100 protein-coding genes and 1 CRISPR repeat array (1 of these 101 running past the window's edge) are annotated in these 114,119 nt (G+C 71.2%); of the genes, 43 read left to right on the top strand and 57 right to left on the bottom strand.

The genetic code is table 11. The features are described 5' to 3' along the window. Positions 1-340: 340 nt before the first annotated feature. On the bottom strand, positions 341-1,777 hold the full coding sequence (locus ABIA38_RS32425; protein WP_424642467.1) for an FAD-dependent monooxygenase: 1,437 nt from the start codon (positions 1,775-1,777) through the stop codon (positions 341-343). Between the two features lie 115 nt (positions 1,778-1,892). Between ABIA38_RS32425 and ABIA38_RS32430 the strand changes: the two genes are divergently transcribed. Together ABIA38_RS32430 and ABIA38_RS32435 are read left to right on the top strand one after the other, a co-directional pair. Beyond that, positions 1,893-2,870, top strand: a complete 978-nt coding sequence (locus ABIA38_RS32430) for an Lrp/AsnC family transcriptional regulator (RefSeq protein ID WP_424642468.1) — start codon at positions 1,893-1,895, stop codon at positions 2,868-2,870. Positions 2,871-3,187: 317 nt separating this feature from the next. Continuing rightward, positions 3,188-3,490 (top strand): hypothetical protein, encoded by a 303-nt coding sequence (locus ABIA38_RS32435; RefSeq protein ID WP_424642469.1) that lies wholly within the window; start codon positions 3,188-3,190, stop codon positions 3,488-3,490. Between the two features lie 218 nt (positions 3,491-3,708). Here ABIA38_RS32435 and ABIA38_RS32440 read toward each other — a convergent pair whose 3' ends face one another. Then, positions 3,709-4,299 carry a sigma-70 family RNA polymerase sigma factor gene (locus tag ABIA38_RS32440; protein ID WP_424642470.1) on the bottom strand — a complete coding sequence of 197 codons (591 nt, stop codon included), beginning with the start codon at positions 4,297-4,299 and terminating at the stop codon, positions 3,709-3,711. Positions 4,300-5,082: 783 nt separating this feature from the next. Further along, positions 5,083-5,871, bottom strand: coding sequence for a hypothetical protein (locus ABIA38_RS32445; RefSeq protein WP_424642471.1), 789 nt, complete (start codon positions 5,869-5,871; stop codon positions 5,083-5,085). Between the two features lie 598 nt (positions 5,872-6,469). Here ABIA38_RS32445 and ABIA38_RS32450 point away from each other — a divergent pair. Genes ABIA38_RS32450 through ABIA38_RS32460 form a run of 3 tightly spaced genes read left to right on the top strand, consistent with a single transcriptional unit; the run spans position 6,470 to position 9,608 of the window. Further along, on the top strand, positions 6,470-6,835 hold the full coding sequence (locus tag ABIA38_RS32450) for a hypothetical protein (protein WP_424642472.1): 366 nt from the start codon (positions 6,470-6,472) through the stop codon (positions 6,833-6,835). Then, positions 6,832-9,120, top strand: coding sequence for a heavy metal translocating P-type ATPase (locus ABIA38_RS32455; RefSeq protein WP_424642473.1), 2,289 nt, complete (start codon positions 6,832-6,834; stop codon positions 9,118-9,120). Before ABIA38_RS32450 ends, ABIA38_RS32455 begins: the two co-directional genes overlap by 4 nt. Continuing rightward, entirely contained in the window at positions 9,117-9,608 is a 492-nt protein-coding gene (locus ABIA38_RS32460) for a copper chaperone PCu(A)C (protein WP_424642474.1), read from the top strand. Before ABIA38_RS32455 ends, ABIA38_RS32460 begins: the two co-directional genes overlap by 4 nt. Positions 9,609-9,653: 45 nt before the next feature. On the opposite strand, the gene ABIA38_RS32465 is transcribed toward ABIA38_RS32460, so the two are convergent. After that, positions 9,654-9,935 (bottom strand): 4a-hydroxytetrahydrobiopterin dehydratase, encoded by a 282-nt coding sequence (locus tag ABIA38_RS32465; RefSeq protein ID WP_424642475.1) that lies wholly within the window; start codon positions 9,933-9,935, stop codon positions 9,654-9,656. Here ABIA38_RS32465 and ABIA38_RS32470 point away from each other — a divergent pair. From ABIA38_RS32470 to ABIA38_RS32485, 4 genes are all read left to right on the top strand, one after another. After that, positions 9,835-10,716, top strand: coding sequence for a helix-turn-helix domain-containing protein (locus ABIA38_RS32470; protein ID WP_424642476.1), 882 nt, complete (start codon positions 9,835-9,837; stop codon positions 10,714-10,716). The two genes, ABIA38_RS32465 and ABIA38_RS32470, sit on opposite strands and share 101 nt — an antisense overlap. A 462-nt stretch (positions 10,717-11,178) precedes the next feature. Continuing rightward, complete coding sequence (locus ABIA38_RS32475) at positions 11,179-11,466, top strand: hypothetical protein (protein ID WP_424642477.1); 288 nt, start codon at positions 11,179-11,181, stop codon at positions 11,464-11,466. Beyond that, positions 11,463-11,888, top strand: coding sequence for a hypothetical protein (locus tag ABIA38_RS32480; protein WP_424642478.1), 426 nt, complete (start codon positions 11,463-11,465; stop codon positions 11,886-11,888). The genes ABIA38_RS32475 and ABIA38_RS32480 overlap by 4 nt, the downstream gene beginning before the upstream one ends. Positions 11,889-12,375: 487 nt before the next feature. Beyond that, the gene (locus tag ABIA38_RS32485) at positions 12,376-12,846 is read left to right on the top strand and encodes an NUDIX domain-containing protein (RefSeq protein WP_424642479.1); all 471 of its coding nucleotides are present in this window, start codon (positions 12,376-12,378) and stop codon (positions 12,844-12,846) included. 100 nt (positions 12,847-12,946) lie between these two features. On the opposite strand, the gene ABIA38_RS32490 is transcribed toward ABIA38_RS32485, so the two are convergent. From ABIA38_RS32490 to ABIA38_RS32500, 3 genes are all read right to left on the bottom strand, one after another. After that, positions 12,947-13,669: a GNAT family N-acetyltransferase gene (locus ABIA38_RS32490; RefSeq protein WP_424642480.1), complete on the bottom strand. Its 723-nt coding sequence runs from the start codon at positions 13,667-13,669 to the stop codon at positions 12,947-12,949. Between the two features lie 234 nt (positions 13,670-13,903). Continuing rightward, on the bottom strand, positions 13,904-15,001 hold the full coding sequence (locus ABIA38_RS32495; protein WP_424642481.1) for a GNAT family N-acetyltransferase: 1,098 nt from the start codon (positions 14,999-15,001) through the stop codon (positions 13,904-13,906). Between the two features lie 396 nt (positions 15,002-15,397). Further along, positions 15,398-16,312, bottom strand: coding sequence for a DMT family transporter (locus tag ABIA38_RS32500; protein ID WP_424642482.1), 915 nt, complete (start codon positions 16,310-16,312; stop codon positions 15,398-15,400). A gap of 145 nt (positions 16,313-16,457) precedes the next feature. Here ABIA38_RS32500 and ABIA38_RS32505 point away from each other — a divergent pair, with 145 nt between their 5' ends. The 3 genes from ABIA38_RS32505 (at position 16,458) to ABIA38_RS32515 (ending at position 21,110) form a co-directional block, all read left to right on the top strand. Further along, complete coding sequence (locus ABIA38_RS32505; RefSeq protein WP_424642483.1) at positions 16,458-17,351, top strand: LysR family transcriptional regulator; 894 nt, start codon at positions 16,458-16,460, stop codon at positions 17,349-17,351. A 423-nt stretch (positions 17,352-17,774) separates the two neighbouring features. Continuing rightward, complete coding sequence (locus ABIA38_RS32510) at positions 17,775-20,036, top strand: UvrD-helicase domain-containing protein (RefSeq protein ID WP_424642484.1); 2,262 nt, start codon at positions 17,775-17,777, stop codon at positions 20,034-20,036. 180 nt (positions 20,037-20,216) lie between these two features. Continuing rightward, positions 20,217-21,110 (top strand): pentapeptide repeat-containing protein, encoded by an 894-nt coding sequence (locus tag ABIA38_RS32515; protein ID WP_424642485.1) that lies wholly within the window; start codon positions 20,217-20,219, stop codon positions 21,108-21,110. Between the two features lie 57 nt (positions 21,111-21,167). On the opposite strand, the gene ABIA38_RS32520 is transcribed toward ABIA38_RS32515, so the two are convergent. The 7 genes from ABIA38_RS32520 to ABIA38_RS32550 form a co-directional block, all read right to left on the bottom strand. Then, entirely contained in the window at positions 21,168-22,046 is an 879-nt protein-coding gene (locus tag ABIA38_RS32520) for a hypothetical protein (protein WP_424642486.1), read from the bottom strand. Positions 22,047-22,502: 456 nt separating this feature from the next. After that, positions 22,503-23,918 carry an oxygenase MpaB family protein gene (locus ABIA38_RS32525; RefSeq protein ID WP_424642487.1) on the bottom strand — a complete coding sequence of 472 codons (1,416 nt, stop codon included), beginning with the start codon at positions 23,916-23,918 and terminating at the stop codon, positions 22,503-22,505. Positions 23,919-24,056: 138 nt separating this feature from the next. Then, entirely contained in the window at positions 24,057-24,521 is a 465-nt protein-coding gene (locus ABIA38_RS32530; RefSeq protein ID WP_424642488.1) for a hypothetical protein, read from the bottom strand. 465 nt (positions 24,522-24,986) lie between these two features. Further along, positions 24,987-25,619, bottom strand: a complete 633-nt coding sequence (locus tag ABIA38_RS32535; RefSeq protein ID WP_424642489.1) for a hypothetical protein — start codon at positions 25,617-25,619, stop codon at positions 24,987-24,989. 75 nt (positions 25,620-25,694) lie between these two features. Then, positions 25,695-27,155 (bottom strand): helix-turn-helix domain-containing protein, encoded by a 1,461-nt coding sequence (locus ABIA38_RS32540; protein ID WP_424642490.1) that lies wholly within the window; start codon positions 27,153-27,155, stop codon positions 25,695-25,697. Between the two features lie 172 nt (positions 27,156-27,327). Beyond that, entirely contained in the window at positions 27,328-27,549 is a 222-nt protein-coding gene (locus ABIA38_RS32545) for a hypothetical protein (RefSeq protein ID WP_424642491.1), read from the bottom strand. A gap of 130 nt (positions 27,550-27,679) precedes the next feature. Beyond that, positions 27,680-29,158 carry a PLP-dependent aminotransferase family protein gene (locus tag ABIA38_RS32550; RefSeq protein WP_424642492.1) on the bottom strand — a complete coding sequence of 493 codons (1,479 nt, stop codon included), beginning with the start codon at positions 29,156-29,158 and terminating at the stop codon, positions 27,680-27,682. A gap of 120 nt (positions 29,159-29,278) precedes the next feature. On the opposite strand from ABIA38_RS32550, the gene ABIA38_RS32555 reads away from it, so the two are divergent. The 3 genes from ABIA38_RS32555 to ABIA38_RS32565 all read left to right on the top strand — a co-directional run bounded on the left by ABIA38_RS32555 (position 29,279) and on the right by ABIA38_RS32565 (position 31,709). Next, positions 29,279-30,031 (top strand): metallophosphoesterase, encoded by a 753-nt coding sequence (locus ABIA38_RS32555; protein ID WP_424642493.1) that lies wholly within the window; start codon positions 29,279-29,281, stop codon positions 30,029-30,031. Positions 30,032-30,082: 51 nt separating this feature from the next. After that, on the top strand, positions 30,083-30,898 hold the full coding sequence (locus tag ABIA38_RS32560; RefSeq protein WP_424642494.1) for a PP2C family protein-serine/threonine phosphatase: 816 nt from the start codon (positions 30,083-30,085) through the stop codon (positions 30,896-30,898). A 190-nt stretch (positions 30,899-31,088) separates the two neighbouring features. Next, positions 31,089-31,709 (top strand): cyclodeaminase/cyclohydrolase family protein, encoded by a 621-nt coding sequence (locus tag ABIA38_RS32565; RefSeq protein ID WP_424642495.1) that lies wholly within the window; start codon positions 31,089-31,091, stop codon positions 31,707-31,709. Between the two features lie 118 nt (positions 31,710-31,827). Here the strand turns inward: ABIA38_RS32565 and ABIA38_RS32570 are convergent, their stop codons facing one another. Then, positions 31,828-32,202 (bottom strand): hypothetical protein, encoded by a 375-nt coding sequence (locus ABIA38_RS32570; RefSeq protein WP_424642496.1) that lies wholly within the window; start codon positions 32,200-32,202, stop codon positions 31,828-31,830. A gap of 209 nt (positions 32,203-32,411) precedes the next feature. On the opposite strand from ABIA38_RS32570, the gene ABIA38_RS32575 reads away from it, so the two are divergent. From ABIA38_RS32575 to ABIA38_RS32585, 3 genes are all read left to right on the top strand, one after another. After that, on the top strand, positions 32,412-32,672 hold the full coding sequence (locus tag ABIA38_RS32575; RefSeq protein WP_424642497.1) for a DUF3099 domain-containing protein: 261 nt from the start codon (positions 32,412-32,414) through the stop codon (positions 32,670-32,672). A gap of 116 nt (positions 32,673-32,788) precedes the next feature. Then, positions 32,789-33,685 (top strand): NAD(P)H-binding protein, encoded by an 897-nt coding sequence (locus tag ABIA38_RS32580; protein ID WP_424642498.1) that lies wholly within the window; start codon positions 32,789-32,791, stop codon positions 33,683-33,685. Between the two features lie 152 nt (positions 33,686-33,837). Further along, positions 33,838-34,035, top strand: a complete 198-nt coding sequence (locus ABIA38_RS32585; protein ID WP_424642499.1) for a hypothetical protein — start codon at positions 33,838-33,840, stop codon at positions 34,033-34,035. 115 nt (positions 34,036-34,150) lie between these two features. Here the strand turns inward: ABIA38_RS32585 and ABIA38_RS32590 are convergent, their stop codons facing one another. Beyond that, entirely contained in the window at positions 34,151-34,354 is a 204-nt protein-coding gene (locus ABIA38_RS32590; RefSeq protein WP_424642500.1) for a hypothetical protein, read from the bottom strand. Between the two features lie 116 nt (positions 34,355-34,470). Between ABIA38_RS32590 and ABIA38_RS32595 the strand changes: the two genes are divergently transcribed. Then, positions 34,471-35,391 (top strand): hypothetical protein, encoded by a 921-nt coding sequence (locus ABIA38_RS32595; RefSeq protein WP_424642501.1) that lies wholly within the window; start codon positions 34,471-34,473, stop codon positions 35,389-35,391. Positions 35,392-35,400: 9 nt separating this feature from the next. After that, positions 35,401-36,111 carry an alpha/beta fold hydrolase gene (locus tag ABIA38_RS32600; protein ID WP_424642502.1) on the top strand — a complete coding sequence of 237 codons (711 nt, stop codon included), beginning with the start codon at positions 35,401-35,403 and terminating at the stop codon, positions 36,109-36,111. Between the two features lie 184 nt (positions 36,112-36,295). On the opposite strand, the gene ABIA38_RS32605 is transcribed toward ABIA38_RS32600, so the two are convergent. The 3 genes from ABIA38_RS32605 to ABIA38_RS32615 all read right to left on the bottom strand — a co-directional run bounded on the left by ABIA38_RS32605 (position 36,296) and on the right by ABIA38_RS32615 (position 40,250). Further along, positions 36,296-38,149 carry a SpoIIE family protein phosphatase gene (locus ABIA38_RS32605; RefSeq protein WP_424642503.1) on the bottom strand — a complete coding sequence of 618 codons (1,854 nt, stop codon included), beginning with the start codon at positions 38,147-38,149 and terminating at the stop codon, positions 36,296-36,298. A gap of 112 nt (positions 38,150-38,261) precedes the next feature. After that, positions 38,262-39,611, bottom strand: coding sequence for a pyridoxal phosphate-dependent decarboxylase family protein (locus ABIA38_RS32610; RefSeq protein WP_424642504.1), 1,350 nt, complete (start codon positions 39,609-39,611; stop codon positions 38,262-38,264). Positions 39,612-39,782: 171 nt separating this feature from the next. Next, positions 39,783-40,250 carry an Lrp/AsnC family transcriptional regulator gene (locus ABIA38_RS32615; RefSeq protein ID WP_424642505.1) on the bottom strand — a complete coding sequence of 156 codons (468 nt, stop codon included), beginning with the start codon at positions 40,248-40,250 and terminating at the stop codon, positions 39,783-39,785. 281 nt (positions 40,251-40,531) lie between these two features. Between ABIA38_RS32615 and ABIA38_RS32620 the strand changes: the two genes are divergently transcribed. Next, positions 40,532-42,010, top strand: a complete 1,479-nt coding sequence (locus tag ABIA38_RS32620) for a protein kinase domain-containing protein (protein ID WP_424642506.1) — start codon at positions 40,532-40,534, stop codon at positions 42,008-42,010. 368 nt (positions 42,011-42,378) lie between these two features. On the opposite strand, the gene ABIA38_RS32625 is transcribed toward ABIA38_RS32620, so the two are convergent. From ABIA38_RS32625 to ABIA38_RS32640, 4 genes are all read right to left on the bottom strand, one after another. Then, positions 42,379-45,294 (bottom strand): hypothetical protein, encoded by a 2,916-nt coding sequence (locus ABIA38_RS32625; protein ID WP_424642507.1) that lies wholly within the window; start codon positions 45,292-45,294, stop codon positions 42,379-42,381. Positions 45,295-45,608: 314 nt separating this feature from the next. After that, positions 45,609-45,905, bottom strand: a complete 297-nt coding sequence (locus ABIA38_RS32630; protein WP_424642508.1) for a WXG100 family type VII secretion target — start codon at positions 45,903-45,905, stop codon at positions 45,609-45,611. A 120-nt stretch (positions 45,906-46,025) separates the two neighbouring features. Further along, positions 46,026-46,595 carry a hypothetical protein gene (locus ABIA38_RS32635; RefSeq protein WP_424642509.1) on the bottom strand — a complete coding sequence of 190 codons (570 nt, stop codon included), beginning with the start codon at positions 46,593-46,595 and terminating at the stop codon, positions 46,026-46,028. Positions 46,596-46,803: 208 nt separating this feature from the next. After that, a complete protein-coding gene (locus ABIA38_RS32640; RefSeq protein WP_424642510.1) occupies positions 46,804-47,226 on the bottom strand; it encodes a hypothetical protein in 423 nt (140 codons plus the stop codon). Positions 47,227-47,327: 101 nt separating this feature from the next. Here ABIA38_RS32640 and ABIA38_RS32645 point away from each other — a divergent pair, with 101 nt between their 5' ends. Together ABIA38_RS32645 and ABIA38_RS32650 are read left to right on the top strand one after the other, a co-directional pair. Further along, positions 47,328-52,292: an FtsK/SpoIIIE domain-containing protein gene (locus ABIA38_RS32645; protein WP_424642511.1), complete on the top strand. Its 4,965-nt coding sequence runs from the start codon at positions 47,328-47,330 to the stop codon at positions 52,290-52,292. Positions 52,293-52,545: 253 nt separating this feature from the next. Continuing rightward, entirely contained in the window at positions 52,546-53,121 is a 576-nt protein-coding gene (locus ABIA38_RS32650; RefSeq protein WP_424642512.1) for a hypothetical protein, read from the top strand. Between the two features lie 17 nt (positions 53,122-53,138). Here the strand turns inward: ABIA38_RS32650 and ABIA38_RS32655 are convergent, their stop codons facing one another. Beyond that, positions 53,139-56,795 carry a hypothetical protein gene (locus tag ABIA38_RS32655; protein WP_424642513.1) on the bottom strand — a complete coding sequence of 1,219 codons (3,657 nt, stop codon included), beginning with the start codon at positions 56,793-56,795 and terminating at the stop codon, positions 53,139-53,141. A 251-nt stretch (positions 56,796-57,046) separates the two neighbouring features. On the opposite strand from ABIA38_RS32655, the gene ABIA38_RS32660 reads away from it, so the two are divergent. Further along, the gene (locus tag ABIA38_RS32660; RefSeq protein WP_424642514.1) at positions 57,047-57,175 is read left to right on the top strand and encodes a hypothetical protein; all 129 of its coding nucleotides are present in this window, start codon (positions 57,047-57,049) and stop codon (positions 57,173-57,175) included. An 81-nt stretch (positions 57,176-57,256) separates the two neighbouring features. Here the strand turns inward: ABIA38_RS32660 and cas6e (ABIA38_RS32665) are convergent, their stop codons facing one another. From cas6e (ABIA38_RS32665) to ABIA38_RS32685, 5 genes are all read right to left on the bottom strand, one after another. Beyond that, entirely contained in the window at positions 57,257-57,985 is a 729-nt protein-coding gene (gene cas6e, locus ABIA38_RS32665; RefSeq protein ID WP_424642515.1) for a type I-E CRISPR-associated protein Cas6/Cse3/CasE, read from the bottom strand. Then, positions 57,982-58,833 carry a type I-E CRISPR-associated protein Cas5/CasD gene (gene cas5e, locus ABIA38_RS32670; RefSeq protein ID WP_424642602.1) on the bottom strand — a complete coding sequence of 284 codons (852 nt, stop codon included), beginning with the start codon at positions 58,831-58,833 and terminating at the stop codon, positions 57,982-57,984. Before cas5e (ABIA38_RS32670) ends, cas6e (ABIA38_RS32665) begins: the two co-directional genes overlap by 4 nt. A gap of 98 nt (positions 58,834-58,931) precedes the next feature. Beyond that, the gene (locus tag ABIA38_RS32675; RefSeq protein WP_424642516.1) at positions 58,932-60,386 is read right to left on the bottom strand and encodes a type I-E CRISPR-associated protein Cas7/Cse4/CasC; all 1,455 of its coding nucleotides are present in this window, start codon (positions 60,384-60,386) and stop codon (positions 58,932-58,934) included. Then, positions 60,383-61,105 carry a type I-E CRISPR-associated protein Cse2/CasB gene (gene casB / locus ABIA38_RS32680; protein WP_424642517.1) on the bottom strand — a complete coding sequence of 241 codons (723 nt, stop codon included), beginning with the start codon at positions 61,103-61,105 and terminating at the stop codon, positions 60,383-60,385. Before casB (ABIA38_RS32680) ends, ABIA38_RS32675 begins: the two co-directional genes overlap by 4 nt. Next, positions 61,102-62,604 (bottom strand): type I-E CRISPR-associated protein Cse1/CasA, encoded by a 1,503-nt coding sequence (locus ABIA38_RS32685; protein ID WP_424642518.1) that lies wholly within the window; start codon positions 62,602-62,604, stop codon positions 61,102-61,104. Before ABIA38_RS32685 ends, casB (ABIA38_RS32680) begins: the two co-directional genes overlap by 4 nt. 155 nt (positions 62,605-62,759) lie before the next feature. Here ABIA38_RS32685 and cas3 point away from each other — a divergent pair, with 155 nt between their 5' ends. From cas3 to ABIA38_RS32710, 5 genes are all read left to right on the top strand, one after another. After that, positions 62,760-65,870 (top strand): CRISPR-associated helicase Cas3', encoded by a 3,111-nt coding sequence (gene cas3, locus ABIA38_RS32690; protein ID WP_424642519.1) that lies wholly within the window; start codon positions 62,760-62,762, stop codon positions 65,868-65,870. A gap of 63 nt (positions 65,871-65,933) precedes the next feature. Further along, positions 65,934-66,635: direct repeats of the CRISPR family, unit length 29 nt; unit sequence CGGTTCACCCCCACGTACGTGGGGACTTC. Between the two features lie 1,379 nt (positions 66,636-68,014). After that, on the top strand, positions 68,015-68,173 hold the full coding sequence (locus tag ABIA38_RS32695; protein ID WP_424642520.1) for a hypothetical protein: 159 nt from the start codon (positions 68,015-68,017) through the stop codon (positions 68,171-68,173). 195 nt (positions 68,174-68,368) lie between these two features. Then, positions 68,369-68,812 (top strand): hypothetical protein, encoded by a 444-nt coding sequence (locus ABIA38_RS32700; protein ID WP_424642521.1) that lies wholly within the window; start codon positions 68,369-68,371, stop codon positions 68,810-68,812. Next, complete coding sequence (locus ABIA38_RS32705; RefSeq protein WP_424642522.1) at positions 68,775-69,257, top strand: hypothetical protein; 483 nt, start codon at positions 68,775-68,777, stop codon at positions 69,255-69,257. Before ABIA38_RS32700 ends, ABIA38_RS32705 begins: the two co-directional genes overlap by 38 nt. A 135-nt stretch (positions 69,258-69,392) precedes the next feature. Continuing rightward, positions 69,393-69,587 carry a 4a-hydroxytetrahydrobiopterin dehydratase gene (locus ABIA38_RS32710; protein WP_424642523.1) on the top strand — a complete coding sequence of 65 codons (195 nt, stop codon included), beginning with the start codon at positions 69,393-69,395 and terminating at the stop codon, positions 69,585-69,587. A gap of 512 nt (positions 69,588-70,099) precedes the next feature. Here the strand turns inward: ABIA38_RS32710 and ABIA38_RS32715 are convergent. The 6 genes from ABIA38_RS32715 to ABIA38_RS32740 all read right to left on the bottom strand — a co-directional run bounded on the left by ABIA38_RS32715 (position 70,100) and on the right by ABIA38_RS32740 (position 74,303). Beyond that, positions 70,100-70,573: an N-acetyltransferase family protein gene (locus tag ABIA38_RS32715; protein WP_424642524.1), complete on the bottom strand. Its 474-nt coding sequence runs from the start codon at positions 70,571-70,573 to the stop codon at positions 70,100-70,102. 1,416 nt (positions 70,574-71,989) lie between these two features. After that, positions 71,990-72,775 (bottom strand): terpene synthase family protein, encoded by a 786-nt coding sequence (locus tag ABIA38_RS32720; protein WP_424642525.1) that lies wholly within the window; start codon positions 72,773-72,775, stop codon positions 71,990-71,992. Between the two features lie 285 nt (positions 72,776-73,060). Continuing rightward, positions 73,061-73,315 carry a cytochrome P450 gene (locus ABIA38_RS32725; RefSeq protein WP_424642526.1) on the bottom strand — a complete coding sequence of 85 codons (255 nt, stop codon included), beginning with the start codon at positions 73,313-73,315 and terminating at the stop codon, positions 73,061-73,063. Further along, positions 73,315-73,671: a cytochrome P450 gene (locus tag ABIA38_RS32730; protein ID WP_424642603.1), complete on the bottom strand. Its 357-nt coding sequence runs from the start codon at positions 73,669-73,671 to the stop codon at positions 73,315-73,317. Before ABIA38_RS32730 ends, ABIA38_RS32725 begins: the two co-directional genes overlap by 1 nt. A 54-nt stretch (positions 73,672-73,725) precedes the next feature. After that, entirely contained in the window at positions 73,726-73,941 is a 216-nt protein-coding gene (locus tag ABIA38_RS32735; RefSeq protein ID WP_424642527.1) for a hypothetical protein, read from the bottom strand. Next, positions 73,914-74,303, bottom strand: coding sequence for a hypothetical protein (locus ABIA38_RS32740; protein WP_424642528.1), 390 nt, complete (start codon positions 74,301-74,303; stop codon positions 73,914-73,916). The genes ABIA38_RS32735 and ABIA38_RS32740 overlap by 28 nt, the downstream gene beginning before the upstream one ends. A 598-nt stretch (positions 74,304-74,901) precedes the next feature. Between ABIA38_RS32740 and ABIA38_RS32745 the strand changes: the two genes are divergently transcribed. Together ABIA38_RS32745 and ABIA38_RS32750 are read left to right on the top strand one after the other, a co-directional pair. After that, on the top strand, positions 74,902-75,825 hold the full coding sequence (locus tag ABIA38_RS32745) for a cytochrome P450 (RefSeq protein ID WP_424642529.1): 924 nt from the start codon (positions 74,902-74,904) through the stop codon (positions 75,823-75,825). Positions 75,826-75,831: 6 nt separating this feature from the next. Beyond that, complete coding sequence (locus tag ABIA38_RS32750) at positions 75,832-76,203, top strand: OsmC family protein (RefSeq protein WP_424642530.1); 372 nt, start codon at positions 75,832-75,834, stop codon at positions 76,201-76,203. Positions 76,204-76,366: 163 nt separating this feature from the next. On the opposite strand, the gene ABIA38_RS32755 is transcribed toward ABIA38_RS32750, so the two are convergent. Together ABIA38_RS32755 and ABIA38_RS32760 are read right to left on the bottom strand one after the other, a co-directional pair. Then, positions 76,367-77,236 carry an alpha/beta fold hydrolase gene (locus tag ABIA38_RS32755; RefSeq protein WP_424642531.1) on the bottom strand — a complete coding sequence of 290 codons (870 nt, stop codon included), beginning with the start codon at positions 77,234-77,236 and terminating at the stop codon, positions 76,367-76,369. Then, on the bottom strand, positions 77,233-78,519 hold the full coding sequence (locus ABIA38_RS32760; protein ID WP_424642532.1) for an MFS transporter: 1,287 nt from the start codon (positions 78,517-78,519) through the stop codon (positions 77,233-77,235). The genes ABIA38_RS32755 and ABIA38_RS32760 overlap by 4 nt, the downstream gene beginning before the upstream one ends. Positions 78,520-78,603: 84 nt before the next feature. On the opposite strand from ABIA38_RS32760, the gene ABIA38_RS32765 reads away from it, so the two are divergent. Both ABIA38_RS32765 and ABIA38_RS32770 read left to right on the top strand, forming a co-directional pair. Continuing rightward, positions 78,604-78,957 (top strand): MerR family transcriptional regulator, encoded by a 354-nt coding sequence (locus ABIA38_RS32765; protein ID WP_424642604.1) that lies wholly within the window; start codon positions 78,604-78,606, stop codon positions 78,955-78,957. 782 nt (positions 78,958-79,739) lie between these two features. After that, positions 79,740-80,993, top strand: a complete 1,254-nt coding sequence (locus tag ABIA38_RS32770) for a serine hydrolase domain-containing protein (protein ID WP_424642533.1) — start codon at positions 79,740-79,742, stop codon at positions 80,991-80,993. 732 nt (positions 80,994-81,725) lie between these two features. Here the strand turns inward: ABIA38_RS32770 and ABIA38_RS32775 are convergent. The 6 genes from ABIA38_RS32775 to casA all read right to left on the bottom strand — a co-directional run bounded on the left by ABIA38_RS32775 (position 81,726) and on the right by casA (position 88,810). After that, the gene (locus ABIA38_RS32775) at positions 81,726-83,096 is read right to left on the bottom strand and encodes a serine/threonine-protein kinase (RefSeq protein WP_424642534.1); all 1,371 of its coding nucleotides are present in this window, start codon (positions 83,094-83,096) and stop codon (positions 81,726-81,728) included. A gap of 75 nt (positions 83,097-83,171) precedes the next feature. Further along, the gene (gene cas6e / locus ABIA38_RS32780; protein WP_424642605.1) at positions 83,172-83,945 is read right to left on the bottom strand and encodes a type I-E CRISPR-associated protein Cas6/Cse3/CasE; all 774 of its coding nucleotides are present in this window, start codon (positions 83,943-83,945) and stop codon (positions 83,172-83,174) included. A gap of 5 nt (positions 83,946-83,950) precedes the next feature. Next, entirely contained in the window at positions 83,951-84,736 is a 786-nt protein-coding gene (gene cas5e, locus ABIA38_RS32785; protein ID WP_424642535.1) for a type I-E CRISPR-associated protein Cas5/CasD, read from the bottom strand. Continuing rightward, positions 84,733-85,869: a type I-E CRISPR-associated protein Cas7/Cse4/CasC gene (cas7e, locus tag ABIA38_RS32790; RefSeq protein WP_424642536.1), complete on the bottom strand. Its 1,137-nt coding sequence runs from the start codon at positions 85,867-85,869 to the stop codon at positions 84,733-84,735. The genes cas5e (ABIA38_RS32785) and cas7e overlap by 4 nt, the downstream gene beginning before the upstream one ends. 41 nt (positions 85,870-85,910) lie before the next feature. Beyond that, positions 85,911-87,110, bottom strand: coding sequence for a type I-E CRISPR-associated protein Cse2/CasB (casB, locus tag ABIA38_RS32795; RefSeq protein ID WP_424642537.1), 1,200 nt, complete (start codon positions 87,108-87,110; stop codon positions 85,911-85,913). Then, entirely contained in the window at positions 87,107-88,810 is a 1,704-nt protein-coding gene (gene casA, locus ABIA38_RS32800; protein ID WP_424642538.1) for a type I-E CRISPR-associated protein Cse1/CasA, read from the bottom strand. The genes casB (ABIA38_RS32795) and casA overlap by 4 nt, the downstream gene beginning before the upstream one ends. 922 nt (positions 88,811-89,732) lie before the next feature. Here casA and ABIA38_RS32805 point away from each other — a divergent pair. After that, the gene (locus tag ABIA38_RS32805; protein WP_424642539.1) at positions 89,733-90,236 is read left to right on the top strand and encodes a hypothetical protein; all 504 of its coding nucleotides are present in this window, start codon (positions 89,733-89,735) and stop codon (positions 90,234-90,236) included. A gap of 151 nt (positions 90,237-90,387) precedes the next feature. On the opposite strand, the gene ABIA38_RS32810 is transcribed toward ABIA38_RS32805, so the two are convergent. Beyond that, positions 90,388-90,690 (bottom strand): helix-turn-helix domain-containing protein, encoded by a 303-nt coding sequence (locus ABIA38_RS32810; protein WP_424642540.1) that lies wholly within the window; start codon positions 90,688-90,690, stop codon positions 90,388-90,390. A gap of 66 nt (positions 90,691-90,756) precedes the next feature. Between ABIA38_RS32810 and map the strand changes: the two genes are divergently transcribed. Next, positions 90,757-91,539 (top strand): type I methionyl aminopeptidase, encoded by a 783-nt coding sequence (map, locus tag ABIA38_RS32815; protein WP_424642541.1) that lies wholly within the window; start codon positions 90,757-90,759, stop codon positions 91,537-91,539. Here map and ABIA38_RS32820 read toward each other — a convergent pair. The 5 genes from ABIA38_RS32820 to ABIA38_RS32840 all read right to left on the bottom strand — a co-directional run bounded on the left by ABIA38_RS32820 (position 91,528) and on the right by ABIA38_RS32840 (position 99,429). Next, positions 91,528-91,911, bottom strand: a complete 384-nt coding sequence (locus ABIA38_RS32820; RefSeq protein WP_424642542.1) for a hypothetical protein — start codon at positions 91,909-91,911, stop codon at positions 91,528-91,530. The two genes, map and ABIA38_RS32820, sit on opposite strands and share 12 nt — an antisense overlap. A 194-nt stretch (positions 91,912-92,105) precedes the next feature. Then, entirely contained in the window at positions 92,106-94,244 is a 2,139-nt protein-coding gene (locus tag ABIA38_RS32825) for a transglutaminaseTgpA domain-containing protein (RefSeq protein ID WP_424642543.1), read from the bottom strand. A gap of 259 nt (positions 94,245-94,503) precedes the next feature. Next, positions 94,504-95,805, bottom strand: coding sequence for a DUF58 domain-containing protein (locus tag ABIA38_RS32830; RefSeq protein ID WP_424642544.1), 1,302 nt, complete (start codon positions 95,803-95,805; stop codon positions 94,504-94,506). A 203-nt stretch (positions 95,806-96,008) separates the two neighbouring features. Next, the gene (locus ABIA38_RS32835; protein ID WP_424642545.1) at positions 96,009-97,031 is read right to left on the bottom strand and encodes an AAA family ATPase; all 1,023 of its coding nucleotides are present in this window, start codon (positions 97,029-97,031) and stop codon (positions 96,009-96,011) included. A gap of 130 nt (positions 97,032-97,161) precedes the next feature. Continuing rightward, entirely contained in the window at positions 97,162-99,429 is a 2,268-nt protein-coding gene (locus ABIA38_RS32840; RefSeq protein WP_424642546.1) for a fibronectin type III domain-containing protein, read from the bottom strand. Positions 99,430-99,916: 487 nt separating this feature from the next. Between ABIA38_RS32840 and ABIA38_RS32845 the strand changes: the two genes are divergently transcribed. Continuing rightward, on the top strand, positions 99,917-100,387 hold the full coding sequence (locus ABIA38_RS32845) for a hypothetical protein (protein WP_424642547.1): 471 nt from the start codon (positions 99,917-99,919) through the stop codon (positions 100,385-100,387). Here ABIA38_RS32845 and ABIA38_RS32850 read toward each other — a convergent pair. Beyond that, on the bottom strand, positions 100,291-100,677 hold the full coding sequence (locus ABIA38_RS32850) for a class I SAM-dependent methyltransferase (protein WP_424642606.1): 387 nt from the start codon (positions 100,675-100,677) through the stop codon (positions 100,291-100,293). The genes ABIA38_RS32845 and ABIA38_RS32850 overlap by 97 nt on opposite strands. Here ABIA38_RS32850 and ABIA38_RS32855 point away from each other — a divergent pair. From ABIA38_RS32855 to ABIA38_RS32875, 5 genes are all read left to right on the top strand, one after another. Then, positions 100,651-100,815, top strand: a complete 165-nt coding sequence (locus ABIA38_RS32855; protein ID WP_424642609.1) for a hypothetical protein — start codon at positions 100,651-100,653, stop codon at positions 100,813-100,815. The genes ABIA38_RS32850 and ABIA38_RS32855 overlap by 27 nt on opposite strands. 1,193 nt (positions 100,816-102,008) lie before the next feature. Then, positions 102,009-102,797: a phosphotransferase family protein gene (locus tag ABIA38_RS32860; protein WP_424642548.1), complete on the top strand. Its 789-nt coding sequence runs from the start codon at positions 102,009-102,011 to the stop codon at positions 102,795-102,797. Positions 102,798-103,203: 406 nt separating this feature from the next. Beyond that, positions 103,204-104,421: a polyprenyl synthetase family protein gene (locus ABIA38_RS32865; RefSeq protein WP_424642549.1), complete on the top strand. Its 1,218-nt coding sequence runs from the start codon at positions 103,204-103,206 to the stop codon at positions 104,419-104,421. 103 nt (positions 104,422-104,524) lie between these two features. Further along, positions 104,525-104,764: a helix-turn-helix domain-containing protein gene (locus ABIA38_RS32870; RefSeq protein WP_424642550.1), complete on the top strand. Its 240-nt coding sequence runs from the start codon at positions 104,525-104,527 to the stop codon at positions 104,762-104,764. A 251-nt stretch (positions 104,765-105,015) separates the two neighbouring features. Further along, a complete protein-coding gene (locus ABIA38_RS32875; protein WP_424642551.1) occupies positions 105,016-106,401 on the top strand; it encodes an esterase/lipase family protein in 1,386 nt (461 codons plus the stop codon). A 6-nt stretch (positions 106,402-106,407) separates the two neighbouring features. Here the strand turns inward: ABIA38_RS32875 and ABIA38_RS32880 are convergent, their stop codons facing one another. Then, positions 106,408-107,718 (bottom strand): MFS transporter, encoded by a 1,311-nt coding sequence (locus ABIA38_RS32880; RefSeq protein WP_424642552.1) that lies wholly within the window; start codon positions 107,716-107,718, stop codon positions 106,408-106,410. 55 nt (positions 107,719-107,773) lie between these two features. On the opposite strand from ABIA38_RS32880, the gene ABIA38_RS32885 reads away from it, so the two are divergent. Continuing rightward, positions 107,774-108,748, top strand: coding sequence for an ArsR family transcriptional regulator (locus tag ABIA38_RS32885; RefSeq protein ID WP_424642553.1), 975 nt, complete (start codon positions 107,774-107,776; stop codon positions 108,746-108,748). A 162-nt stretch (positions 108,749-108,910) separates the two neighbouring features. Continuing rightward, on the top strand, positions 108,911-109,345 hold the full coding sequence (locus tag ABIA38_RS32890) for a DUF3291 domain-containing protein (RefSeq protein ID WP_424642554.1): 435 nt from the start codon (positions 108,911-108,913) through the stop codon (positions 109,343-109,345). Between the two features lie 34 nt (positions 109,346-109,379). Here ABIA38_RS32890 and ABIA38_RS32895 read toward each other — a convergent pair whose 3' ends face one another. The 6 genes from ABIA38_RS32895 to ABIA38_RS32920 all read right to left on the bottom strand — a co-directional run. After that, entirely contained in the window at positions 109,380-110,003 is a 624-nt protein-coding gene (locus ABIA38_RS32895) for a TetR/AcrR family transcriptional regulator (RefSeq protein ID WP_424642555.1), read from the bottom strand. Between the two features lie 115 nt (positions 110,004-110,118). Beyond that, positions 110,119-110,613: a metallophosphoesterase family protein gene (locus ABIA38_RS32900; protein WP_424642556.1), complete on the bottom strand. Its 495-nt coding sequence runs from the start codon at positions 110,611-110,613 to the stop codon at positions 110,119-110,121. Positions 110,614-110,726: 113 nt separating this feature from the next. After that, the gene (locus ABIA38_RS32905) at positions 110,727-110,984 is read right to left on the bottom strand and encodes a hypothetical protein (protein WP_424642557.1); all 258 of its coding nucleotides are present in this window, start codon (positions 110,982-110,984) and stop codon (positions 110,727-110,729) included. Positions 110,985-111,182: 198 nt separating this feature from the next. Then, positions 111,183-112,226: an SIS domain-containing protein gene (locus tag ABIA38_RS32910; protein WP_424642558.1), complete on the bottom strand. Its 1,044-nt coding sequence runs from the start codon at positions 112,224-112,226 to the stop codon at positions 111,183-111,185. 66 nt (positions 112,227-112,292) lie between these two features. Next, on the bottom strand, positions 112,293-113,285 hold the full coding sequence (locus tag ABIA38_RS32915) for an ROK family protein (protein ID WP_424642559.1): 993 nt from the start codon (positions 113,283-113,285) through the stop codon (positions 112,293-112,295). 55 nt (positions 113,286-113,340) lie between these two features. Beyond that, positions 113,341-114,119: the 3' portion of an alanine racemase gene (locus tag ABIA38_RS32920; protein WP_424642560.1), read on the bottom strand. Its footprint extends 433 nt past the window's final position; the window shows 779 of its 1,212 coding nt (coding positions 434-1,212); its start codon lies beyond the right edge, outside the window — the gene reads right to left on this strand; it ends in the stop codon at positions 113,341-113,343.

Here is a 114,119-nt window from a genome sequence, read left to right on the forward strand (position 1 = left end):
GCGAGCGGGACGGCGCAAGGTGGCGGGGTGCGCGGGAGCGGAGCGAGCGGGACGGCGCAAGGTGGCGGGGTGCGCGGGAGCGGAGCGAGCGGGACGGCGCAAGGTGGCGGGGTGCGCGGGAGCGGAGCGAGCGGGACAGCGCAAGGTGGCGGGGTGCGCGGGAGCGGAGCGAGCGGGACGGCGCAAGGTGGCGGGCCGCGGCGGCCGACCCGCCAATGGCGCGCGAGGGCGGGAACGGGATTGGCGGCGCGGGGTGGTGGGCCGTTGCGGTCGACGTGGCGGCGGCGCCGGCGGTGGGGCAGGCATTCTCTGCACGACGGCCGGGCTCCTGAATGTCGGCTCAGTGGGGCGCGCCGAACCAGCGGGCCAGCGCCGGTTCCAGGTCGTCCGCGCCGGCCCAGCACACGTAGCCGTCCGGCCGGATGAGCATCGCCTCGGTGTCGGCGCCCCGGCCCACCCGGCCCACCCGGTCCGACCAGGGGTCGGCGATCCCGGCGAACGTGTCGGCCGGGTCCAGCAGGATGCCGTGCCCGGACCGCAGCAGTTCGTGCACCCGGGCCGGGCCGAGGTCCAGGTCCGGTACGGGCCGGCCGACGAGCGGATGGGTTTCGGTGCCCGGCATCGGGTAGCGGCCGGCCATCCCGGACATCAGGTCGGCGAGATGGTGCTGAACATCCGGGAGTTGGGCCATGGCCGTGAAGATCTCCCGGGCGGCCAGCACGTCCGGATCGCGGGTGCCGGCCCAGTCCATCAGCAGGCTCTGTGCCCGAACGTTGCGCAAAACGGCGGCCCCGGCCGGATGCCGTTCCGCGTGATACGTGTCGAGCAGGTTCTTCGGTGCCCAGCCGTGTACGGCGGCGCCGAGCTTCCAACCGAGGTTGAACGCGTCCTGCATCCCGGTGTTCATGCCCTGCGCGCCGAGCGGAAGGTGGACATGGGCGGCATCGCCCGCCAGGAACACCCGCCCGTGCCGGTACTGCTCGACCTGCCGTGACGCGTTGGTGATCCGGCGGGCGTAACGCAGTTCGAGCAGGCGCACCCGCGTGCCGAACACGACACTCAGACCTTGCCGGATTTCGTCCTCGGTGACCGGAATCTCCCTCGGCAGTGACCGGCCCGGCCCGCCCAGGACCAATCGGCGCAGTTGCCTGCCCTGCGGATCGGTGCCGAGCGGGAACTGTGCCGCCCAGTGCCCGTCCTCGTTCCAGGTATGCGACGTGGACGGATCGACGCCACTCAGCCGCACGTCGGCGGCGGTGATCGTCAACGTACCGGCCTGACCCGGGAAGGCGGCCCGCAGGAGCGCCCGTACGGTGCTGTGGGCTCCGTCGGCGGCGACGAGGTAACGAGAGCGGAGGGTGGCACCGCCGGTGAAGGTCGCGGTGACCCCGTTGTGGTCCTGGGCGAGGTCGACCAGTTCGTGGTCCCTCCGGGCGTGCAGGCCGTGCGCGGCGAGGTGTTGCTCGAAGAATCCCTCGATCACCACCTGCGGTACGGACCGCCATGGCAGCCGGTGCCGGTCGGCCTGGAGCGGGAGTGGGATACCCGCGAAGTGGCCGGTGGCGACGGGGTGATCCCCGGTGGCCAGCAAGGGCTCCAGCAGCCCTCGCTGGTCGAGCGCCGCCAACGTGCGGGACTGCACACCGCCCGCCTTGGACAGGTCGCTGCGCTGCGACAGTTTGTCGACCAACACGGTCGACACCCCCGCCATCAGCAGTTCGTTGGCCAGCGTCATTCCGGTCGGGCCGGCGCCGACGACGAGCACATCGGTGTCCATGGACTCTCCTCTGACGGTGTCGATCAGGACACAGGCAACGCTCCGCCTGCCGAGCCGCCCAAGCCAGAATCCGGCTCGATTGCGCCGATATCCGACACTGTCTAGGCTCGATTCGGTGGAATCCGACTACGACAACGACTACGACGAGCTGGATCGTCGGCTCGTGCACGCCCTGCAGATCGACGGCCGGGCCCCGTTCAGCACCATCGCCGAGGTTCTCGGCGTGTCGGATCGCACCATCGCCCGCCGGTACGCCCGGTTGCGGTCGGCCGGAGCGGTACGCGTGCTGGGCGGGGTCGACCCGACCGCGCTCGGCGCCATCCTGTGGCTCCTGCGGGTGCGATGTGCGCCCGCCGCGTCGCTCCCGGTCGCCGAGGCGCTGGCCAGACGCCCCGACACGTCCTGGGTGAGCCTCAGTTCCGGCGGCACCGAGATCACCTGCGCGGTCCGTACCGAGAACGAGGCGGACAGCGAGGAACTGCTGCTGGCCAAACTCCCCCGCACCCCGCGGGTGGAGGGCGTGACCGCGCACTCCGTGCTGCACGCCTTCTACGGTGGCCCGGACAACCTGGTCGGCAAACTCGGATCGCTGGACGCGGAAGCGATCGAACGACTGCGCCCGCCCGCGGTGCCGCCTCGACCCGGGCCGGTGCGGCTCGACGACGGTGACCGCAAGCTCCTCGCCCTGCTCGCCACCGAAGGCCGGGCCGGGTTCGAGCAGTTGGCCACGACGACCGGCTGGTCCCCGACGACGGTCCGGCGCCGGATGACGGAGCTGCGCGAACACGGCCTGCTCTATCTCGACATCGACGTCGACTGGCGCATGTTCGGCGTGCACGCCCGAACCCTGCTCTGGCTCTCGGTCGCCCCCGCGCACCTGGAGGAGGCCGGTCGGGCGCTGGCCGGACATCCGGAGATCGCCTTCGCCGCCGCCACGACCGGCCCGACCAACCTGCACGCGAGCGTGGTGTGCACGGACCAGCGGGAGCTGTACCGGTACCTGACCACTCGGATCGCCGCACTCCCAGCCATTACGCACCTCGAAACGGCACCGGTGATCAAGACCGTCAAGCAGGCGGCGAACCGGGCATAGCAACGGAACCGCCCCCGCCGCAGGACGCGGTGGCGGGCGCGGTGGCAGGCGCAGTGGCGGGCGCAGTGGCGGGCGCGGCTGCGAGGTACCCCGGCCTGGTGGCACGGTCCGGTGGCCGGCGCGGCGGTATGGCGCGACGGCACGGCGGCACGGCGGCACGGCGATGAAGTGCCCGGCGTGGTTGCCGCGGAGTTGTGGGTGCCGTGGCCGGCTTGGGGTCGCGGGTGGGGTGCGAGTTCGGGGGCGTTAGGTTCGGGTGGGTAGGGCACCGGTCGGGTTTTCGGATCCGGTCACGTCGATGTTTCAAGGAGTACGCCATGGCTCGTATCCCCACCGCCGCCGTCGCCGCCACCGGCCTGGTCGGCGGCTACGCCGTCGCCCGCTACACGAAGCAGCGCCCGTTGGGCGGTGCGGTCCTGGCCGTGGCCGGTGCCTTCGCCGCGAAGGGCTGGCGGGAGCAGGCGGGCACCCCCACGGCCGCCGCGCTGACCGGCCTGTACACCGTGGCCTTCGGCGCATCACACCCGTTGGCCAAGAAGATCGGCGCGTGGCCGGCGGTATTCGCCGTCGCGGGCACGGTGGCGGCGGCGTCGTACGCGGTGGCGGACCGCAAGGCGTAGTACGGGCGGCGAGGCCGGAACGACGTGGCACGGCCGGTCGTTCCACCGCCGCCGCGTCGGCGGGTGTCGCTGGGATCGCTCAGGCCGCGGACGGGCGAGGGCCCGCCGTCGGGTGGACGGCGAACCCCCTCGCCCTCGCCGGGCCGGGCCGGACCGGACCGGACCGGATCGGACCGGACCGGATCGGACCGGACCGGATCGGACCGGACCGGATCGACTCAGCTTGCCCGGCGCAGCGGTACCCGTTGCTCCGCCGCCTCGAATGTGGCCTCCTCCGCCTCGCGGAGCAGTGCGATCAGGTCGCTTCGGGCCCTGGCCACGCGGGAGCGGACCGTGCCGATCGGGCAGCCGGCGATCGTGGCCGCCTCGGCGTAGCCGAAGTCCAGTACCTGGGTGAGCACGAATGCCTCCCGGCGCGCCGGGTGCAACGCGCCGAACAGGTCGTCGAGGGCCAGGCCCTCGTCGAAGCCGGGCCGGGTGATGTCCTGGCGGCGTTCGGCGACTTCCACCCAGTCGTCGACGGCGGCGGTACGCGGTCGGGCCGCCGCCGCGCGGTAGCGGTCGACGACCGTACGGCGGGCGATGGACATCAACCAGGTCCGCACCGAGGACGCGCCGGTGAAGCGAGGCAGTGCGGTCCAGGCTCGGAGGTACGTCTCCTGGGTGAGGTCGTCCGCGCTCTGTACGTCGGTCAGATACGCGACGAAGCGCCAGACATCGCGCTGCGTACCCCGGACGAAGTCGTCGACGGCTTCGGGATCCCCGGCGGCACCCGCCAGGGCCCGCGCGGTCAGGTCGAGGTCATGCACCGGACACCCCCACGCGTCGGGTCGCGGTGAACGGGTGGGCGGTCGGGGTTCCGTCGCTGCCGGCGGCGTGAGTTCTCCGGGCCGGCACGGTGGTCGGGAGATGGTGTCGGTCGGCGGCCGGGCCGCCGGGAGAGTGCAGGGAAGACACGTTCCACGTCCTCGTCATACGGGCGGCGATCGATCGGGTCGAGCCGGATCGATCGTCGAGCGGGTGGGCGGGACGCCCGCCGGAGCCGGCCGCCCGGTGGGGCGCGGCACGGTCTCGACGGCGGGGCGTGGAGCGCCCGAGGGCGCGCCGCCGGGCGGCCGTCGCGGTCGACGCGGTGTCGGATTCGGACACGGCGACGAGCACGCCGGCGCGAAGGCGGGCGCTACTCGGGTGATGGGTACGCCTGGGTCCACCGTCGACGGCACGGACGCGCCGCGGGTCGACGCGGGCCGGGCCGGGCACGATCGGTCGTCGTGCGCGCGACGTTCACGAGTGGGTGACGTCGCGTCACGTCGCGTCACGTCGCGTCACGTCGCGTCGATCGGCGATCGGCAACCGGTCCGAGCGCGGGCGCGGTGTGCCGCGCACGTACGGGCACGGCGTGCCTGCACAGGTGCGACGCAGTACGATCCGGGCCGCGCGGCCCGGAGGTTCGGGACGACGAGGCTCGACGTGAGGCCCTCGGCCTCGACGCGCAACGCCCGCCACCCGATCCGGGACCGACAGGGCCCACCGATGGCACAACGCCAACCACGATCACCGCACCGAAGCCCGGCACGCGTCGGATGGACGACTCAGGCGAACAGCGCCGGCGGCCCTCGACCCGGCAGCGGGCGGCAGACCCACTTCGGCACGGCTCGCTCACCGCGACGCCCCGAACGCGGCAGCGCCGGCAGCCGGGTGGCGATCGGCGACGTCCAGGCCCGGACCAGCGCGAGCACCACCGCGCCCGCCATCGTTGCGAGCACACGCAGCAGTCGGAAGACCGCCTTCTCACCGTGTCGCAACCACACACCGCAGCCGAGCGCGGCGAGTACGTGCGCGGCCACCATCCCGGTGCCGCCGTGTCCAAGCACCATGCCGAGCGCGCCGTCGTGGTTCATCCCGCCGGACGCGCCCATGTGATGCCCGCCGGACGGCGGTCCGCCGAAGCCGGCCGCTGCCGGGGATTGCCGGGCCAGTTCCGGGTCCAGCCGCATCCGGGACAGGAGTTCGGCCACCGAGTGGGTGGCCGCCTCGCCGGGCCGGTCGTCGTTGCACAGCAGTATCTGCAACCACTGCGACTGGAACCGGGCCGCACCGGTCGGCTCGGCGACCGGCTGTTGGGCGAGGGTGAAGAGGGTGTGCAGACCGGCCTGGGCGGCGAGTACGGCCGCGGTGATCGCGCCGAGGCCACGTTCCCGATCGGCCACGGCCCAGGCGAGTACCGCGATGCCCGCGCCGGCGCCGACGGGTGCGGCCCAGTGGACCGGGGCGTCCGACATCAGCGTGTGCCCGAACAGCGCGAGCAACACGCAGATCACCGCGAACGTCGCGGCGCGAACAACTCGAAGCACGGACCGGGCAGGCATGGTGAAGCTCATGTTCCCACCTGCGGCCTCGGCAGGGACCCGGGGGTGTCCGCTCACTTCCGGAACTTCTCCGGAACCTTTCCCGAACCACACTCGAACTCGCGCCCGAATCCGGTCGAAAGCCGATCGGAACGCGACCGAAACATGGTCGGATCACGGTCGAACCACGGTCACGACGCGATCAAAAGCACGACCGAAGCACAACCGGGGTGCGACCGAAGCACAACCGAGGTGCGATCGGGGTGCGATCGAGGCGGGATCCAAGCACGGTCGCAGCGCGGCCGAACGACGGCCGAAGCACGGTCCGAAGCACGGTCGAAGCGCCATCGAAACGTGGTCGGCGCCACACTCGCCGGCAGCCGAGGCCCCCGGGGCACCCGACCCGAATCGGCCCCGCCGACCGGCACGGGCGACACGATTCCCGACCGGAATCACAACAGCCGGGGAACCAGCGGTGATCGGCGGCCGACTACCCGGATGCCCCGTGCCTTTGTTCACGCCCGCCCCTGGGCCCGCCGCCCGAACCGTTCCGAGACGTTTCGAACCATTCCGAGACGTTTTGAACAGTTCCACGCCGTTCCGAGCCTTTCCGATCCCTGGAGCCCGATTCATGCCCGTGTTCGCCGGCGGACCCGACCCCCGGAACCGCCCCCGGCGTCCGCGTCCGCGTCTGCGTCTACGTCTGCCGTTCCGTCCGCGCCCGGCGGCGGCCACGGCCGGCCCGACCCGATCCGCGTCGCTCGCCGCCTCCCGTACCGTGTTCGCCTTCCTCGGCCTGCTCGCCCTGCTGTTCGTCGTCGCGTTCGCGGTCGGCCGCCAGGCCGGACCCGTGGCCCCGGATCTGCGCAAGCCCGGTCCGCCCGGCGCGCCGGTGAAGATGGGCGACGAAGGCGGCGGCGGACACGGTTCGATGGGCCTCGGCGAACCCGCCGGCGCGCCGCGCGCCGCATCGCGCACCGTCGGGGGTGTCCTGTGACCACCTCGGCAGCTCTCGTCACCACCAACGTCACGGTGTCCGGGATGACCTGCGGCGCGTGTGTGAATCGGGTGGAGAAGCGGCTGGCCCGGCTCGACGGCGTCACCGCGACGGTGAACCTGGCCACCGGTCGGGCCCGGGTGGTACACCCCGCCTCCGTCGCCGTACTGGACCTGCTCGCGGCGGTCACCGAGGCGGGCTACTCGGCCACCGTGTCCGGCGCGACACCGGCCGCCGCCGACCGGACGACCACCGATCAGGACGCGGACCACGGTCGGCGGGACCTGCTCGTGATGGCCGCCCTTGCGATCCCGGTCCTGGTCCTGTCCATGGTGCCCGCGTGGCAGTTCACCAACTGGCAGTGGTTGTGCCTGATGCTGGCCGCGCCGGTGGCCACGTGGGGCGCGTGGCCCTTCCACCGGCGGGCCTGGCACGGCCTGCGCTACGCCGGCGCGACCATGGACACGCTGGTCAGCCTGGGCGTACTCGCCGCGTTCGGCTGGTCGTTGTGGGCGCTGTTCCGGGGCGGCGCGGGCGAGCCCGGGATGCGGATGGCCTTCACCCTGCTGCCGCCGGCGACCGGCACCGAGGCCCACATGTACCTCGAAGTCGCGGTAGCCGTACCGTTGTTCGTCCGCTTCGGGCGCCGCCTGGAGGAGCGGGCGCGCAGTCGAACCGGCTCGGCCGTACGGGAGTTGGCCACTCTCGTGCCCGACGAGGTGGCCGTACTGCATCCGGGTCCGCGCGGGCGCGACGTCGAGGTGACCGTGTCCACCGCGTCCTTGACGGTGGGTCAGGTATTCCTGGTGCGGCCCGGCGACCGGGTGCCGGCCGACGGCGTCGTGGTCGAGGGCCGGTCCGCGCTCGACGTGTCGCACCTGACCGGGGAGAGCCGGCCGATGGAGGTCGGCCCGGAGGACCCGGTGCCGGGCGGCAGCGTCAATGAGGGCGGCCGAATCACCGTACGGGCCACGGCAGTCGGCGCGGACACCCGGCTGGCCCGGATCGCCGCCGCGGTCGAGGAGGCGCAGGCGGGCAAGACCAACGCCCAGCGCCTGGCCGACCGGATCGCGGGCGTGTTCGTACCCTCCGTCCTGGCCACGGCGGTTACCGTGCTGGGCTTCTGGCTCGGCGCGGGCGGCGATCCACAGGCCGCGGCGGGCGCGACGATGGCCGTATTGGTGGTCGCCTGCCCGTGCGCGCTCGGGCTGGCCACGCCCACCGCGATCCTGGCCGCCACCGGTCGCGGCGCCCGACTCGGCGTATTGATCCGCGAACCCGCCGGCCTGGAACGGCTGCGCCGGGTGGGCACCGTCGTGGTGGACAAGACCGGCACGCTCACCACGGGCGGGATGAGCCTGCTGCGACACACCGCGGCCCCGGGCGTGGATCCGGGCGAACTCCTCTCCCAGGTCGGCGCGGTCGAGGCCGGGTCCGCGCACCCGATCGGCCGGGCGCTCGCGCGGGCCGCGGTGGAACAACACGGCCCGCTACCACCCGTCGCCGATTTCGGCTCCGAACCCGGCACTGGCGTACGCGGGTTGGTGGACGGGGCACGCGTCGCGGTACTGCGTCCGGGAGCCGAGGACCCGGCCGCGCTGCCCGCCAACCTGCGGGCCACGCTGGCCGAGGCGGACGCGGCCGGGGACACCGCGGTGCTGGCCACGGTGAACGGCGTGCCGGCCGGGGTCTTCGTCCTGGGCGACTCGGTACGGCCGGAGGCGGCCGGGGCGATCCGCGCGCTGACTCGGCTCGGCGTCACGGTGGTCCTGGCCACCGGCGACCGGCCGGGCCCGGCGCGGGCGATCGCCGACGCGGTGGGCATCGACGAGGTGCTGAGCGAATTGGACCCGCACGACAAGGCCGAACTGGTCCGCGGACTGCGCCAGGACCAGCCGGGGCGGGCGATCGCGGTGGTCGGGGACGGTATCAACGACACGATCGCGCTGGGCGAGGCGGATCTGGGCATCGGGATGGGCGGCGGTACGGCCGCGGCGATCGGCGTCGCCGACGTCACGCTGGTCCGCGACGACCTGACCGCGCTCGCCGACGCGATCCGACTCTCCCGGCGCACCACGGGGACGATCCGGGCCAATCTGGGCTGGGCGTTCGGCTACAACGTGGTGCTGATCCCGATCGCGGTGACCGGCCTGCTCAATCCGATGCTCGCCGCCGCCGCGATGTCGGTCAGCTCACTGGCCGTGGTCACCAACAGCCTGCGCCTGACCCGCTTCCGAGCCGCCACCCACCCCACCGACGACAACACGAAGCCGGTCCGCCCATGAAACCCGTAGCCCTGCTCAAGTCGATCGCGGGCCCCCTCGTGGCCGCCGCCCTGGCACTGACCCTGCTCACCGCGTGGACGGCGTCCGGCCAGGCCGGCAGTGCCCCCAAACTCTCCATCTCCGACGGCCGAGTCCACCTGGCCACCAACGCCGACGCCACGTCGGCCTACTTCACCATCCGCAACTCCGGCGCCGCCAACGACGAACTCACCGCCGTCACCACCCCGATCACCACCGACGTCGGCTTCAGCTTCCACACCTACACGGGCTACGCCGGCCGCATGTGGATGACCAAGTCCCTCCCGATCCCGGCCAACGGCCTGCTGGGCATGACCGCCAGCGGCGCCAACATCATGCTCGGCAACCCCCCGAAGCTCACCCCCGGCGAAACCATCCCCTTCACCCTCCACTTCCGCCACAGCCCCCCGATCCACACCACGGCCGTAGTAATCCGCCCAGGCACCTGGACCCCGGCCAAGTCCTCCTGACCCAAAAACGGCCCCGCGCGCCGACCAACCCAACACCCGGGGCCGTCACGGATGCTCACCCGGCACCGCACCATGCGCGGACGCAACAGCCTCGATCCGACGCGCAAGTTCGATGTCATGCCCGGCGACATGCCCACCCAGGTCACTGGAACTGATGCTCACGCGAACGGACTTGTACCCGAGCGTCGCGTCGGAATGGTGCCCCCAGTCGTCCTGGATCACCGCGATGTGCACAACGAACGCCGCCCCGGCGACATGCGAAATCCAGTACGTACGCTCGATCCGACGCCCATCCGTAGTCCACGCGCGGCTGCGCGAACTGCGCACCCAGGCGGGTCTGACCGGTCGCGAGGCCGCCCGCCGTCTGGGCTGGCCCCCCTCGAAGGTCTCGAAGCTGGAGACAGGGCGGCAGACGCCGACCGGCGCCGACCTCGACGCGTGGGCGCAGACCGTCGGCCGACCTCACGTCGCCCCCGAACTCAAGGCCCGACTCAGCAGGTTCGAAACGACGTACCGCACCTGGAAACGGCAGCTCGCCGCCGGCCACCGGCCCCGCCAGGAAGCCGGTGTCGTCGAGATCAAACGCACCAGGGTGCTGCGCGGCTTCGAGGCCGGGGTGATCCCCGGCATCTTCCAGACGGCCGACTACGCGCGAAACGTCCTGGGCCGCTACGCCGAACTGCGTCGCACACCGCGCGATGTCGAGGCGGCGGTAACCGCGCGCCTTCGTCGACAGGATTTCCTCTACGAGCCTGGACGACAGGTTCACGCCCTCCTGTGGGAAGGTGCGCTCCGCGTGCGCGTCTGCCCTCGGGATGTCTTGGCAGGGCAACTCGACCGACTGAGCGGCGTACTCGGTCTCGGCTCCGTGTCCCTCGGCATCGTCCCGTTCGACGCGGACCTCAGCGTCGCGCCGGGTGACGGATTCTGGATCTATGACGACCGCCTCGTGATCACCGAGACGTGGACGGCGGAGATGTGGCTCGAAGACTCCGACAACCTGTCGCTGTTCACGACCATCTGGGACTCTCTGAACGAAGCAGCGGTCTACGGTCGACCGGCCCAACTCCTCATCGCACGCGCACAAGCCGCGCTTTCCTGCGGCTGAGAATCGCCCGGACACGTTTGTAGCTCTCGGAGAAATCCGGAGAAACACGGCCGATAAGAAGAAACGCCCCGCCCTACGGTGAGCGTGTGACCTCGCCTCACGTTCACCACCATCGCCGGCCCCAACTCGCCGCCTGCGAGCAAGTGTCCCCATGAACGGGCGGGCCCGGCTGGGTTCTTCGGCCACCCTCCGTCCCCGTGCCGCATCGAGCGGCACCGGGCCCGTCCTCACCCCACTGCTCTGAACCCCACCGACCACCCCCGGCCATGGCGCCTGGCCGTCACCACCTCGTCCTCCGACCCGGATGCGCTGCCGCGGGTCGCGTTCCACCTCACCGACGCCGACCTGGCCTTCTTCGCCGAGACACTGCTCCGCCCACTGCGCCCGCAGGACCGGCCGTCCGGCCGAGCCCTGCTGATCCGGGACGGATTCGGGCTGCGGCTGCGGGTGTTCGTCGACTCCGTGGGCGGGGACCGCCCCGAACCACGCGGGATCGTCCACGTCCGGGAACACCACCGCGAGGTCCTCCTCGGCGACCTCGCCCGCCACCGCCCCGACCTCATCCCCACCACCACCCCACCCGAACCCCGCCTGTGCCCGGGCCCGATGCCCGTCACCGGACTCACCATCGACCAGGTCACCGAACTCCACAGCCGCCTGGGCCGATGGCTCGACAGCGAAGGCATCCGCGCCGCCATCACCGACCGCACCATCGCCCGCCGCCTCCACACATCGGAGCCGAACCGATGACCGACCGCCCCACCGCCCTCGCCCACCTGGCCGCAACCGCCGCCGCACCCAACCGACTCCAGGGCCGACAACCCAACCCCGCAACAACATCGGACCGGGAGCAACACGCACACCAACAGCAATGCCGCACCGCCGGCGCCGCGCTCCGCACCGCAGTTGCCAACGCCCACCACGCCGGCATACCTATCGACACCATCGCCGCCACCGCCGGCTTCTCACCCGGCTACGTACAGATGATCCTGCAACGCGAACACACCCACGAACCGAACCCCCACCAACCCCGACTCGCCTCCGCCAAGCCCACAACACCCGACGCCGTAGCGGCACCTGCACTCTGCCGGGCCGACACGCCGACTGCCGCCGCACCGAGCCACGTCGGCCCGATCCGATGGGCCGTGCGATCCGCCGACGACCCGGCCTGACCGTGTCGATCGCGCCGCCCCACGGGTACATGCTCGCCACGCGCACCAATCTCTCTCCCTCGAACCATGGCAAGGCCAAACCCCGACCCAGGGAGTCCTGATCGGCTTCGCGGCCCCACCAACCCACGCCTGGTCACAGGCGGTGGAGGCGTTGGTGAAGGTCATACGGAAGCGGTGAAGCCGGTGTGGGCCACGGGGGACCCGATGACGTCCGACCCTCGCGATGAGGCGTTGTGGGGGCCGGCGACGAACGGGTGCAACACATATGGGTCGAGCCAACGGGCGGACGGTTCGGCCCGGCCGGATCCATAGAGCAATGGCATTGCCTTTAGACCGCGAAGCTGTTCACCTTGGTCGGCGTCACGCGGACGATCACCCGCGCGATCTCGTCCGGCTCCGGCGGCGGAGCCTCGCCGAGATACCTGAGCGAGAGCGGCAGCGTTGTCGCCTGGCCGTGTGGGAGCGAAGCGCGCCGTAGCGTGAGGTCATGGCACGCACCGACTACTACGACGATCCGGGCGCCCCCTTGCCCAACTCGCTCGTCGTCGCGGCGTCCGTGGTCGTGGTCGATGCGCAAGGGCGTGTGCTCGTGCAGCGGCGCGCGGACTCGGGCAACTGGGCGCTGCCCGGCGGAACGATGAACCTCGGCGAGTCGCTCCCCGAGTGCGCCGTCCGGGAAACCCGCGAAGAGACCGGCCTCGCCGTCGAGATCGTCGGCCTCGTCGGCATCTACACCGACCCACGCCATGTGATCGCCTACTCGGACGGAGAAGTACGCCAGCAGTTCAACGTGTGCTTCGTCGCGCGGATCATCGGAGGAGAACTGACGCCGTCCGACGAGTCCACCGCTCTCGGCTTCAAGACACCCGCCGAATTGCCCGAGTTGCCAATGCACCACACTCAGCGCCTGCGTCTTCGGCACTACCTGGCAGGCGGAGACCAACCACACCTCGGCTGAGCCGCCGCATCTGCCGGTCACCATCGTCAACCCGGATCCACTTCGACAGCACGCCTGGATCCTGAGTGTCGGTTCGATTTCGGGGCAAGCCGGCGGGGGCCTATACCGGCGAGTCCTCCGCGATGAGGTCCCACGTGCCGAATCGGGTCAGGCCGGCCGATTCGGCTGCGGCCACCGAGGCGTGGTTGTCGAGTTGGCAGCGGTACTGCGGCTCGTGTCCCCGGGCGAGCGCCGCTCGGGAGATCGCGCGGACGAGGCGGGGGGCGTGGCCCCTGCCTCGGTACGGAGGGAGCGTCAGCACGCCGAGGTCGGCGAGCGGCGCGCCGTCCCACGGGTACATGCTCGCCACGCACACCAACCTCTCTCCCTCGAACGCGCCGTAGACCAGCCAGTGGTCCAGTTCGACGTACGCGTCGTCGCGATCCTGCTCCGACGCCGCCTCCTCGAACTGTTCGAACGCCCGTCCGTCGGCCTCGGTGAGCACCCGGATCGAGGCGGCGTCCGGCTCGCCGAGCAACGTCTCTCGGGCCTCGTCGGTGAAGTAGAACACGTTGTCGGCCCCGTTCAGCGTGATGCCGGATCGTGCCAGCCGCTGTCGGAAGTCCGCCTCGTCGATGGGCTGTCCGTCCTGCAGGCCGATCGTCCCGGCGACCGCCGGGGTGAGCAGCACGCGCGTCGTCCCGTCGGCCGTGGTGCGGATGGAGAGCCGTTCGTCCTCGTCGAGGGTGGCGTCGGTGAAGACCCGGAAGGTGTCGTCACCGTAGTGGAGCCGACTCGTCGGGGAGGGGCTGAGCCAGAAGTCGGTGATGGTGGAGGGGTACACGTCGGGTGCTTCCGTCCGTTGCGGTCGGGCGGCGGGTCGGGCGGCGGGTCGGGCGGCGGGTCGGGCGGCGGGGTCAAGTGGGGATGCCGTGGGTGGGGGTGCCGCAGGTCGGATCGACGGACGTCCGAGGAGCCGCCGCCGGCCCCGTCCCCATCCCTGGCGGCGCGGATGGCGTCCGGGGCGACGGCGGCCGACCGAGGGGGAGCCGGATGGGCCGCCGGCCCCGGGCGCCGGTCAGAAGCGCTTCACGAGGCTGACCGAGCGGTCGGTGATGGTGAAGCCGAGACTCTGGTACAGGCCGAGGGCACCGGTGGGGCTGTCGGCGTCGACGTCGAGTACGGCGTGGCCCAGTCCCTCGGCCCGCAGCGTCCGCAGCACGTTGGCCAACAGCGCGCGGGCCAGCCCCTGCCCCCGCGCTTCCCGCCGCACGCCGACGGTTGTGAGATAGCCGAACGGGCCGCCACGCAACGGCCATTCGTCCCGCGCCACGTCGACGAAGACGAAGCCGACGACACGTTCGCCGTCGGATGCGTCGGGTGCGTCGGAGGCGACGGGTGCGACGGATGTAACGGACGCAACGGCGAGTACGGACAGGTCCGGGCGGAATGCCTCGAGGCGGTCTCCGGCGGCCCATTCGGCGGTGGTGACCGGCTGACTGCCCCAGTGGTCGCGGAAGGCGTCGTTCATCGCCGACCTGGCTCGCTCCTGCCACTCCTCCCCGTACGGCACCAGCCGCACTCCGGCAACCGCCGGCGGCTCCGCTATCGGCGCGGCCAGATCACGCTCCAACTCCAGCCACCGCCGCGTGCGTTCGTAGCCGTGCGTTTCCAGAAGCCGGATGGCGGAGACCGCGTGGTCGGGCGCGCCCGAGGCGAGCCACCCGGGTAGGGCGTCGGCACAGGCCGCGAGATGTTGGCGCCCGCGCGCCTCCTGCCAGGCCAACAGCGCGCTGCCGATGCCCTCTCGACGACGATCCGGAGCCACCGTTCCGTCGAGGTCGACGCAGACGATCGTCTCTCGGCTCGTCGGAGCCACGGCCGAGCCGTACGCGACGGCCCGCCCGGCGGAGTCGACGGCGATCACGGCGTCGCGCTCGGGATCGAAGGAGGCCATCCCGAACTCCTCCACCAACTCGTCCCGCGTCACCAGCGAGCGTGGATGATCGATTCTTCCGGCGGCCCGCTTCAGGTCGAGGATCAGGTCGATGTCGGCGGCGGTGACCGGTCGCCAGGTGAGCCCGTCGCCGACCGTGGGCAACTCGACGGACGACGGAGCGGCCACCCGATCGCGCAGCGCACGGAGTTCGGGAATGTTGTGTGTCGTCCCGCTCACGAAGTGTCCTTTCTCGGCGCTGCCCACAACACCCACCCGCTGCGCGCGTGCCGTGGCGGCGAGCCGAATCCGGGAGTGGGCGCAGCGAAAGGCTCGTGTCCTGCGGGGAACCGCCCGATGCGGTCACCGCGTCGGCCACGCCCGGCCCGTCGGGCTGCGCTCATTGCTGCTCCACCATAAGCACCGACGGCGGCGGGCTGCCAACGGTTTTGCCGGCCCGCGTCGATCATGGTCAACACCGCGCTCGGCACCGGGGCGAGTTCGTCGACGCAGCCCATCACCGCGATCCGGCCCCGGCGAATCCCCTTCGGGGACACCGACGTTCGGGTCACGACACCCGGTCGTTCGGACTCACCTCACCCAACCTCACCCAACCCCACCCAACCTCACCCCACCTCACCCCACCTCCTTCTTCTCCGCCGCCGCTGCTGCCGGGGCGCGGCTGTCGGGCGCAACCACCGTGGGTCGGGTCCGGGTCCGGGTCAGGCCCACCCCCACGAGCACCACCACCATGCCCGCGATCACCCGGAGGGTCAGCGGCTCGTCCAGGACGATCGCGCCCGCCGTCACCGACACCACCGGCAGCAGATAGCCGACCGTCGCCGCCGCCGTCGGCCCCTCATCGGCGATCAGGCGGGAGTTCAGGTGGAATGTGACCCCGGTGCCGAAGATGCCCAAGACGATCACGGCGAGTACGGCGGTCGGCGTCGGGCCGCCCGGATTCGTCGGGCCGGCCGGCAGCGCGAGTGCGGTCAGCCCGGTGGCGCACAGGAGTTGGGCCGCGGACAGCGCGAGGGGCTCGGCGCCCCGGCCGATCAGCCGACGGGCCATGTACGCGAACGCGACCGCGTACGAGACGGCCGCGCCGAGCAGGGCCAATGCGCCCCAACCGCCCGGGCCGCCTCCCTGCCAGGGCGCGAAGATCACCAACGTGCCGGCGAAGCCGAGGACCAGGCCGACCAGGCGCAGCGGATGCGCGCCGCGATCCGTGCCGAGGCCGATCCCGAGGGCCAGGGACCACAGCGGCGTGGTGGCGTTGAGTACACCCGCCACCCCCGAGTCCACCGTCTGCTCGCCGACCGCGAACAGGAAGAACGGCAGCGCGTTGCACAGCAGCGCCGCGAGGACCAGTCGACCCCAGGTACCACGATCACGGGGCAGCCGTTGGCCGGCGGACCGGGCCAGCGCCAACAGCGCGGCGCTGCCGAGGGCGCAGCGCACCACGGTGATGTGCAGCGGGGCCAGGCCGCCGTTCAGGGCGAGCTTGATCCACAGGAAGCCGGAGCCCCACAGCAGCGCCAGGACCGCCATTCGCACGAGCGTTGCGCGTGAGCCGCCGAGCACGGTTCGCCTCCGGAGGGGTGGTTCATACGATGGGGTGGTTTGTTTGTACGGTGTCGGACCCTGTCTCTTAAGGCAAGCGACAATGTCTACATGAACCATTAAGCTCATCTGCATGATCGATGTGCGGCGGATGCAGATGTTGCGGGCGGTGGTGACCAGCGGCTCGATCACCGCCGCCGCGCGGAATCTCGGCTACACGCCCTCCGCCGTGAGTCAGCAGCTCGCGACCCTGGAGAAGGAGGCCGGGATCGCACTCCTCGAACGCATCGGGCGAGGCGTACGACCCACCGAGGCCGGGCGGCTGCTCACCGAGTGTGCGGCGGTGATCGGCACCCACGTGGCCGCCGCCGAGACCGCGCTGGCCGATCTTCGGGCCGGGCGGAGCGGGCGGATCACGATCCACTACTTCGCCAGCGTCGGAGTCGTGCTCGTGGCCCCTGCGTTGGCCGCGCTGCGCCGGGAACACCCGGGCGTACAGGTGCGGTTGCAGCTGTCCGAACCCCGCGATCCGCTCGCCGAGGTACGCGACGGCCGGGCCGATGTGGCGCTCGTCGTCCGGCCGGACGACCGGCCACCGGTCGAGGACCTGCGCCTGGAACACGTGCTCGACGTCCGGTATCGCGCCGTACTCCCGCACGACCACCCGCTCGCCGCGAAACCGGCACTCGACCTGATCGAGCTGGCCGACGAACCGTGGGTGGCGAGCGAATCGGCCGGCCCGTGTCTGGACGTGCTGCTCAACGCGTGCGGTGCGGCCGGGTTCAGTCCGGACTTCGTGGTGGACAGTCAGGACTACGCCACCGCCCAGGGGTTCGTGGCGGCCGGTCTCGGTGTCGCGCTGATCCCCGAATCGGGCCTGGAGACGGGCGATTCCGCGACCGTGGTCCGGGAGTTGCGCAACCCCGAGCCGATTCGCCGGGTCTACGCGGCGGTTCGCCGATCCGCGCCGCCCCAGCCGGCACTGCGGACCTTCCTCGCCGCGCTGCACGAGGCCGCGTCCGGCTGATCCACGCCCCGCTTCGCGGTCCTGCCGCCTCGGCGTCCGTCCTCCACCGTCCGCCGCCCATCTCCCCACTGCTTCGCAGCCCACCCCGTCGCCCCGCGGCCCAGCCGTCTTGTCCCCCGCCGTCCTGCCTCCCCATCTCCCGTTGTCCCGGCGCCCTGCCGCCCTACCACCCAGCCATCCCGCCTCCCGCCTCCGCCTCCCGGCCGCACTGCGACCCTGTCATCCGTGTCCAATCCGCTTGCCGGGCAGGCGAGTTCCCGCGTTGTGCCGGATCAGCACGGATGTGCGAGCTCGTCCGGAAATGGGAATGGGAACGGGAACGGGAAGGGAACGAGGGCGGGGAGGGTGGGGGCGGTGGCGGCCGTTGGGGATGGTGGGTCCTTGGCGCGGCTCGCGCGTGACGCGCGGGAGCAGGAACGGGAATTGCATCGGAAGTGGGCGGCAGCCCAGCGCACCGCACGCCGCTTCGAGGCCGCCTCGGCGGCGGAACAGCGGGTCGTGGCACGCCTGTTGCTGCTCACCGAGGATGGCTGGCGACTGGCCGCCGATCGCCGGTGGCCGGGTACGCGCGCGGCGAACGTGGATCTGCTGCTGGTCGGTCCCGGCGGGGTGTACGTCGTGGACGTCAAGAACTGGTACGACGCCCCGCATGTGGTCGCGGGCCGGCTGTTCGCGGGCGAGCGACCGCGTGACGCCGAGGCCTGGAAGCTGCTCGCGATCACCCGGATCGCCGAGGCGGCGGTGAGCGCGCTCGGCGTCTGGCCGCTGGTGGTCGTCCCGCTGCTGGTGTTCGCCGGACATCCGGTGGACACCACGCTGGGCCGGATCCGCCTGCTGGGCGAGGCGCAGGTCGGCCCGGACCTGGTGGCCCGACCACCCCGCCTGGACCCGGCGTCGGTGGTCGCGATCGGAGAGCGGCTGGAGCGGGTGTTCCCGGCCTACGAGGACCTCGCCGAGTCGGCGGCAGCGGCCCCGACCGCGTCCCTGTCCCCGTCCCTGACCCGGATCCCGACCCCGCGCCCACTGCCGCCGCCGCCGGCCGCGCCCGGTGGTCGACTCGACGTGGCGTTCGACACCCGCGGGTTCGCCGCCGCCACGTTGCGGGCCGCGCGGGGTGGGCCGATCGAGCGCTGGATGACGTATCTCGATCCCGCCCAGTGCGACCTGGTCCGCGCCGACTGGGCCGGGCCCGCCCGGATCACCGGCGCCGCCGGCACCGGGAAGACCGTGGTCGGCCTGCATCGGGCCGCCTACCTGGCCCAACACGGCGCGGGCCGGGTGTTGTACGTGACCTCCACCGCCAATCTGCCCCGCGTCCAGCGCACATTCCTGGCCACGATGGCGCCGGTCGCGCTGGACCGGGTGGACTTCCGCGGCCTGCACGCCTGGGCGCTCGCGTTCCTCGACGAACGCGGCGCCCCGCCGACCGACCTCGACCCGGGTCGGGCCGCCGCCGCCTTCGACCGGGCCTGGGCCGAGACCGGGCGCGACGGCGGATTGGCCGGGATCGCCGCCTCGCCCGGCTACTGGCGGGACGAGATCGGGCAACTGATCAAGGGGCGCGGGATCGACACGTTCGCGAAGTACGCACGATCGCCACGACCCGGGCGACGGGTCCGGTTGACGCGCGCGGGGGATCGCGCGGCGGTGTGGCGGTTGTACGAGCGGTATCGGCAGTTGCTTCGCACGGAGCAGGTGTGCGACTTCGACGACGTGTTGGCCGCCGCGCTCCGGGAGGCGCTGCGTACTCCCGGGCGATCGGTCTACTCCTCGGTGCTCGTCGACGAGGTCCAAGACCTCACGCCGGTGGGAGTACGCCTACTCCACGCGCTGGTCGGCGACGCCGACAACGGCCTGCTGCTGCTCGGGGACGACCAACAGGGGGTGTACCCGGGCGGGTTCCGGCTCGCGGAGGCCGGGCTCAGCATCCCCGAGGAGCGAACACACGTATTACGGCGCAACTATCGCAACGAGCCCGCGATCTTGCGCGCCGCGCTGGCGGTGGTCGGTGCGGAAGCCCGGACGGATGGCTTCGCGAGCGGCTTCGAGAGCGGCGCTGTGCACGGCTTCGCGGATGGCTTCGCGAACGCGGAGCCCGTCGGCGCCGGCGATGAGGATGGCGTCGGTGGCACCGTCGGTTCCGGTTCCGGTTCCGGTTCCGGTTCCGGCGTCGGTGCCGGCGCGGCCGGCGACGCGGTGATCCGCGCCCACCACCCCACCGTCGCCGAGCACGATGCCGCCCTCCTCGCCGCGCTGCGCGCCGACCCGGGCGCGTGGCCGGATACCGCCGTACTGTGCCGCTCCCGGGGCGACGTCGCCCACTACGCGGATGTGATCGCACGGGCCGGGATCCCGATCCGCCTCCTGACGGAGTACGAGGGCCTGCCCACGGCGGGGGTCAAGGTCGGCGGCTACATCCCGGCCAAGGGGTTGGAGTTCAAGCACGTACTCCTGCCGAGGTACGACCTGGCCAACCCCGCCGGCGGCGGATCCGGCGACGTGGTCCGCGAACGCGCCGAACTGGCCCGCCGCAGGTTGTACGTGGCCATGGTCCGAGCGCGCGACACCCTATGGCTGGGCCATGTCGACCCGCCGGCGCCCATCCGCCCGGGCACGGGCCAGGGTCAGGGCCCGCGAACGCGACCATCGCCGCCGCTGTCGCCGCCGCTACCGCGCAGGCACTGAGCGTGCCGAGCCGATTCCAGATCGACATCGACGAAACCGCTGCGCGGCCCGACCCGGTCCGGTCCCGGCCCCGGTCCCACCCGACCGCCGAACCGCGCACCACGCACCGCGCACCCCCACCCATCGGGAACAATGGGGGAGCACTCCGAGCCACCCCATCCGTACAGGAGCCCCCGCACCGTGCCCGACCAGCGCGACCCCGCCGTACCCGGCACTGGCCCAGGCCCCGGCCCCGCCCCCGGCCCCGACCCGGGCCTCGTCGACGTACGCGCGCACGCCCTGCGCGCCGACTGCGCCAACTGCTTCGCGCTGTGCTGTGTCGCCCCCGCCTTCGCGGCCTCGGCGGACTTCGCCATCGACAAGCCCGCCGGCCGGGCCTGCCCCAACCTGCGCAAGGACGACTTCGGCTGCGGTGTACATACCCGCCTGCGCACGATCGGCTTCGCCGGCTGCACGGTCTACGACTGCTTCGGCGCGGGCCAGCAGGTCGCCCAGGTCACCTACGCCGGGCAGGACTGGCGTCGGGCGCCGCGTACCGCGAAGCAGATGTTCGAGGTGTTCCCGATCATGCGGGACCTGCACGAACTCCTGTGGTACCTGAACGAGGCCCGGTCCCTGCCCGCCGCGCGCCCGATCCACGCCGACCTGGACGCGGCCTACGCCGACACCGAGCGGCTGACCGCCGGCGAGCCCGCCGCCCTCCTTCGCATCGACATCGGGGCGCTGCGCCACCGCCTGAACCCGCTCCTCCTGCGCGCGAGCGAACTCACCCGCGCGGCCGTCCCGGGCAAGAAGAAGGACCACCGAGGCGCCGACCTGATCGGCGCCCGCCTCCAGGGCGCCAACCTGCGCGGCGCGAGTCTGCGCGGCGCGTACCTGATCGGCGCCGACCTCAGAGACGCCGACCTCCGCACCGCCGATCTGATCGGCGCCGACCTGCGCGACGCGGATCTGCGCGGCGCGGACCTCACCGACGCGATCTACCTCACCCAAGCCCAACTGCACGCCGCCAAGGGCGACTCCCGGACCAGGCTCGCGGCCCCCCTGACCCGCCCGACGCACTGGACCGCCTGACGGGATCAGCCGTCGGGATGGCCGTCCGGATGCCCGTCGGGACCGCCGTCGGCCCGTTCAGCCGTAGACCCGGCGGACCTGGTACACACCCACCGCGACGCGATTGGAGCGGGAGCGGAGCAGCAGGGCGATTCGGGGCGGCCAGAGGGTTGTTCCGGACCAGATCACGCCGGCGAGCAGGGTCGGGTCGGTCAGGTCGAGGCGGGACAGGTCGGCTCCCGAGGCGTCGATCCCCTCGGTCCGGACCTCCTCCTCCAGGCACCTGGCAAGGCGGACGGCGGACGCGACGGCGGCGAACGCGGCTGTGCACGGGATCGCCGGGGGCAGCACCGGTTTTGGTCGATCCGGGTCGCACGCCGCCCGCAACCGGCCCTGTGCCGCCTCCGATTCCCGCCCGCTCTCGGCCAGCGCCGTGCCCAACGCGGCGACCAGCGCGGCCGGTCGGGGATACGTCGGCGGTGGCAGCAGGGTGAGCCGGTTGCCCAGACATCGAGCCTGGGCGGCGACCAGGGACAGGGCGATCAGCGCCTCCGTCCGACCTGGCCGAGCACTCGCCGTGCGGCACGAGTCGAGCACCCGGAAGGCCCGCCGTACCGCCGTCGCATGCCCGCACACCCGTTCTCGGATGTCCCGGGTCCGCACGCGCAGCACGATCGCCCTCTCCACCGGGCTTCCGTAGAGGTCGAGCGGTACGAGCGGGTCCGCGTCCGTCGGGCCGGCGCCGCCACACTCGAGCCGGTTGCACAGCACCCGGCTCAGCGAGTCGCCGAGCCGCAACCAGGCCTGCCGCTCGGCCGGCGACCCGACACCGACCTCCGTGGCGACACCCACACCGACATTCGCCTCCGCCTCCGCCTCTGCCTCTGCCTCGATGGTCAGCAGCACCCGCCGATCGCCCTCGGTGAATGTGCGTCGTTCCTCGTCGAAAATGCCCATCGAGCCGCCTCCTGCTGTCGCATCTCGAACCGCAAGTCGAACCGCGCGTGGACCAGAGGGCCGAACAGAAGGGGCCGAACCGAAGGGGCCGAACACAGATCGAGCACGAACAGCGGCCCGCAGCCGTCGGCACCGGGCGAGACAGAAACTTTATGAACAAACCCGCACGCCTATCCTCATAGCTCACGCTATCAGCCGACATCCCCTTTCCTCCATGGATGCGACACCCACAGTTACTTCACGGATCTTCCGCGTCACCTGAATCCGCCCGGCGCACGCTCGGCGCACCCGGAGCGCGCACCGCGCACCGCGCGCACGACGGCGGCCCGCGCACGAGGAGTGAACTCCTGCACGCGGGCCGCCGGTTCGGCCGTCCGGCCGGAACCCGGGTCGGTGCACCGCGGCGGCCGGCCCGAACTCGAGCCTGGGACCCGGCGCCTGCCGGACGTCAGCCGCTCAGGTCCGGCCCAGCACATACTCCAGGGTGTCCGAGCGGGCCCGGCCGAGCACCTGTTCGCGCAGCGCCTCGGCGAACTCCTCGACGGTGACCACCCCGTCGCCGTCCGCGTCCATCGCGTGCAGCCAGGCGATGCGCTGCGTCGGCACGCTGTCCGGGCCGAGCAGGCGCGCGTAGTCGGCCTGATCGATCCGCCCGTCGCCGTCCCGGTCCACGGCGGCCGCGACCCGGACCATCAGTGCGGCCATCGCCGCTCCCGGCGCGGCCTCGGCGAGCACCCGATACTCGTCGGCGTCGATCACCCCGTCGTGGTTCGTATCGGCCGTCGCGCGCAACTCGTCCCACCAGTCGTGGAAGGCGGCGTACATGGCCTCCTCGTCCACCGCGGCCAGCTCGAGCCGATCGCTGAACACCCGGGCCAGCGCGGCCAGATCCGGCCAGGACAACACGCCGTCGCCGGTCTGGTCGAGGATCCGCACGAAGGTGTCGGCCAGTTGTGTGGCCGGATCGGCCGAAACCCGCCCGCGCGGGCCCAACCGCCGCAGCCCACGCGCTGCTTCGCGCTTGGCGGTGATGTAGGTCGCGGCCAGCGGCATGTACACCCACTTCGTCGGCAACAACTCGGCGGCCACCGAGGCGGTACGGCAGGCGAGCGACACCGCCGTCTCGACCCCGATCGGCAACCTGGCGCGTTCGCCCAACCGTTCGCGGTAGACGGCCGGCAACGTCGCGGTGATGACCGCCCGGACGCCCATGCCGAGCATCGCGGAGACCGCCTCCCACACCGCGTCCGGCAGGAAGGACAACCGGGTGGGCGCGGGCAACCGGCCGAAGGCGTCGAGGAGTTGCTCGACACCGGCACTGGCCACGAGCCGCTCGCGCACGGTCGCGTCGAAGTACTCCCGATACGCGTCGAGCGTGGCCGGCATCGCCTCGGCCGGCACCCCGAACTGCCGCCCCACCAGCAGCCATTCCGCGTACAGCTCGGCCTGCCGGGCGTCGTCGAGCGGATCACCGCCCAGTTCGCACATCAGCACCATCGCGTCGAATATGGTCAGATGCACCCACGCCTGCGCCTCGGGGTCGAGCGCCGTGTACGAACTACCCGACGCATCCACCCCGTTGATGTGCCCGTGCAAGCGGCGCAGCCTGGTCGCCTCGTGCTCGCGGTCGGTCGAATCCTGATAGAGCAGTCGTTGGAGGCTGAGCAGGGTCTGCTCGATCCGCCGCCAGGGGTGACGCCTGTAGGTGGAGAACTCCACCACTCCGGCGCTGACCACCGGATGCGCGGTTTCGAGCACGATGGCCCGACCGATGGTGGTGAGCAGTCGCCACTGGCCCAGATAGCGCCAGGTGAGCGAGCCGGCACCGGGGAAACGCTCGGCGCGGTCCGAAGGCTCGGGTACGTCCGACATGTCTGACCTCTCGCCGATCGACTGGTAGTCGCGACGATACAATCCGTGACCTTCCCGTCGCGGCCGATCGGCGAATCCGCACCGCCCGGGCGGCCGATCGCAGGCCTCCGGATCAGCCTTGCCGGAGCAGAGGAGAACTCACCGACTCGCTCCATCGGCTGGTGCGTATCCGCAGGCATCTGGGCCGCAGTCCGACTCGTGGTCTCGGCCCCAGAGCCACGTGTCCCGCTCGGTGGTGCGCGCGATCAGCGCCAAATGGCGTTGCCTGAGGCGGGACACCGTCGAGGGCAGGGCGGTGAACGTCTCGGGCAGCACGGCGAGGCCGCTGCGTACCTGCTCGCCGTCGACCATGTGCAGGAGCACACTGCACTGCCACCAAGGGCGTCCCGCGTCGGGATCAGGCCAGTAGTAAGTGGCGGGATCGGGGAACAGGAAGTGCGCGGCGTCGGGGTCGAGGTGTGCGTGGAGCCATGGGCTGTCCGATCCCAGGCCGAGACGTCGACGCCCCGCTTCCTGGTAGAGAGCGAAGATCGCTGCACGGTCCAGGGCCTTGAGGACGCGTGCCTGAGGGGGCAGTTGCCGACGGCCGGGGGGTGTCCTCACCGGCCAGCCTCTCAGCAGGCCGACCTGCCGCCACATGCTGACGGCCGGCGCACCCTTGCGGGGCGTTGGAAGTGGAGGCGGGGGCGTCCAGCGGAAGCCGGCACTATCGATGTGACGGACGATCCAGGCGCGTCTCTCGGGGCTGCTGACGTTCCATGGATAGCTCATCGGCCGATCCGACATCGCCTGTTCTCGTCTGCTGGGAGAGCCGTGAGAGGAGCGCCAACGCTGCTGCTTGGAGATCCTCAGCATCGCGTGACAGAAGTCGGCCCAGTTGTTGATCTCGGCAGCCTCGGCTGATGAATCCTCTTCGGTCCGCTGCCTTCCGTGCGCGGTCAGGACGCGAATCTCCCAGAGTGCTCTGTCCGCGAGCAGCGCGGCCAACTCCCTGTCACCTATCTCCTGCACACGAGCCCGGCCGCGAGGTATCCACATCCGTGGAGTCTGCCACGAACGTGGGTTCGGTCATCGGTTCGGCTCCGATGTGTGGAGGCGGCGGGCGATGGTGCGGTCGGTGATGGCGGCGCGGATGCCTTCGCTGTCGAGCCATCGGCCCAGGCGGCTGTGGAGTTCGGTGACCTGGTCGATGGTGAGTCCGGTGACGGGCATCGGGCCCGGGCACAGGCGGGGTTCGGGTGGGGTGGTGGTGGGGATGAGGTCGGGTCGGTGGCGGGCGAGGTCGTCGAGGAGGACCTCGCGGTGGTGTTCCTGGAGATGGATGATCCCGCGTGGTTCGGGGCGGTCCCCGCCCACGGAGTCGAGGAACACCCGCAGCCGCAGCCCGAATCCGTCCCGGATCAGCAGGGCCCGACCGGGCGGCCGGTCCTGCGGGCGCGGTGGGCGGAGCAGTGTCTCGGCGAAGAAGGCCAGGTCGGCGTCGGTTAGGTGGAACGCGACCCGCGGCAGTGCATCTGGGTGGGAGCACGAGGACGAGACGGCCAGCCGCCAGGGCCGGGGGTGATCGGTCGGGTTCAGATGGATGTCGTCGAGACGCCAGGCACGGCAGGCTTCGGTGATGTGGGCGCGCGCGAGGGCGGCGGACGCGGGGGCGCGGGGCAGCCATGTCGTACGGCATTCGATTCCGGGCAATACGTCCATGGTTCGACGTTGGGGCCGGAAATACGGTGACCGGGGACGGATAGTCCCTGGTCGCTATGTGTATCCACGTGGTTGCTATGCGGCGAGTAGGCCCACGTTGGCGGCGAGTTTCAGGGCGTCCTCCCGGACCGTGGCGCCGCCGTTGTCGACCAGGCTGGTGATCAGGGAGCGGCCGGTCGGGGAGTAGTTCAGGGTTTCCGAGCTGGTGCGCCAAGAGCGGGCGAGCAGGCTTGTGGTGGCGATGTGGTCGCCTCGATGGTGTGCGCCGCGGGCCAACTCGATCCAGTGTCGGGCCCGTCGTTCGACGCTGGGGATCAAGCGCGGGTCGAGCCGGTCGGCCTTGCGTTGCGCCTCGCCGGATTGGCCGAGTTCAACGTCGATCATGATGTCGTACAGGTGGACGACCGCCGGCCCGAAACCGTGCCACGGGTGCGCGTAGCCGTCCGGCAGGCGGGGCACGACGGCTGCGGCCCGGTCGAAGTAGCGTCGGGCGTCGCCGGGTTTGTGTTCGCGGGCGGCGGTCAGCGCGGCGCACAACCAGAGATGTCCGTACATCGGCAAGATGCGCTGGGGTACCGCATCGAGTTGTGGGCGCAGCAGTTCGGCTCCGCGCGTCACCAGGCCCTGCGCCTCCTCCGCGCGGTCGCAGGCCCTGATGAGGTGGGCGAGGTAGAAGGCGGCGCCCGCGAGGGCGAGCGGCTCGTCCGACGCGCGAGCCGCGGCCATCGCCCGATCGGAGACCATCCATACCAGTCGGGGTTCCGCCTGCCACGCCAGGTACGCCTGGGCGAGGTGGTAGGTCTCGGCGAGCAGGGCCTGTGCGGTGCGGTGGTCGTCGCCGACGTGGGTCTCGGTGGCCCGCTCGGCCTCGCGCATCAGGCCCGGCAAGGCGCGGCCGATCTCGCTGCGCTGTCGGGTCGAGGTGTGCCAGGTATGCCAGGCGCCGTCGAGTCGGGCGCGTACGCGGTCGAGCGTCGGAGGCTCGTCGGTCGGGGTGTCAAGGGGGTAGGCCATGAGCGCGCGACGTACCCCGTCGAGGGTGTCGTGTCCCGGACGGGTGTAGTCCATGGTGCGGACCCGGCGACCGACGAGCTCGGTGAGGTCCGCGACGTGCAGCACCTCGGCAAGCCGGAGCAACATCGGAAGTGGCGTGCTCCGCTTGCCGATTTCGATCGACTTGAGCCAGTCGGCAGACTTCCCGCAGGCCGCCGCGACGGCGACGCGGGTCATGCCCTGTTGCGTACGCCGGTCGCGGATGCCCGGCCGATCTCTTGGGTGTGGTCGTCGGCCACTGTGTCCCCTACCGTGCGGTGCGGGCCCGGCCCCGAGGGCGATCCATCGTTCAGCGGGGGAGGTGCCCTGCCTGTGATGTAAGTGATCGCCAGATTGCGCCTGTTGTGGGGTGGATGGTCGGTCCACGCGAGCAAGGGCATGGTCCCGAGGGTCATGGGTGCGGCGGTAGTTGTGTCCGAAACGTTTCGTACGGAACGGCGAAGTGCCGGGCAGCGTCGCGCGCTTGGCGGCCGGCCGGCACATCGGCCGGATTGTCGGTCAGTTCCATACCGAGGGAACGGTCACCTGGTCTCCAACCGCCACGCGGTGTGCTCGAAACCGTGTGTGAAGAACTCGGTGATCGCCCGTCCGGTGATCGGATCGGACATGTCACTCACTCCTCGGGCGCAACTCCGTCGCGGGCTGTGGATCGTGGTCACGTCAGGATGCCGAGTGCGAGGAGCAGGAGTGCGGTGAGCGCCAGGAGGAGCAGGCTGCCGCACCCGTTGCCCGAGCCGGATGTCTTCTTGGAGTGCCTCGATCCCCCGGGTCGTTTGCCGCCGGAGTGTTTGGCGCAGTAGCGCTCGCCCGGCCGGGCCTTGTTGCCGCAGGTTTTCCCGCCCTTGCTGCCTTTTGTCGTTCTCTGGCAACTGCCCATGAGCGCCCCCTCGATCGATGCTCACTCCATGTTGTCGAAACCTCGCACCGCGTGCGGGACTTCGCCCAAATTGGACAGCCGGAGGCCGGCATGGTGGGCGCGTGGAACCGGACCCCTCCCCGGACCGGCCTCAGCGCTCCCCCAGGACCGCTGTCAGGGCCTCCACTGCTGCCGGCCAGGTGTGAAGTGGTGGGGCTGCGAAGCCGATCAGGACGCCCTGGGTTGGGGCCTGGGCGTTGTGCCATAGGTTGCGCACGCCGCGTAGGGCGATTCCGTGTGCGGCGGCGCGGCTCAGGAGTTCGGGCTCGGTGGGGGCGTTCGGGGGCAGGGTGAGCAGTACGTGCAGGCCGGCCGGGACGCCGGTGAACTCGGCGCCGGCCCAGGGGTGTTCGGTGGTGAGGCGGCGGATCAGGTGGGTTCGGCGGCGGCGGTAGTTCAGGCGCATCGCGCGGACGTGGCGGTCGTAGTCGTGCCGGGCGAGCAGGTCGGCCAGGACGAGTTGGCCCAGGCCCTGGGTGTGCCAGTCGGCGTGGAGTTTGGCCCGCACGACCGGTTCGACCAGGTGGCGGGGCAGCGCCAGCCAGGCCAGGCGCAGGCCCGGGCCGAGTGTCTTGGACACCGAGCCGCAATACGCGACGTGCTCCGGCGCCATCCCTTGCAGCGCGCCGATCGGCCGGCGGTCGTAGCGGAACTCGCCGTCGTAGTCGTCCTCGACGATCAGCCCGCCGCTCGCCCGCGCCCACGCGCACACCTCGTGGCGCCGGGCGGGCCGCAGCGGTACGCCCGTCGGATACTGGTGCGCCGGGGTGAGTACTACCGCGCCCACCGCCGGATCGGCCAACCGTTCGAGGCGGGCGCCGGCGGCGTCCACGGGCAGCGGCACGATCGTGTGTCCGGTGCGGCGGACCACGTCGCGGTAGGTGTCGTGGCCCGGGTTCTCCATCGCCACCGCCCGCACCCCGGCGGTCTCGGCCAGCACCGACCCGAGCAGCCCGAGCGACTGGTAGAAGCCGGACGTGATCACGATCCGGTCGGGCGTGGTCAGCACGCCACGCGTGCGTCCGAGGTGTTCGGCCAGCGTGGTGCGCAGTTCGAGCCGGCCCTGCGGATCGCCCGCGCCGTGTACGTCGACCGGCGCGGCCGTGGTCAGCACCCGGCGGGTCGAGCGCAGCCACGCCGCGGTCGGGAACGCCGACACGTCCGGCAACCCCGGGCTCAGGTCGAACCTCGGCCGCGCCAACGCCGGCGCGCTGCCCGAACCATCCCGGGCGACCGACCCCGGCAGCTCCGCGACCCGGGTGGCCGCACCCTGCCGGGCGATCAGAAAGCCCTCGGCGACCAGTTGGTCGTATGCCGAGGTCACCGTCCCGCGCGCGAAGCCCAACTCGGCGGCCAGCCCACGCGTGGACGGCAACGGGGTGCCCGGCGCCAGCCGCCCGGACCGGATCGCCGCCCGCAGCGCGCGCTCCAGGCCGATCCGGCGCCCGTCGGCGGTGTCCACCTCGACATGCAGATCGATCGCCGCGACCGCGTTGATCGAATCAACCGCCTCGACTGCCTCGACCGCCTCAACTACCTCGACCGCGAAACTGGACCAGTCTTCGAACATTTCACTGGATCTTAACGATGGTCCGGTGGCTCGCGTAGCGTCGCCTTCATCACGCCCCGGTAGACCGGAATCGCCGGAATCGCCGGAAACCCGCATTCCCCACCCCCGAGGACCGCCCGCATGATCGTGTTCGCACACCTCAGTGACACCCACATCGACGGCAGCCCGCGCGCGGCCGAACGCACCCGGGCCACCATGGCGCACCTGAACGCGCTCCCCCACGACCTGGACGCGGTACTGGTGACCGGGGACATCGTGGACCACGGGACACCCGCCGAGTACGCCGAGGCGCGCGAGTTGCTCGCCTCGCGGCATCCGGTGCTGATCCTGCCCGGCAACCACGACGTACGCGGGCCGTTCCGCGCCGAGCTGCTGGCCGAGCCCGCCGCCGACGGGCCGATCAACCGCGTACACCGCAGCGCGGGCGCGGTCTACGCGCTGTGCGACTCGTCGATCCCGGGCCGCGACGACGGCCTGATCGCCGACGAGACGCTCGCCTGGCTGACCGGCGTACTGGACGAAACCCCCGCCTCCGTACCGGTGTTCGTGGCCTTCCACCACCCGCCGGTGGAGCTGGGCAGCCCGGGGATCGACGCCATCCGCCAGTTCGGCGCGGACCGCCTGGCCGCCGTGGTCGCCGACCGGCCCAACGTGGCCGGTCTGCTGTGCGGTCACGCACACACCCCGGCGGTGAGCACGTTCGCCGGCAAGCCGCTCGTGGTCGCCCCGGGCGTGGTGTCCTGCATCAATCTGCCGTGGGAACGCGCGGACGACGCGGCCCCGTTCGTCAACCCGAACATCCCGCCCGCACTCGCGTTCCATGTGCTGGCCGACGACGGGCGGCTGACCACGCACTTCCGCACGGTGACCTGATCCCCCGATAGCGTGCTGCGGGTACGTCAATCGCAGCCAAGGGGGCCGCTGATGTTCGGACGACGCCGGCAGGAGACCGGGACGACGACGGGCGACTTCACGGCGGGCCCGGTGCGGGTGCGCGCGGCGGCCGGGACGGTGGTCGGCACCAAGTATCGGGCCAACTTCGATGTGCCGGTCCTGGCAGCGGAGTTGCGGCTGGCCGCGGTCGCGGACGGGATGGGCGACGGGCCCGGCAGTACGGCGGCCGGGCGGATCACCACGACCGAGTTCACCTCGGCGATCCGCCGGGCGCGGGGCGAACCCGGCGGCTGTGGGCCGGAGTCGCTGCGCGCGAGTGTGGCCGCGATCCAGGAACTCGTACTGGCCGAGGCAACCGGGCTGACCGGCTTCACCGGCTGTACGCTCACCGCCCTGGTCGCCGAACCCGGCGCCGCCGCCGCCTGGTTGGTACAGATCGGCGATTCCCGGGCGTACCGACTGCGGGCCGGGCAGCTCGACCTACTGACGGTGGATCACACCGAGGCGTGGCTGGGCGCGCTGTACGGCTGGTATCCGGCCGATTCGCCGCAGGCCGCCGCGGCGCGCTATCGGCTCAGCCGCTATGTCGGGCACCCCGGTCGGCCCGAGCCGGACGTCCTCAACGTCACGCTGCGGCCGGGCGACGTGTATCTGCTGTGCACCGACGGTGTCGCCGAACAGGTGGACTACCCGGCCCTGGGCACCCTGCTCGCCGCGCCCGATCCACCCGCCGAGGTCGTCCCGCGCCTGTTGGCCGCGACGCTGGCGGCGGGCGGCCACGACAACGCGACCGCGATCGTACTGCGCGTCGAGGAGCCTTCCCCGGGTGCCCGGGCCGCGAACTGATCCGAGTCGGCGATCGCGTTCGCGAGCACATCCGCATGCCCCCATCCGCATGCCCATCCGCGTGCGCATCCGCGTTCGCCCTCGTGCTCGCCTTCGTATCCGTGTTCGCCTTCGTGTTCGTGATCGTGTTCCCCTTCGTGCGAGGATTCCCGCACGTCCGGTAGCCGCAACCGACCGAGGGACGACGCCGATGCGCGACGACAAGATCAGCGAATACCTGGAACGCCTCGCCGACCGGGTACCGGCGCCGGGGGGCGGCGCGGCGGCGGCGCTGCATGTCGCCCAGGCGGCGGCGCTGCTGGGCATGGTCGCCCGCTACACGTCCGGCGACCGGTACGCCGAGCACGCCTCGTCGATCGCCCAGTTGATCGCGCTCACCGACGAACTCCGGGTACTGGCACTGCGGTTGGCCGAGGACGACGCGGCGGCGTGCGCCGTGGTGACGGAGGCGCGCCGGCTGCCCGGCGACACCGAGGCGGCCCGGGCCACCCGCTCCGTGGCCATCGCCGGCGCCCTGATCGGCGCCGCCAAGCCGCCGGCCGAGGTGATCGTGGTGGCCGCGGCGTGTATCCAACTGGCCGAGAAACTGCTCCCGATCGGCAATCCCGACGTGGTCACGGACATCGCCGCAGCCGCCGAGGCGGCCCGGGCGGCGGCCGCTACGGCCCGGGTGAACATCGAGACCAACCTGGCCGGCATCAAGGACCCGCAGGCGCACGCCGACCTGACCGCACGAGCCGCCCGCGTCGACGACATCACCACCCGCGCCGACGGCGTCACCGCGGCGGTCCGCGAACGATTCAAACGGTAGGGCGTGGCTCGAACGATGGCGCCTGGACTCGAACGGTAGGACGTGGACTCGAACGCTGGGGCGCGACTCGAACGGCAGGGCGTGTCGCGTGTCGCGTGCCGTCAAGCCCTCGGCGCCGTCACCACCGGGCGACGCGGCGGCCGTCGCGTTCGTGCCAGCGGCCGGGGAGGTCGATGATCTCGGCGCCGGCGGTGGTGAAGCGCTCGGCGATCGCGCTCGCCCGGTCGGGGTCGAGGGAGAAGACCCACAGACCCGGGATCAACACGATGCGCACCGCGCCGGCCAGCACCTGGGCCAGCAGGTTCTCCAGCGCCGGGCGCTCCTCGCGGGAGGAGACGCCGTTGTCCAGGCAGACCAGCGGGCGGCTCAGGCCGAGGCCCTGGGCGTACCTGGTCAGCGCGTTGCGGTGCGCGGCCATCTCCCACGGGTCGCGTGGATAGCACCGCAGGTAGGCGACCGGCGCGCCGACGTACGGAGGGGAGACGGTCGTCATGGCGACTGGTTCCTTCCGGTGCGTGGCGCGGACGCGCGGTCCCACCGACCCGTGGTTCCGCTTCGGCGCCAGTCAACACCGTCCCGCCCGAAAGGTCTATACCAATATTGCCACTTCTATGTGACAGTCCGAAGTGACAGTCCGATGTGACGGTTCGAGACGGCCCTGGGCCGGCCCCGCTCGACGGCCCCGAGACGTACCGTTTAGACATGAGCACCAACGATCCGGGCGGCCCCGGTCGCGGTGGTGCCACCCCGTCCGGGCCGGTCCCGTCGCAGCGGCGACGGCGCAAGCGCTACTTCGTGATGATGGGCGTGTGTCTGACGTTGTTCCTGCTCGCCGGCACCGTGGTCTACCGGTGGTCGATTGGCGCCGCCGCGGTCATGGCGATCGTCGCGATGGCGATCCCCCCGTTCGCCGCGATCGTGGCCAACCGCCGCGAGCCGGGCGACCGCTGGTGGGACGAGTAGCCCGGAGGGCGCGCCGGGGGTGCGAGGTTCGGGGCACTCGTGGAACCGCGAAGTAGGGTCGGTGGCCGAGCGGTCGGGTGCGGTCGGGCCGCGTCCAGTCAGGAGAGGACGTCGTCATGGGAGTCACGGGAGTCACGGGAGTCACGGGACCAGTCATCGCGGTCACCGGAGCCAGTGGGCAGATCGGCGGCCGGGTCGCGCGGCGGCTCGCCGAGGCCGGTGCGACGTTGCGATTGGTGGGTCGTGACCCGGCCCGACTGCCGGAGTTGGCCGGGGCGGTCAAGGCACCGCCGGCGACGTACGACGACGGTACGGCGATGCGCGCGGCCTGCGCCGGAGCGGACACGTTGTTCCTGGTGTCCGCCCGGGAGAGCGCCGATCGGGTCCGCGAGCACATCTCGGCCGTGGACGCCGCAGTGGCCGCCGGGGTCGAGCGGATCGTCTACGTGTCCTTCCTGAACGCGGCCCCGGACGCGACCTTCACCTTCGCCCGCGACCACTGGCACACCGAGCAACACATCCGCGGCACCGGAGTGCGGCACACCTTCCTGCGGGACAGCCTCTACCTGGCCGCGCTGCCCTCGATGGTCGGCGCGGACGGGATCATCCGCGGCCCGGCGGGCCACGGGCGGGTCTCCGCGGTGGCCCACCAGGACATCGCGGACGGCGCGGCGGCGGTGCTGCTCGGCGGCGCGGAGCACGACGACGACGTCTACGACTTCACCGGCCCCGAGGCGATCACCCTGGCCGAGGCGGCGGACGTGCTCACCCGCTTCGCCGGCCGCCCGATCGGCTACGTCGCGGAGACCCTGGACGAGGCGTACGCCTCCCGCGCCCGCTACAACGCGCCGGCCTGGGAAATGGCGGGCTGGGTCAGCTCGTACGAGGCGATCGCGACCGACGAGATGAGTACCGTCTCCACCGCGATCCCGACCCTGACCGGACGCCCGGCACAGAACCTGGCCGCCTACCTGACCACCCACCCGCAGTCCTGGGACCACCTGAAGCCATAGGCAGTGGTACGCAGTGCGCCGCTCCCCCGAGCACGCCGTGCCCCGCCCGTCCGAGTACGCAGTGCACCGCTCCCCCGAGCACGCGGTTCCCCGCTCCCCCGACCGGCCGTGCCCGGGTGCGGTCGGCTCGGGGGGCGGGTCTGCTGGGGGCTATGCACCCCACGCACCCGATCATCGAGCTGACCGAGCTGCTGATGCGCGAGACCGATCTGCCACAGGATCGCGCGAGCGCCCTGGTACATCGCATCTGGGACGCGGGCGTGGCCGAGGGCACCCGCCGGATGACCGCCGACCTCGCCGCGGCCAACCGCGAGGCCGAGGAACTGCGCCGCGCCCTCGACGACCAGTGACACCAAGGAAGCGCAACCAGGCGCCGCAGACATGGTGTCCCCGTTCGAGAGACGTGGTGTCCCCGTTCGGGGCCGGACCGGGACACCACGCCCGTCGGTGGCGCGGGCGACGCACCTACAGCCGGGGCAGCGCGCCCGCGATCTGGTTGACGCCGCTCAGGCTGTTCAGGCCGTTGGGGTAGACGGCGGTCGGGACGCCGGTGACACCGCCGGTGTTCGGGGCCGGCTCCTGCGCGGGAGCGGCTGTGGCGGCGGACGCGGCGAAGGTCACGGCGATGGCGGTGCCTGCCAGAGCGGCGGCTGCGATGCGCTTGATCATGTCCCACCCAACGAGAGCGCGGCCACTTGGTCACCGCGCCGCGCGCCGGCGGCGCCCGGTATCACCTGTTCGGCGTTCGTAGCCCGGCGCGCATCGGGAACACGAGCACCGTGCGGATGGCAGCGGAATACCCGAGGCACCTGGAACTGGCCGGCTGGTGGCAGGACACGATGATCCGCGACGGCCGACTGCCGATGTCCCTGGCCTTCGCGTCGCTGCTGCTCACGTTCCTGATCACTCGGACGATCACCCGGCTGATCCGGGCCGGCCGCGGTCCGTTCCGCAACCTGGACAGCGGCGGCGTACACATCCACCACGTGGTCCCCGGCATCGTGCTCGCGCTGATCGGCGGCTTCATCGGGGTCGGTTCCGGGGAGTACCTGGTCGGCCGATCGGTGGCCGGCGTGCTGCTGGGGATCGGCGCGGGGTTGGTCCTGGACGAGTTCGGGATGGTCGTACACCTGGCCGACGTCTACTGGACCGAACAGGGCCGCATCTCGATCGAGGCCACCGTGTTGACGATCGCCGCGGTCGGCCTGGCGGCGAGCGGGTTCGTCCCGTTCGACGCGACCTCGAACGGCCACACTCTCGACGACCGGGTGAGCTGGCTGATCGCGCTGCTGATCGACATCGCGATGGCCACGATCACCTTCGCCAAGGGCAAGGTCGGCACCGGCGTGATCGGCGTCTTCATCCCGATCGTCAACCTGGTCGCGGCGATTCGGCTGGCCCGCCCGGACTCCCCCTGGGCCCGCCGTCGCTACGCCGACAACCCGCGCAAACTCGCCCGCGCCGGCAACCGCGCGGCCCGCCACGACGCCCGCTGGCGCCCCATCCGCCGCCGCCTCGAGGACACCATCGCCGGCCCCCTGCTCCCCGTGAAGCCCACCCCCGAGACACCCCCGACCGCACGCCCGAGGCCCAGGGTGACCGGCACCCACCACACCCTGACCCGGGTGGCCGCACCGCCCGCCGCCACCTCTCCGAGGGATCGGCGCGCCGTGTCCGGGCCCGGGGATCGCGGTACGGACGCGTAGGGTTTTGGTATGAGTAAATCCGCTTATGTGCTTGTCCCCGGGGCCGGTGGTGCGGCCTGGTATTGGCATCTCGTGGCGGGCGAACTGCGGGCGCGGGGGCGGGACGTGGTGGCGGTGGAGCTGCCGGGGGAGGACGAGAGCGCGGGGCTCGCGGAGTACGTGGACCTGATCGTGCGGGCCGCCGCGGGGCACGAGCGGGTGGTGGTGGTCGGGCAGTCGCTCGGCGGGTTCAGCGCGTCGTTGGCCGCCGACCGGTTGCCGGCGTCGTTGCTCGTGTTGGTGAACGCGATGATTCCCCGGCCCGGCGAGACCGCCGGGCAGTGGTGGGCCGACACCGGTCAGGACGTGGCGATGCGGGAGAACGACGAGCGGGAGGGGCGGGCCGTGGACGCCGGGTTCGACCCGCTCGTCTACTTCCTGCACGACGTGCCGCAGGCGGTGATCGACGAGAGCCTCGCACACCAACACGGCCAGTCCGGCGCGGTGTTCGACACCCCGTGGTGGTTGCCCACGTGGCCGGACGTACCCACCCGGGTGCTGGTCGGCCGGGACGACCGGTTCTTCCCGGTCGGCTTCCAGCGCCGGGTGGCGCAGGCACGACTCGGTTTCCTCCCGGACGAGATGCCCGGCGGCCACCTGCTCGCCCTCGGCCACCCGGTCGAACTGGCCGACCGCCTGGAGGCCTACCGCACCGAGGTGGACGCCGCCGAGCGCGCCTGAACCGAGGGCCCCTGTACCGAGGGCCCCTGTACCGAGCGCCCGAGGGCCGGGCACTCCCGAACCCGAGGCCGAGCCCGAACCCGCCGACCCGGCGTCACCCCTTCCCGGCGTCACCCCCGTCCCGCCGATCGGGCGCCGCCCAGACCCCAGAGCCCAGAGCCCAGAGCCCAGAGCCCATCAACCATCAAGCCCAGCCCCCGCCGAACCCAACCCCCGTCGCCCCGCCGACCGCACCGCCCCGCGGCTCGCCCGCCCCCGTCTCCCCCGCCCCGTCCGGCTGTCGTTGCCGCGCCGCCAATACCGCGATGTCGTCCTCCGGCTTGTCGGTGATCATCCGCGCGATCAGCGTGTCCACCAACCGCACCAGCGGCGTGTTCGCGGTCAGCCCCGCCCGGCGCAGCCGCTGCAACGATTCGCCGATGTCCTCGCCGCGACGCTCGACCAGGCCGTCCGTGTACATCACCAACACCCGATCGGGGTGGCTGCTCCGGCGCACCGAGGCGTAGCCGCCGAAGCCGGTGCCCAGCGGCGGCCCGACCGGCATCTCGACCAGCTCGATCGCCTCGCCCGGGCCGACCAACAGCGGCGGCAGGTGGCCCGCGCTGGCGAAGGTGACGGTGCGTGCCGCCGGGTCGACCAGTACCAGCAGGCATGTGGCCACCCGTTCGATGCCGGCCTTGGTACTGGTGCGGTCCACCGCGGCCAAGATCTCGTGCGGTTCCAGGTCGGAGCGGGCCTGTACCCGCAGCAGCGCGCGGAACTGGCTCATCTCCACCGCCGCCGCGACGCCGTGCCCCATCACGTCGCCGACCGCGAGCAGTGTGCGTCCGCCGCTGAGCGCGACCGCGTCGTACCAGTCCCCGCCCACCTCGACGCTGCTGCCCGCGGGCCGGTAGCGCGAGGCCAGTTCGATGTCCGGGTGCGGCGCGTCCGGCGCGGCGAGCAGCGCGTGTTGCAGGGCCAGGGCGATGTCGTGCTCGTGTGCGTAGCGGCGCGCGTTGTCCACGCTGAGCGCGCCGCGTCGGGCCAGGTCCCGGGCCAGCACCACGTCCTCCGGGGAGAACGCCTCGGCCGCGCCGTGCCGGGCCAACATGACCATGCCGATCGCGCTGCCCCGGGCGATCAGCGGCAGGGCCACCACCGAGTGCAGGCCGACGCCGCGGAAGACCGCGACCCGATCGGCGCTGGAGACCTGCCGGGCCAGTTCCTCGTCGTCGGCCCGGTTGACCACCACGGGACTGCGTTCGCTCAGCGCGCGCGGCACCATCGAGCCCTGCTGGTAGTCCACGTTCTCGCCGGGTTGGCGCAGGATCGCGGCCTGCGCGGCCATCCCCGGCTTGTGGGACAGTGCGGCGCGCCACATCCGGACCAGGTCGAGCGGCTGGTGCGGGGTGCCGTTGGCGCCCTCGACGGCGAATACGTCCACCGCCGCGACGTCGCCGAGTTCGGCGACGAACAGTTCGGCGAGTTCCTCGCAGGTCTCCACCAGGTCCAACGTGGTGCCCACTCGGGTCGCGGCGGTGTCCAGGAAGGCCAGTCGGCGGCGGGCGGTGTCCAGTTCGAGCTGGGTGCGCCGGGATTCGGAGACCTCCAGGAGTACGCCGACCAGGCCGACCACTTCACCCTCGTGCTCCAGGCGGTGGTAGGCGCCGTGCCACCAGCGGCGGCCGGGCGGGCCCGCGTGCGTACTCCCGGAGGAGGTGGCCTCGCGCGCGGTGCCGTCCCGCATTACCGCCCACAGCACCTCCTCCCGGGCCTCCACCCCGGGCAGCACCTCGGCGATCGTGCGGCCCAGGTGTTCTTCGGCGGGGAGTCCGTTCATCCGGGCCAGCGCCGGGTTGACGTAGAGGTAGCGCATATTCGGGCTCATCACCGCCACCGCCGCGGGGGTGCCGTCGAGCAGACCGCGAAGTACCGCGTACGCGCCGGCGTGCCTCGGGTCGGCGCTGTCGGCCCCCACCAGGCGTGCCACCGCGCCGGTCACGGCGTCCACTTCCGGCACCGTCATCGGCGGGTCCGGGTATTCGTCCAGCGCCACGCCTGTCCTCTCCGGCTTCGGGGCTCGGCGGGCGCCCGGCCCTGGAAGCCGTCCATCGGCTTCCAGTCTGGGCCACGGCAACCCGAACGCGCGAGCGGCAGGCCGCCCGCCGTTATCCCATCGTGGCCAGGATGTCCTCGACCATCGCCATCGTGGTACCCGGATGCAGGAAGGCGAAGCGGGCCACCGTCTCGCCCTCCCAACCGGTCGGCGTGACGAAGCCGATCTGGCCCGCGAGCAGGCGCTTGGACCAGTCCAGGTAGTCGGCGGGCCCCCAGCCGGTGCGCCGGAACAACACCGCGGACAGTTCGGGGTCGCGGATCAGTTCCAGGTGCGGCGTGGCGCGGATCAGCTCGGCGGTGTCCCGGGCCAGGGTCAGCGCGGTCTCGATCGCCTCGGTGTAGGCGTCGGTGCCGTGCACCGCAAGGGAGAACCACAGCGGCAGGCCGCGGGCGCGGCGGGTGAGGTGGTAGGCGTAGTCGGTGGGGTTCCACTCCTCGGGCGCGTCGGTGTGCAGTACGTCCAGGTAGGAGGCGTCCTGGGTGTGCACACCCCGGGCCGGGCCGGGGTTGCGGTAGAGCAGCGCCGCGCAGTCGAACGGCGCGAACAGCCACTTGTGCGGGTCGACCACGAACGAGTCGGCCAGCTCGATGCCGTCGTACTTCGCCCGCACGCTCGGCGCGAGCAGTCCCGCGCCGCCGTACGCACCGTCCACGTGGAACCACAGGTCGCGCTCGCGGGCGAGCGCGCCGATCCCGGCCAGGTCGTCGATGATGCCCGCGTTGGTGGTGCCCGCGGTGGCGACCACGCCGACCACGTCGTCCGCGTCCGGGTCGGCGGCCAGCGCGGCGCGCAACGCCTCGCCGGTGAGCCGGTGGTCGGTGGTCGGCACCACCAGCGCCTCCATGCCGATGATCCGCAGCGTGTTGCCGATCGAGGAGTGCGCCTGGTCGCTGACCGCGATCCGCAGCCGGTCCCGCGCACCGGTCCCGGTCCGGCGCCGGCCGATGTCGCGGGCGACCACGAGCGCGGACAGGTTGCCGGCCGAGCCACCGCTGACGAAGCAACCACCGGCGCTCGCGGGCAGCCCGGCCAGGTCGGCGATCAGCCGCAACACCTGGTTCTCCGCAGCCACCGCGCCGGCCGCCTCCAGCCACGAGATGCCCTGCAGGGACGCGCAGGAGACGACCATGTCGAACAGCAGCGCGGCCTTGGTCGGCGCGGCCGGGATGAAGGAGAGGAAGCGCGGGCTGTCGCAGGAGATGACCGCCGGGGCGAGCTGGTCGGCGTAGACGGACAACACCTCGCCCGGATCGTTGCCGTGCGCGCCGATCAGGCCCTCGAGCGCGCGGTCGAGCTTGTCCTTGCGGCCGGGGTGGTCCAGCGGCACCGGGTCCAGGGCGAGCCGTTCGCGCATGTAGTCGAAGACCAGGTCGGCGAGCGCGGGATCGTACTGGTGCATGCGCATGTGGTGGTGCTCGACAATCTCTCGGCGCGCGTGACCTCGCCGTGAGTGGACGGCGAGGTCACCAAGGGGAATCAAGGACGCCGGGAGGATCCACACCGGCAGCTCAAACCCTACGTACGCGTGTGCGACCGGGCCAAGCCGTCGATCTTGCGCGTCGACGCCGATCTATTGCGTGTCCACGCCCTGCCAAGCCGTTCCATTGCGCCTGACCAGGCGCGAAAGCACGACAGAGCTCTTCGAACGGACCACGAACGGCTCGGCGGCGATCCGTTCCAGGACCTGTTCGAAGTGTTGTACGTCGGCCGCGAGCAGGTGCACCACCGCGTCCGCGTCGCCGGTGACGGTGCTGGCCGAGACCACCTCGGGAAACTTGGCGAGGGCGGCGCGGATCTCGCTCGGAGCCGTACGCCCGACGCAGTACAGCTCGACGAACGCCTCCGTACCCCAGCCAAGGGCCGCCGGTTCGACCGACGCGGAGAACCCGGTGATCACGCCGGTGGCCAGCAACCGGTCCACCCGACGTTTGACGGCGGACGCGGACAACCCGACCCGGCTGCCGATCTCGGCGTAGGTCGAACGCGCGTCGTCGATGAGCGCGGTGATGATCCGGCTGTCCAGCTGGTCCAGCGCCATCGGTCGGGTCTCCTGGGTGCGGTCGGGCGCGCAGCGCGAGTAGGCGGTTCCGGTCGGGCGGGCACAGTGACGGTAGCCCACCCGGGCACCACCACCCGATTCGTGCCCGTGGGCGAATCGGCTACGGCACCCGCGATGATCTTGGTCCGCTCGGTTGTCCGATGGCAAGTACCGTCCGTTCTCCGGGAGTTCACTTCGCGGCTGCTCTGGTGCGGATTAATCGAGCCGTACTCGGGGGCCCGGCGACCGATCGCCCGGGCATCCGCCGGGTCGGGGGTGCGATGAGGACGAACGACACGAGGGTGCTCGGCGCGGGCGCGACCGACACGCTGCCGGTGCTGCCGCCGGGATACACCGACGCGCGGGTGTTGTGGGACCGGCCGTGGGGCGTGGCGCTGCGCTGCCGAGACGGGGCCGGTGGCGCGGTGCTGCTGACCGTGCCGCGGATCGGCCCGGCCACACCCAGGCGCCGGTTGGCACTGCACACCGAGCTGCTCGCCGCCGCGACCGCCGCCCGCCATCCGTGCGCGGCGGAGCCGACCGACGTCGGGTTCACCGTCGAGGACCTGCCGTACCTGGTCCGCCGCGAACACCCGGGCGAGCCGCCGAGGATCGCGGGCGCGGCGAGTGCACTGCCGGTGGCGGACGTACTGGTGATCGGGGTACGGGTGGCCGCCGCACTGGCCGCGGCACATCGGCGCGGCGTGCTGCACCTGGGCGTTCGCCCGGACTGCCTGGTCCCGGGTCCGGACGGCGAGATGTTGCTCGCCGACCTGGGCCTGATCGGCGCGCTGCGCCGGGCCGCGCCGGACATGGCGCCCGAGATGGACCTGCGGTACGCGCCGCGCGAGCAGGCCGGGTGGGAGCCGCCGGGGCCGGCGAGCGATGTGTACGGGCTGGCCGCGACGTTGTACGCGCTGCTCGCGGGCGAACCGCCCTATGCCGCGGCGGCCGAGGCGGGGCCGGCCGCGCTCTACCTGGCGGTTACCGCCGGAGAGCCGGCCGCGCTGCGGCGCGCGGATCTGCCGCCCGCGCTGGTGGCGGTGTTGCGGCGCGGGTTGGCGGTACACCCGGAGGATCGGCCGTCGTTGGCCGAACTGGAGAGCGTGCTGCGCGGGTTGGTCCCGGCCGAGGACCGGGGCCGGCTGCCGGCCGCCGTGCCCGAGCCGGAATCGGTGGACCCGCTGGGGCCGGAGCCGGCCGAAGTGCCGTACGCCGACGACGAGGACAGCGACGCGGGCGCGGATCGGGCTCGGCGGCGGCGCCGTTGGATGCTGGTGATCGCCGGATCGGCGACGGCGCTGTTCGTGGCCGGCGCCTTCGTGCTGACCCAGGTGCGGGGCGGCGGCGGGCCCGCCCGGAAGACGCCGCCGCCGGCCGCCGCACCCGCGCCGGTGAACACGGCGCCCGCGCGCCTGTTGTCCGCCTCCGCCGGCCGGCCGTTCGTGGTCACCGACGTGACCACGGCGGCCTTCGGGGACAGCGTCCAGGTCGCGTGGCAACCACCTCGGGACGCCACCCGGGTGGTCGGCTACCTGGTCCTGGCCGCCGACCCGGCCGGCACCCAACTCGACCGCCGGCAAACCCCGGCGGGCACCGCCAACGTGGTCTTCGGCGGCACCGGAATCGGCCCGGACACGTGCTTCACGGTCACGTCCCTGATCCGCACCGACGACGGCACGCTGGGCCTGGCACCGGCCGCGCCGGTGTGCCGGGCGGGTCGGACCGGGGCGCCGAGTCCCGGTGGCGGGGGCGGCTGAGCGCGGGGCGCGGGGGGCGGGGGCGGCCGAGCGCGGAACGCGGGGCACGGGGCCGGCCGAGCGCGGGCGAGGGACGTCGAGTCCGGGTCGCGGGGCAGCCGAGCGCGGGACGTGCGGTGGGCCCCGTCCCGGGCGGCCGGTCGTGGAGGGCGGCGACACCGGGCTCGGCCGCGCCGGTGTGCGGTCGGCCGTAGCGGCCTCCCGGGCCCGTCGAGCGCCGGGCACCACGCGTCGGGCGCCGGGTACCAGACACCAGGCGTCGGGCGTCGGGCGTCGGGCGTCGGGCGTCGGGCGTCGGGCGTCGGGCGTCGGGCGTGCGAACGCTCGGCCCGGGTCGAGGAGTTCCGGGCCGAGCGTGGCGGGCGTGGTCAGTACTGGCTCGGGGTGTTCGACCAGCGGTCGTAGGTCTTGTCCAGGCCGGGGATGGCCTTGGCCACTCGCTTCGTGCCGACCTCGATGGTGCGTTCCAGTTGCCAGCCGGGCTTGGCGCGGATGTCGTCCAGGTGGAAGTGCAGGTTCACCGGGCCGGATCCGACCTTCGGGCCGTTGAGCGCGCCGGCGCCCCAGACCGTGAACGGGCGTTGGTGGAGCTGCTCGGCGCTGTGCTGCATGCTGCCGCCCGCGAAGCCGGTGGCCGCGCTCAGGCCGACGTCGCTCCAGTTCACGTCCTTCTTGTGCTCGATCTGTTGGAGGTAGGCGAGTTCGGCGGCCTTGCCACCCGCGCTGGAGATCATGCTGTTGACGCCGCTGCCGATGAATGTACGGCGCGTGCTGAGCGTGTCCGCGATCCGATTGGTGAACCGGTCCGCGCGCTCGACGTAGCGTGGCGCGCCGTCGCGGTCGTTACCGGCCAGCAAGTTGTTGCGCGCCTTGACCTCCTGGTCGTGCCGGGTCTCGCGGACCCGCTCGCTCGGGCTGTCCGCCTTGGCCTGGGCGTGCGCCGCGGCCCGGTCCGCCTCGGCCGCCTCCCGGTGCGCGGCGGCGGCATCGTCCCGGGCCTGCTGCACGTCCCTGCGGGCGGTATCGGCGTGCCCCTGCTGCTCGTCGGCCCGGTGCTTGGCGGCGTCCGCCTTCGTAGTCTCCGCCGCCGCGTCCCGGTGCGCCGCGTCCGCCCGGTCCTGCTCCGGCTTGACCGCGGCCTTGGCCTCGTCGGCGGCCTGCCGCGAGTGTGCCGCGTCGCGACCGGCCTGGTCCCGGTCGCCATGCGCCTTCGCCGCCGCCTCGTCCGACGTGCGGGCGTGCTCGCGGGCGGTCTGCCCGTCGTCGTGCGCGGACTTGGCCTGCCCGTGCAGGTCGTCGGCGCGGCCCCGCTCGTGTGCGGCCTGCCGGTCCGACTCGTGGGCCTGCCGGCCGGATTCGGCGGCGTTGGCCCGGTGTTCGGCGGCCCGGTCGGGGTCGGTCCGGGCCCGGTTCTCGTGCCCGGCCGCGTCCCGGGCGTGCGCGTCGGCGGCGTCCCGGTGCCCGGCGGCGGCCCGTTCGTGCTCGCCCGCCCGCGACCTGAGGTCGTCCGCCCGCCGGTCGTGCGCTTCGGCATCGCGCCGGTGGCCGGCCGACGCGTCCTCGTGCGCTTTGGCGTCCCGGCCGTGTTGGCCGGCCGCATTCTCGTGCCGGGCCGCGTCGCCGCGATGTCCGGCCTCGGCCTCGCGGTGCTCCTTGGCCCGGCCCGCATGGTCGGCGGCGGTCTGCTCGTGTCGCGCCGCCGCCTCGCGATGTCCGGCCTCGGTGGCCCGGTGGTTGTCGGCGGCACGCTGGTGGGTGTCCGCGTCGTTGCCGCGCTGGGTCGCCCGGGTCTCGTGCTCCCCGGCGGCCGTACGGGAGTTCGTCGCGGCGTCGCGCTGCCCCTGCGCCTCGCGTTCGTGCGCGGCGCGATTGTTGCGGATCGTGTCACCGGCGGCCTGGTGCCGGTCGGCCGCCCGCTCGTGGCGGTCCGCCGCCCGCTGCGAGCGCGGCGAACTCAGCTGCGGTGCTGGGCTGTTCTTCGGCCCGGACGCTTGAGCGTTGTGCTGCTGACCAGGCGCTCCAGGGGCCGCCTTGAACCTGCCGGCCAGCCCCTCGCCGAACCTCTTGCCACCGACGCTGATCACCGAGCCGACCCCGGCGTTGATCGCGTTCTTCATGCTGAACAGGTCGACCGGCTTGCCGTTGAGCTTGTCGGCGGCCAGCGTGGTGGCGTACTTCCCGGCGAAGTTGGACGAGAACTGGAGGCCGTACTTGGCCGCTCGCCCTCGCTCGCCCTTGTACGCGGCCTTCAGCGCGGTGCCCCTCTTCCCCGCGAAGACGAGGTTGCCCGAGCGCAACCCCGTGGCCGTCTTCTCCAGCCGAAGTGCCGCCTTGACCCAACCCGCTTTGCTCGCCACCAACTTCAAGCCGTCGAACAGCACGCCGAGCCCCTTCACCCCGGGCAGCAGGTCCAGGACCGACATCAACAGATCACCCCACCCGGCCCGGCCTCTGGCCAACTCGGTGATCGTGTTCACCAGGACCAGCGCGGCAAGTCCCAGTACGAGCCAGGTCAGCGGGCCACCCAGGATCATCGCCAGGATGCCGAGCACGGCGGTGGCCACCTGGAGCCAGGGCAGGATCTTGTCGTGGAAGAAGTCGTTGACCTTCGCCCACCAGCTCAGGTTGCGGATGCCCTGATGCGACGCCTCGTGCAGTTTGGTCGACGCCGTCCTGGCGGCCGTGTCCCGGATGCCCTCGGCCTGCTTGAGCAGCGTCTTGGCGGCAGTCAACTGGCCGTTGGCCGCGTTCAGTTCACCCAGCGCGGTGGACTCGCGGGCCTGCGCGGCGGCGACCGCGTCGGTGGCCGCCTTCAGGTCCTGCGGGGTGACCGTGACACCGGACGCGCTCTGTTGGTTGAGCGTGTTCACGTGCGACTGCGCACTGCGCGCGTCCGCCTGCGCGGTGTTGCGGTCGGCGTCGTGCCTGCGCTGCGCGGTCTTGGCGGTACCGCCGTTCTTGAGCGCGGTGGCGGCCTGCTGTTGCGCCCGGTCCAACTCGTCCGCGTACGCCTTGAGCGCGTCGGCGGCGGTGTGGTGCGAGTCGGCGATCTTCTTCAGATCCTGCGGGACCTTCTCGAAGCGCTGTTTGTAGACCTCGATGCTGTCGCCCTGCCACGTGGTCGAGATCACCCCGTCGCGTAGCGAGTCCACCTGGCCCTTCGCGGTCTCGGCCCGATCGCCGAGGGTGCGGAAGTAGTCGGCGAGTGCCCGAACCGCGGCGGAGTCGCCGGGCACGGGGTCGACCCCACGATCGAGATCGCTCCAGTCGATCGGACGCCCCATGTCTTTCTTCCCCCATGCGGTCGGTACGAACCGGCGGTGACGGCGCGCGTGTTCGCGCCATTGGCGAGCGTGTTCGTGGCGGTGGCAAGCGTGTTCGTGGCAGTGGCGAGCGTGTTCGTGGCAGTGGTAGGCGTGTTCGTGGCAGTGGCAGGCGTGCTCGCGGCGGTGGTAAGCGTGTTCGTGGCGGTGGCATGCGCGTTCGCGATGGTGCGGGTGGGCGGACCGGTACGTGGTCCACGGTCGGCCCACCCGCACGCGGGTGGCGGGCGGACCACCGGTGGGCCCGCCCGCAGGTGTTGCCGGTCTCGACGGATTCAGCCCCGCAGGCCCTGGCTGAGCTGATCGTCGGCCGTCGAGAAGGTCTCCGCCGCCTTGTGCAGGTAGTCGGACATGCCCTTGAGGCCCTCGAGGGTCTGCGTGACACCGTGGTTGAACTCGGTGTACGAGGTCTCGAACTGCTTGCTGGAGCGGTCCGTCACGTAGCCCTCGGCGACCAACTGCTGGATCAGGCTCTGCAGTGCGGTGAGCTTCTCCAGGATCTCGCCCTGGCCGGTGACGAGGTGGTTGCCCGCGGTACGCATCTGCTCGTAGGTGACGTTGACATTCGCCATGGTGAAGTTCCTCTCCCCGTTGGGTGCTCCGGGTGGTTTCCCGGGGCGTGCTTGGTACTTGGTGCCTGGTACTTGGTGCCTGGTGATTGCTGGTGTGGTGCTGGTGTGGTGGTGGCGTGGTCAGGCCGGTGGCCCGAGGCCGTCGAAGCGGAATGTGGACGTGATGGCGTCGAAGAGTTCGAGCAGCGGGTCGGCCAGGTCGACGGTCGGGCTGCTGCCGCTGATCACCGCAACCCGGTCGGCGATGCCCGGGATCGGCACGAACGTCTGCATGGAGACCAGCCGTACGCTCCGACCGGTCGACCCCGCGACGCTCACCACCCCCTCGCTGCGCGCGGCCGGCCCGACGTCCCGGATCTCCACCAGGCGTACCGACTGCCAGGTGTCCTGCGGGTGTTCGGCCCGCTTGGGCTTGAGTCGCGCGGCGATCGCGAGCGGGTCGCCGTCGGAGAGATCGCCGTCCGGGCCGCGCAGCGACGCGGCGGCCATGGTGATCGACGCGTTGACCCTGATGCCCTCGATCTCCTCGGCCAGGCAGCCGCAATAGATCGCGCCCGCCTCCCAGGCCTGGCCCGCCATCGCGCGCAGGGCGCGGACCAGATCGCCCCGCCGCTCGGCGAACGCGGGGATCTCCCGGGCCCGGGCGGCGACCGCCCGCCGGATGTTGTCGTCACGGGTCGCTGGGTGCAAATCGAACTCGTACCACGTCGCCGGCACGCTCAGCGACATTCCCGGTACGACTTCGGGTCGTGGGCGCGTTCGGGGTTCCCCGTGAATACCCCGTCCGGTTCTTGCCCGCGCTTTGCCCATGATTCCCCTCTGTCGGCAGCCCCCTCTATCGGCTCCCGACAATATTCGGCGCCCTCCGGTGATGCCAAGGAATCCATTGGGTGAACAATTATGGAACAGGCGTTGCTCTACTGTTGATAATGGCCGTCTTGAGCTGCTGGTCGGTGTCCTCGAGGCCCCGGACGATCTGGTCGGACATCGTCACCAACGCCTCCAGTGTCTGGTCCATCCGATGCCGACCGTCCTTCCAGTTGTCCTCGAAGTAGTCGAGGGCGGAGGCCAGTTGCCCGGACCCGAGGAAACCCCTGGCCTGCTCCACCCGCTGTGGCGCGCCCAGCAGGGCGCCCCGGATGGCGTCCAACCGGCGGCCGAAAATCTCGAGTTCCGGCAGATCGACGATGAGTTTGTCCGACACGGTCGACATCCTTTCGGCCAGGGCGGGAAATTTGACGGCGCAAATGCTTTTCGTGCGCCGATCGAAGACGACGAGACGACGAGACAACGAGACGACTCCACGAAGATAGGCGACCATCCGGGCAACCGTCGACCGTGCTTTCTCGCTACGGTGGCGGTGCGCGATAAATTCCCGGTCGGAGAAATCGGGCGGGCGCGGGAAAAGGGGACGGCCGGCGCATGGAAATTCAGCTCACCGTGGTGATGGCGGATCCGGAGGCGCGGGAGGGGTCCGGCGACGCGGGCGACCGCAGCGGGTGGGGCACGACCGCTGCGCGGGGTGCCACTGCGGCGACGGCCGCCTGGGGCACGGGGTGCGAAGGCGACGCTGCGCAAGGCGGAGTCGCGGCTGCGCCGGGTGGGGACGACGGATGGCGCACCCGCGCTGCGTGGGGCGACGGAACACAGGCGGCCGGCAGCGGCGAGGCACGGAGCGAAGCCGTGGGGCGCGGTGGGCTCAAGGGCGTGACGGGCGACGGCGGCGAGGCGCGCGGTGGGCTCGCGGGCGTGGCCGGCGCCGCGTCGGTGCGGGCGGACTTGCTGGTGGAGGTGGATGGGGCGGCGTCGGTCGGCGACCTGGCGCGTGAGCTTGAGCGGGTGCTGGGCCGCACGTCGTCGGGGGATCGACCCTCGGCGCTGTACGTGGCCGGCCACCGGGTCGCCGCCGACCTCGCCGTGGAGTCCTCGCCGCTGCGCGACGGCGTCGTGGTCGGGCTCGGCTCACCGGCCGGCTGCGCCCCCGCGCGGGCCCAGGGCAGCGCCGAAGTACACGCCACCGGCGGCCCGGACGCGGGTGGCGTGCACCGCCTCGGGCCCGGCGTCGCCGTACTCGGCTCGGCCCCGGACGCCTGGATCCGGGCCGCCGACCCGGTCCTGCCACCCGCCGCCGTCGAGGTGGACGTCGCGCTCGACGGCGAGGTCGCGGTACGGGCGGCCACGGAGGGGATCGACGGCCTCACCCTCGACGGCGAACCCCTGGACACCACCTGGCGCCCCTGGCCGATCGGCGCCGTACTGGCCGCCGGACACAGCACATTCGAGCGGACCGTGCCCGGCTTCCCCGACGCCGCGCTGAGCCCCACCGCCGGGGGCGGCGGCCTGGACTTCAACCGGCCGCCGAGGCTGCGCCCGCCGCCGCGCCGCCGCCGGTTCCAGATCCCGGCCCGGCCCGAACAGGGCGATCCCCAGCCGCTGCCGTGGATGATGGCGCTGACCCCGGTGGTGGGCGCGGTGGTGATGACGTACATGATGCACAACACCCGGATGCTCTACCTGGCCGCGCTCAGCCCGCTGTCGATGCTCGCGATGTACGTCACCAACCGCCGACACGGCCGCAGTTCGTACCGCCGCCGGCTCGCCGAGTACCGCCTGCGCAAGGAGTCGATCGAGGCCCAGGCCGCATACGCGATGCGCGTGGAGACCCGGCAGCGTCGACAGTCCGCGCCCGATCCGGCCGCGCTCGGGCTGATCGCCGGCGGCCCGCGGCAACGGTTGTGGGAACGCCGCCGTGCCGACGAGGACCGGTTGTCGCTGCGCGTCGGCACCGGCGAACTGCCCACGGACGTCGAGGTGATGGACCCGAGACGCGAGGAACATCGCCGCGACGACCGCAAGTTGCTCGCGCACGTCCCGGTCTGCGTCCCGCTGGCCGAATGCGGCGTACTCGGCGTCGCCGGCCGGGCCCGGACCACCCGCGCACTGGGCCGCTGGCTGGTCGCCCAGGCCGCCGCACTGCACGCCCCCAGCGACCTGACCATCTGCGTACTCACCGACCAGGCCGCCGGCGGCGACTGGGAATGGGTGCGCTGGTTGCCGCACGCCACCCCGCCCGACGCGGGCCACGCGGTGACCTTCATCGGCGCCGACGCGGACACCATCGGCCGCCGGATCGCCGAACTGCTCGCCCTGATGACGGCCCGTCAGGACGCCGCAGGGCAGCCCTCTTCGCAGACCTCCTCGAAGCCCCTCTCGCAGACCCCCTCGAAGACCTTCTCGCAGAGCTCCTCGCAGACCTTCTCGCAGACCTCCTCGTCCGACGCCGAACCGGCGCACCCGGCCGTACTGATCGTGCTCGACGGCTCACGCCGACTGCGCGCACTGCCCGGCGTCACCCAGCTCCTGCGCTCCGGACCGGCCGTGGGCCTGTACGCGATCTGCCTGGACACCGACCGCCGCACCCTCCCCCAGGAGTGCGCGGCGGTGGTCGAGGAGGACGGGCAGGGCCTGTTCCAGGTCTCCCGCACCGGCGCCGAGACCGTGCGCGAGGTCCGCCCGGACGGCGTCGACCCCTCCTGGGCCGAGGAGTTGGCCCGCGCGCTGGCCCCGCTGCGGGACACCCGCGAGGAGGACGACGCGACCGTCCCGGACAGCAGCCGGCTGCTCGACGTGCTCGACCTCGAACCACCCACGCCCGAACTGATCGCGGCCCGCTGGACACTCGGCGGACGCTCGACGCAGGTGGTCATCGGCGAGGCGTTCGACGGGGCGTTCGCCGTCGACCTGGTCCGGGACGGCCCACACGGGCTGGTCGCCGGCACCACCGGGTCGGGCAAGTCCGAACTGCTCCAGACCATCGTCGCCTCGCTCGCCGTGGCCAACCGCCCCGACGCGATGACCTTCGCCCTGGTCGACTTCAAGGGCGGCGCCGCGTTCAAGGACTGCGTACACCTCCCGCACACCGTCGGCATGGTCACCGACCTGGAAGCCCGCCTGGTGGAACGGGCGTTGGATTCGCTCGCGGCCGAACTCAAGCGCCGCGAACACATCCTGGCCGACGCGGGCACCAAGGACCTGGAGGACTACCTGGTCGCGATGCGGCGTGACCCGACCCTGACCCCCCTGCCCCGACTGCTGATCGTGATCGACGAATTCGCCGAAATGGCCCACCAGATGGGCGAGGCCGTGACGACCCTGGTCAACATCGCACGACGGGGACGCTCACTCGGGATCCACATGCTCCTGGCCACCCAGCGACCCGGCGGCGCGGTCTCCCCCGAGATCCGGGCCAACACCAACCTGCGGATCGCACTGCGGGTGACCGACACGGCGGAGAGCGCCGATGTGATCGACGCCCCCGACGCGGGCCGGATCGCCAAGTCCACGCCGGGGCGGGCCTATGTCCGCCTGGGCGCCGCCTCGCTGCTCCCGTTCCAGTCCGCGCGCGTGGGCGGTCGGCGCAACCCGACCGAAAGCACCGGAGACCGGCCGCTCGACGCGATCCCGGCCCCACGCGCGCTGCCGATCGGCTGGACCGACCTCGGCCGCCCGGTCCCCCGCCCGGCCGGTACCACGCGGGAAAGCGACGACCTGGTCACCGACCTGGGCGTGCTCGTCGAGGCGATCCGGGCGGCGAACGAACGGCTGGGCATCCCGCCACAGCACAGCCCGTGGGCTCCGCCGCTGGCCGACTCGCTGACGCTGGCCGAACTGGAGTCCGAGTCCGAGGCCGGTGGCGGTGAGTCGGGCCGGTCGGTGGTCTCGGCGGCGTCGGCGGCGTCGGCGGCCTTGGCGGCTTCAACGGCGGCGTCGGCGGCGGATGGGCTGGTGCCCGCGCCGTACGCGATCGAGGACCTGCCGCACGAGCAGCGTAGGCGAGTCCGCACGGTCGACCTGGCCACGTTCGGGCATCTGCTCGCCGCGGGTGCTCCACGGACCGGGCGATCGCAGTTGCTGCGCACCATCGCCGGTTCGTTGGCCCGGCACAACTCGACGGCGGATGTGCATCTGTACGGCCTGGATTGCGGCAATGGTGCGCTGCTGGCACTGACCGAACTCCCGCACTGTGGCGCGGTGGTCAGGTCCACGGACACCGAACGGGCGATTCGGCTGATCGGGAAGTTCACGGACGAGATCCGTCGGCGGATGGCGTTGCTCGGGGAGCATGGCTACACGGACATCGCGGAGCAGCGGGCGGCGGCGGGTGCGGGTGCGGGTGTGGGGGCGATGGCTGCGGGGGTGATGGCTGCGGGGGTGATGGCTGCGGGGGCGGGGGCGGGGGCGAGTGCGGGTGCGGGTGCGGCCGGTGGGCCGCTGCCGCATTTGGTGCTGTTCCTGGATCGGTGGGAGGGGTTCAGTGCGACGCTCGGTGCGGCCAATCATGGCGAGATCACGGACACGCTGCTCCAGATGATCCGGGAGGGTGCGAGTGTCGGGGTGCATCTGGTGATCTCCGGCGACCGGACACTGCTGACCGGGCGGATCTCGTCGCTGACCGAGAACCGGTTGACCCTCCAACTCGCCGACCGGGGCGACTATTCGCTGATCGGGCTCAGCCCGCGCAAGGCCCCGGAGACCATGCCGCCGGGGCGTGGGTACGGGCCGGGCGTGGTCGAGACACAGGTCGCGCTGCTCGGGCCGGACCCCACCGGGCAGGGCCAGGCGGGCGAGTTGCGCGAGATCGGCCGGGCGGCGGCGACCCGGGATGCGGAAGTGCCGCGTGGGCAAAGGCCGTTCCGGGTGGACGTACTGCCCGCGAGCGTGGACTTCGAGACGGCGTGGGCGCTGCGCGTACCGGGACACGGGCCGATGTGGGCGATGGCGGGTGTCGGTGGCGACCAACTCACCGCACTGGGCCCGGATCTGGCCGGTGGGACGCCCGCCTTCGTGGTCGCCGGACCGGCCCGCTCCGGGCGCAGTACGGCGCTGCTCGCGCTGGCCCGTTCGTATCTGGACGTCGGTACCGAGCTGGTGGTCCTGGCGCCGCGCGAGTCGCCGCTGCGCGGGCTGGCCGGGCGGCCGGGGGTGCGGGAGGTGTTCGCGTCGCCGCACGTGGACGCGGACGACTTCCGGACCGTGCTCGACAAGCTCACCGGGCCGGCCGTGGTGATCGCCGACGACGCCGAACTGCTGCGCGACTGCGACGCGGGCGCCGATCTGTTGCTCCTGGTCCGCCGCTCGTTGCGGCCCGAACTGGGCCTGGTGGTAGGCGGCGATGCGGACGGGGTGTGCGCGGGCTTCTCCGGCTGGCAGGTCGAGGCGAAGAAGGCCAAGCGGGGGTTGTTGTTGTCGCCGCAGAACCTGGTCGACGGGGAGTTGGTGGGGGCGAAGCTGCCCCGGGCCTTGGTCGGACAGCCGGTGCTGCCGGGGCGGGGGGTGCTGCATTTGGGCGGGGGCGAGTTGACGGCGATTCAGGTGCCGGTGCCGTAGGCGGGGGTGGGGGTTGGGGTGGGTGGGGTGGGGTGGGGTGGGCAGTTGGTGGCCGGCGTGGGGTGTCCGCTTCGTGGCGCGTACGGCCATCTTGGGAGGGGGTTCCGGCGCCTAGCGTGAAGTTTGGCGCGGTGGCTCGGTGCGGGCTCGGTGGCTCGGTCCGGGCGCGGTGGGGCCGGGTGCCGGGTGCCGGGATGGTTGTACGAACAGAGTTGTTGCTCGGGTTACACCAGCAGAGGACAGAGGAGTCGGCATGAGCATCAAGGTCACGGTGATCTACCGCGACACGGCGCCGGGTGTTCGGGCCCTGGCCGATGCGGTGGCCGCGGTCGCCTGGAACACGGGGGCGGACATTCGGCTGCGCCGACTACCGGAGACGGTCGGATCGGAGCAGCAACGGGACGGTACGGCAGCGGATCCACCGGCGACGGGTGGGGATCTGAGCTGGGCCGACGTGGTGCTGCTTGGGGCACCGGCTCGGGATGGGGATGTCGTCGGGCTGTTGCGCCGGCTGTCGTGGTCCGGAGCGCCATCCGACGAGTGGGGGTGTCGGGCCGAGGAGCAGGTGTTCGGGGTGTTCGTGACCACGCCGGAACCCGGCACGCGGCATGGCGGGCTGATGCGCAGCTTCGCGATCGTGCATCCGCCGTTGGTCGGTGACCCCGAGGGTGGGCCGCAGCGGTCAACGGCGACCCTGGCGGCCGAGGCGGCCCCTTCCTGCGGCATCGCCGATCCGACTCTGCTGTCCCTCGACCTGGCGCGAATCCAGACCCGACGCTGCGTCGAGATCGCGGCGGCGCTGCGGGAGGAGCGGGTGGTGGCGGTGTGAGGGGTGGGCGGGCGTCGTCAACCCCGATTTTCGATGGCCAGGTGGGTGAAGGTGATCTCCCGGATTCGGTCCACCGCTTCGGGGGCGATGCGGGTGAGGACGGGGAGGGTGTGCTGCCAACCGGTCCCCGCCAGGGCGGCGCGGAGGAAGGGTTCGGCGTGCGCGTCGGCGTCCGGATGCGCTGTCGCTACGGACAGGGCCAGGATTCGAAGGAGTTGGAGGGTCGGATCCGGGTCGGGGAGGTGCGGCGCGGGCGCCAAGTGGGCCGGCACACGGTGAAGGTGGGCGGCCACGGCGGCGAAGGCGGCTGCGCGGGTGGCCGGGGTGGTGAGGCGGTTTGCTGCGGCGTAGGCACCGGCGAGGTCGCCGAGCAGGGCGTGTACGACGGCCAGGCCGGCGAGTGGGCATTGCTCGGGGTGCAGGTGCCGGAAGCCGGCGTCTGTTCTGCGTACGAGCTGACGTAGGGCGGTGGCGTGGTCGGTGCCGCGCTCGGCGGACAGTACGCCGTGGATGAGGGCGTCCTCCATCCGGTTCTGCGCCGGCTCGTCCGGGGAGCCGGCGGTGCATTCGATGGCGTCGAGTACCCGCTGCCGGGTGGGCGGATCGGTGGTGACCACGGCGAGCAGGGTGGCGAGTTGGACGAGGGCATCGGGCACCTGGGCGAGGCGGCCGAGTCGGGTGTGTTGGCCGAGTAAGCGGGTGAGCTCGGTATCCACAAACTCGATTGCGGCGGTGGAGTCGTGGTGGGCGAGGCCGGCGATCACAGCAGTGTGGGCTTGGCCGACGGGCTTCCGGCGGGGCACGTACGCGGGTTGCTCGGTGCCGTCGGGGCGGATCGGCCGGGCGATCCTGGTCGCCAATTCGACCGCCCGCGTGTCTTCGCCCGCGTAGGCCAAGGCCTGTGCGGCGTACGCGCGTACGGCGACCGCGTCGCCGTCGGGCGTCCCGAGGCGGGCCGAGCCACCGCCGTCCGGGACCTGCTCGGCGGCGTCGGCGGCGGCATGGGCCAGACGTTGCGCGAGGGACGGGCGTTCGGTGTCGGTGGCGGCGAGGGACGCGGCGGCGTAGGCGCGGGCTCGGGCGGCGGGGTGGGTGAGGGCGGCGGTGAGGGTTTCGGCGTCCCGGGTCGCGTGGATGGCGACGAGGGCTGCAGCGAACTCGGGGGCCCAGGCGGGTGGTTTGACCCCTGCTTGTGCTTGCCGGACGGCCGTGACCTCGTCCCATCCGGGCCGCGCCGGCGGGAAGATGTCGATGGGCTCCAGGCCGTCGTCCTCCTCGGCGCTGTCCGGGGGTGAGCCGACGACGATCGCAACCTCTCCGGGGTCGAGAACGAGATCCCGCAGGTGCCCGGGCATCGAGGCGACGAGTCGGCGTACCTCGTCCTCGTCGCCCGTCGTGTGCCGGACCGCCTGCACGACCCAGTGGAGGGAGGTGCCGAGCCCGGGGTCCGCGTCGGCGGGGGACTCGGATACCCGAACGGCGCGCTCCACTCTGCGTCGGGCCAGGACCGCGAGTTCCGCCGCCTCGGACCGGCGCTCGGCCGGCAGGGCCAGTGCGGCACGGGCCGGGGCGTCGATGGAGGCCGAACTGCCGGTTGCGTGCCGGGCGTAGGTGATGATCCGGACGTGCGCCCGGTCGGCGCGGTCTCCGTCCGCCACTTCGGCGATGGCGGCCCAGGCCCGGATCGGCTCGGTCGGGTCGTCGTCATCGGGTTCGGATTCGAGCTGCTCCGCGATCTCCGTTGCCTCGTCGAGGAGTTCGGCCGCGCGCATGGCGTCTCTATCGCGGAGCTTCCCGGCCACCTCGGCCAGTACCTGACAACGAACGATCTCCTCCAGCGGCGTGGTCCGCAGCAGTTCGAGGCCGCCGTCCGCCTCGCCGGTCTCGAACTGCACGAGGGCAGCGGCGACCACCGCATCCTCGGCGTCCGGCCGGACCATCCCCAGCGGCGCGGCCTCCTGCCTTGCGCGCTTCGCCCACTCGGCGGCCCCTCGTGCGGTCTCCGAAGCCAGGTCGTGACCGAGCCCACCCAACGTACGGGCCACGTCGGCGAACGCCGTTGCCTTGCCGTCCGGTTGCGGCTCGGCCTGGGCCAGTTGCCAGGCGCGCCGCACGTCGCCACGCCGCGCGACGTCGCCCGCGTCCCGGGCCGGCGCGGCGGCGCGATGGGCGGTCAGCAGGTCGCGGGAGGCGGCTGCGGCAGCGAGTACGGCGAGATCGGCGGGTTCGTTGCCGGTGACGGTACGAACGGCCGACTCGAGGTCGGCCAGCGCGATGTCGACGCCGTCCCGGGCCACCAGGCGCAGCTGGCGTCGCGGGTCGAGGGCCAGGGCGATTAGGCCGTCGGTGTCGTGCGTGCGGCGGAGCAGGCCGACGTAGCCGTTCAGGAGGTAGTACGGCGTTTCGGCGGGCCACCCCTCGGCCCGGTAGCTGGCGGCCCACCCGCGCAGTTGCCGTCCGTACCTATCGTCGGCCGCTGTCCTGCCCAACGCGTCCAAGGCGGCTTGTTGCAGTTCCTTGTGGCCCAGGACATGCCTGTGCAACCCGGCCGGGGTCTCGTCGATACCGGCCGTGCGCGGCACGAGACTGCGACCGGAGATGCCACGCAGCTTCTCGTCGATTTCGTCGGGGGGTACCCCGAGCAGTTCCTCCAACTCGCCGGTCGTCAGGCCGCTGCGGGCGACCGCGAGCAGACCGACGAGGTGACGCCCCACGACGTTGTCGTCGAGCAGCAACCGGAGTTCGCGCAACGCGATATCGCGGACCGACACCGCTGCCGGGGACGCGATGAGCCGACGGATGATCGTGGCGTCGCGGAGTGGGTGGTCGGCGGGTACATCGGCGGGGACCGGCATGTTCGGGCGGCCGGTGACGACGACGCGGAGTCCCGCCGGCGGGTTCTTGGGCAGCAGGGCGGCGATGCTGTGCCCGCCGAGGGTGGCCCCGGCGTCCTCGTCCAAGCCGTCCACGGCGAGCAGGAGGGTTCGGCGGCGCCGGGTGCAGACTTTCGCCGCATCCTCGTACAGGGCGGAGAGCAGGTCGGGGCTGCGGTCCTGGTCGGGCGGGATGTCCACGCCCGCGATGGCGGCAAGTTGGTCGGTGACGGCGCGGAGGAAGGAGTCGCGGTCGTTGGTGCCGAGCCGCTCGGCAATGAAGTACGCAACCGTGTCGACCCTGGCCGGGCGGTGTCGGAGTACGAACCACGACAGCAGGGCCGTCTTGCCGGCCCACGGTTCGCCCTGCCACCACGCGTATGGCGTCCCACTGCCGGACGCGACTTCGGTGAGACCGAGCAATTCCGGCTCACGGTCGAGTAGTTGCTTCGGGAGGATGTCCTGCTTCACGCGGGTCAGGTGCGACGCGGCGACCAGGCGGGTCGAGATGGGGTGAGGTGCGACGGCCTGTTTCTTGTTGCGCTGCTCGGCGGATTCGACCTCGCGGACGAGCCGGCGCAAGAGGTCGAGCCGTCTGGCTTGGAGCTCGTGATCCTCTCCGGTACATGCGTCGACAACGGCCTCGATGATCTCCTGTGTCAGACCGACGCCTCGCAGCGCCTGTCGCAGCTGGTACAGCGTAGGGATGCTCGCCGCGAAGTGCGCTTCGGTGAACTTCTCGCGCACTGACGTGACGTTCAGACCCGCGTCGCTGATCCACTCCCGCAGTTGCCTCACCACGGCCTCGTCCCGAGGGTCGAGACCCTTCGGGGCCTTCCATGGCCTCCCCCGCAGCGTCACTCGGTCCGTCCCGACGGCGAATTGTTCCAGCCGACCTGCGCCGTTCCGCGATTTGTTCGCGAACAAATCCGCCGTGCTTGGCCCCGCCCTCGACCACCCGCCAAAGTCGAGTCATCGCCACAGCAGGCGAGTTCGCAGATCGGGTCCGCGTCGCGAGCAACCGACCGGCCCACACCCTCAGGGAGGCCCTCATGCACAACGTCATGCCCCGCGCCACGCGCAGGCCCCGGCCGAAGGCCGTCCTCGTGGTGGTCGGCGCCGCCGTGTCCGGAGTGGCGAAGGCCGTCACGGCGTGGTTGCTCGACCACTTGGCCGGATAGTCGTGGTGCCCGCATATCGCCGTTCCCCATCCCCCGTCCCCCGTCCCCCTTCGAACCAACCCGACGCCTCGACCCGACCCGTCAGTCCCGAGTCAGCAACAGCCCGCACCCATAGGCGCGCGCCCGCCCGATGCCCTCGGTGAGCGTGTTGACGAAGGTCTGCGGGTCGGTGACCGTCAACGCGCCGCGAATCTCGGCGCGGGCGATCCGCAGGCCCTTGTGCGGGCCGGAGCTGCTGATGGCGGGCAACATCCGCACCCCCAGCGAGTCCGCGTCGGCGACCGCCCCGATCCGGGCCACGCCCTCGGGGCCGGCCGCCGGTTCGCCCGCCGGTTGCAGGCGGCGGACGAACCACTCCCGGGTCTGGTCGGGCGTGGTGTGCGGCACACGCGCCCCACGGACCTTCTCCGTGCCGGGATTCTCCACCCGCCGGGTGCGGGTCGGGTTGATCACCGTACGGAAGTGGAGCACATCGCCGGTACGTACGGTGCGGTCCACGGTGATCGTGTGCGGCTTGGCGGACAGGGCCGCGCGCGGTACGCGGGACCAGTCGCCCGGCACGCGCGACTGGACGACCAGGACCAGGCACGCGTTCTTCAGGTCGACGGACCACGTGGACAACACGCCCATCTGGGCGCGGGCATCGCGGTGGCCGTCCTCCGTCCAGCCGTAGAAGCCGCTCATCACGTTGCGGTGCATATCCTGCGCGTCGATGAGGGCCTTGGCCGTGTACGGATGCGTGGCTTTCAGCGTGAGGATGGAGTGGGTGGCGACGAACCGGGCGGTGCCGCCCGCTGCGGTGCTGGTCACGGAATGACGTCCCATTCGGTGGCGCGGTCGGCGATGCCGATCCGGGAACGGGTTTCCCAGCGCGTGGTGTGGGCGCGCGCGTCGGGATCGAAGCTGACCGGCTGGTCCTTGGTCGGGGAGGTACCCGGGGTGTTCGGCGCGGCCTCGATCCAGGCCCAGGGGTTGGCCGTTCGGCCCAGCGGGCCCGCCACGACCCCCTCGGGCAGCGGGAGCAGCGCAGTGTTGGCAAAGACCGTCTCGATGGTGCCCGCATGCACGCCGCCGGACAAAGTCCCCGACGGTGGGCAGGACTTGCGGCCCAGCCACAACAACCGGGCGGGCTTTTCCAGGGCCGCGCCGATCAGCGCCAACCATTCGCGGTCGGGGTGTTGGAGGGCGGCGACGAAGGCCGCGTCGGCGAGGTACCAGCGTTCGGTGAGCAGCGCCGAGCGGGTCACCTCCGTCGATTGCAGGCCGCCGGTGGCCCGGTCGGTGGCGATCTTCTTGGGCGCGCCGTACCAGCCCGCCAGGTCGTGCCGACCGAAGGATTCCCCGGTCCCGGTGGCGAGTGTGCCGGCCAGCGCGTCGGCCCGGCGGTGGTCGGTGAGCACGTCGCGCGGGCGGATGGGATATCGACCCGCACCGACCGTGTGATAGTCGCGTACCGGCGTACCCGGGTGGTCGGCACGTACCCCGAAGCGCAGCGCGGCCAGGTCGACCAGGGCCGAGGCGTCGGTACGCGAGCGGCCGAGCGCGGCGGCACACATCCCGATCACGGCGGACTTGGTGGGCCGGCTGTGGGTATCGCGGCGGGAGAAGTGCGACGCGAGCCCCCAGGACTGGAGTGGGCCGGCGAGGCGGATGAGCAGGACGTGGGTGCCGCTGTGGCTGTCGCTGTGGGTATGGGTATGGGTATAGGTATAGGTATAGGTATGGGTGTCGCTATGGCTATGGCTGTCGCTGTGGCTCACGCGATCAGTTCCTCCACGGAGACCGCTTCCTTGGCGAACAGGGCGTCGGTGGCGGCGAGTTCGTTGAGGAGGGCGTGTACGTCCGGGTCGTAGGTCAGCACGCGCCCGCCGTCGATGTCGGACCGCCGCTGGGTGACGAATCGGTGATGGGCCATCAGGCGGCGTACCGCGACCTCGCCCGCCGGGCCGTCGGCGGCCTCGTCGATCGGCTTCTGGAAGGCCGCCGCGTAGTTGAACGGCCGGTCGCCCTCGAAGGCCAGGACCAGGCTGGGCAGCGTGCCGGTGGAGGCGGTGGAGTTCTTCTTCGCCTCGGGGAACGCGTCGACGAAGGCGGTGACGAACTCGGCCTCGGCGGCCACGGCGGCGCTCTCGGCCTCCGCCTCGGTCATCCCGGCCACCCGCAGGTTGACCCGGAGTTGGCTGCGGTCGAGGACGGCGTGTCGGTAGAAGGTGCCGGAGATGAGCGACTGATAGCCCGTCATACCCGCGCCCGCGTCGTCGGCAGCGTCCAGGAAGTCGAGCGCGTTCTTCTTCCGGTCCAACTTGGCATCGTCGGCGGCGGCGAAGAAGTCGTCGACCTGCTCGGCCTGATGGACGGTGAACGCATGGCTGCTCTGCACCGCGCCGTCGACGTTCGGGGAGTCCGCGATCTCGGCCAGGAACCGGCCGTAGAGCGCGATGTCGATCGCGTCGCGGGGGGCGAGGGCGGTCAGGACCGCGTCGCGGAGTTCCTTGCGGAGGGGTGGCAACTTGGCGTCGGCGGGGGACTGTGCATTCGCATTCGCATTCGCGGACTCGGTCTCGGTGCCCTCGGCCGGGTCGTCCGGCTGCTCCTGCGGATCCTGCCGTCCTTGCTGTCCCTGCTGTCCTTGCTGCTTCTTCTGCTTCTTGGGCTTGGTGGTCGCGACCTCCTGCGCCGCCAGGTATTCGGCGGTCCAGGCGACGACTTCCTCCCGGGCTGCCTGGATGTGCCCGGCGATCCGGTCGCCGGCGTCCTTGGGGGCGAAGACCAGCACCTTGGTCAGGTTGGCGACGGTCTTCTTGTCGAGCGGGCCGAACTTCAGGCCGGTGGCCTCGATCACCGCGCGGGAGGTGCGAATCGCTTCCGTACGGTCCCAGCCGTGTGCCGATTCCAGTGCGCGCGCGGTGATCAGCGCCCACTCGCGGGTACGCACGCCCATGGTGGCGCCGGCCAGTGCGCCGACGCCCGCATTGGCGCGGTTGCGGGAGTGGATACGTTCGGCGCGCCGCCGGGCCTGACTGGTGATCATGTGCCGTTCGGCGCCGCCGTAGACGATCGACTTGGGGGCGCCGTTCTCGTCCCGGACCGGCAGTACGGCCGCCATCGTTTCCAGCAAGTGCAGCGAGAGGTATTGGCGCGTGGAACCGGTAGCGGCAGCGGTGTTGGTGCTCGTGGTTGCGGTTGTGGCGGCCGTGCTCACGTCGGTCATTTCGCGGTGTCCTTCTTCGTGGTCGGGCCGGCGGGAGCGCGCTTGGTCTTGGGAGCGTGGAAGTCCACGGCCCAGTCGTACGGGATCCTGGGACCACGCTCCCCCCGCCTGGGGGCGCGCCGGTTCCACAGGACGAGCTCGTCGGCGAGCTGCGCCCAGTTGGGCGGCTGCTTCTCGCAGGAACGGAGCCGGGCCACGGCATGCTGGAGGTGGCGCCAGGGAATCTCGCGACTGGCCAGGATCCGGTCCATCAGCCGGGCTGCGCCGGGGTCTTCGGGACCTCGACCGGCGGAGGTCCCGATACGACGCGCGGCCTCGCCGAGGTTGCCATAGCCACGGCGGGGCTCGGTGGCGCCGCGATGGTAGATCGCGAAGAGGAAGGCCACCTGGCGGAAGATCTCGTCGTGGTCGAGGTCGTACCAGGTGGCCCGGATGTGGGCATTGGTCACTCGGCCGGAACGCCGAAGCTCGGCGAGTTGGCCATGGTCGCGGGTCCTGACCAGGGTGACCAGCCAGTCCGAAAGGCGCTGACCGGGGGTGCGGCCGTCGTGGTAGGCGGCTTCTGCTGTCTCGGTTCCGGCTGCTGCTTCGGTTTCGGCTGCTGCCTCGGTTTCCGATCCTGCCTCGGTTTCCGATCCTGCTTCGGGTTCCGATCCTGCCTCGGCTGCCGACTCGGCTTCGGCTTCCGGCGCGGGATCGGGCGCGGCTTTGGTGGTCATGGCTTCCTTCTGAGCGGTTCCGGGGCCTTGGGGCCGTCCAGCTCGTCGTTGAGACGCCGTTCGGCCGCAGCGCGCGCCTGGAATCCGCGCGAGTTATCGGGCAGTGAGTCGAGCCGGCGACTGAGGAAGTCGGCTGCGGCGTCCCGAAGTTCGGCCGCATAGGCGGCAACCACCTGCGCGGTGGGCTCGGGCTCGGCGCCGGCGATCGCCTCCAACGCGGCGTGGAAGGGCTCGGCCGCCGCGGTCCAGTGGTCCCCGCGGGCATCGAAGCGGGCCACCTGCTGCGCCTTGTCGGCCGGCTTCGGGTTGGGGTACGCGATGGCCCAGGCGGTGTAGGCGGCCTTGATCAGGCTTGCTGCCACGTACTCGGCGATCCGGGAACCCTGCTCGGCGACGTAGCGCAGTTCCACTTCCCGACCCGGCACGAAGGGGAACGAGTCGGAAACCCAGGCGATCGCGGTGGCCTGCTTGGCCACCAGTCCGTCCGCGCGCAGGCGAAGTTCCCGGGACGGCAGTCGGGCGAGCCGGCCATAGAGGTCGACACCTTGCTCGCGCTCGGCGACGGCGGCGTACAGGGCATGCGCCTCGCGCCACAACGCACGGGAGGCGGATGGCCACAGCGGCTTGGGTGTTCCCGGTCCGGCGGTGACATAGACCGCGTCCTGTTGGTACTGCTCGGGCAAGGGCGCGAGCAACTCGCCTGCCCCCATCAGCACGCGGTCGACAGCGATTTCGCCGTCGGGGGTGCCGTCGAGGATGACGATGGGCCGCATCAGGATGGAGCGGCCGAGGACGCTGTGCAGGTCGGCGGGACCGTTCACGTGTCGGCCCGGAGGCTTGACCCGGAAGCCCCGGCGGGGCGGATCGGCCGCCGTCCAGGTGCGGTTGAGGGTGCCGGCCGCGGCCCGGGGCGGCGCCATGTTGAGGCGCAGCGTGTCCCCGAGGTTCGCACCGATGGCCAACACCCGGACCCGGGCACCGAGCCGGCCCACCGCGAGATTGGTGATGGTCGGGCCGAGCGTCTCCTTGCCGGAGATCCGGGCCCGGCCGCCGGGACCGTAGGCATGTTGCGTGAGCATGGCTCGGAATGCCCGGTCGGCGGGCAACGCCTTAGGGTGTTCGAGGTGGTGGTGGTCCAGGAACTGGTTGTAGTCGCCGACCCGTTCGATGACCAACTGGGCCGGTCCGGCGCCGTGTTGGTCGAGGTAGGGAGCGAGCAGCGCGTTCTGGCCGAGTGGGGCGGTGGGGTGGAAGAGGTCCCAGTGTTCGTCGGCGTCCTTGTCGAGCGCGTCGGCGGCTTCGCTCAGGGGGTGCTCGTCCTCAATCCACTCGAGCCACTCGTCGTCGTCACCGGGATGGATCCCGAACGTGTAGCAAATTGCCAGCAAGTACTCGATCAGGGCGACGTATTCGCCGGGAGTATCGGCGGAAATGTCGCGCAGCTGGTTCGCGTCGTACAGGATCGAGACGAGGTTGCGCAGCTCCGTATCCCCGGTCATGGACAGTGCTGTGATGCAGTCTTCCCGTCGGGGGTCCCACCGTGGGCGGGTCACCGTTCGGGGTAAGGCGTACGTCTCTGCCACCAAGTCACCAAAGGCTTCCTTTTGCCAACGAGGTATGTGGCCACAAACCGTAGCAGCGAACCTGGAGCGACGTGATTGATTCGCATGAACCCAACAGCCGTGCGTACGCGTACTGTTGGGGCAAGACCGATCTCCACGGCGTATCCGCGCAATGCGGTGGCCCGGCCTGGAACCCACTGCTCGCTCACCTATTCGATGTGGGCGCCACTGCCGGACAGCTCTATGTCCGCTTCCTCTCGCCTGCCGCGCAACACCGGTTGGCCGACGCCTTCGGCGCGGGCCGGGAAGCCGAGGCCGCGCGGGTCATCGCGTTTTTCGTCGCATTACACGACCTCGGCAAGGCTTCGCCCGCCTTCGTCCGGAACTTCGTCCCGGGCCGTTTCACCCCTGCGCGGGTGCAGGAGGAGTACCCACGCTGGCAGGAAGCCGCCCGAGCTGCGGGCCTTCCGCTTCCCGAGCCCGGTACCGGTCTGCCCCTGCCCCTGGTGGTACGCCACGAGCACATCACTGCGGCGCTACTTCCCCGACTATGCGGCTGTGACTGCCCGGATTTCACCGACGGAGAGCGCTGCCGGGAGCGCCGACACAAGGGCCTGAACAACGTAGCGCTGTGTCTGGCCCAGCACCACGGGCACTTCCCCAACCTCGACGCGGTGGCGCGGGCCGTCGGTGGCGCAGGTGGTGGCGAGTGGCGTTCCGTACAAAACGATCTCGTCTCGGCGGTCGCTGCGGCAACCGGGGTGGAACGCGGTCGGCTCGCCGATCTGGTTACGCCGGCCCGACCCTCGGCCCTGGTGACGTTCGCTGGGTTGGTCATCCTCAGCGACTGGATCGGCTCCGACGAGAGCCGGTTCCCGTACGGAAGCGTCACCGACGGCGAGGCGACATGGTGGGCGGCAAGCCGCAAGAACGCCGAAGAAGCCCTCACCGCCCTGCGCTTGGACCGTTGGCAACCGACGACCGATGCCACCTGGGAACAACTGTGGCCGGGCACGACACCGCGCCCATTCCAGGCGGACGCCATGCGACTGATGCCCGAACGTGGGCCGGCGTTGGTCATCGTGGAGTCGGACACGGGCTCGGGCAAGACCCGACTCGGGTTGTGGTGCGCCCACTACCTCACGGTCCGGAACGGCTACCAGGGCGTGTACCTGGCCATGCCGACACGAGCGGCAACGAACCAGGCGGCCCTGGAAGTACGGGAGTTCATGCGCACCGCACTGGACGCGGAGGCCGCGAACCTGGCCGTCGTACACTCCACGGCATCCGCCACGGACCTGGTCCACGGCCTGATCGACGCGCGCCGCCCGCCGGAGGGCGGGGGTGGGGGCGAGGGCGGGTCCGGGGGCGGGGGCGGGCCCATCGAAGGTCTGCTGGCGGGTGTGGACGCCACATACGGAGATTGCGCCGGCCAGGAGAAGCCCACATCCGCGTCCCCGTCCCCGTCCCCATCGGCATCCGCATCCGCATCCGCACCCTCGGCAGACCGGGGGCAAGCCGTACTGGATCCCTGGTACCTGCGCCGCTGCCTGGGCCTACTCGCCCCATTCGGAATCGGCACGATCGACCAAATCGTGCTCGCCGTGCAACGCTCCCGCCACTGGACCCTTCGAATGCTGGGCCTGTCCGGCAAGACCGTCATCATCGACGAAGCACACGCATACGAGCTGTACCAGCAGGAACTACTCGGCGCCGCAATCGAATGGCTCGCCGACGCAGGCGCATCCGTGGTAATCCTGTCCGCCACGCTGCCGTCGTCGGTCCGGACGGCGTTGTCGGTTGCGTGGTGCCGGGGGTTGCAGGTCGCTGCGACCGACACCGGGACGACAGGTCCCATCACGGTGATCGACGGAAAGGGCTTGGTCCGTCGGGGCGGGCCACCCCCCGACGAGGCACCCGCACTGCACACCACGATCCGGCTCGAGCCCGAAGGCGAACCGGCAGCCTTGGCCGCCCAGTTGCTCACCGAGGCCCGGGACGGCGGCTGCGTAGGCGTAATCCGCACGAGGGTCGCATCGGCCTTGGCCCTATACAAGGAGGCACGCGCCCAAGCACGGTCCTACGGCTGGCAGCCAAACGAGGTAATCCTGCTCCACAGCCGCTTCACACCCAGAGATCGACAGCCCGTGGACGACCGCTTGGCCGACGTACTCGGCCCGGGAAGCAAAGAAGACAACCGCAGGGCAACGCACAGCCCCAACCCAAAACGCCCACAACGCCTACTCGTAATCGCCACCGACGTCATCGGCCAATCACTCGACATCGACTTCGACCACATCCTCTGCGACCTCGCCCCAATCGACCTCCTCATCCAATTCCGAGGCCGCGTACACCGACACGCCGTCAACAACGCAGCACGCGCGGCCCGATACACACGCCCAGCACTAACCGTCCTCTACCGTCCCAACCCAGAGAACCCGGATCTACCAGAGGTCGAACCACCGCCCCCCGACAGCGCCATCGGCAACCCAGATGGTTTCGTCTACGCCCCGTACCCACTGGCCGCCACGTTCCGCACCCTCCACTCACGCACAGACAAGGGCGGCCTGATCCAAATCACCACCCCGCACGACAGCAAAAGCCTGCTGGAGTCCGTATACGGCGAAAAGCAGACCTCGAACAACGCCGCCGAGGCCACCCTCCTCAACCGCACCTGGCAGTCGTGGCAGTCCACACTCCACAACGAGCAACTGGCCGCCGATAGCCACGCAATCCACCCGTACCACCCCCACCGCGGCTCGCCCATCTCAGCAATGGACCTGGCCTCAGGCCGACACCACGGCGACGGCAACGGCACGGGCGGGGTGGAAGGCATCAAAGCAATCTCCCGCCTCAGCGAGCCATCCTTCCCGGTCGTCATCCTCTACCAACAGAACGACGACACCCTCACCTACGACGCAGCCGGCACATCACCCGCCGACCTCCGCAGCTACAACACTTCCCCACAACAACTCCCGGCCCGGCGAGCACAAGAACGCGACCTGCTGCTGAACACGATCAACGTGCCCGGCAGCTGGCTCCAAGGCAAGCACGCCCTCCCACCACTACAAAACTGGTCCGACCTCGATGCCCCACCGCTCCGCCGAACGCACGTCCTACTGCTCGCCCCAAGCGGGCATTGCATCTCCGGCCCGGTCGGCCAGATCCACTACAGCCGGGAAACCGGCTTGCAGCGGCTCTGAACAACACACCTCCGCGTACGTGGGGACTTCGCCGGGAGGTCGTCGAGGGGGACGTCGACAGGACGGTTCACCCCCACGTACGTGGGGACTTCGACCCACGCGACATCGACGTCGTCACCCGCCACGGTTCACCCCCACGTACGTGGGGACTTCGGCGGCGCTCTCGGCGTAGCAGTTCACGACCGCGGTTCACCCCCACGTACGTGGGGACTTCGAAGCTCGCTGGAAGGGCTCGATCGTCGTCGACGGTTCACCCCCACGTACGTGGGGACTTCGACGGATCACTCGTCGGGTTGCGTCCTGAGAGCGGTTCACCCCCACGTACGTGGGGACTTCCCCATCCTCTACGTCGACCCCGACCCCGTCGGCGGTTCACCCCCACGTACGTGGGGACTTCGGCCGATGCGAGAGGCTGTCCGAGGGAAGGCACGGTTCACCCCCACGTACGTGGGGGGACTTCCCGAGCCGGGTGTCCGTGGCCAGGATCGCCGTCGGTTCACCCCCACGTACGTGGGGACTTCGTACGACTGCATGTAGTACCGCTGTGCGAGCCCGGTTCACCCCCACGTACGTGGGGACTTCCGGACCTGCGGGATGGCGGTCATGTCGAAATCCGGTTCACCCCCACGTACGTGGGGACTTCCAGGCTGTGCTGTACCGGGTCGAGGGCGGCAACGGTTCACCCCCACGTACGTGGGGACTTCGGTGGCCAGCGGATTGCTCCGCCGGGGTGACCCGGTTCACCCCCACGTACGTAGGGACTTCCCTTGCTGACCTGCGGGTTCTTGGGAGCTTTGCCAATCCGTGATCCAACGAGGGGCATTGTGGCAAAGTTCTTGCCTGATTCATCGTGAGCAGCGTAAAGGATGCTCCGTAGAGATTCTGCCTCGGGTTCGGCCCTCCTTCGCAGGGCCGACACGCGTCGCGTCCATAGTGCATGCTGCCGGACCTATAGGCCCATCATGTCGGGGCGTGCTCGCGTTCCAGGATCATGTGGACGTATTCCGGGAGAACCCGGTGGTGGCGGCGATCGCATCGACCGGCACACCGTCGCGGTTGGCATCGGTGCCCCCGTCTCGAACTGCGGCTTCGGCGTTGCGGCAGCGCTCCCGGTGGGCGTGCTGCTCGACGTCCGATGTCGTCCTCGGGTCCAGGTGGGTGCCGTGGAGCAGGTCGTGCTTCGCAGGGGCTACGGCGAGGAGCGCGACGGCGGCCGGCCTGTCGGTTGGCGGATACACGGCGCATCCGGACTGTTGGTCGGCGATCAGGGCGTGGCGCCTTGCCCGGCCGGGCGTGCGGAGGCCTTCAGGGCACCCGCCCGGGCAGGGGTCGAGGGCCCGGTCCCGCAGCTATGCCATGACTGCGGAACCGGGTGCCGCCCGCCGGAAGCGGTCGCAGCGGGCGGCTCGGGCGTTGCTCAGGCACCCGAGTTCGGAGGGCCGCCTCCGAGCGGCGAGGGTGGGCACGTGCGCATCAGGTGCATCTACGATTTGTCCACCAGCGCGGCATGCTCGGCGCGCGTCGCGTCGAACGGCACGCGGCCAGCTGCGGTGATCCGGATCGGCCGATCCTCGTCCCCGGACGGAGTCACGGAAATCAGGGAAGCCTCCCGCGAGGACGTGGGGCCGGTCCCGCAGTCGCGCCCAGGACTGCGGGACCGGGTGCCGCCCGTCCGACGCGGTCGGAGCGGGCGGCGGCAGGGGATAGATCAGGTGCCATCGGGGATTGCCATCCGACCGACCACAGTCGGGACCGGCACCGGACCCGGAACCGGAACCGGGTACAGCAAGTGGCGGCGGATCTCGTGCTGGAGCGCCACCAGTTCGTCGTCCGTCACATCCACCGACGCGCGCGATCGGGCAGTGTCATCCGAATCGGGCGGTAAGGGTCACCGGACGGGCCAACGTGCGCCCCGGGACTGCTGCCTTGCATGACGCGCTCCCATCGTGCGGTGCTGATCGGTAGGTCGATCATGGCCGGCCGTGAGCTGCGATGCGATGCCGCTGTTGATGGCAAACCACGGGCATTACCGGACCGTTCCGCCATCCCCGGGACCGCGCCGCCCCTACCGCGGTGTCACCATCCGCGCATGAATCCGAGGACCCACGGCGTTCAACCGCACACCCAACAGTCGACTGCGCGCGGTGCGCGAGGACCAGTGGAAACAGTCGCGGACAGAGTTCGCTCTCGAACTCCAGGCCAAGGCCGACGAGCTCGGTGAGCGCCAGGTTTCCGTCGACGCCCGGCTGATCGCCCGCTGGGAAGACGGCGACACCGCCCGGCCGCGGCCGATCTACCGGTGACTGCTCGTCGCCCTGACGAGCCTCACGGAAGCCAAACTCGGCATCGGTCCGAAGCGCCCCGAAGCACCATCGGATTGCCCATGCCCACTGCTTAGCGTGGAGCCCGTGGACCGAGGGCAATTCCTCGCCGTCACAACCCTTCCTCTCGCCACCTCCAGCGCCGAACCATCCGGCCGGAGCGCGGATCCCGCGATAGTGGACTACTTCCACCAGCAGCTCGACGGGCACCACCACGCCGACGTCATGCTCGGCCCGCGCCATCTGATCCCCACCGTGATCGTGCAGTACGAGTTCATCGTGAGGCTCCTGGAGCGGGCCAGCGGAGGCGCGAGGCGACGTCTCCTCCAAGTGGCCGCGGCCTACTGCGGACTGGCGACCTGGTTGTACCAGGACACCGGAGACCTCGGACAGGCGACCGTGTGGGCGAACCAGACCCTGGAACTCGCCCACCGTGCCGACGACGCACAGCTCGTGAGCCACGCCCTGACCAACAAGGCGATGGGGCGAGATGGACGCCGGCGACGGGCGTTCGACGGTCGAGCTGTCCTCGTCGGCCCTTCGGGACGGTCGGCTGCTGTGCCCGAAGGTGCGAGTGCAAGCCATGCAGCAGGCGGCACGCGGCCACGCGATGCTCGGTGACCGCGCGGAGGTCGACGCCCTCCTCGACAGCGCGGCCAGGCTGATGGGGCGCGTGGACGACGAGTACCCCCGGGGCAACGCCTGCCGTCGCACGGAAGACTACGTCGAGATCCAGCGCGCGACCTGCTACAGCCGGCTCCACCTCGGGGCGGCGGCAACCGGCCTGTGGGAACGGGTACTCAGTGCCCTGCCGCCGACGTCACGACGCGACGGCGGCGTCTTCCTCGCCCGCCAGACATCCGCGCTCGCGGATCAGCAGCGCCTGCCGGAGAGCGTCGATGCCCTCGTCGGTGCCGTCCGGGCCGCTCACGAGACCGGATCCGCGCGCCTGCACGGCAAAATCAAGGCCACCTGGCGGCAACTTGCCCCTTGGCAACACGAGCCCCAGGTGTGGCAGGCCGAGCAACTCGTGGCCGGTCTGGGTGGCCGGTCGGCAAACGGCTGAGGAGAACTTCATGGGCAAGCGCGCACCCCCCGACCCAGCCGATGTGGCGGCAAGGCTCGCGGCTCGGGACGACTGGTCGGGAGACACGACGCGTATCTCAAGGCTTACGCGGTCGACTATCACGACGGCGTACGGTTGATCACCGAGGTCGCCAAGGTCACCGAGGTCACCGAGGTCACCGAGGTCACCAAGGAGGTGGAACAGCACCGTGACGTCGAACGGCACTGGCAGGAGCTGTGCTTCAGCATGACCACCTACACCGCAGGTGGAGTGGCGACCAAGCTCGACTTAAAGCTCGCCGACATCATCGATGCGATCGTCAAGGGCTAACGCGCCGTAGCATCAACCCACCTTGCGGTTGCCGGACCAGGCCGGAGCCGGACAACCGGATCCCCCACCCCGAGGTGGTGGCGGCAACAGAAGCCGCAGAGCGCACACCGGGTCACGTACCCCGGCCGTGTGCACCGGCTGCCGGTCACGGGCGCCGTAGTACCACGCCGACGGCACGGATCAGCAGATCCGAGACCCGCGCGAACCGGACGTCACCATCCACACCGGATCCACACCGGCGGTCCCCAATGGCCGCGACCGCCGACCTTCGCACCGAGCTGCTGCCCGAGAGCGTCCATGCCGAGTTCGAGACGGAGTTCGCGAACACCCTCGACCACACCCGCGAAACCGGCCGCCTCCACCCAACTCGCCAGAGAGCGTCCCGGACGCCAGCGTCGCCTCATGCTCCGCCGACCCGGCAACTACAACCGCGTCATGAAACGCGCCGCCCGCCTGCTCGCCGGCGCCTCGCCAAGACGACGCAAGCCTTCGGCCCACTTGGGCGGCACGGTCTACCGCATGCCGTCCGGTGTCCAGCGAAGGGTCATGTCGGGCAGGTTCTCCATGTTGCGATCACCGTCGTTGGTGTCGAAGACGGTGAAACCGTGGCGCTCATAGAACGCGCGGGCATCGGTGTTCCGCTGAAAGACGTGCAGGGACACCCCATCGGGGCTGTGCCGCCTGATCTCGTCGAGCAGTAGCGTGCCGATTCCCTGCCGACGGGCGTCCGGGCGCAGATAGAGGTGTTCGAGCATGCCGCCGTCAAGAGCCGCGTAGCCGATGACCTCCAGATCACGCACGGCGACCCAGGTACGACATTGCCTGAGCACGACGTCCTGGACCCAACGGGTCACCTGCTCGTGATTGTGCTTCTGCGAGGGCAGATAGGGCATGGTCGCCGACCGAGAGGTCATGTGGATGCTCGCGATCACGGCCGCATCCGCCTCCTCCGCAAATCGGATCCGAGTCTTGCCGTCGTCACTCATGCCGGGAACCTACAAGGCATGCAAGGACTCGATCCAGCGGTTAACCCGGTTAACGTTGCCGGTCACAGCACTCGCCTGGAAATCGACGCTCCCCGCGCAGACGGAGAGCCCTGGAAAGGTTGGGGTAGACGGCAAGGAAGCAAGCTCCGTACGAGTCCACCGCCCGGCACGGCAGCGCTGCCCGCCAACCGACGAAGTATCAACAGCGAGCCGAGGCCACGCCCGAACAGATTCGGACGATAGTGCGCCGACTCCGGGCCGGCGCTACCGCCGCAGACACCGCTGCGCGGCAGCCATGCCGTGGCGCCCACTTACGCCCTCGCCGAGACCAACAAGCCCATCGGCTCCCGGCTTGTACCCGCAAGACGAGAAGTGGGTCCGCTCACCGGCTCCGTCACACGACCTGGGCTCCGGGCGCGATGGCGCTCGGCCAGACCGACCGGCCTCACTCACGAGGAGACGCGCAGGCGGCCCAGCTCGATGCGCCGATGGTCGTGCCGGGGCCAATCCGGATCTCGCCGCGTCCCAGAGGACGCGAAGGGGTGATCGATGGCTGAGGTGCAGCGGGGCACGGTTCATCCCCACGCGGGTGGGGACTTCATCCCAAAGAGGTTGACGGAGGAGACGACGTCCGGTTCACCCCCACACGGGTGGGGACTTCGCAAGCTGGTCACGGTGTTGTTGGCACAGGGCCGGTCCACCCCCACGCGGGTGGGGATTTCGACGCGCTCGAGTGCATCGAAAACCTGCTCACCGGTTCACCCCCACGCAGGTGGGGACTTCACTTGCTGACCTGCGGGGTTCTAGGGGGCTTTGCCAACCTATGATGCAATGAGGTGCACTGCGGCAAGGTTCTTGCCTAATTCGCCGTGGGCAGCGCGCAGGCTGATTGCTAGGGCATTCTGCATTCAGGTCGCCTCCTCCCCGACAACAGCACAGGTTGCGTTCATAGTCCATGGCCGATCTTCGTTTGCCGAGAAGTGGTGCCGAATTGGAGACGACTGTCGCATCGTTGAAGAGGTCCGGCCATCGGCTCGACAGCTTGTCGCCTACCTGCAACCTCGCGACGGTCTGGGTCGGTCGGGGCGTGCGGTGTTGGCATGGGGCGGCGATGGATTGCCCGATTTGCTCCGGCTCCGACGGGCGATCGGGCTGTTCGAGGTTCTGGTTGATCGCTCGGCGGAGGCGATTGGTGGCTTGTTGAGGAGTGCTTCGACGTGGGACGTCATCTGGCGGCCCTGCGACCTTTGACCAAGCGGGTTGTGACCAGACTGAGTGGCGGGATCAGCCTGGTTGATGTCGACCGCGAACATCTTGAGGTCGCCTACCCCCAACCGGTCCGGCCACCCGCTGCTACATGCCGAAGAGCGACGGTAGTGCGCTCGGCGGCCTTGGTGAACTCACCTGATGCCAGCCTCAGTTCATTGACCAGTCCCGGTTGCCTCGGATCCAGGCGCCCATTCCTCGGATGTAGCGGGTCAGGCGTGGGTCTCCCTCCTCTGCCAGGGGCTTGGCCAGAGCCGTGAAGCGGTGCATTCGGGAGTTGTACATGCCGACCGCCTTGTCGAGGGTCTCGGACAAGGGGCGGTCGAGGTGGTCGGCGAGCACCGTGATCAGGTTTGTGTGGCCGGGCCAGTACAGTTCGCGCATCCCGGAGAGGATGTCGTGTGTGTCCGCGATAGCGCGTGCCGCGGCCGGTTCGCAGCGGCGTACCTCGGGGCGGGCCCAGAGTAGGCCCGGGAGGTAGCAGTCGTCGGCCAGTTCGATGATGACGAAGCACACGCCGCGCATCAGAATCGTGGATTCGCGGAGGCGGAGGTACTGGCCGAGGTCCGGGGTGATGCCCCTGGCCCGGTAGATCACCCCCGCTGCCACCGCGCCCAGGTAGCAATGAAGCCGTCGGCGAATCGCTCCACCTGTTCCTGAGTATTGCTCGGACGACGCCGGGGATTGCGTGATCCGGGTGTGCAACACCCGTTGGGACCACAGGATGTGTTCGGCCAGATCCTCGATCCGGTCCTGGGCGGGGGCCAGTTCGGAGAAGCGGTCGTCCTGGAGGAACAGCCACACCATCAGCTGGGCCGCCAGCACCGCACCTGAAAGGTTGTCGTGCGGATAGGTCAGCGCGCCGAGTTCGCCGAACTGGGCCGCTCGGGCGGCGAGTTCCTCGGCGAGTGAGGTGATGTAGCCGAACCGCCGCATCAAGTCGACGGTTGCTCGCTCACCTCCTCGGCCTCCGGGTGGCAGGCCGGTGCGATCGGGGCACCACGCGTCGGGTGCGGTGAGCCCCGCCGCCGGATGGTGCGGGTGCGGCTCAGTCGGCGGCGGGAGTTGGATGGACGACCGGGCAGTGGAGTGTGGTGGGTTCACCTGCGACCTCCTTGTGCCCTTGGGTCCCCGTCCCTGCCCCCATCCCCGCCCCCGCCCCCGTCCGCGTGCGGGCCTGGCGCGGCTCGATCGTGAGCGTCAGCGGGACCGGGGAGAGCGTCATGCGCAGGAGCGGCTTGGGATCGGGCGCGCCTGGATGCGCGCCAGGCGCAGCGCAGACATGATGCCGGCGGCCGGCGTGGCCTCGGTGGGGCCGTACGCATCGCCGATGCGCTTTCGCGTACCGGAGCCGAACGGGATGAACACCTCGCGCTGCGCCTGCGTCACGCGGCCGGGCAAACACCGTTCCGGGTCGAAGAGTTGCGGGTCGGGGAAGACGTCCGGGTCCCGGTGCAGGTAGTACGGGCTGAACATCACCTCGTCGCCGGGGACAGGGATACCCCGTCCAGGACCACGGGTTGGGTGACCTGGCGGCTGACTACGGACACCGACAGGTACAGGCACAGCGTCTCGGTCAGCACCCGGCCCAGGTGCGGCAGGCGCGGGATGTCGTCGTAGGCGGGGGTGCGGCCGGCCACCAGTACGGCGTCCAGTTCGGCGTGCAGGCGTTGCTCCAGTGGGCCGTTCGCGGACAGTACGCGGAACGTCCAGGCCAACAGGTCGGCCGTGGCCGGGATGCCGCCGATCATCAGGGTGGCGATCTGGTCGCATACCTCGTCGTCGGTGAACGCCCGGCCGTGCTCGTCCTGCGGGGACATGATCGTGGACAGGCCATCGCTGAGGTCGGCGCCGTGTTCGCGGTAGGCGGCCCACCATCCGCTCGATCAGCGTGCGGGCCTTGAGTCGGGCCTGCTCGAAGCGGTGGTTGGCGGGCAGTGGCGCGCGCGGTGTACCAGGCGGACCGGGATGACCATCTGCCACCACATGCCGGGCATCAGGACGGTGTACGCCTCTTCGATCTCGACGGTCAGCTCGGCCTGGGCCGGGTCGGCGAACAGGGTACGGGTACGGGTCAGCGCACGGCAGGCGGGTCGGCGCATCTCTCGCCATACATCGATATACGTTGATATACATCGATCACTCGGCCGGGCTGCCAGGAGGCGACGGCCTCTTGGACGCAGCCGACCATGGCGCCGGTGTACGAGACGATCCGCGGTTGGCGGAACGCCTGGTTCATCAGCGGCCGTTGGTAGCGATGGTCGGCCGCGGCGCAGGTGCCCGGGCCGTCGCCGATCAGGGTGCGGGCGGTGTCGACGAACGGGCCGCCCTTGTGGAGGGTGTGCTGCCCGGTGACCAGGACGCGGCGGACCGGGTCGGGGCGGGTGATCAGGTGGATGAGTTTAAGGCCGAGGAGCAACCGCACCACCGGGGCGAGCGCGTGCTGTTCGAGGAGGAACGACATCGGATCGCGCCACATCGGCGCGTATGGCCGACGATCGGGAGCACCTTGCCGGCCATGGGCGGGGTGAGGGTGGACATGGGTCCGTGGCGCCTTTCGTTCTCGGTTCTGCCTGCGTTCTCGGTTCTTCTTTCGTTCTCGGCTCTTCTTGGTTCACAGGTGCTCGTTCACAGGTGCGCAGGGCTCACGAAGGCACGGGTTCACCTTCCCCTGGGGAGTAGCGGGGGCATCGGCCCCGCGCCTGTCCTTGCATACGTGATCGAGGAGGTCGCCGTCGAACGTCCGCTGCTGCCGAAGGTGGTGGGTCGGCTGCCGCTGCCGCATGTATGTCGCGGGGACGAGGCGATGGCCCGGATGCGTACGGTGGTCGACGAGGCGGTGACGGCGTGCCGGGCGCGTCCTCCGGTGGGCGAAGGCGACGTGGTGGCCTACCTGTTGGCGGCCCGCGACCCGGACACGAGTGAGCCGCCGAGCGAGGACCTGGTGTGCGACGAGGTGATCGCGATGTTGATCGGCGGGGCGGGCAACGTACCGACCACGCCGGCCTGGGCGTGGTACCGCTTGGCCCTGCGTCCCGGCACGGCGCGGCGCGGCGGACCGGATGTTGGCGGAGATCGGCGAACTGGGCCGCAGCGCGCCGACGTTGGGGGATCTGGCGAAGCTGCCCTATACGAGGGCGGTGATGTACGAGGCGATGCGGCTGCACTCGGTGCAGTTGGTGACTCAACGCACCACGGCGGCAGTGGAGTTGGGCGGGGTGATGTTGCCAAGCGGACGGACACGGCGTACAGCCGGCATGCGCTGCATACCGACCCGCGCTTCTGCCGACGCCCGGAGGCGTTCTCCCCGGAGCGGTGGTTGGCGGGGAGTGGGTGGGAGCCGGGACGGTATGGGTTCGTTCGTGCCGTTCGGCGGGCCCGGTTCAAGTGCATCGGCGACAACTTCGCGATCGCGAAGATGCTGGCGACGCTGGTGGCGGTCGGCCAACGCCGGCACTTCCGGCAGCCAGCGGACGCCGCGCAGGTGGCGTCTCGGTCCGGGAGCCGATCGCGAGCCAGACGGAATTGCGGCTGATCCAAGAGCCGGTGGGCGCGGGGCGGAGAGCGCGGGGCGGAGAGCGCGGGATGAGGCCGAGGCCGGGCCGGCGACTACAGCGGGATGTACGACAGCGAGGGCGAATCCGCCTCGCCAAGCTCGGCGACGCTCACCGTCGCGGAATCGAATCCACCACCACGCGCGTCATCGACGGAGGCCTCCACAGCCACGGATCCACGGAGGTACGCGGCAAAAGCAAACCGTGACGGCAAGGAGGTACCCGTGGCCGGCGCGATCCTCCTGTACGAGGTCGGCGTCGGCGTACTCGTCACGTCCGTACCGCGTGCCGTGGCGGTCCGACCGCACCGTCGGACCGCACTGTCGGACCGCCGACTGTTTCACTATTCGGATGCCATTTCTCGCGATGTGGGCTGCTCGTTTATCCTCTTACCCTCCTGACCTGGTCATTTCCCGACCGAGTGAGAGGTAACGACACATGATCGAGGCAACGGCACTTCCGACGCCCTGGCAGGTCAAGTTCCGGACCGACGAGAACGAGGGCCTCGCCGACACCCTCAAGGGCGGCGTCGGTGGTTCGGCCGGGATGCGACCGCACGAGCTGCTGGAGGCATCGCTCGCCACGTGTATGGCCATCTCCGCGCGAATGGCACTGGCGGATCTGGGTGTCGACGGTGCCGAGGTGAGCGTGCGGGTGCATCTGGAGCGCGGGGAATCGACAACCGGATTCCGGTACGAACTCCTTCTCGACCCAGCCCTCGAGACCCACCGGGACGCGGTCCTGGAGCGCATCGAACGCTCGCCCGTACGCTCGACCCTGAGCAAACAACTGACCTTCGAGCCGGCCTGAGCGAAGGCGAGGCGATGCGCGAGGCGATGGGCAAGTCGATGCGCGAGGCGCCGGGCGAGGCGAAGTAGCCCTGCGGGCGACGCCGGTCCGGTCCGGTCCGTTCGGTCCGGTCGGGTATTGGACCCACCCGGGCCGGCCGTCGCCACAACCGCACTGCCCAGTGCTATTCGCCGTGCGATCGGTCGGCAGGTTCCTGGTCGTGTACCTCGTCGAGGAAGGTGCGCATCGCGGCGAGCCATTCCTTCGGGCGTTCGACGAAGGGTAGGTGGCCGGATTCGAGGGTGGTGAGTCGGGATTCCGGTATGCCATCGGCGAGTTGGTGGTGGTGGTACGGCGTGGCCAGTTGGTCGAGCGTGGTCGAGATGACGAGGGTGGGCACCCGTACCGCCGGCAAGTCCGCGCGTACGTCCAGGAGTTCGGCGAGTGCGACGTGGTCTGCGGTGCCGGGTGGGACCGTGGTGGCGGCGTCGTTGAGCAGTGCGTCGAGTGCGGCCTGGTCGAGGGCATCGAGTACGGGGGCGCTGACGCCGATCAGGGCGAGGAACGCGGCGATCCGGTCGGGATCCTGGTCCATGGCCTGCAAGTGGCCGAGCCAGGCGCGGGCGGCGAGCCGCAGGCGTGGGTTCTGGGCGGCGAATCCGGCGGTCAGGACGAGGGCCCGGACACGATCCGGATGCCGGGTGGTCGCGCGGATCGCGAGCGGTACGCCCATCGAGTAGGCCGCGATCGCGAACGTATCCAGGCCCTCCTCGACGGCGGTCGCCACGAGCTGGTCGGCGAGGATGTCCGGGTCGAGGGGTTCGGTCGCGCGTGGCGTGCCGCCGGTGCCGGGGTAGTCGGGGCCGACGACGGTGTACCGCTCGGCGAGGCCGTCGAGAACGGGGCCGAAGTTGGGCGCAATGCCGCCGCCTGCGCCGTGCGCGAGAAGCAGCCCGGGTCGGGTGCGTCCGCCTTCGCCTCCGCCTCCGCCTCCGCCTCGGACGATGCGGGCGAGTGGAGATACGGGTAGGGGGTGGGTCGTGGTCGTGATCATGGTCGTACTCCGTTACCGGGGTGTGTGATGGGTGTGTCGTGGGATGTGTGCTGGGGTGTGTGTTGCGGATACCGGGATCGGGCGGCGGCGGCCAGTGCCGGCAGCAGTGCGGCGAGGGTGACGAGGGCTCCGAGCCAGGCCAGATCGGACAGTTCGAGGCCGCTGTCGAGGGACCGGCCGCCGATGGACGCACCGCTCGCGATGCCGAGGTTGAAGGCCGAGGCGCTGACGGCGGTGACCAGGGTTGGCGCGCCGGGGGCGGCGTCCAGGGCGCGTTCTTGAAGTAGCGGGATCAGTACGGCGGAGGCAGCGCCGAGTACGAACATCGCGCCGACGGTGGTCGGTTGGGTATGGATCGCGCCGGCGAACAGGGCCAGCGTCGCCGCGAGGGCGAGAATCGCGGCGCACAGCGCGCGGGCGGGACCTCGGTCGGCGAATCGGCCGCCGAGGGCGTTGCCGAGCAGCGCGCCCGCGCCGAATACGGCGAGCAGCACCGATACGCCGGCGGCGCCGAAGCCGGCCGGGCCGCGGAGCAGTGGGCCGATGAAGGTATAGGCGGTGAACAGCCCGGCCTGGGCGAGCACCGTGGCGGCCAGAATCAGGCCGACGCGCGGGCGCAGCAGCGCACGTACCTCGGCACGCGGCGCGGGCGGCGCAGGTGGTCGGGGTGGGCGGACCAGTACCGCCGCGGCGACGGCGACCAGCAGGCCGCAGGCGGCGATGGCCCAGAAGGTGGTGCGCCAGCCGTACCGATCACCGATCCAGGTACCCAGCGGCGCGCCCAGCACCGAGGCCAGGTTCCACCCCGACGCGACCGCTGCCACCGCACGTCCGCGCTGCCCGACGGGCGCGGCGCCGACGGCGGCGACCAACGCGACGGCGAAGGTCGTACTGTGCGTCAGCGCCGTGCCGACCCGCGCGGCGAGCAGCGCGTCGTAGCCGGTGGCGAGTGCCGCTGCCGCGTTGCCTGCCGTGAATGCGACCAACAGGCCGATCAGGACGCGGCGTTGGGGCAGGCGGAGGAGGGCGACGGTGACGAGTGGGCCGGCGATGGTGACGGTGAGCGCGTACCAGCCGACGAGCGATCCGGTGGTGGAGACGGGTCGGTCGAGATCGGCGGCTAGTTCGGGGACGAGTCCGGTCATCACGTACTCGGCCGTGCCGACCACGAACACACACGCGGTGAGCACGGCCAGCGCGGCGTGGGGGTTGCGTCGCCCGGGCAAGCGGCGGCGGGTCGGCGGGACCGCGGTGGTGGAGGTAGGGGTCGTCGTCGTGCTCATGGTCGCGACGGTAATGTCTGACATTGGTGTCAGAGTCAAGCGCGAGGTGACGTGAGGTGAGGGAGAGGTGAGGTGCACATGACGATGCGGATGGGCGAGATGGCCCGCCGGACGGGCGTCAGCGAGCGACTGCTGCGCTACTACGAGGCCCAGGGACTGCTGACGCCGGCACGGCTGCCGAGCGGCTACCGCGAGTACGCCGAGGCCGACGTGGCCACGGTCCGCCGCATCCGCACGCTGCTCAACGCGGGCCTGTCCACGACGGTGATCGCCCAGGTACTGCCGTGCGTGCGGGACGACGGCCCGCGACTGATCCCGACCTGCTCCGACCTGGTAACCCAGCTACGCAACGAGCGGGCCCGGATCGACGCGGCGATCGAGGACTTGGCGACGTCGCGGGCGTTGCTGGATGAGGTGATCACGGGGGCGGGGGTGTAGGTGGGCTGGGCGCGGGGGTTGCTGGTGGCGGGCGGCCCCCACGGGCATGGGGAGCTCGATCGTGCCCGTCGTCGCCAGCAGTTCGAACGCGGTTCAGCCCCACCCACGTGGGGAGTTCCATGTCGGCGACGAGTGGTTTCACATCACGCTCGGTTCAGCCCCACCCGCGTGGGGAGTTCACCGCGATGAACCTCGGCTCGATCGGCGTGGGCGGTTCAGCCCCACCCGCGTGGGGAGTTCGGAGCGCAGCAGCTCCAGCTTGGTGAGGTAGGACGGTTCAGCCCCACCCGCGTGGGGAGTTCCCTCGCCGACCTGCACGTTTCTGGCGGCCTTACTGATCTGTGATCCAGCAGAGCCGATTGCGGCAAGAACCTGGCCTAAATCACGATAGCCCGAACCAGGCCGATGGATGGACGGACCTCTCGGCACCGTTCGCATCGTCTGTTCGCCGGGCCTGTGAGACGCCCCGGTCATGACGGCGCCCGCCAGAGGACTCGCACGCCCATGCAACCGCACGCCCACGCAACCCCACGGCCGCGCAGCCGCGCAGCCGCGCAGGTGGCAGGGATGGACCCGAACGGCAATCATCCCGAAGTTGCTTTGTTTTAGGGCGAGTTTGATCGGTAGCCAAGCCCAAGTGGGTCCAGCGGACCAGTTGTCGCTACGGATGTCGAGGGATGTGGGGTCCGCCCGGCGGCGGTGACGATGGACGTGTCGATGGCTCCGTCGGCATACCCCGTGAATATCCCCGAAATCCCCGAAACCCCTGAAGGGAGACGCGTGTGCGTACCCGCACCGTGGCTCGCAATGTGACCTGCGCCGTGGCGACCTCGTTGTGCCTTGCCGTCGTCGCCGTTCCGATGGCCGCCGCCGGCGAGGTCGTGGCCGGCGCCGATGACGCGAACAGCGTTTCGGCTTCGGCCTCCTCCCGGCCTCGACCGGAGGCCCCCGCCTGGCAAAAGGCACTCGGCGGCCTGACCGACGCCAAGGCCGTGTCGGCCATCGCCGCCGTACACGACGCCAACGGCACCTGGCGCGGCGGCGCCGGAGTGTCCGATCGCGCGACGGGCGCGCCCGTACACGCGGACGGCCGCTTCCGCATCGGCAGCGTGACCAAGACCTTCGTCGCAACGACCGTGCTTCAGCTCGCCGGTGAGGGCCGACTCGGTCTGAACGACCCGGTGGCCCGCCACCTCCCCGGCCTGCTGCCGAAGGTCAAGGGCAAGGATTCGACCATCACCGTACGCCAGTTGCTGAACCAGACCTCCGGCCTGTGGGACCCCACCAACGAACCCGGCGGCATCTTCCCCGACCTCGACGACCCCACGGTCTTCCGCACCTGGGCCGCCCGGGGCGGCCTCAACCGGACGTACACCCCGAAGCAACTCGTCACCGCAGCCGTCGGCGACCCGAAGGTACCCGGCTCCGGTCACGCACCGTACTTCGAGCCGGGCGCCGGATGGGCCTACTCCAACACCAACTACACCATCGCCGGCATGCTCATCGAAAAGGTGACCGGCCACCCGTACGCCCAGGAAATCGACCGCCGCATCCTGCGCCCACTCGGCATGCAACGCACCTCGTTCCCCGGCACCTCCACGCGCATCCCCGGCATCCACGCCAAGTCCTACTGGTACCTGGGCCCCGACGCGATGGACGTAACCGAACACAACCCCTCCTGGGGCGGCGCGGCCGGCGAGATGATCTCCACCACGGACGACCTGCTCCGCTTCAACCGAGCGCTGCTGAACGGTCGCCTGCTCCGACCCACCGAGATGCGGGAGATGCAGACGACAACCGCAATCGGCCCGCAACCGGGCGGCGCGCGCTACGGGATGGGTCTGGCCAGACTCCCCCTGTCCTGCACCACGGTGTGGGGCCACAACGGCGGAATCTTCGGCTACAGCACCCAACTCTGGGGCAACACCGACAAGCAACTCTCGGTCTCCTACACCCCGTTCGGCGCCGCCGCCGAACAAGACGCCCAATCCCAGGCCAACACAGCCCTGATGGAACAGGTCTTCTGCGGCAAGTAGCCACAACCCAGCCGACCCACGACGGCGGCGCCTTCGTCTACACACGAACCGTGGCCTCGGCACCGGACACATGGGTACTACAGGCTGCCACCGCAGTTCGTACGGAATGCGATGAATCGTTACTGCATAAGCCTCAGCCGCGTAGGGTCAAGGGCGGTGTCCCGGACCGCAACCACACAAACATGACGTCAACCAGCCTTGGTCGCACGCTTGGAAAGCGTGTTGGGTTCACCCCCTCACGAGTTCGAATCTTCTATCCTCCGCCAGCCTGAACAGGCAAGACGAAGGCCCCGACCGTTCTGCGGTCGGGGCCTTCGTCGTTGAGGGTTGCTGTTGCCTCGATCAGGTGGCGGGAAGCCGCTGGTCCGGGTGGGTTCAGGGCAGTCTGCTGATCTTGTCGACGGCGCGCTGGCAGAGCAGGCGCGGTCGGTCGGCAGAGCCACATATTTGCCGAATGCGAGTCACCGACATCGGCATGCCCGCCGGCATCACCACCCGCCCGCAAGACGACGCGGGGACCCCGTGCCGGCGATCGCGCCCTGGGAGGACGGAGTCTTCACAGTTTGCGAGCACCAGCGTGGGCCATGTGTTCCTTTGTGTCGCCGAATGTCGATGCACGATCTGCGGCCGGGAGATGCAGCCTGGGCCGGTTTGGCGGGTCGTCAATGGAAGCGAAGCGGAAATGATCAATGCTGTCCTTGGCCTCGGCAAGCAGTTCCTCGCTGCGCTCCTTCAGCCGGCCTGAATGATGGCGCGGATCCCGTCCCGCAGCGTTGGATGCAGAGTACGGATCGCGTAAGCCGCGAAACACCAGCCAACAGCTCCGCTGTCTGCCGCCCGCAAGGCTTCCAGTGCGACAATCGCGCATTCGGAGTCGGAGACGCTGCGGATGATGCGGGTGACCCGGTCCCGGAGTGGCCGCCGGTTGTGGCGATAGGCGAACTCCGGCAGCATCCGCACCGCGTGTCGCAGGACCGTCGGGTCTCCAGAGACATTGATCGCCTTGCGGCACGCGTCCACGAGGGACTCGCTGTAGTCGAGGTCGAACATCCCCCCGGCGAGGTGAGCGCAGTACCCCTCGAAAATCTCCCGGAAGCCGGCGGGGTCCTTATCCCAGACCAGACGCATCGAGTTGTCGGACATGCCGGTGATAACCCGGGTGACGTCGAGGAAGTCGTCGGCGTGGACGGTTCGGGCCCAGGCGATGAGTTCGTCGACGGCGGCGGGGTCGGGGAACGGTGACGCGAACCGCTGGATGAGCAGCTTCGCGATGTTGTCCCCGGGCTGCCAATCGGGGGCCAGGCTGATCAGAGCGGAATCGACGGCCGCCATGAAGTCCTGAACAGATGTGTAGCGTTCGCTGAGCGGGCCGGTGGCCCGCCGGATTGCCGGCCGGAACGGGCTGTCGGGCAGGTCGTCGCTCGAATGGGGCCATTCACCGGTCAGGAGGTGCTGCAGCATCTTGCCCAGGGAGAAGATGTCGGCGCGTTGGTCCGCCGTTTTGGCTTTGTCCCACTGCTCCGGCGCAGCGTAAGCCGGAGTGCCGAACCCTTTCCCGGAAGCCGTGAGCGCAGCGGACTTGCGTTCCAGTTCGCGGGCAAGTCCGAAATCACTGATGGCCCACCGGCCGTCCCCGGTCTTCAGCACATTGTTCGACGACAGGTCCCGATGTAGGACACCTGCCTTGTGGACGTAGGCGAGCGCCTCACAAATCTGACGCATCACATCGGTGACAGTGGTTGGATCTCCTTGGAGGTCACCGACGGCCTGGGTGAGGTTTCCGTGCGCCAAGGGCATGGCGTACCAGATCTCATTGCTTTCGGTCGTTTGGCCGTAGGCCAACACCTGGATGATGTTGGGGTGGGACAGACGCGTGAGAATCCGCAGCTCACGGTCGAACCGTCGCATCGCCACGTCGTCGATCTCGTCGGCCTGCCGATGGATCTTGACTGCGGCCGGGCGCCTGGACTGGAGGTCGGTCGCCTCGTGGACGTCGGCGAATCCGCCGCGGCCGAGGAGTTTCCCCGTGAGTTCGAATCGTCCTCCGAACACGCGCGCGGCATCAGCCGCAGCCGACGGTCGGGCAATTCCGTCGCCGTTCACAACGCCCCCTTGTGTTTGAACTCATCCAGTCCATAGTTGGTGCAGGGTGTCCTGGCCGGCGGTTTCCTCCGTCGGTCATCCCCGCACCGTCGGCAACGGCGCCAAGGTCAGCAGACCGCATCCGTAGGCCTTCGCCGGCCCGATCCCCGACAGCAGGGCCCGCTCCAGCAGCTCTGTGTCGGTGACCACCATCCGGCCTTCGATGGTCGCCGTCGTCAGCACCACCGGCCGGCCGGCTCCTTCCTTTCTGAACGACTCCCGGGACCGTGCCAGCACCCGCAGGTCCCGAGGAAGGTCGTCGGCCTCCGGTTGCGCGCCTTCTTCCAGGACCACGTCGGCCGCGCCGCTGAGTGGTACGTCGAAGCCCCATCCGTCGGTCCTTTTGATGAACCAGCCGACCTGTGCTCCGGCCGTGCGATGTCCGATCCGGAAGGACCGCTCCCTGGTCCGGTCCGGCTGGGCTTGCCTCTTCGCTGTCTGGACCGTGGACCAGGTGACCGGGTTGCACGTGTTCTGTACGGGGTTGACGGTCGTGCGGAAGGCGAATTCGCGGCCGACTGTCAGTCGCTCCAGCAGTGGCGCGTAGGCGCGGACGACGGCGTGGTCCCCGTCGGCCTGCGGCCAGCCGGCGGTCTCCACCGCATGGCTCCAGTCCGGCCGGGACGGGGTCAGGGCCAGCAGGAACGGCCGGCGGGGGTTGTCCGCGTCCAGCCGCCACAGCACCCGCCCGCCCATCTGGTCCGCGGGGACCGCGCCCAGGACTACCGCCCGTGCCACCCGCGGACTGGACACGATCTTCCGGCCTTCGGCACGGAGCGGGTTGATCCGGATCCGGGAGAGATAAGTCATCGACGTCACCAGCCCAACAGTGCGAACGGATCGTGTGTATGGAGGCCTGACGGCCGGTCGTCGGGTTCGTAGAATCCCGTGGGGACACTGATCCAGCCGTGCCGCACCCGCCGAGTCCGGAATGTCCGCCGCAACGGATCGAACGACACCGGAACGTCGTGCAGCACGTCGTCCCCGGCCACGTCGTCCACGGTGACGGCCAGACTGATGTATTCCATCCGGTCCCGCCGTTTCCCGTACGCCGTCAGCACGGACCCGGACACCTGCCAGGGTTCGCTGTGCAGGGCTTCTTCCAGTCCGGCGGCCCGCAGCCCCAGGCAGAGCGGCTGTGCCGGGACACACGCCCGGCGGCCCAGCGCGAGCGGAAAGGCGGGACGGCGTACGGCTGTCTCCAGCGTTTCCATCAGCTCCCGCGGACCGTGAACAGCAGCAAGGAACACTGCGTCCTGGAGGTAGAAACGCTCGGTGACATGAGTGCGCTTGACCGGCGATGTGGGTTTCTGGGTCCCTTTGGCCGACACCCCGCTCTGCAGCAGCGCCCTCCCCCGAAAGTCGCTGACCGTGTGGTAGTCCCGCAGCAGGCTGCCAGGCTGGTCGACGCGGACACCCAGCGACAGGTCCCCCAGATCGCTCAGGTCCGCCTCGCGCTCGCGGCCGCAAGCGGCGGCCAGCAGGCCCAATACGCCCGACTTCGTCGGCCGGGCACCGGTCTCCCGTCGGTTGAACGAACTCCGATCGCCCCACGACTGCAGCGGGCCCGCCAGACGCAGCAGCAGCGTCGCGCCGGTCATCGCGGGCCCTTCGGCCACACTGCGAACGTCACGCCGGCCAGCAGGCCGGGGAAGGTCGGGGAGGTGGTGAACGCCTCGGCCAAGCCATGCGCGGCGGGGCTTTTCTCATCGAAGGTGTGGAACACCGCCGTGTGCAGTGGCGTATCGCCCCACCCGTCAACCGATGTGCTGTACTCCTGGGCCAGGCGCAGCGCCGACGTCTGTGCCAGCCCCTCCTCGGAGGCGACCGCGTACTCGAACGCGGTCACCAGGTTGACGGGCTGGTCGCCCCGGACGACGACCGCGACCAGGTGCGGGAGTGTCTGGTGGGCGAAGGAGTTCTGGTAGCCGGAAGGAACCGACCGGGCGAAGTCTTCGATGAACCCGGCGACGGCCGCCACCGCCTGGTCCTGGTCGCCAAGGTTCTTCTCCAACTGGGGGACGTTGACCGTGGCGTAGCGGTAGAGGGTCGCGGCGTTGAAACCGACGCGACCGATCATGCCGGCGCCGGTTTCGTCGGCGGTGTTCTCGTCATCGACTGCGGTGAAGTAGTCGAACTCCGGGTCGACGGCGTGGGTGGAGACGGCGTGGGCCACCTGGACGGCGGCGTCGACGTTGAGGGAGGCGATGTCGGCGACCATCCGGCCGAACAGGGCGACGTCGACCGGGTGCCCGGTGGCCAGTTCGGCTTTGATGTCGACGGACTTCAGTGCCTCGGTGAGTTCGGTGTCCGGCAGCAGGGTCAGGTCTGCGGCCCGGCCGGCGACCTTGTCGATGATGGCGTCGAGCTGGTTGTAGCCGAAAAAGAGCAGGTAGGCGGTGTCGCCCGCCTTTTTCCCGGGCTTGATGCCCAGCGGGACGAGCAGGGCGTTGGCCAGGCGCTGAGCGGGCTCGGCCTCCAGTCCGGCGCGGGTCTGCAGCCGTTCGGCCAGGCGGGCGGCAATCGTCTTGGTCCGGGTGCCGTGCTGCTCCTTGGGGGTCCGTCCGGCGAAGCGTTTGCGGGTGGCGCGCTTCCACGCCTGGGAGGACACCCGGGACCGCCGGACTCCTCCGTACATGCTCTCTTTCGGGTTGCCGTTGTCGTCGCGGTTGAGGTTGGCCGGCGGCACGGTCTGCAGAACGTGCACGTCGACGTACAAACGCTCGTCGGTCATGGGTGTCTCCCAACGCAGGGTCACACAGGGCGGGGTGCGGGTCAGACGCCGGTTTTCCGGGCGAGGTAGTCCAGGCCCCAGCGGCGGCGGACCCGGTCGCGGCCGTCGGCGGACTCGAACCGCAGGAGGTCGTACAGGAGACCGTCGTAGTCCACGGGTTCGCCGATCCCGCGCAGCTGGGTCACCAGTCCTTCGAGCCGGATCCGGAAGGCGGTGACCGTGGTGGAACCGACCGCCGCGTTGACCTGGTCGTCCAGGCTCTCGGGGTTGGTGCGGTAGCGGTCACCGGCCCGCAGGGCCATCAAGGCGCTGCCCATCGATGCCCCTCGCCGGTGCATGGAGGAGGTCTGGGACTGCTGGTGCATGCCGTACAGCGCCAGGGCCCGGAACTCCGCGCGCTGCAGCGCCGTCATCTCCCCGCGCCGCGCCGACCAGTCGTCCACCGGTGTTGAGATGAAACGCCACAGGCGGAAGACCGTGCCCGGTTCCCGGGCCGGCCCGCTGCGGCACAGCGCAAGTTCCTCTCCGGGGGGCGGCTTGGGCAGGCCGGTCGCCGGATCCCTGCGCCACGCGTCGTCGCCGGCCATGTAGCGGATCCAGTACCGCGGCCGCTTGCGCTGACCGCTGTCGGGCTTCCAGCCGAGGTAGTCCAGGCCCCAGCGGCGGCGGACCTGGTCGCGGCCGTCGGCGGACTCGAACCGCACCAGGTCGTCCAAGAGCACGTCGTAGTCCACGGGTTCGCCGATCCCCTGCAGTTGGGTCAGCAGCCCTTCGACCCGGGTCCGGAAGGCCGTGACGGTGGTGGACTCCACGGCCGCCCCCACCTGGTCGTCCAGGCTGTTGGGCTGCACGTCCGGACCTTGGGGTTCGTCCGGGTCCCGGCGGTACCGGTCGCCGGCCCGCAGGGTCCGCAGGGCGCTGCCCATCGACGTACCCGACCGGTGCATCGGGGAGGTCTGGGACTGCTGGTGCATGCCGTACAGCGCCAGGGCCCGGAACTCCGCGCGCTGCAGCACCGTCATCTGGTCTCGCTGGGCCAGCCGGTCGTCCACCGGTGCGGAGATGAAATTCCACATCCCGTGCACGGCCCCCGGTTCGCGGGCCAGTCCCGCACGGAACAGGGCGAGATCCTGTCCGGGCGGCGCGGCCCGCACCCCGGTCACGGGGTGTTCGCGCCAGTTCCCTTCGCCGTCCACGTGGCGGACCCAGTACCGCAGTCTCTTCGGGCTGCCTTCGGTCATGACCCCGCCCCCGTCCCGTTCCGTGCCTCCCGGCGGACCTCCGCCGCCAGGCTGAGGATCGTGTTGACCCGGATCCGGAACGCCCGCTCCGCGGTGCCCTGCCGGTAGCGGCGGCCGCCGGCGGTCCGTCCCAGGAAGGCGGTGGCCGGAGTCTGGGAAATCAACGCGTCCGCCAGCCGGTGGGCGATGAGGTAGGCGGTCTGCTCCCAGGCCAGGAGTCCCCGAGTCAGCGTCGCCTGGTCCTCACCGGTCTGCTGGACCCCGCACAGCAGGCGGCGCACCGGGAGGTCGAGCGCATGCAGCAACTGGTCCCCCGGACGCTGTCCACGGTCCCAGGGGATGGGGTCGCCGCCAGCGGCCCGCCGCAGATCGGCGGACAGGGTGTTGACCGCCTTGGCCAGGTTGTCGGCGCGCTCCGCTGCGCCCAGGACCGTCCGGTACGCCCCGGTGGACGGGTCGAGTGCGGCGACCGGCAGCGGAATGGTGTCGCAGAAGATGTTGTCCACCACCGACGACTGGGTGCCGTACGTGATCCCGGTCAGGTGCACCTGCAGCGGGTAGCCCGTCGGGAGCCGGGTGCGCAGGTCGCGCAACTGCACCAGGAGCCTGCTGCTCGCGGTCTTCTCCCCGTCCGGTTCCCCGCCGGTACCAGCCAGCAGCGCCTTCATGCCCCGCCAGCCGTTCTGCCCCGGCTGGTGCCGCCGCGGCCGCTGCGGCGGGGTCTTCTTCGGTTCCAGGTTCCAGGTGGTGTGCGGCTCGAGGTCGGGGAGCACGGCCATCCGGTCACCGGCGGCGACGATCACGCGTTCGACCCGCACCCCGTCTGGAGTCTGCACCGGAACCAGGCGGACCCGACGGGCCTGCCACGTCCACAGGTCGAGCAGACCGGCCGCACTGCGGACCTGCCAGCGCGGGGAACCGGCGAATCCGGCGTGGCCGGCACTGCGGTGCCACTGTGGTACGTCGCTCTCCGGGCCGGCGCCGACGGGCAGGTTGAGCAGGAGTGTTTCGTATAGGGTCCGCCCTACTGGCAGGACCACACCCAGCTGCCCCAAAGGCCCGGTTGGGTTCGCCATTGTCTTCCCGGCTTTGACCCGCGGGTCCCCGACGACCCCCGTTTTGATCGCGGCGGTGTCCCAGCAGTGGGTGTGCAGCAGCCAGCGGGCCGCCTGCGCCGGGGTCAGGGAGAGCACGTCCCCCTCCGTACGGTTGGAGAATAGGGGGACGTTGTTGCCGCTCGACTCGGTGGCGACCATGAGTACCGCGCTTTTGGTGTCGCCCTTGCCCGTCCGCAGCCCCGCGACCTGGGCGAACGGCCTGTCCTGACTGAACAGGTCGAAGGAGTCGCGGTGTTCGTCCAGATAGGCGCCCAAGCGCGCACATTCGGCCTCGGAGAACCGGCCCTGCCCGAAGCGCCGGAGCCAGTCCTGCCCGTCCGCCGGACGTCCGAGCGCGGCCGCAACCACCGGCAGCAGGACCTGCCGCAGGATCGCGGGGACCTGGGTGGGGATGTCCGTGTCCAGACCGCCGAAGTCCTGCGCCCGGGTCAGTGCCTCCCGCACCGAGCATTCGCGGGAGCGGGCCCCGTCGGTGGACCACAGCGGCACCCAGGGATCGTCAGCGAGATCAAAACGCGGCATGCGGAATCCGTTCAACTGGCCGTCTTTGAGCCGAGTGCACCATGGGAAACGTATCCGCATTCCGCCGAACTCCACCTGTCCTTCAGGAAGTTCGAGTAAAGTCAGGGATTCGGCCACAGGCATGTGGTACGTCCTGTTCTCCCGCGGGGATGGCTCCTGGCCGTCTTTGACGCCGCACCCGGGCACCGCCTCGGCCCCGCCATCGCAGGAAGCACCCGCACCGACTGCCTCCGCACCCCGCCGGCCACAGTGCAGTGACGGTCATCATCGTGGTGGTCCTGGTCTTGGCCTCCGCACCGGCGGTGGCCGGGCTGCCCGTGGCCGTCGTCCTGGACACCTGAGCGTCGGCTGGTCTCAGTTCTGGTCTCATTCACCTTCGTTCACCGAAGTCCGGGCGCCGAGAGGACCGGAGTTTCGCGGCAGGTCAGGGCGCTGACGAGTCGCCCCGAACCCTCGGGCGGCGACTTGGAAAGCGTGCTGGGTTCGCCCCCTCACGACGAGTTCGAATCCCGTTTCCTCCGCTGGCCTGAACAGGCAAAACGTCGGCTCCGATCATTCTCGTGGTTGGGGCCGACGTCGTTGTGGTTGCAGTTCTGATCGCACTTGGATCAGGGAGTCCTCAGGTCAGGGGCAATTTCGCAGGCGACCTTGTGGGTCACCCTCGGCGCAATTTCGTTGTGGATTGGCCGAATAGGCATGCTTGTTCGCACTTGGCAGGCATTGCCATACTCCGGCCATGGTCTACAGATGCGGTGCGCAGACGAAGAAAAGGATGCCCTGTAAGAACCGAGTGACCGGTCCAGACATACGCTGCCATCATCATCGGGGACGGTCGGGAATAGGCGTGACAGCTCCCGCGAAGCGTTCGGCGAAGAAATCCCCTGCGCCGTATCGAGCGCCTCGCCCGGCCGCTGTCTGGGCGACCGGTGGTGGTGGCCGACCGCCGAGGGCCCCCTCTGCCGCGCAGCAGGAGCGCCGGGAGATGGATGCCTTGGCACGCTTCTGCGCAGATGCGCTGGATGGTGGGGGCACCGCTGCCATCGCAGATCGAGCGGCAATGTACGTCTCGGATGAGACGTGGAGGGCGCTCGTGAAGGAGTACCGCGGGAGGGGTTGTGACGACCTCGCCCAGCTGGCCCGGGACATTCTCAATGGCAAGGAACACCTGCACGATGTGGTCGCGCAGTCCGCAGGTGTTGTGCTCGGCTTCCTGGGACGGTCGCGGATCGAGCGGACCTTCGCTCAGGAACTGGCCCGGACAATCCCCCTGCCTGTCGATGCCCCGCTCTCAGCTGCCGCACGTGGCCTGCAGATCGCGGGTATCTACATATGCCTTGTCGGCAATCAGAACCTTGCCGAATGCGCGTGTTTGCGGGACGTATTCAAAGTCGAGGGCAAGGAGCGCATCGCGCAGCTCATGCAGGCCGCAGTAGGGGACTGGCGAGAACTGCCGACGAGACTGCCGGGCAGTTCGTCAGGCAAGTGACCTGAAATGGCGAACGAGCGTGCGGCGCGCGCCGACGACCGTAGCCGGGAATGGCGAATTGCCTCCCGTACGCCACTGGAAGTCGGCGACTCGTGGCTCCTCGTACGTTGCCACACCTACGGCACTGCGGTGCCGTTGTCGGGGTCGGGGCCTACGAGGCCAGCCGTGTGCGGGGGTTGCGGGTGGAGGTGGTTGGTTTGGCGGCGTGTTCGGGCTGGTTGATCTCGGCCCATACGGCGTCGAGGGAGAGGCCGAGGACGTCGGCGATCGCAGCGATGGTCGGGAAGGCGGGGGTGGCCACGCGGCCCGACTCGATCTTTCGGAGGGTCTCCGGTGAGACGCGTGCGTCGAGCGCAGTCGCGAGCATCGAGCGCCCTCCCCTGGCGCGACGCAGGATGGCGCCGAGGCGCTGTCCGCGCTCGACCTCTTCGGGAGTGAGCGGCAACCTGACCATGACGCCGATTCTAGTACCGGGATAGTATGGCCGGTATAGTTATTGGTTACCCGGGAAGGGCGCCGCATGATCGAGATCCTGAACCCCACCGAACTGCTTCGAGCAAAGGAGACAGGCGCCCTGGTCGCCGACATTTTGCAGACGCTGAAGAGCCGTACCACGGTCGGCACGAACCTCCTGGACATCGATCGGTGGGCGCGGACGATGATCGTCGAGGCCGACGCGCAGTCCTGCTACGTCGACTACGCGCCGTCCTTCGGACGCGGGCCGTTCGGCCACTACATCTGCACGGCCGTGAACGACGCCGTGCTCCATGGGCTGCCGTCCGACCACACGCTCGCCGACGGCGATCTGCTGACCCTCGACCTCGCCGTCGCCAAGGGTGGAGTCGCCGCGGACTCCGCCATCAGCTTCGTCGTGGGCGAATCGAAGCCCCCGGAGAGCGTCGCGATGATCGACGCCACCGAACGCGCGTTGAGCGCGGGGATTGCCGCCGCCGGACCCGGGGCCCGCATCGGTGACATCTCCCATGCCATCGGCTCCGTCCTCACCGAGGCGGGGTACCCGATCAACACCGAGTTCGGAGGTCACGGCATCGGATCGACCATGCACCAGGACCCGCACATCTCGAACACCGGACGGCCCGGCCGCGGGTACAAACTGCGCCCCGGGCTGCTGCTCGCACTGGAGCCGTGGGTCATGGCCGACACCGCCGAACTCGTCACCGATCCCGACGGGTGGACGCTCCGAAGCGCGACAGGCTGCCGGACGGCACACAGCGAGCATACGATCGCCATCACCGACGACGGAGCCGAAATCCTCACCCTGCCGACCCAGCTACGGCCGTAGGGTCCAAGCCAGGCCGGACCGCTTGCCGCCTGCCGCGTCGGCGAAGATCAGGTCGAACGTACCGAGTGTGGGCAGCAGTTGCTCGTTGTCGCGGACGCGGAAGTCGATCCGGAGGTCGATGTGGGCCAGCCAGGGCAACTGGGCGTTCCGGGCGGCGCGTTCGGCGGCGCGTTCGATCGTGGTGACGGCGACCCGGCGTCCGGGCTCAGGGCGGAGGCGATCCAGGCCGCGCCGACGCCGGCGCCGAGTTCCAGGATTCGGCCGCCGGGGTGGGACGGTCACCGCGAGTACGGCAAGCAGGCGGCCGACCTCGGGCTCGCACGAGTACGCGAATCCGCGCGCCCGGGCCGATTCCTCGGCGGCGGCGACCAACGCGGGGCAATGATCCGGGCCGGGATGGAGGTGAGGGTCGGTCTCGGTCGGCTCCTCTGGGCGTCTGGGCGGGGTGGTTCACGCGGCGTCGAATGGGGCTTGTCGTCGGCCGTCGAGAGTAGTTCGGCCGACCCGGTTCGCGGCAAGGGCGTTTCGGGACATTGGGAACCCTGGGCCATGGCCCCCGAACCCACTCACGCTCTCGCGGCCCGTCGCCGCGACGACCGGCCCAACTCGTCGCACAACCCCCACGCCGCCGCCACCTCTGCCGGTGATGGCGAATGGCCGCCGTACGCGACGGCGTTCACCCGGTCCGCCAGTCGCTCCAGTGCCTCCGCCTCACCCATTGCCGCGAGTTCGCGGAGCCGTTCCGCGCCCAGCACCGTCGTCTCACGTACCGTCAGCGCACCCGTCGCGGGGACACCCATTCGCACCAGGTGCGTCGTTGCCACACCCCACGCCGCCGTCAGTTGGCGGGTCGGATCACCTCGGCGCAACCGCCGCCGGCGCCGGCGGCGCAACCACCAGGTCGCCCCGACACCCACCACCGCCAAGCCGCCGCCGAGGGCCAGGTACAACAACCAACCGACCGACGACCCGCCGGAAGTGGACCGACCCGAACGGGAGTTCGCAACCGACGGCGTGTTCGGTCGAGTCTCCTCGGCGATGCGCTGGTCGGCGGCCTGGCGCTGGGCCGTGCTGCCCGCCGGGGCGTTCGCCCCCGGGGCCTGAGGAGTGGACGAGGATCCGCCGGTCGCGCCCGGGATGCCCGGCGTCGGCTGGAACGGTACCCAGCCCACGCCCGCGAACTCCACCTCGGGCCAGGCCAGTGCATCGCCGCCGCGCACCTGCCAAGTCCCGTCCGGTTGCCGGGTTCCGTGCCGGAAGCCGACCACGACCCGCGTGGGCAGGCCCAGGCTGCGGGCCAACACCGCGAAGGCGGTGGCGAATTGTTCGGACGTACCGCGCCGGCTCTCGTTCAGGAAGTATTCCAGGCCGCGGTAGGTATGGCCCGGCGTCGCCGTCGGGTCGTACCGGTGGTTCTCCCGCAGCCACTGGGCCAGCCGCAGTGCCTGCTGGTACGGGAACCCGCTGTGCGCGGTGGCCTGTTCGGCGATCGTGCGCAACCGGTCGTAGGCCGGGATCGGCAGGCCCGCCGGGTCGGCCGAGGGCAGCACGGTGGCCGCCGGGTCGTCGGCGGCGGAGGCGTACTGGGTGTGTTCCGGGTCGTGTACGGGTACACGCGAGCGAACGCGATATGCCGTCCCGGGCGCGGTCGGTACGGTCACCGCCAGCGCGCCGCTGCGTGGGTCGACGGCCGGCGCGATACCGCTCGGCAGGTCGACATCGGCGGGGCGGTCGGCGGCGGGCAGCCATACCCCGGCGAGGCGTTGCATCGTGATGTCCTGAGTCAGCTCGATCCGCCTCGATGGACTCGCGGCGGGGTCCGGAACCCGCCCGCCGGTCCGGGCCAGCCGGTCGGCCGGATGCCAGGTCACCCCGTCGAAACGGTCCAGGACGGCCAACCGCCAGTCGTGGTCGGCCAATACCGCCGCATCCGCCGCCGACCCGGTGGACTCGGCGACGGTGAACATCGGCCGGTCGGGGTCGAGCAGCCAGGCCGAGACCAGGTCGAGCGGATTGGCGCCGCTGACCGGGATCGGCGCCGGCGGACTGATCCGATCATGCGGGTCGTACGGCGCGCGGTCGGCCACCCCGGACACCGGCGGCGCCAGTACAGCCCCCACCAGGACATGCGCGGCGACCAACGGCAGACCGAACACCACGGCACCCCGCGCCCCGCCCGGTGCCGCGCCGCGCACCACCACCAACGCCCCGGCGGCGACCGCGAATCCGACCGTCGGGATCACCGCCGAACCGGGCCCGGCCGCGCCGAGGGGCAGCGCCAGCCCCAGAACGGCCAGCGCGGGCACCGCCGGCAGCAGCACCGTCCGGGTCCGCAGCGCGAGTTCGGCACCGGCGTACGCGGCGATCCACACACAGACGTGGACCAGTACGAGCGGCGTGCCCTCCCCCGAGCCCGATACGGGAAGTACAGTGGTCAGGATCCGATCCGGCGCGTCCACCAGATCACGAGCCATCGCCCGCAGCCCCGCCGCCGTGGGCAACACGCCGCCGATCGCATCGGCCCGATACAACGTCACGCACCCGGTCAGCACCAGCGCGACCGCGCTCACCAGCAACGACCGCCACAGCGGCGCCAATCGCCGCCCACCCGCGCTCATCACGACCACAAGCAACACCGGCGCGCACGCGGCGACCACGACCACCGGGACGGTCGCCCGCACCCCGTACACCGGGTGCCAGGCCATCCCGGCACTCAGCGCCGACAACACCACCGGCACGAGCGCCCAAACCCGGTCACGCGGAGCCGAGTTCGAGGCCGACGCCGAAGCCGTAGCCGTAGCCGAAACCATGGCCGTGGCCGCCCCGCTGGAGGTCACAGCGCCACCCCCGGCCCACCACTCCGCGAATGGGACCGCATCCGGCCCACGGCGCCGGCGACCAACACACGTGGCCTGGCGGCCAGCGCGAACGCAAACGCGAGCCCGAGCCCGAGCCCAACCCCGTTCACCGCGTCACCTCACGATGCCAACCCGCCACCAGCGCCCGCGCGTTCGACACCCGCAGCACCGGAACGCCGCTCGGCGAGACCGTGGCAACAGCAGCAGCAGCGGCGGCAGCAGCCGCAGCGGACCGAGAGCCGGATTCGCGCCCACGCCCGACTCCCCCGCGCGCCAAGTCCCGGTCCACGTCCACGTCCGCAGCCACGTCCACGTCCACAGCCATATCCCGGCCTCCGCCTCCGGCGGAGGCGCGCACCACCAAAACGCGTTCGAACCGAGCCGTGATCCGCGCCGGGGGCAGCGAACCGCCCGGATCGCCGCCGCCCGTGACCACGATCAGCGTCCCATCCGCCCGTTCGCGCTCCAACACGGCGAACGCCGGTGCCAACGAACTGCCGGACGTCGTCTCGACCACCGCCAACAGATCCAACAGCGGCGCCGCCGAGCGCCCACCCCGGGCACCCATCCGGGTACCGGCCTCGGTCGTCACCGACACGGGCAGCCCATGCCCGGCCACCGCCGAGACCACCGACGCCACGGTCTCGACGGCAAGCTCGAATCCGTCCCTGTCCCCCTGCCCGCCCTTGTCCCCGTTTGCCGCCGTCGCCCCGTCCCCCGCATAGGCCAACGCCCGCGTATCGAACACGACATGCGTATGCGGCAAGCTGACATCCACCATCTGCCGCACCATCAGATCACCGGTACGCGCCGTCGACCGCCAGTGCACCCGGCGCAGATCATCGCCCAGCACGTATTCGCGCAGCGCGTGGAACGTCTGCGAACCCCCGTCCGCCGTAGCCGAGGTCGGCCCCTCCAGGTGGTGTGCCCGTCCGGCCGGCAGCAGCGGCAGCGGATGAACACGCGGTCGAACCAGGATCGTGTCCCGACCGGCCAGCGTGCGGGTACGCCGAGCCAGCGCCAGCGGGTCGTTCCGAACGTGCACCAGCGGCCCGACCGTGATCCGCCCACGGCGCTCCGTCGGCACGGCGTACCGCACCTCGCGGGCCACCCCCGGCGGCAGCCCGGCCACCTCCACCACCCGCGACTCGTCCGCGCAGCGGTCGGCCAGCCGGACCCGGCCGATCCGCCGTCGCCCGTGGTTGACCAGCGTGACCACACTCTCGGCGGGCGCCCCGCGCGGCACCCGGTCCGGCACCAACCGCCGCTCGGCCGACAGCCGCACCCGCCCCGGCGCCCAGGCCGGCGCGGTGGCCACCGCGAACAGCCCGGCAGCGCCCAGCAATACGCCCTCGGGGTAGCCGAACCACCACCCCACGACCCCCACCACCACGGAACCCACCAACATCTGCCACCCGCCCGAGGTCAACCGAGGCAACCGAGGCAACCGAGGCAACCGAGGCAACCGAGGCAACCGAGGCCCATGATCGGCGCTCGGGCCCCCTCCGCTCAGCCGCCCCCGCCAACCCCGGCCCGGGACACCACCACCCAACCGCACCGGCCAACGACTGCCCCGGGCACCACCACCCGGTCGCCCGAGCCCGCCCCCGCTCAGGACGCCACCGCCCCCGGTCGCGGTACCTCGACCCGAGCCAGTACCTCCGCGATCAGGTCCGCCGCACTCACGCCCGCGAGTTCCGTGTCGGGCGCGGTCAACAGCCGGTGGGCGAGCACCGGTTGGGCCAGCGCCTTGACGTCCTCCGGCAAGGCGTAGTCACGGCCCTGCGCAGCGGCCCGGACCCGAATCGCCCGCACCAGCGCGACGCTTCCGCGCGGTCCCGCACCCAGCCGCACGCCCGGCAGTTCGCGGGTGGCCGCGACCACCCGTACCGCGTAGTCCAGGACCGGTTCGGCGACCCGGACCCGTTCCCGGGCGATCCGGGCGAACTCCCTTACCTGGGCCGCCGTCACGATGGTCGGCAACTCCTCCGGACCGGGATCCACCCGCCCGTCCACGGTCCCTCCCGCGACCGTCATCTCCGCTCGGTGGTCCGGATAGCCGACGCCGACGCACATCAGGAAGCGGTCCAACTGGGCTTCCGGCAGCGGGTAGGTGCCGGCCATCTCGACCGGATTCTGCGTCGCGAAGACCATGAACGGTTGTGGTACGGCGTGGGTTTGGCCATCGACGGTGATCCGGCCCTCCTCCATCACTTCCAGCAGCGCGGACTGGGTCTTGGGCGAGGCCCGGTTGATCTCGTCGCCGATCACCACGTGTCCGAACACCGGGCCGGGCAGGAACTCGAACTCGCCACTCCCCTGCCGGAATACGGACACCCCGGTGATGTCGGACGGCAGCAGGTCCGGGGTGAACTGGATGCGCTTGCAGTCCGCCGCGAGCGACGCGGCGAGTGCCCGGGCCAGTGTGGTCTTCCCGGTGCCCGGTACGTCGACGACGAGCAGATGGCCCTCGGCGAACAGCGCGGTCAGGGCAAGTTCGACGACATCGCGCTTGCCCCGGAAGACCCGCTCGATGTTGTCCGCCAACGCCCGGAAGCACTCGGCGAACAACTTGATCGAAACGGCCGACTCGGCGGCATCCGGGAACGATTGTTGCGGTGGTGCGGTGGTCATGGTGCGTGTGCTCCTCCGAGCTGACGGCCGGTCACAGCCCGGGCCGGCCAAGGCATTTCATCCCAATACGAGCGGCTACCGAAGATGAGCCCCGCCCGGTCGGTGGGCGGGGCTTCAGGGGCTCGGAGCGCTAAGGAGTCGGGGCGTCCGGGCCGCCGGGCCCGGTCGCCGGATCGACGTGCGGCGGGAGTTCGACCGAGATCGTGGCCGGCTGCGTACTCTTGCCCGCCGAGTTGCACGCCTTGACGCTGATCAGGTACGGCGTGCCGGGGGCCAGTCCGGTGATCTGCATCTCGGTCTTGAGGGTCTGGTGGTCGGTACCCGACCAGTTGACCGTGTAGTCGGTGTAAGTCGTCGAGCTCACCACGACGTTGGCCGGCGGGGTCCAGGTCAGCTTGTAGCTCTTGCCGCCCTCGTTGAGCGTGGCCTTGAGGTTGCGCACCGTCGTCGGCGCCACACACGGCCGCACCCCGACCGACGGAACGGACGTCGCGGTCTGCCCGTCGGCGAAGGTCGCCTGTACCCGGAACGTGTACTCCGAGTCGCAGCTTCCCCCGGTGACCAGGAACCGGTGCGTCGTGTCGTTCGCGCCCAGTTCCAGCGGCTTCGCGGTCTGGTCGTCGGCCACATCCAACAACCGGAACCCGGTCGCCGCCGCACCACCACCCGGTACGAACTTGACCTCGATCGTGCCCGTCCCGGACGTGACCAACGGCCGATTCGGCGGCGTCGCGGGCAACGGCTCGGGCGGCTTGCTCGGCGTGGTCGGCGGTGTGCTCGGCGTCGACGGCGGAGCCGAAGGAGTCGTCGGCAACTCGGACGCCGGCGCCGAACTCGTCGGCGGCACCGGCACCGGAGCCGTCGGCCCGGCGCTCCTGGTCGGCCCGACCGGAGGCACGACGGGCGGAACCACCGGTGGAACCACCGGCGGCACCGGAACCTCGCTCGGCCCCGCGCCGGTCACCGGCCGCCCCGCCGGCTCCGGCTGGCGTCCCTCCGGCCGCGGCGGATTCGGCACCGACACCGGCACCTCCGGCTTGGGCACATCCGCCTTCGGCGGCTGCCCCGCCGGCGGCTGGTTTGTTCCCGGCGACTGCCCGGCCGGCCCGTTCCCGGCGCCCGACGGCGCGTCCGGCGCGTACTTCCCGACCGGATGCACCACCCCTCCACCATCCACCACCGCGGCTGCGGCGTTGTTCTGGTCGTTGACCCACAACTGCCCGTCGCGAACGAACGCGTCCAGCGGTCCCGGTACGCCGGTGACCTTGATCTGCGGGTCGAACTGGGCCCGGGCGGTGTCGTATACGACCAGGTGGCCATTGCTGCGGTTGGGGATGTACACCTTCGCGCCCAGGATCTGCGGCGGCGCGTACGCGGCCCGGTCCAGCCCCAGCGGTACGGCCGAGACCGAACCCCGGTCCAGGTCGACGAGCGTCAGCGTCCCGGAGTCGCCCGCCAACACCGGTACCACATTGCCCGGCGTCGTCTCGGGCGCGAGTACGGCCGCCGGGTCCGCCTGGCCCATCGCGTCGGGCAGCCGGACCGTCAACTCGGGCCCGCCCGCGGCCAACACCATCACGGTCCGGGCGCGGGCGTTCGTCACCACCGGCCGATCCGCCGCCAGGGTCAGCCGCAGCGGATCCCCCGGCGCACCGACCCCGACCGGCACACCCGGTCCCTCGTCACGAATCGGCAATACCTGGCCACGCTCGGGCAGCGGCACCCACAACGTGCCCCGCGAATCGGCCTGCGCCCGACCCAGCGGCTTCGTACCGAGCGCCAACGCCGCGCCGCGCGGCGACAGATCACCCGGATTGATCGCCTGTACCGTGCCGTTGGCCTCGTCCACCAGCCAGCTGCGTCCGCCGCCCGCGACCAGGCGCAGCCCGGGCAGGCCGTAGTCGTAGCGGTTGGGCACGGTCAGCTGGGCCGGGTCGATCCGCGAGACGGTGCCGGTCTGCTGGTCGACGACCACGACCGTGCCGTCCTGCTGGACCACCTGGAGCTGATGCCCGGCCGATTCCGGCAGCACCACCTTGCCGTCCGGCTTGCCGGTCGCGCCGTTGACGTGCACAACGCTCCCGTTGTCCTTGCTCGGCAACCACGCACCCATGTCGGAGAGGTCGGGCAGCGCCCCCGCGGCGCCGACGCCCACTACGACGGATGTGGCCACCAACGCGGTCAACCCGGCGATCGCGACGGCGACCGTGGTGCGATCGCGGCGCGGTCTCAGCCGGGCATACCAGTGCCGGATGTGCCGGCGTCGCCCGCGCGGCGCGTCCCGGTCCCCGTCCGGATCCGGTCTCGCGCCGGCCAATCGATGCGGTTGCAGCCCGGGGCCCGCGGTGACGGTCGAGCCGTCCGCATCGCCCTTCGGGTTCGCCGCGTGCTTCGCCACCTTTTCGAATCTGCCCCGTATTGCCATTCCCGTTCGCCCCCATGCCCCGTGCCGGCGTGCGCGCGTCGGAGCTTATGCACGTCAGAGCATCTTCCGAATGGTTGGCAGGGAGGATTGGTCGACCCGTCGCCGATCGTTCACCCAATGGTCACGGTGATCGACAATCCATCGACAATCCGGTACACCGGGGCGGACGCGGCGGACGCGGCGGCCGACAGCAAGACCGACGCCGAGGCCGACGCGGAGGCCCACGCGGAGGCCGACACCGAGGCCGACACCGAGCCCACGCAAAGTCCGGTCGAACCGGCGTTCACTCCCGGGCCTGGCCTCGGCCCTGCCCGAAGGGCTCGGTTCGCCCCGCCGAATCGTCCGAAGGTTGTAGCCGAGACGCGACCTGATGCTCATCGCATCCCGCCGCGTCGTGGAGCACGATGGCAGCAGGGACGAACCGATGAACCGATGAACCAACGCCGGAGGGGGCCGACAGATGCGCATACGCAAATCCAAGCTGATCGTGGGCACGATGGGCCTCGCCGTGCTGGTGTTCGGCGCCGTACTCACCGCGCCCTCGGCGATGGACCTGGTCTCGGGTCGCCATGCCCGCGAATCGCAATACGACAACGGCAGCACCGCGAAGCGGGACCGTACCTCGATGCCGCGCTGGCTGCCGGACGGCGCGAAGCACGTGCGCTACAAGATGAAGTCCGGCGGCGAACGGCTGCTGCGGGCCGAACTCCCGGGCGGGCAGCTGCCGATCGAGTGCACGCGCGCCGACCGGCTGCCCATCCCACGACTGTCCGCGACCTGGTTCCCGAACCGGGTGGCGGGCCGCGAACCGCTGCGCTGCGGCAGCTATTGGGGCTACACCGAGGACGGCACCCTGTACGCCTGGCGCCTGGGCACCGACCACGCCACCGCCCCTCGCCCAAGGCTCGACCCCATCACCCGGCCGAGGTAGGCCCGAGGTGGTGGGCCGGCGGGGCTACGCGCTACGGCGGACAAGTACGTATCCCCGACGGGTCTCCGATTCGTCGCGGTCAAGATGGATGATCGAGTAGCACGCGACCGCCGCGCCGAACTCGCGGTCCGCAGCGGGCAGATGCATGAGGTCGCCTCGCGGAACTCGGCCCCCGGGTACTCCCGTTGGGCGATCGCGATCATCGCCGGCGAGAGGTCGATCCCCACCGCCCGGACACCGCGCTCCGCGAGCCATCCGGTGACATGCCCGGGACCATAGCCAAGATCCACAATCGGCGCCCCGTCCGCACCCGCCGCTTCGACGAGCGTCGCCAAGAGGGCCCGATCCAGCGGCTGGTAGGCGAGTTCGTCGTCGCCGATCCGATCCGATACTCGGTCGCCACCACCTCACAGCTCCCGCGGGCGTGATCCTTCGCATTCGACATGGCAATCAACATTCCACGACGCCACACGGTCACGCGCAGGCCGGCACACCGACAACCGCCTCGGGCTCGGGCTCAGGCAGACACTCCGCCTCGGCCCGGTCCTCTGCCGGCCGGCGTCGGGTAGTCCGTGTAACCCATCTCCCCACCCACTGCACCGGGAGGCACTCGTCGCGCACATCGTGTCCGGGCCGACCCCGCCGCTCCTGGCCCGGTATTCCACATCCGGATGGCACGTACTGGCGTTCGCCCACGCGCCGATCTACAGCCCGGCTCCGCAGCCCGACTCCGCCGGCCTGACCCCGGTGGCCGCCGAACCGAGGTGGATCGCGCGTACCTGGACCGAGGCGGGCGTATCGCCCTGGCGCAGCGATGGCGAGGCGACGAACGGCACGTCGGCGGGCCCCGTTCGGCGGCAACATGCTGCCGCATCCCCATCTGTCCGCGAACCCGCACGTACACCGGACCACGCTGGCAAGCCGTGCCGAGCCCCGGGTGTACTGAACCGGGGCAACGTGGTGACCGGCCCGGCCTGGACCCAATTCGCCCTGCTGTACCCCTCGTTGCAGCGGGCCGAACACGACCCCGACAAGGCCCACGCGTGGCTGACCCGGTTCACCACTTGGCACCACGCGCCACTCGAGCGGGCACGGAGGCCGGCCGGCCCACCGCTCGGAGTTCCATGGGACCACCCCCGCACGCGCGGGGAACACCACCGATCAAGTGATCGTTGATCCACGTAATCGTGGTCCCCGCGCACGCGGGGGTGGTCCCCCGTACCGGATCTGGTCCGGAGACATCTCTGTGTGGCCCCCGCGCACGCGGGGGTGGTCCCGGCACGGAGTGCGACGCGTCATCGGTGCCATGACCAGGCGATTCGGTAGCTCCAGGGGGCCGAGGCGGGTGGGCCGAAATAGGTGGGACGATTCTGGTGCTTCGTCATGTCTGTACCGTAGAAGTTGCATCGGTGTCAGGTTCAAGCTCGAAGCGGGGACGGGGATTTTCCATGCGGATCGGCCCGGCGGGCAGTCCGGTCGCCGAGTGGCGGCGGGCGGGTAGAACTTCGGGGGCCGCAGGGGTATCGGGTTGAGCGCGTCCCCGGGTCGCATCGAACCGGCCGGCGCCGCCGCAACAACGGTGTTGAGCCGACACGCGGCGTTGTTGGCGACCTTGCTGCCGATGGATCGGTCAGCCGAGTTGACGGTGCGTCAGGGCCAGTTCCACGACGTGGTGGTCGGTGCGACGCGGGTGGTGTGCTTTGCTCGGACCGGCGCGGCGGAACGGCGGTTGCCTCGGCGGGCGGAGTTGGTTCGGCTGCTTGGTGGGCTCTCACTCGGGGTACGCACTCCGCAACTCCTCGGCGTGGGCCGGGATCCCGGCTACCTGCTGCTCGACCGGCTGCCCGGCGCGCCGCTCGCCGACGACGCGCCGGTGCCGTCGACCGCGGCGGCGCAGTACGCCGGGTTGCTGACCGGGTTGGCCGCCGCGGCTACGGAACCGGCGGTACGGGCGGTGCTCGGCCGCGCCGATGGCGGTGCCTGGACGGTGTTCGCCGACGACGTACGGGAGTTGTTGTATCCGCTCATGTCGCCCGCCGGGCGACGCCGTGCCGAGCCCGAACTGGCCGCCGTACAGGCCCTGTCGCCGGTGGTGTCGGCCGTGGTGCACGGCGATCTCGGCGGTGGCAACGTGTTGTGGACGACGGTCGACGGAGCGGTTCGGCTGAGCGGCGTGCTCGACTGGGACGAGGTCTCGCTCGGCGATCCGGCCGAGGACCTGGCCGCGATCGAGGCCACCCACGGCGCTGCGCTCCTGGCCGACGTACTGGCCCGGATCGGCGCGCACGACGCCGCCACTCGCGCTCGAATCGCCGCGATCCGGGGCACGTTCGCCTTGCAGCAGGCGCTGGCCGCGCTCCGGGACGGCGACGACGAGGAGTTGGCGGACGGCCTGCGCAACTACCGCTGACCGACGGCCGATCGACCACGACCACCGGCAGGCCGCGCGCACCCGCCACAGCCGGCGGACGGCGCTGTCCGGACGACCGGGCGGACGGCGCGCACCCGCCCCACCGGCGGAACGCGCGTACCTCGCCCGCATCCACCCGCGCCCGCGCGTATTCGTGCGCGCCCGCTCACGCCCGCACGCGTCCACCCCGGCGCGAAACCACGCGATCGTGGGGAGTGGAAGCACGGATTCCCGTTCGGGTGTGCGCACGCCGGAGCGGTGCTTCCGTACCCGGCTGTCGCAGATCGGCCCGGGTCTGTTGGGTTGAGCCGGGCGCCGGCGAGCGTCCGCATCATGCGTCACCCCCCACTCGCTCCGGCGGCGGCAGGGGCGGCGATCCGGGGGCGACACAGGGGGTTCGCAAGCCGTGACCGAGACACCGCAGGTTTCCTCGACGACCCAGCCGACCCACACGACCCAGCCGACCCACACGACGCATAAACGTCGGCCGACCCAACGGACGCGCACGAGCAACACGACCAGCACGAGCAACACGAGCAGCACGACCAGCAGCAGCACGAGCAGCACGACCAGCACGCCCACCCCGTACGAGTTGTCCGACCGGCCGAACGTGGACGTACCGACGGTGCTGGCCGCCGAGTTCGCCCGCCGCTGGCCGCAACACGCGGACAACATGGCCGAGGTACACCGCTACGCCCTGCTGCCGACCGGCAAACTGCTGCGACCCGCGCTGGTGATGTACGCGGCGCTCGCGGTCGGCGGCGAGGTCGAGCACGCGTTGCCGGCCGCGGTCGGCATGGAGTGCGTACATACCGGCAGCCTGATCCACGACGACATCATCGACGCCGACGAGGAGCGACGCGGACGGCCTGCGGTACATGTCGCGTACGGCCCGGAACGGGCCATCATCGCAGGCAGCAGCCTCTACTTCGCCTGGTTCGGCGCGCTGGCCGAGTGCGCCAGGTACGGCGTACCCGGCGAGCGGATCGCGCGGGCGATGGCGGCGCAGGCCGAGGGCGGCGCGGCGATGTGCCAGGGCGTGTTCGACGAGTTGGGCTTCGCCGGGGACCTGGACTGCCCGGTGGGCGACTATCTCACGATGGCCGGCCACAAGACCGGTGCGCTGCTGGCCACTTCGTGCCGGGTGGGGGCGATCCTGGGCGGCGGGGACGATGCGGCGGTCGAGGCGCTGGGCGCATTCGGGCGGCATGTCGGGCTGGCCTTCCAGATCCGGGACGACCTGCTGCCCTACGACGACGCCACGGCCGCGACGATGGGCAAGCCCGCCGACAGCGACGTGTGCAACCACCGACCGACGTTGCCCGTACTGCTCGCCCACGAGCGCGGCACCCTCGACCAACGTGCGGCGATCCGGCACGCCCTGCTGCACGAGGGCAATCCGGAGCTCGCGCTGAGCCGGATGCGGGTGCTGGTGGAGACCACGGGCGCGCTGGCCGACGCCCGGGCGCTGGCCGACCGCTACGAGCAGAGCGCCCGGGACGCGATCGCGTGGCTGCCGGTCAACCCGTACACGGAGGTCCTGGCCGGCTGGGCTCGGCCCGCCGGCGACCGAGCGCTTGCGGGCGGACGGAAACCGGGGTCGGGGACGGCATCGCCCCGGTAGGTTGTACGGCGCGTGCCGGGGTACGGACCGGCCCGAATGCGCATATCGCGCCGAACACGGCCCGAATCACCGCGAGGGGTACGGGCTCGAAAGGTTGACCGACGTGACGGACGCGCCCGAGCCGCCCGCGCCCCACCCCGACCGGCTCACCGACCGCGAGGTCCAGGTCCTGCGCCTGATCGCCGACGGGTTGCACAACGCGGAAATCGCCATCGCCCTGCGCATCGGCGAGGCCACGGTCAAAACCCACATCAACAACACCTTCGCCAAGATCAACGCCCGCAACAGAGCAGACGCAGTCCGCTACGCCTACCAACGGGGCCTGGCGGAACCACTGGGGTAGACCCGGGCCGGGCCGCGAATGTGGGCGCGGGGGTAGGCGAAGGGGTGGGCGGGGATCGCGCGCGGGGCGAACGAGGTGGGCCCGAGACCCCGGAGTTGGCCAATCGGCTGCGCCCGCGTGTGTGTGCCGGCCAGGATGGTTCGGCGGTCGTGCCCTCGTCCATGGGTGCGGACCTCGCGTCGTGGGGGCGCGTGGTCCCGGTTGCACCCCGACGTGCGCCCGAACGCGACGGCCACGAGTCAGGGGGGAACGTGAACGACGCGGTAATCGTGCTGCCCGGGGTCATGGGTAGCGAATTGGTCGAGGTGTCCTCGGGACGAACCCTGTGGGGCGGGACGGATCCCGGCTGGTACGCGGAGGCCTGGAGTACGGGTGTCGGCCCGCGCGCCCTGACCGTCACCGACGAGGAACGCTCCGGCCGGGTGGGCCGAATCCGGGCCACCCGGCTGTTGCACACCCCGGCGTGGGCGCCGCTCCTGCGCGGCTTCGAGCCGTACACCGAACTGCTCCGGGCGCTGCGCCGAACCGCCGCCGACCCGGCCGCGGTGCACGAATTCCCGTACGACTGGCGGTTGTCCGTCGAGTACAACGCCGGCCGGTTGGCCATCGCGGCGTACGAACACCTGCGCCGCTGGCGGATGCACCCACGGGGCGGCCGGGACGCCCGCCTGGTATTGGTGGCCCACTCCTCGGGCGGCCTGGTCGCCCGCCACTTCACCGAACTACTCGGCGGCTCGACCGAGTTGCGCGCGTTGATCACCCTCGGCACACCGTTCGCGGGCACCGTGGAGGCGGTCCGCCTGCTCGCCGGCGAGGGCGAGGGCGAGGGCGAGGGCGATAGCACAGCCGAACACCTGCGCCGACCGGCCCGGACCATGCCCGGCCTGTACGACCTGCTCCCCGCCGACGCCTGCGTCGACGAAGGCACCTGGATCCGCCGCCCGACCGCCGCCGACCTCGCGGCGCTCGGCGCGGACGAGCGGTCGGCGGCCGACGCCTACGCCCGACACGAGCGGCGGTCCGGCGCCGGCCACCGGGACACGGTATGGCCGCTGGTGGGAGCCGCACAGCCGACCGCCCAATCCCTGGTGATCCACGACGGCGTGGCCGAACCCCGCTTCGTCACCTGCGACGTGGATCGATGCGGCCGGATCCGACGCGTGGCCGGACACGGCGACGGAATCGTCTCCGCGACGACCGTGACCCCCACCGCGCGCAAGCCGTTCGCCGTCACCCAGACCCACGGCGCCCTCCAGACCACGCCCGAGGCGATCGCCCGGGTCTGCGCGATCCTCGACCACGAGGACCCGGCCCCCGACGGTCCCGGCGACCGGCTGCCCCTGGCGCTGACCCTGCCCGAGGCGATCCCGGCCGGCACCGCCCTGGAGATCACCCTCGACGGAGTACCGACCACCGCCACGATCGATGTCCGGGTGACCGACGTGGCCACCGGCGTCGCGCTGCCTCGGGCCCTGCCGATCCGCCGCGCCGAGCGCCTGACGTTCCGCCAGATCCTGCCGGTGGTCGGCCTCTTCCGCGTCTCCGCGCACGCCCCCGGCCATTCCCCGCTGACCCAACTGGTCCCCGCCACCGACCCCGGCGCCCACTTCGACGCGGCCCACACCGACCCCCGGTAGGACCGACTAACGCCCCCGCGCCGCCGATTCGGCCGACCGGCGGGACTCGTCCGCGCCGCCCGATCCCGCCGCCACGACGGTCGGCCCGTCCGGCAGCGTGCGCAACGTCCGTACCGGCGAGCAGAAGACCGGCAGGAAGGCCACCGCCACACACCCACCACCGATCCAGATCGCGGTGTGCACCCCGGCGAACTGCCCGATCAGCGCCGCCGCCACCGCGCCGATCGCCGACGCGCCGGTGAGCAGGCAGCGGAAGGTGGCGTTCATCCGGCCCAGCAGCGGATCGGGGGTCAGCCGCTGGCGCAGGCTCACCCCGAGGACGTTGTCCATGCCCATCTTGGTGGTGGCCAGGAACCAGCCGACGCCGGCGATCGGCAACCACGGGCCACGATCGATCAGCGGGATCAGCAGCGCGGCGGGCGCCAGACACAGGCCGGCCAGACCCAGCGTGCGGCCGAAGCCCAGCCGGTTCGAGATCGGCCGGGCACCCCGCGCGCCGACCAGGATGCCCAGCCCGCCGACCGCCAGATACAGGCCCAACGCACCCGCCGGCAGGCCGAGTTCGCGGACGAACACCACCGGCAGCAGGACGTTGATCAGCTGCGAGCCGAAGTTGGTCAGCGCCGCCGTGCAGGCCAGCGCGCGCAGTTCGGACCGGCGCAGTACATGGCGCAGCCCCTCGGCGATCTCGGCCCGCAGCCGCCGGGTCGGCCCGGTCGCGGCGGCCGGCGCGCCGTCCACGCGGATCCGGGACAGGCCCAGGCCCGAGGCGAGGTAACCGACGACCGTGCAGACCAGCGCGGCGGGCGCGGCGACCAGTTGGATCAGGAAGCCGCCCGCGCTGCGCCCGGCGATATTGGCCGTGGCCATCAGGCTGACCATGGCGGCGTTGGCCGGCACCAGGGCGTCGCGGCCGACCAGGTGCGGTACGAAGCTCTGCGAGCCGACGTCGAAGAACACCGTCGCGCACCCGTTGAGCAGGACCACCGCGTACAACTGAGGCAGCGTCAGCACGTCCAGCCACCAGGCCACCGGGATCGAGCCGATCAGCGCGGCGCGGACCAGGTCGGCGATCATCATCACCCGGCGTCGGCGCAGCCGGTCCACCCACGCGCCGGCGGGCAGCCCGATCAGCAGGAAGGCGACCGTGCCGAGGGCGGCGAGCGCGCCGACCTGGCCGGGGCTCGCGTCCAGCGCGGTGACGGCGATCAGCGGGATGGCGACGTAGCCGATGTTGGTGCCCAGTTCGCTGAGCGCCGCCGCGGTGAACAGCGTGCGGAAGTCGGCGATGCGCCAGGGGGAGTGCGGTTGGCTCATCCGCGCAGCCTGCCCGGGCCGTGCCGACCGGGCCCAATGATTTAGCCTGGACTGAATGATCGAGATCGAGTTCACGCCGGAGGACGTGGCCCGTACCCGCTTCGTGGTCTCCCCGCTGTGGGAGGTGATCGTCAGCGTGCGGGTGCTCAAGGGCGCCGACGAGCTGGGCATCCATCGCGTCTGGAGCGAGCAGGTCCGGGCCCGGGTGGCCGCCGCGCGGGTCGACCTGACCCCGCTCACCGACCTGGTCCCGGTCCCGACCCGGGCCATCGCCGGCTTCCTGACCCCGCCGCCGACCACCCCGTTGACCTCGCTCGACGTCGAACTCGCCACGCTGCGCGCGACCACGCCCGAGTCGCTCACCACCAGCTCGGCGATCCCCCCGGAGCGGATGGCCGCGCTGCGCGCCGACCCCGACCGCGAACTGGGCCGGCTGGCCGAGACGATCGAGACCTACTGGGAGTTGGCCCTCGCACCGTACTGGCCGCAGATCCTCACCCTGTTGCAGGGCGACGTGTCGTTCCGGGCCCGGCGGCTGGTCGAGGGCGGCGCGCGCCACCTGTTCAACGACCTGGATCCGCAGGTCACCTGGGACGCAGGCACCCTGCACGTACAGAACCGCTTCACCGGCGGCCGGCGCACCCTGGACGGCCGGGGGCTGCTCCTGATGCCCTCGGCGTTCGTCTGGCCCCGGGTGTTCTCCTCGCTCGACGGCGGCCCGCAGCCCACGCTGCGCTACCCACCACGCGGCATCGGCACGTTGTGGGCCACGCCGACCCGCACCGCCGAGTACGACGCGCTGGCCGGGGTGCTGGGCCGCTCCCGGGCCACGCTCCTGGCCGAACTGACCGCGCCGGCGTCCACGACGGATCTGGCCCGCCGTACCGGACTGACCCCCGGCGGGGTCTCGCAACACCTGTCCGCCCTGCGCGCGGCGGGCCTGGTCGGCGCCCACCGAGCCGGCCGCACGGTCCTGTACGCCCGCACCCAGGCGGCGGAAACCCTCCTGGCGGCGGCACGTTCGGCATAGCCGCCGCTCCCCACCGGGCGGGCGGCGCGGGGTGTCTGCCGCGAGTTCGCGGCCGGCGGCAAGTCCGGGACACGTCGGCGGGTCAGGCCCGCCGGGCGCGCGCGAGCACGTACGCTCCTGCCTGCCGTCCCCATGATCCACGTGCCGAAAGCGAGCCCCACGGTGCCCACTGCCCCCTGGACCACGCCGAATCCGGCCACCCCCGGCGCCCGGGCGCTGGTGATGTCCTCCCGGTTCGAGGTGCGCTCGGCCAAGGACGTACCGAAGTTCCTCGTCAAGTCGCTGTCGGTCTGGCGCCAGGTGCGGTCCGCGCCGGGAGCCCTCGGCGCCTCGCTGATCGCGCAGCCGCTGAAGCGCACCTTCTACACGCTGTCCGCCTGGGAGAGCCGCGACGCGCTGGACACCTTCGTCCGCACCGAACCGCACCGCGGCGTCATGACGGCCCTGCGCCCGACGATGCGCACGTCGACCTTCACCTTCTGGGAGGTCCCGGTCGAGGAACTGCCGATCCGCTGGCCAAACGCTCGGGAACACCTGGCGGCGCAGGCTCGCCAGGACGCGGCGAAACGCGAGGACGGGGGCGACGCGGGCCGGTGAGCACCGCCGGCCCCGGTTCGGCGCCCGCGCGCCCTCACGTCCGCGCGGCCTGCGGCCAACTCCGCATCGCCAGCGCCGCGACCCGTTCCAGCGTCTCCCGGTCCACACCGTCCACCGCCTGGGCGGACATGCCCTGGACCACGGCCGCGTAATAGGTGGCCAGCCCGTCCGCGTCGGTGTCCGCGGGCAGTCGGCCCAACGACACGTCGGCGGCGATTCGCGCGCGCATCGCCGCCTTGGACGCCTCGCGCAGCGCCCGTAGTTCGGCCTTGACCTCCTCGGCCGCCGCCGTGCAGTTGACCGCGGCGGTGATCACCATGCAGCCGGGCGGGTGGCCGGGTTCCGTGTACGACTCGGCCAGCGCGTACAGCAGCCGCTCAATCGCCGACCGGGCGTCCGGCGCGGCGGCGATCACCTCTCCGGCCACCGCACCGTAGGTGACCCCGTATCGGTGGATCGCCTCGCCGAAGAGTTTGCGCTTGTCGCCGAAGGCCGCGTACAGGCTGGGCGGCTTGATCCCCATCGCGGCGGTCAGCCCGGCCACCGAGGTCGCCTCGTAGCCGTGCTGCCAGAACTCGAGCACCGCACGATCCAACGCGGCCTCACGATCGAAGCCGCGGGGGCGGCCGGGGGTGCTGGTACCTGGAGCGCCGGACATGCGCACCATTGTATAGCGCTCGTTATGAAACAGCCTCGGCCCGGCCGGGGCATTTCCCCGGGAGCCCGCGTGGATCCGCGGCCGGGCCCGACGACAGCGACCGCGCGAGAGCGCCTCAATCCAGCTCGTACAGGACCACATCGCCGACCCGACCCGCCTCGACGGTCAGCGTCATGTAGGTGTGATGCGGTTGTCGGCGCCGGTCGGTGGGCGAGCCCGGATTGAGCAACCGCAGCCCGGACTCGGCAACCGTGTCCCAGGGGATGTGGCTGTGCCCGAAGACCAACACGTCCACATCGGGATACCGCGCCGCGCAACGGCGTTCGCGACCCTCGGCCGGTCCCGTCTCGTGCACGACGGCGAACCGGACCCCGCCCAGCCGGGCTCGGGCCACCTCCGGCAGCCGGGCCCGCAGGTCCGGGCCGTCGTTGTTGCCGTACACGCCGATCAACCGCCGCGACCGGGCCTCGAACAGGTCCAGCGCGGCGGCGTCGACCCAGTCGCCGGCATGGATCACCACGTCGGCCGCCGCCAGTTCGGTCAGCAGCCGCTCGGGAACCGCCTTCGCGCGCCGCGGCACGTGGGTATCGGAGGTGAGGAGAACTCGCATACCGCCACCGTACGCACGCGCGCGGCGCGCGCCGACGATTCGGGCCCGGATTCGGGCCTACTCGCCTCGACTCGGCCCGACTCGGGACCAAGTACCGGCCGTCCCGCGGATGATCACGCCGAATCCGCCCCGGCGCCGACCGTCCGGGCGGGCGGCTTCACCCCGTTGGTGCGGGCGAGCGCGCTCGGCGGCTTGACCCCGTTGGTGTGGCCGGCCCCCTTCGCGAGTACCGCCGTCGGCGGCTTGACCCCGTTGGTACGACCGCCCCCGGACACACTCACCGACTCGGCCGCCGTGCCGATGTCCCCCGTCCTTGGTTCGGTACCCGCTGTTGCGCCGCATTCCCGGATCCCCCCGGCTTCCCCGTTCATGTGCCTCGCGCTCCTTGCCTGTTCTCCTCGAACCACGCGGTCGCCCGACCCCGTTGTTCCCGAGCGACCACCCCCCGGCCCGCCCGCCGGATCCCGGCGACGCGCCCTCGGTCGAACCAGTGGCGGGGAACAACACGCCACATCGCCAGATACGCAAGGAAACCCGTCTTGGTTCGGTGATCGCACGCATTTTCTGCTTCAGGTGGTCGGCGTCACCTTCGCCAACCCGGCCGGCGCGTCCGGGTTCGCCCCACGACACAGCGCGAAGGCGCGTGCCACGTTCTGCAGATGCACGGTCGTGGCGATGGCCCGGGCGGACTCCGAGCGCAGGTCACCGAGGTCCGGCGCGAGCGTGGCATGCGGAATGCCGTCGGCCACCAACCGCGCTCGCAACGCGGCCAAATCGGGCCCGGTCGGCCCGCCGAGATCGACCAGCAACACCGGAACCCGAGCGCCCAGCGCGGCGATCGGCCCGTGCAACAGGTCCGCGACCGAGATCCCCTCGGCGAACACCCCGGACGTCTCCCGGATCTTGAGCGCACCCTCCAACGCCACCGCCCCACCGAGGCCACGCCCGGCCACCACCAGCCGATCGTGCTGCGCCCAATCCGCGGCGAGCCCCTCGCAGTCGGCCGCGCCGGCCAGGACCCGGCCCACCACATCGGGGAGTTCGGCCAGATCGGCAAGATCCGCCACGGTCGCCGGCAGCGGCCCGAGCGCGAGCGCGATGCCGACCACGGCCAGCATCTGTGCGGTGACCGTCTTGGTCGCCGGGACCGCGAGCTCCGGGCCCGCCTCGGTCGCCGCGAGCACATCGGCCTCCAGCGCCAGCGCGCTGTCCGCCTCGTTGGTCACCGCCACCACCGTGGCCCCACACTCGCGCGCGGCCCGAACCGCCGTGACGATCTCGGGAGTACGCCCCGACTGGCTCAACGCGGTGACCAGGTAGCCGGAGTAGTCGGTACGCGCGCCGTACCGGGTCACCAGGCTCGGCGCGGCCAACCCCGCCGGCCGCCCGGAGGCCGGCTCGTACAGGTAGCGCCCGAACACCGCCGCGTTGTCCGAGGACCCGCGCGCGACGAATATCGACCCGACCGGCGGCGTCGCCGACGCGGCCCGAACCGCCTCGCCGAGCTCGGGCAGCCGAGCAAGCAACCGGCGCAACACATCCGGCTGTTCGGCCATCTCGGCGGCCATCACGGACCCGGGAGCGGGCAGCGCGGCAGAAACCGTGTTCATCATGTTCGTCCCATCGATCGACTCGGACCAAAACCGAACGGGCTCCGCCATGGCGCGCAACGCCACGGCTCACCCCGCCACCAACGCCCACCCCGGCCGCTCCCCCCGCGCCACATCCCACGCCAGCGCGGCGGCCCCACGCAGCGCCCCGTCGTGGACATAGCGGGCCGGCACGATCACCTCGCCCGGATCCGCCGTCCCCGGGGAATGTTTGGCCAGATGGCCGCGCAACACCTCGAGCACCCGCTCCCCGGCGGCCATCAGCCCCCCGCCCAGCACGATCCGGGCCGGGTCCAGGGTCAGATAGAGATTGAGGAGGTGCCCCGCGAGCACGTCCAGCGCATGCTCGGCCACCGCCCGCAGCCGGGGATCGACGGAGGTCAGGATCGCCGCCGCGGTCGCCGGCGGCGCGTTGCCGGCGAGCGTGTACAGGGCCTGCGTACGCGCCAGCAACGGCCCACCGCCGACCAGCGATTCCAGGTCCGGCTCGTCCGGCCGGCCCGGCACGAGCGAGTAGCCGATCTCGCCGGCCACACCCCGGGCGCCGCCCACGACCCGCCCGCCGACGGTGAGCGCGGCGGCGACGCCCGTACCGAGATTGACGAACAATCCCGGATCGGCGTCGACCAGCGCGCCCGAGCGCAGTTCGGCCAAACCGGCCGCCTTGACGTCGTTGGCCACCACCACGGGCAACGCCCCGAACGCGGCGCGGGCCAGGCCCAGTACGTCCACGTGCTCGATCCCGGGCAGGTTCGGCGACAGCTCCACGCCGGCCGCGGTCACCGTGCCGGGACACACCAGGCCCACCGCGACCACTTGGCATCGCCCGTCCCGGGTCAGCGCCGCGACCCGCTCCCGGGCCAGGCCGAGCAGCCGATCCACCGCGCGCGCCATGTCCTCCCCCGGCTCCCGGGTGGCCACCCGGCTCCCGCCCGACACGGTCCCGGCCGCATCGATGGTGGCCAGCGCGGTCTTGGTCCCGCCGATGTCCAGCGCCAGCACGGCGCGCGGATCGGAAGTGGGATCAGCCGAGGGGTCGGCGGAGTCGAACACGATCGTCACAGTCACATTCCTCGAGTCGGGCAACGAAGCCGGCAGCCGGGCCAATCCGACCCCCTCACGACGGGTCCCCCACCACCCGCGCCTCCGCGTCGTAGCGCTCGCCCCACACCACCGCGTCCGGATCGCCCCCGTGCAGCCCCGCCACCGACTGCGTGCGCCCGCGCGTGACGAACGCCTGCGGCCGGTAGCACATCACCACCGTGTCGCCCGGCCGAATGCCCAGCCGCCGCGCCTCCCGCAACACCGTGTAGTAGTGGATCGCCCCGTCCGGCGCGACATCCACCCGGGCGACCCGCGAGGTCGCCGTCCCCACGTCCCGCCCGACCAGCGCGGTCAGTTGGAACTCGCCCAACACCTTGTCCAGGTAGTGCCCGGCCGCGAACGCGTACGCGTCGTCCCCGTCCACATGCGACACCTCCGTCACATACACGATCGCCGGCTGCTCCGGCGCCGCCTCGGAGAACACGTGCAGCGGCGTCGTCCCGTGGATCGCGTTGCCCGGCTCGACATGGGTGGCCCCGGCATCGGCGGCGATCGTCAGCGACCGCGCCGACGTCGTCCCGGGCGCGTTCACCTGCCGGATGTCGAACCCGACCGCGCGCAGCCGCTCGGCCGCCTCGACCACCGTCCGCAGATTCGGCGTCGCCACCACCTCCCGCCGCTCCGGATCGGCCAGCAGGCACGGAAACGTCGTGACGCCGTGCACCACCACCCCCTCCACCGCGGCCACCTCACGTGCGGCGGTGACCACGTCGGCCGCCGGGAACCCGCCCCCGTGCCCGAAGTAGAACCGGTCCCCCGCGCCGTGCACCCGCAGCAGCACCGACACCGGCG

Origin of the sequence: Embleya sp. AB8 (assembly GCF_049739465.1) — a bacterium.
Lineage (GTDB): Bacteria > Actinomycetota > Actinomycetes > Streptomycetales > Streptomycetaceae > Embleya.

Excerpts from the sequence above, each read along its gene's own strand:
- casB (WP_424642517.1), bottom strand. The coding sequence starts at position 61,105 with ATGACCACCAAAGCCGCGCCCGATCCCGCGCCGGAAGCCGAAGCCGAG.
- ABIA38_RS32550 (WP_424642492.1), bottom strand. The coding sequence starts at position 29,158 with ATGTTCGAAGACTGGTCCAGTTTCGCGGTCGAGGTAGTTGAGGCGGTC.
- ABIA38_RS32460 (WP_424642474.1), top strand. The coding sequence starts at position 9,117 with ATGAAACCCGTAGCCCTGCTCAAGTCGATCGCGGGCCCCCTCGTGGCC.
- ABIA38_RS32735 (WP_424642527.1), bottom strand. The coding sequence starts at position 73,941 with ATGCGCCGACCCGCCTGCCGTGCGCTGACCCGTACCCGTACCCTGTTC.
- ABIA38_RS32615 (WP_424642505.1), bottom strand. The coding sequence starts at position 40,250 with ATGGCGCTGGACCAGCTGGACAGCCGGATCATCACCGCGCTCATCGAC.
- ABIA38_RS32725 (WP_424642526.1), bottom strand. The coding sequence starts at position 73,315 with ATGTTCAGCCCGTACTACCTGCACCGGGACCCGGACGTCTTCCCCGAC.
- ABIA38_RS32435 (WP_424642469.1), top strand. The coding sequence starts at position 3,188 with ATGGCTCGTATCCCCACCGCCGCCGTCGCCGCCACCGGCCTGGTCGGC.
- ABIA38_RS32810 (WP_424642540.1), bottom strand. The coding sequence starts at position 90,690 with ATGGTCAGGTTGCCGCTCACTCCCGAAGAGGTCGAGCGCGGACAGCGC.
- ABIA38_RS32575 (WP_424642497.1), top strand. The coding sequence starts at position 32,412 with ATGAGCACCAACGATCCGGGCGGCCCCGGTCGCGGTGGTGCCACCCCG.
- map (WP_424642541.1), top strand. The coding sequence starts at position 90,757 with ATGATCGAGATCCTGAACCCCACCGAACTGCTTCGAGCAAAGGAGACA.
- ABIA38_RS32830 (WP_424642544.1), bottom strand. The coding sequence starts at position 95,805 with ATGTTGGTGGGTTCCGTGGTGGTGGGGGTCGTGGGGTGGTGGTTCGGC.
- casB (WP_424642537.1), bottom strand. The coding sequence starts at position 87,110 with ATGACCGAAGGCAGCCCGAAGAGACTGCGGTACTGGGTCCGCCACGTG.
- ABIA38_RS32540 (WP_424642490.1), bottom strand. The coding sequence starts at position 27,155 with ATGTGCCGGCCGGCCGCCAAGCGCGCGACGCTGCCCGGCACTTCGCCG.
- ABIA38_RS32590 (WP_424642500.1), bottom strand. The coding sequence starts at position 34,354 with ATGATCAAGCGCATCGCAGCCGCCGCTCTGGCAGGCACCGCCATCGCC.
- ABIA38_RS32745 (WP_424642529.1), top strand. The coding sequence starts at position 74,902 with ATGTTGGCGGAGATCGGCGAACTGGGCCGCAGCGCGCCGACGTTGGGG.
- ABIA38_RS32900 (WP_424642556.1), bottom strand. The coding sequence starts at position 110,613 with ATGCGAGTTCTCCTCACCTCCGATACCCACGTGCCGCGGCGCGCGAAG.
- ABIA38_RS32585 (WP_424642499.1), top strand. The coding sequence starts at position 33,838 with ATGCACCCCACGCACCCGATCATCGAGCTGACCGAGCTGCTGATGCGC.
- ABIA38_RS32520 (WP_424642486.1), bottom strand. The coding sequence starts at position 22,046 with ATGGGCATTTTCGACGAGGAACGACGCACATTCACCGAGGGCGATCGG.
- cas5e (WP_424642535.1), bottom strand. The coding sequence starts at position 84,736 with ATGACCGGCGCGACGCTGCTGCTGCGTCTGGCGGGCCCGCTGCAGTCG.
- ABIA38_RS32545 (WP_424642491.1), bottom strand. The coding sequence starts at position 27,549 with ATGGGCAGTTGCCAGAGAACGACAAAAGGCAGCAAGGGCGGGAAAACC.
- casA (WP_424642538.1), bottom strand. The coding sequence starts at position 88,810 with ATGCGGATACGTTTCCCATGGTGCACTCGGCTCAAAGACGGCCAGTTG.
- ABIA38_RS32750 (WP_424642530.1), top strand. The coding sequence starts at position 75,832 with ATGATCGAGGCAACGGCACTTCCGACGCCCTGGCAGGTCAAGTTCCGG.
- ABIA38_RS32485 (WP_424642479.1), top strand. The coding sequence starts at position 12,376 with ATGGCACGCACCGACTACTACGACGATCCGGGCGCCCCCTTGCCCAAC.
- ABIA38_RS32895 (WP_424642555.1), bottom strand. The coding sequence starts at position 110,003 with ATGTCCGGCGCTCCAGGTACCAGCACCCCCGGCCGCCCCCGCGGCTTC.
- ABIA38_RS32505 (WP_424642483.1), top strand. The coding sequence starts at position 16,458 with ATGATCGATGTGCGGCGGATGCAGATGTTGCGGGCGGTGGTGACCAGC.
- ABIA38_RS32705 (WP_424642522.1), top strand. The coding sequence starts at position 68,775 with ATGCAGCAGGCGGCACGCGGCCACGCGATGCTCGGTGACCGCGCGGAG.
- ABIA38_RS32570 (WP_424642496.1), bottom strand. The coding sequence starts at position 32,202 with ATGACGACCGTCTCCCCTCCGTACGTCGGCGCGCCGGTCGCCTACCTG.
- ABIA38_RS32845 (WP_424642547.1), top strand. The coding sequence starts at position 99,917 with ATGCGCATACGCAAATCCAAGCTGATCGTGGGCACGATGGGCCTCGCC.
- ABIA38_RS32600 (WP_424642502.1), top strand. The coding sequence starts at position 35,401 with ATGAGTAAATCCGCTTATGTGCTTGTCCCCGGGGCCGGTGGTGCGGCC.
- ABIA38_RS32620 (WP_424642506.1), top strand. The coding sequence starts at position 40,532 with ATGAGGACGAACGACACGAGGGTGCTCGGCGCGGGCGCGACCGACACG.
- ABIA38_RS32740 (WP_424642528.1), bottom strand. The coding sequence starts at position 74,303 with ATGTCGTTCCTCCTCGAACAGCACGCGCTCGCCCCGGTGGTGCGGTTG.
- ABIA38_RS32470 (WP_424642476.1), top strand. The coding sequence starts at position 9,835 with ATGTGCACAACGAACGCCGCCCCGGCGACATGCGAAATCCAGTACGTA.
- ABIA38_RS32860 (WP_424642548.1), top strand. The coding sequence starts at position 102,009 with ATGGATCGGTCAGCCGAGTTGACGGTGCGTCAGGGCCAGTTCCACGAC.
- ABIA38_RS32880 (WP_424642552.1), bottom strand. The coding sequence starts at position 107,718 with ATGAGCCAACCGCACTCCCCCTGGCGCATCGCCGACTTCCGCACGCTG.
- ABIA38_RS32500 (WP_424642482.1), bottom strand. The coding sequence starts at position 16,312 with ATGGCGGTCCTGGCGCTGCTGTGGGGCTCCGGCTTCCTGTGGATCAAG.
- ABIA38_RS32885 (WP_424642553.1), top strand. The coding sequence starts at position 107,774 with ATGATCGAGATCGAGTTCACGCCGGAGGACGTGGCCCGTACCCGCTTC.
- ABIA38_RS32650 (WP_424642512.1), top strand. The coding sequence starts at position 52,546 with ATGAGCATCAAGGTCACGGTGATCTACCGCGACACGGCGCCGGGTGTT.
- ABIA38_RS32640 (WP_424642510.1), bottom strand. The coding sequence starts at position 47,226 with ATGGTCGCCTATCTTCGTGGAGTCGTCTCGTTGTCTCGTCGTCTCGTC.
- cas6e (WP_424642605.1), bottom strand. The coding sequence starts at position 83,945 with ATGACTTATCTCTCCCGGATCCGGATCAACCCGCTCCGTGCCGAAGGC.
- ABIA38_RS32565 (WP_424642495.1), top strand. The coding sequence starts at position 31,089 with ATGCGCGACGACAAGATCAGCGAATACCTGGAACGCCTCGCCGACCGG.
- ABIA38_RS32765 (WP_424642604.1), top strand. The coding sequence starts at position 78,604 with ATGCGGATGGGCGAGATGGCCCGCCGGACGGGCGTCAGCGAGCGACTG.
- ABIA38_RS32525 (WP_424642487.1), bottom strand. The coding sequence starts at position 23,918 with ATGTCGGACGTACCCGAGCCTTCGGACCGCGCCGAGCGTTTCCCCGGT.
- ABIA38_RS32720 (WP_424642525.1), bottom strand. The coding sequence starts at position 72,775 with ATGCGGCGGTTCGGCTACATCACCTCACTCGCCGAGGAACTCGCCGCC.
- ABIA38_RS32825 (WP_424642543.1), bottom strand. The coding sequence starts at position 94,244 with ATGGCCTGGCACCCGGTGTACGGGGTGCGGGCGACCGTCCCGGTGGTC.
- ABIA38_RS32630 (WP_424642508.1), bottom strand. The coding sequence starts at position 45,905 with ATGGCGAATGTCAACGTCACCTACGAGCAGATGCGTACCGCGGGCAAC.
- ABIA38_RS32625 (WP_424642507.1), bottom strand. The coding sequence starts at position 45,294 with ATGGGGCGTCCGATCGACTGGAGCGATCTCGATCGTGGGGTCGACCCC.
- ABIA38_RS32595 (WP_424642501.1), top strand. The coding sequence starts at position 34,471 with ATGGCAGCGGAATACCCGAGGCACCTGGAACTGGCCGGCTGGTGGCAG.
- ABIA38_RS32660 (WP_424642514.1), top strand. The coding sequence starts at position 57,047 with ATGCACAACGTCATGCCCCGCGCCACGCGCAGGCCCCGGCCGAAGGCC.
- ABIA38_RS32560 (WP_424642494.1), top strand. The coding sequence starts at position 30,083 with ATGTTCGGACGACGCCGGCAGGAGACCGGGACGACGACGGGCGACTTC.
- ABIA38_RS32685 (WP_424642518.1), bottom strand. The coding sequence starts at position 62,604 with ATGACCGGGGATACGGAGCTGCGCAACCTCGTCTCGATCCTGTACGAC.
- ABIA38_RS32905 (WP_424642557.1), bottom strand. The coding sequence starts at position 110,984 with ATGAACGGGGAAGCCGGGGGGATCCGGGAATGCGGCGCAACAGCGGGT.
- ABIA38_RS32805 (WP_424642539.1), top strand. The coding sequence starts at position 89,733 with ATGGATGCCTTGGCACGCTTCTGCGCAGATGCGCTGGATGGTGGGGGC.
- ABIA38_RS32855 (WP_424642609.1), top strand. The coding sequence starts at position 100,651 with ATGCCCGGGACCATAGCCAAGATCCACAATCGGCGCCCCGTCCGCACC.
- ABIA38_RS32760 (WP_424642532.1), bottom strand. The coding sequence starts at position 78,519 with ATGAGCACGACGACGACCCCTACCTCCACCACCGCGGTCCCGCCGACC.
- ABIA38_RS32645 (WP_424642511.1), top strand. The coding sequence starts at position 47,328 with ATGGAAATTCAGCTCACCGTGGTGATGGCGGATCCGGAGGCGCGGGAG.
- ABIA38_RS32535 (WP_424642489.1), bottom strand. The coding sequence starts at position 25,619 with ATGGACGTATTGCCCGGAATCGAATGCCGTACGACATGGCTGCCCCGC.
- ABIA38_RS32715 (WP_424642524.1), bottom strand. The coding sequence starts at position 70,573 with ATGAGTGACGACGGCAAGACTCGGATCCGATTTGCGGAGGAGGCGGAT.
- ABIA38_RS32425 (WP_424642467.1), bottom strand. The coding sequence starts at position 1,777 with ATGGACACCGATGTGCTCGTCGTCGGCGCCGGCCCGACCGGAATGACG.
- ABIA38_RS32910 (WP_424642558.1), bottom strand. The coding sequence starts at position 112,226 with ATGATGAACACGGTTTCTGCCGCGCTGCCCGCTCCCGGGTCCGTGATG.
- cas7e (WP_424642536.1), bottom strand. The coding sequence starts at position 85,869 with ATGACCGACGAGCGTTTGTACGTCGACGTGCACGTTCTGCAGACCGTG.
- ABIA38_RS32835 (WP_424642545.1), bottom strand. The coding sequence starts at position 97,031 with ATGACCACCGCACCACCGCAACAATCGTTCCCGGATGCCGCCGAGTCG.
- ABIA38_RS32610 (WP_424642504.1), bottom strand. The coding sequence starts at position 39,611 with ATGCACCAGTACGATCCCGCGCTCGCCGACCTGGTCTTCGACTACATG.
- ABIA38_RS32555 (WP_424642493.1), top strand. The coding sequence starts at position 29,279 with ATGATCGTGTTCGCACACCTCAGTGACACCCACATCGACGGCAGCCCG.
- ABIA38_RS32675 (WP_424642516.1), bottom strand. The coding sequence starts at position 60,386 with ATGACCGACGTGAGCACGGCCGCCACAACCGCAACCACGAGCACCAAC.
- ABIA38_RS32480 (WP_424642478.1), top strand. The coding sequence starts at position 11,463 with ATGACCGACCGCCCCACCGCCCTCGCCCACCTGGCCGCAACCGCCGCC.
- ABIA38_RS32580 (WP_424642498.1), top strand. The coding sequence starts at position 32,789 with ATGGGAGTCACGGGAGTCACGGGAGTCACGGGACCAGTCATCGCGGTC.
- ABIA38_RS32450 (WP_424642472.1), top strand. The coding sequence starts at position 6,470 with ATGCCCGTGTTCGCCGGCGGACCCGACCCCCGGAACCGCCCCCGGCGT.
- ABIA38_RS32755 (WP_424642531.1), bottom strand. The coding sequence starts at position 77,236 with ATGATCACGACCACGACCCACCCCCTACCCGTATCTCCACTCGCCCGC.
- ABIA38_RS32445 (WP_424642471.1), bottom strand. The coding sequence starts at position 5,871 with ATGAGCTTCACCATGCCTGCCCGGTCCGTGCTTCGAGTTGTTCGCGCC.